104 protein-coding genes and 1 tRNA gene (2 of these 105 cut by a window edge) are annotated in these 115,343 nt (G+C 68.1%); 70 read left to right on the forward strand and 35 right to left on the reverse strand.

The genetic code is table 11. The features are described from left to right. From gcvP to ACQPYH_RS18235, 13 genes are all read left to right on the forward strand, one after another. A protein-coding gene (gene gcvP, locus ACQPYH_RS18175; protein WP_432892751.1) for an aminomethyl-transferring glycine dehydrogenase crosses the window boundary here: on the forward strand, positions 1-2,263 show its 3' portion. 569 nt of this gene lie to the left of the window's left edge; the window shows 2,263 of its 2,832 coding nt (coding positions 570-2,832); the start codon falls outside the window, past its left edge; its stop codon occupies positions 2,261-2,263. A 1,079-nt stretch (positions 2,264-3,342) separates the two neighbouring features. Further along, the gene (locus ACQPYH_RS18180; protein WP_432892753.1) at positions 3,343-4,572 is read left to right on the forward strand and encodes a serine hydrolase domain-containing protein; all 1,230 of its coding nucleotides are present in this window, start codon (positions 3,343-3,345) and stop codon (positions 4,570-4,572) included. A 33-nt stretch (positions 4,573-4,605) separates the two neighbouring features. Continuing rightward, positions 4,606-4,971 (forward strand): type II toxin-antitoxin system RelE/ParE family toxin, encoded by a 366-nt coding sequence (locus ACQPYH_RS18185; RefSeq protein ID WP_432892755.1) that lies wholly within the window; start codon positions 4,606-4,608, stop codon positions 4,969-4,971. Then, complete coding sequence (locus ACQPYH_RS18190) at positions 4,968-5,285, forward strand: helix-turn-helix domain-containing protein (RefSeq protein WP_432892757.1); 318 nt, start codon at positions 4,968-4,970, stop codon at positions 5,283-5,285. The genes ACQPYH_RS18185 and ACQPYH_RS18190 overlap by 4 nt, the downstream gene beginning before the upstream one ends. A 36-nt stretch (positions 5,286-5,321) precedes the next feature. Then, positions 5,322-5,393 (forward strand) — tRNA-Ser (locus ACQPYH_RS18195). Between the two features lie 28 nt (positions 5,394-5,421). Then, positions 5,422-7,689: a hypothetical protein gene (locus ACQPYH_RS18200; RefSeq protein WP_432892759.1), complete on the forward strand. Its 2,268-nt coding sequence runs from the start codon at positions 5,422-5,424 to the stop codon at positions 7,687-7,689. An 83-nt stretch (positions 7,690-7,772) separates the two neighbouring features. Beyond that, complete coding sequence (locus ACQPYH_RS18205) at positions 7,773-9,260, forward strand: pyridoxal phosphate-dependent decarboxylase family protein (RefSeq protein ID WP_432892761.1); 1,488 nt, start codon at positions 7,773-7,775, stop codon at positions 9,258-9,260. Next, positions 9,257-10,879 carry an IucA/IucC family protein gene (locus ACQPYH_RS18210; RefSeq protein ID WP_432892763.1) on the forward strand — a complete coding sequence of 541 codons (1,623 nt, stop codon included), beginning with the start codon at positions 9,257-9,259 and terminating at the stop codon, positions 10,877-10,879. The genes ACQPYH_RS18205 and ACQPYH_RS18210 overlap by 4 nt, the downstream gene beginning before the upstream one ends. Before the next feature lie 17 nt (positions 10,880-10,896). Continuing rightward, positions 10,897-11,421, forward strand: coding sequence for a GNAT family N-acetyltransferase (locus ACQPYH_RS18215; protein WP_432892764.1), 525 nt, complete (start codon positions 10,897-10,899; stop codon positions 11,419-11,421). A 1-nt stretch (position 11,422) separates the two neighbouring features. Beyond that, positions 11,423-12,682, forward strand: a complete 1,260-nt coding sequence (locus ACQPYH_RS18220) for a lysine N(6)-hydroxylase/L-ornithine N(5)-oxygenase family protein (protein ID WP_432892766.1) — start codon at positions 11,423-11,425, stop codon at positions 12,680-12,682. After that, positions 12,679-14,379: an IucA/IucC family protein gene (locus ACQPYH_RS18225; RefSeq protein ID WP_432892768.1), complete on the forward strand. Its 1,701-nt coding sequence runs from the start codon at positions 12,679-12,681 to the stop codon at positions 14,377-14,379. The genes ACQPYH_RS18220 and ACQPYH_RS18225 overlap by 4 nt, the downstream gene beginning before the upstream one ends. A 105-nt stretch (positions 14,380-14,484) precedes the next feature. Beyond that, complete coding sequence (locus ACQPYH_RS18230) at positions 14,485-15,528, forward strand: hypothetical protein (RefSeq protein ID WP_432892770.1); 1,044 nt, start codon at positions 14,485-14,487, stop codon at positions 15,526-15,528. A 254-nt stretch (positions 15,529-15,782) separates the two neighbouring features. Then, positions 15,783-17,576: a hypothetical protein gene (locus ACQPYH_RS18235; RefSeq protein WP_432892772.1), complete on the forward strand. Its 1,794-nt coding sequence runs from the start codon at positions 15,783-15,785 to the stop codon at positions 17,574-17,576. 75 nt (positions 17,577-17,651) lie between these two features. Here the strand turns inward: ACQPYH_RS18235 and ACQPYH_RS18240 are convergent, their stop codons facing one another. Next, entirely contained in the window at positions 17,652-17,807 is a 156-nt protein-coding gene (locus tag ACQPYH_RS18240; RefSeq protein ID WP_432892774.1) for a hypothetical protein, read from the reverse strand. A 594-nt stretch (positions 17,808-18,401) separates the two neighbouring features. On the opposite strand from ACQPYH_RS18240, the gene ACQPYH_RS18245 reads away from it, so the two are divergent. Further along, complete coding sequence (locus ACQPYH_RS18245; protein WP_432892776.1) at positions 18,402-19,277, forward strand: hypothetical protein; 876 nt, start codon at positions 18,402-18,404, stop codon at positions 19,275-19,277. A gap of 4 nt (positions 19,278-19,281) precedes the next feature. On the opposite strand, the gene ACQPYH_RS18250 is transcribed toward ACQPYH_RS18245, so the two are convergent. Next, positions 19,282-20,217 carry a PfkB family carbohydrate kinase gene (locus tag ACQPYH_RS18250; protein WP_432892778.1) on the reverse strand — a complete coding sequence of 312 codons (936 nt, stop codon included), beginning with the start codon at positions 20,215-20,217 and terminating at the stop codon, positions 19,282-19,284. A 318-nt stretch (positions 20,218-20,535) separates the two neighbouring features. Here ACQPYH_RS18250 and ACQPYH_RS18255 point away from each other — a divergent pair, with 318 nt between their 5' ends. Next, positions 20,536-20,775 (forward strand): hypothetical protein, encoded by a 240-nt coding sequence (locus ACQPYH_RS18255; RefSeq protein WP_432892780.1) that lies wholly within the window; start codon positions 20,536-20,538, stop codon positions 20,773-20,775. 248 nt (positions 20,776-21,023) lie between these two features. Here the strand turns inward: ACQPYH_RS18255 and ACQPYH_RS18260 are convergent, their stop codons facing one another. Next, on the reverse strand, positions 21,024-22,550 hold the full coding sequence (locus ACQPYH_RS18260; protein ID WP_432892782.1) for a PfkB family carbohydrate kinase: 1,527 nt from the start codon (positions 22,548-22,550) through the stop codon (positions 21,024-21,026). 270 nt (positions 22,551-22,820) lie between these two features. On the opposite strand from ACQPYH_RS18260, the gene ACQPYH_RS18265 reads away from it, so the two are divergent. After that, complete coding sequence (locus tag ACQPYH_RS18265) at positions 22,821-23,489, forward strand: class I SAM-dependent methyltransferase (RefSeq protein WP_432892784.1); 669 nt, start codon at positions 22,821-22,823, stop codon at positions 23,487-23,489. A 161-nt stretch (positions 23,490-23,650) separates the two neighbouring features. Further along, the gene (locus tag ACQPYH_RS18270; protein ID WP_432892786.1) at positions 23,651-24,082 is read left to right on the forward strand and encodes a DUF805 domain-containing protein; all 432 of its coding nucleotides are present in this window, start codon (positions 23,651-23,653) and stop codon (positions 24,080-24,082) included. Between the two features lie 56 nt (positions 24,083-24,138). Here ACQPYH_RS18270 and ACQPYH_RS18275 read toward each other — a convergent pair whose 3' ends face one another. After that, a complete protein-coding gene (locus ACQPYH_RS18275) occupies positions 24,139-25,545 on the reverse strand; it encodes a metallopeptidase TldD-related protein (RefSeq protein ID WP_432892788.1) in 1,407 nt (468 codons plus the stop codon). Continuing rightward, positions 25,542-27,053 (reverse strand): TldD/PmbA family protein, encoded by a 1,512-nt coding sequence (locus ACQPYH_RS18280; RefSeq protein ID WP_432892790.1) that lies wholly within the window; start codon positions 27,051-27,053, stop codon positions 25,542-25,544. The genes ACQPYH_RS18275 and ACQPYH_RS18280 overlap by 4 nt, the downstream gene beginning before the upstream one ends. Positions 27,054-27,319: 266 nt before the next feature. Between ACQPYH_RS18280 and ACQPYH_RS18285 the strand changes: the two genes are divergently transcribed. Genes ACQPYH_RS18285 through ACQPYH_RS18295 form a run of 3 tightly spaced genes read left to right on the forward strand, consistent with a single transcriptional unit; the run spans position 27,320 to position 29,197 of the window. Beyond that, positions 27,320-27,868 carry an RNA polymerase sigma factor gene (locus ACQPYH_RS18285; RefSeq protein WP_432892792.1) on the forward strand — a complete coding sequence of 183 codons (549 nt, stop codon included), beginning with the start codon at positions 27,320-27,322 and terminating at the stop codon, positions 27,866-27,868. Next, positions 27,865-28,521, forward strand: coding sequence for a hypothetical protein (locus ACQPYH_RS18290; protein WP_432892794.1), 657 nt, complete (start codon positions 27,865-27,867; stop codon positions 28,519-28,521). Before ACQPYH_RS18285 ends, ACQPYH_RS18290 begins: the two co-directional genes overlap by 4 nt. A 37-nt stretch (positions 28,522-28,558) precedes the next feature. Further along, positions 28,559-29,197 (forward strand): hypothetical protein, encoded by a 639-nt coding sequence (locus ACQPYH_RS18295; RefSeq protein WP_432892796.1) that lies wholly within the window; start codon positions 28,559-28,561, stop codon positions 29,195-29,197. Here ACQPYH_RS18295 and ACQPYH_RS18300 read toward each other — a convergent pair. Then, the gene (locus ACQPYH_RS18300; protein WP_432892798.1) at positions 29,194-29,874 is read right to left on the reverse strand and encodes a nucleotidyltransferase domain-containing protein; all 681 of its coding nucleotides are present in this window, start codon (positions 29,872-29,874) and stop codon (positions 29,194-29,196) included. The genes ACQPYH_RS18295 and ACQPYH_RS18300 overlap by 4 nt on opposite strands. Further along, positions 29,874-30,716 (reverse strand): alpha/beta hydrolase, encoded by an 843-nt coding sequence (locus ACQPYH_RS18305; protein WP_432894427.1) that lies wholly within the window; start codon positions 30,714-30,716, stop codon positions 29,874-29,876. The genes ACQPYH_RS18300 and ACQPYH_RS18305 overlap by 1 nt, the downstream gene beginning before the upstream one ends. A 154-nt stretch (positions 30,717-30,870) precedes the next feature. Between ACQPYH_RS18305 and ACQPYH_RS18310 the strand changes: the two genes are divergently transcribed. From ACQPYH_RS18310 to ACQPYH_RS18330, 5 genes are read left to right on the forward strand one after another with little or no spacing between them, the layout of a single operon-like run. Then, the gene (locus tag ACQPYH_RS18310) at positions 30,871-31,800 is read left to right on the forward strand and encodes an ABC transporter permease (RefSeq protein ID WP_432892800.1); all 930 of its coding nucleotides are present in this window, start codon (positions 30,871-30,873) and stop codon (positions 31,798-31,800) included. After that, complete coding sequence (locus tag ACQPYH_RS18315; RefSeq protein WP_432892802.1) at positions 31,800-32,798, forward strand: ABC transporter permease; 999 nt, start codon at positions 31,800-31,802, stop codon at positions 32,796-32,798. The genes ACQPYH_RS18310 and ACQPYH_RS18315 overlap by 1 nt, the downstream gene beginning before the upstream one ends. Further along, the gene (locus ACQPYH_RS18320) at positions 32,791-33,789 is read left to right on the forward strand and encodes an ABC transporter ATP-binding protein (RefSeq protein ID WP_432892804.1); all 999 of its coding nucleotides are present in this window, start codon (positions 32,791-32,793) and stop codon (positions 33,787-33,789) included. Before ACQPYH_RS18315 ends, ACQPYH_RS18320 begins: the two co-directional genes overlap by 8 nt. Beyond that, positions 33,786-34,760 carry an ABC transporter ATP-binding protein gene (locus ACQPYH_RS18325; RefSeq protein WP_432892806.1) on the forward strand — a complete coding sequence of 325 codons (975 nt, stop codon included), beginning with the start codon at positions 33,786-33,788 and terminating at the stop codon, positions 34,758-34,760. Before ACQPYH_RS18320 ends, ACQPYH_RS18325 begins: the two co-directional genes overlap by 4 nt. A gap of 9 nt (positions 34,761-34,769) precedes the next feature. Next, the gene (locus tag ACQPYH_RS18330) at positions 34,770-36,440 is read left to right on the forward strand and encodes an ABC transporter substrate-binding protein (protein ID WP_432892808.1); all 1,671 of its coding nucleotides are present in this window, start codon (positions 34,770-34,772) and stop codon (positions 36,438-36,440) included. A 14-nt stretch (positions 36,441-36,454) separates the two neighbouring features. Here the strand turns inward: ACQPYH_RS18330 and ACQPYH_RS18335 are convergent, their stop codons facing one another. Both ACQPYH_RS18335 and ACQPYH_RS18340 read right to left on the reverse strand, forming a co-directional pair. Then, complete coding sequence (locus tag ACQPYH_RS18335; RefSeq protein WP_432892810.1) at positions 36,455-36,946, reverse strand: HAD family acid phosphatase; 492 nt, start codon at positions 36,944-36,946, stop codon at positions 36,455-36,457. Beyond that, positions 36,939-37,487: a GNAT family N-acetyltransferase gene (locus tag ACQPYH_RS18340; protein WP_432892812.1), complete on the reverse strand. Its 549-nt coding sequence runs from the start codon at positions 37,485-37,487 to the stop codon at positions 36,939-36,941. Before ACQPYH_RS18340 ends, ACQPYH_RS18335 begins: the two co-directional genes overlap by 8 nt. 22 nt (positions 37,488-37,509) lie before the next feature. Between ACQPYH_RS18340 and ACQPYH_RS18345 the strand changes: the two genes are divergently transcribed. The 3 genes from ACQPYH_RS18345 (at position 37,510) to ACQPYH_RS18355 (ending at position 42,370) form a co-directional block, all read left to right on the forward strand. Further along, positions 37,510-38,331, forward strand: coding sequence for an oxidoreductase (locus tag ACQPYH_RS18345; RefSeq protein ID WP_432892814.1), 822 nt, complete (start codon positions 37,510-37,512; stop codon positions 38,329-38,331). 161 nt (positions 38,332-38,492) lie between these two features. Beyond that, positions 38,493-39,620, forward strand: a complete 1,128-nt coding sequence (locus tag ACQPYH_RS18350) for a metallophosphoesterase family protein (RefSeq protein ID WP_432892816.1) — start codon at positions 38,493-38,495, stop codon at positions 39,618-39,620. Continuing rightward, complete coding sequence (locus tag ACQPYH_RS18355; RefSeq protein ID WP_432892818.1) at positions 39,617-42,370, forward strand: AAA family ATPase; 2,754 nt, start codon at positions 39,617-39,619, stop codon at positions 42,368-42,370. The genes ACQPYH_RS18350 and ACQPYH_RS18355 overlap by 4 nt, the downstream gene beginning before the upstream one ends. Here ACQPYH_RS18355 and fdhD read toward each other — a convergent pair. Together fdhD and ACQPYH_RS18365 are read right to left on the reverse strand one after the other, a co-directional pair. Next, the gene (fdhD, locus tag ACQPYH_RS18360) at positions 42,354-43,187 is read right to left on the reverse strand and encodes a formate dehydrogenase accessory sulfurtransferase FdhD (RefSeq protein WP_432892819.1); all 834 of its coding nucleotides are present in this window, start codon (positions 43,185-43,187) and stop codon (positions 42,354-42,356) included. The two genes, ACQPYH_RS18355 and fdhD, sit on opposite strands and share 17 nt — an antisense overlap. A 17-nt stretch (positions 43,188-43,204) precedes the next feature. Then, a complete protein-coding gene (locus ACQPYH_RS18365) occupies positions 43,205-44,170 on the reverse strand; it encodes a phosphotransferase family protein (protein ID WP_432892821.1) in 966 nt (321 codons plus the stop codon). 56 nt (positions 44,171-44,226) lie between these two features. On the opposite strand from ACQPYH_RS18365, the gene ACQPYH_RS18370 reads away from it, so the two are divergent. After that, entirely contained in the window at positions 44,227-44,832 is a 606-nt protein-coding gene (locus ACQPYH_RS18370) for a trimeric intracellular cation channel family protein (RefSeq protein WP_432892823.1), read from the forward strand. Here ACQPYH_RS18370 and ACQPYH_RS18375 read toward each other — a convergent pair. Further along, entirely contained in the window at positions 44,815-45,525 is a 711-nt protein-coding gene (locus tag ACQPYH_RS18375; RefSeq protein WP_432892825.1) for a MerR family transcriptional regulator, read from the reverse strand. The genes ACQPYH_RS18370 and ACQPYH_RS18375 overlap by 18 nt on opposite strands. A 40-nt stretch (positions 45,526-45,565) precedes the next feature. Beyond that, entirely contained in the window at positions 45,566-46,741 is a 1,176-nt protein-coding gene (locus tag ACQPYH_RS18380) for an MFS transporter (protein ID WP_432892827.1), read from the reverse strand. Between the two features lie 72 nt (positions 46,742-46,813). On the opposite strand from ACQPYH_RS18380, the gene ACQPYH_RS18385 reads away from it, so the two are divergent. The 3 genes from ACQPYH_RS18385 (at position 46,814) to ACQPYH_RS18395 (ending at position 49,279) form a co-directional block, all read left to right on the forward strand. After that, positions 46,814-47,884: a ferrochelatase gene (locus tag ACQPYH_RS18385; RefSeq protein ID WP_432892829.1), complete on the forward strand. Its 1,071-nt coding sequence runs from the start codon at positions 46,814-46,816 to the stop codon at positions 47,882-47,884. Next, entirely contained in the window at positions 47,881-48,684 is an 804-nt protein-coding gene (locus tag ACQPYH_RS18390; protein ID WP_432892831.1) for an inositol monophosphatase family protein, read from the forward strand. The genes ACQPYH_RS18385 and ACQPYH_RS18390 overlap by 4 nt, the downstream gene beginning before the upstream one ends. A gap of 295 nt (positions 48,685-48,979) precedes the next feature. Further along, the gene (locus tag ACQPYH_RS18395) at positions 48,980-49,279 is read left to right on the forward strand and encodes a DUF4193 domain-containing protein (RefSeq protein ID WP_130379292.1); all 300 of its coding nucleotides are present in this window, start codon (positions 48,980-48,982) and stop codon (positions 49,277-49,279) included. Between the two features lie 76 nt (positions 49,280-49,355). Here ACQPYH_RS18395 and ACQPYH_RS18400 read toward each other — a convergent pair whose 3' ends face one another. Both ACQPYH_RS18400 and ACQPYH_RS18405 read right to left on the reverse strand, forming a co-directional pair. Next, on the reverse strand, positions 49,356-49,682 hold the full coding sequence (locus ACQPYH_RS18400) for a DUF4235 domain-containing protein (protein ID WP_432892833.1): 327 nt from the start codon (positions 49,680-49,682) through the stop codon (positions 49,356-49,358). A gap of 28 nt (positions 49,683-49,710) precedes the next feature. Beyond that, positions 49,711-50,166, reverse strand: coding sequence for a DUF3093 domain-containing protein (locus ACQPYH_RS18405; protein WP_432892834.1), 456 nt, complete (start codon positions 50,164-50,166; stop codon positions 49,711-49,713). A 52-nt stretch (positions 50,167-50,218) separates the two neighbouring features. On the opposite strand from ACQPYH_RS18405, the gene dut reads away from it, so the two are divergent. The 4 genes from dut to ACQPYH_RS18425 all read left to right on the forward strand — a co-directional run bounded on the left by dut (position 50,219) and on the right by ACQPYH_RS18425 (position 52,598). Beyond that, the gene (gene dut, locus ACQPYH_RS18410; RefSeq protein WP_130450488.1) at positions 50,219-50,671 is read left to right on the forward strand and encodes a dUTP diphosphatase; all 453 of its coding nucleotides are present in this window, start codon (positions 50,219-50,221) and stop codon (positions 50,669-50,671) included. An 86-nt stretch (positions 50,672-50,757) separates the two neighbouring features. Continuing rightward, complete coding sequence (locus ACQPYH_RS18415; protein ID WP_432892835.1) at positions 50,758-51,411, forward strand: DUF3710 domain-containing protein; 654 nt, start codon at positions 50,758-50,760, stop codon at positions 51,409-51,411. A gap of 19 nt (positions 51,412-51,430) precedes the next feature. Further along, on the forward strand, positions 51,431-51,820 hold the full coding sequence (locus ACQPYH_RS18420) for an OB-fold nucleic acid binding domain-containing protein (protein WP_134098895.1): 390 nt from the start codon (positions 51,431-51,433) through the stop codon (positions 51,818-51,820). Next, positions 51,813-52,598 carry a DUF3159 domain-containing protein gene (locus ACQPYH_RS18425; protein ID WP_432892837.1) on the forward strand — a complete coding sequence of 262 codons (786 nt, stop codon included), beginning with the start codon at positions 51,813-51,815 and terminating at the stop codon, positions 52,596-52,598. The genes ACQPYH_RS18420 and ACQPYH_RS18425 overlap by 8 nt, the downstream gene beginning before the upstream one ends. 230 nt (positions 52,599-52,828) lie before the next feature. Here ACQPYH_RS18425 and ACQPYH_RS18430 read toward each other — a convergent pair whose 3' ends face one another. Then, positions 52,829-53,503, reverse strand: a complete 675-nt coding sequence (locus ACQPYH_RS18430; protein WP_130450480.1) for a potassium channel family protein — start codon at positions 53,501-53,503, stop codon at positions 52,829-52,831. Beyond that, positions 53,503-54,165 (reverse strand): potassium channel family protein, encoded by a 663-nt coding sequence (locus ACQPYH_RS18435; RefSeq protein ID WP_130450478.1) that lies wholly within the window; start codon positions 54,163-54,165, stop codon positions 53,503-53,505. The genes ACQPYH_RS18430 and ACQPYH_RS18435 overlap by 1 nt, the downstream gene beginning before the upstream one ends. A 94-nt stretch (positions 54,166-54,259) precedes the next feature. On the opposite strand from ACQPYH_RS18435, the gene ACQPYH_RS18440 reads away from it, so the two are divergent. The 8 genes from ACQPYH_RS18440 (at position 54,260) to ACQPYH_RS18475 (ending at position 67,877) form a co-directional block, all read left to right on the forward strand. Beyond that, positions 54,260-56,287: an APC family permease gene (locus ACQPYH_RS18440; protein ID WP_432892840.1), complete on the forward strand. Its 2,028-nt coding sequence runs from the start codon at positions 54,260-54,262 to the stop codon at positions 56,285-56,287. Then, complete coding sequence (locus ACQPYH_RS18445) at positions 56,284-57,483, forward strand: class I SAM-dependent RNA methyltransferase (RefSeq protein WP_432892842.1); 1,200 nt, start codon at positions 56,284-56,286, stop codon at positions 57,481-57,483. Before ACQPYH_RS18440 ends, ACQPYH_RS18445 begins: the two co-directional genes overlap by 4 nt. A gap of 35 nt (positions 57,484-57,518) precedes the next feature. Then, complete coding sequence (locus ACQPYH_RS18450; RefSeq protein WP_432892844.1) at positions 57,519-62,660, forward strand: hypothetical protein; 5,142 nt, start codon at positions 57,519-57,521, stop codon at positions 62,658-62,660. Between the two features lie 10 nt (positions 62,661-62,670). Further along, on the forward strand, positions 62,671-63,600 hold the full coding sequence (locus ACQPYH_RS18455) for an LLM class F420-dependent oxidoreductase (RefSeq protein ID WP_432892846.1): 930 nt from the start codon (positions 62,671-62,673) through the stop codon (positions 63,598-63,600). Between the two features lie 147 nt (positions 63,601-63,747). After that, positions 63,748-66,522, forward strand: a complete 2,775-nt coding sequence (gene acnA, locus ACQPYH_RS18460) for an aconitate hydratase AcnA (RefSeq protein WP_432892848.1) — start codon at positions 63,748-63,750, stop codon at positions 66,520-66,522. A gap of 3 nt (positions 66,523-66,525) precedes the next feature. Then, entirely contained in the window at positions 66,526-66,756 is a 231-nt protein-coding gene (locus ACQPYH_RS18465; protein ID WP_432892850.1) for a cold shock domain-containing protein, read from the forward strand. 31 nt (positions 66,757-66,787) lie between these two features. Continuing rightward, positions 66,788-67,345 carry a HEAT repeat domain-containing protein gene (locus ACQPYH_RS18470; protein ID WP_432892852.1) on the forward strand — a complete coding sequence of 186 codons (558 nt, stop codon included), beginning with the start codon at positions 66,788-66,790 and terminating at the stop codon, positions 67,343-67,345. After that, positions 67,326-67,877 (forward strand): N-acetyltransferase family protein, encoded by a 552-nt coding sequence (locus tag ACQPYH_RS18475; RefSeq protein WP_432892854.1) that lies wholly within the window; start codon positions 67,326-67,328, stop codon positions 67,875-67,877. The genes ACQPYH_RS18470 and ACQPYH_RS18475 overlap by 20 nt, the downstream gene beginning before the upstream one ends. On the opposite strand, the gene ACQPYH_RS18480 is transcribed toward ACQPYH_RS18475, so the two are convergent. Together ACQPYH_RS18480 and ACQPYH_RS18485 are read right to left on the reverse strand one after the other, a co-directional pair. Next, positions 67,854-68,270, reverse strand: coding sequence for an HIT family protein (locus ACQPYH_RS18480; protein WP_432892856.1), 417 nt, complete (start codon positions 68,268-68,270; stop codon positions 67,854-67,856). The two genes, ACQPYH_RS18475 and ACQPYH_RS18480, sit on opposite strands and share 24 nt — an antisense overlap. Before the next feature lie 4 nt (positions 68,271-68,274). After that, positions 68,275-70,182: a Na+/H+ antiporter gene (locus ACQPYH_RS18485; RefSeq protein ID WP_432892858.1), complete on the reverse strand. Its 1,908-nt coding sequence runs from the start codon at positions 70,180-70,182 to the stop codon at positions 68,275-68,277. Positions 70,183-70,249: 67 nt separating this feature from the next. On the opposite strand from ACQPYH_RS18485, the gene ACQPYH_RS18490 reads away from it, so the two are divergent. Both ACQPYH_RS18490 and ACQPYH_RS18495 read left to right on the forward strand, forming a co-directional pair. Continuing rightward, positions 70,250-71,758: a CocE/NonD family hydrolase gene (locus ACQPYH_RS18490; protein ID WP_432892860.1), complete on the forward strand. Its 1,509-nt coding sequence runs from the start codon at positions 70,250-70,252 to the stop codon at positions 71,756-71,758. Positions 71,759-71,762: 4 nt separating this feature from the next. Beyond that, positions 71,763-72,401: an alpha/beta hydrolase gene (locus tag ACQPYH_RS18495; RefSeq protein WP_432892862.1), complete on the forward strand. Its 639-nt coding sequence runs from the start codon at positions 71,763-71,765 to the stop codon at positions 72,399-72,401. Here ACQPYH_RS18495 and ACQPYH_RS18500 read toward each other — a convergent pair. Then, positions 72,398-72,751 (reverse strand): DUF402 domain-containing protein, encoded by a 354-nt coding sequence (locus tag ACQPYH_RS18500; protein WP_432892864.1) that lies wholly within the window; start codon positions 72,749-72,751, stop codon positions 72,398-72,400. The two genes, ACQPYH_RS18495 and ACQPYH_RS18500, sit on opposite strands and share 4 nt — an antisense overlap. Positions 72,752-73,079: 328 nt before the next feature. Here ACQPYH_RS18500 and ACQPYH_RS18505 point away from each other — a divergent pair, with 328 nt between their 5' ends. The 5 genes from ACQPYH_RS18505 to ACQPYH_RS18525 all read left to right on the forward strand — a co-directional run bounded on the left by ACQPYH_RS18505 (position 73,080) and on the right by ACQPYH_RS18525 (position 75,132). Beyond that, complete coding sequence (locus ACQPYH_RS18505) at positions 73,080-73,484, forward strand: hypothetical protein (protein WP_432892866.1); 405 nt, start codon at positions 73,080-73,082, stop codon at positions 73,482-73,484. A gap of 65 nt (positions 73,485-73,549) precedes the next feature. Next, positions 73,550-73,777, forward strand: a complete 228-nt coding sequence (locus tag ACQPYH_RS18510) for a hypothetical protein (RefSeq protein WP_432892868.1) — start codon at positions 73,550-73,552, stop codon at positions 73,775-73,777. 232 nt (positions 73,778-74,009) lie between these two features. Next, a complete protein-coding gene (locus ACQPYH_RS18515; RefSeq protein ID WP_432892870.1) occupies positions 74,010-74,315 on the forward strand; it encodes a hypothetical protein in 306 nt (101 codons plus the stop codon). Positions 74,316-74,442: 127 nt separating this feature from the next. Beyond that, positions 74,443-74,895: a hypothetical protein gene (locus tag ACQPYH_RS18520; protein WP_432892872.1), complete on the forward strand. Its 453-nt coding sequence runs from the start codon at positions 74,443-74,445 to the stop codon at positions 74,893-74,895. 99 nt (positions 74,896-74,994) lie between these two features. Continuing rightward, a complete protein-coding gene (locus tag ACQPYH_RS18525; protein ID WP_432892874.1) occupies positions 74,995-75,132 on the forward strand; it encodes a hypothetical protein in 138 nt (45 codons plus the stop codon). Positions 75,133-75,838: 706 nt separating this feature from the next. Here ACQPYH_RS18525 and ACQPYH_RS18530 read toward each other — a convergent pair. Then, the gene (locus tag ACQPYH_RS18530; RefSeq protein ID WP_432892876.1) at positions 75,839-76,339 is read right to left on the reverse strand and encodes a DUF402 domain-containing protein; all 501 of its coding nucleotides are present in this window, start codon (positions 76,337-76,339) and stop codon (positions 75,839-75,841) included. A 180-nt stretch (positions 76,340-76,519) separates the two neighbouring features. Between ACQPYH_RS18530 and dxs the strand changes: the two genes are divergently transcribed. From dxs to ACQPYH_RS18555, 5 genes are all read left to right on the forward strand, one after another. Further along, a complete protein-coding gene (gene dxs / locus ACQPYH_RS18535) occupies positions 76,520-78,412 on the forward strand; it encodes a 1-deoxy-D-xylulose-5-phosphate synthase (RefSeq protein ID WP_432892878.1) in 1,893 nt (630 codons plus the stop codon). Positions 78,413-78,446: 34 nt separating this feature from the next. Then, positions 78,447-79,784, forward strand: coding sequence for a hypothetical protein (locus tag ACQPYH_RS18540; protein ID WP_432892880.1), 1,338 nt, complete (start codon positions 78,447-78,449; stop codon positions 79,782-79,784). A gap of 67 nt (positions 79,785-79,851) precedes the next feature. Next, positions 79,852-81,210 carry a hypothetical protein gene (locus ACQPYH_RS18545; RefSeq protein ID WP_432892882.1) on the forward strand — a complete coding sequence of 453 codons (1,359 nt, stop codon included), beginning with the start codon at positions 79,852-79,854 and terminating at the stop codon, positions 81,208-81,210. Between the two features lie 86 nt (positions 81,211-81,296). Then, complete coding sequence (locus ACQPYH_RS18550; RefSeq protein WP_432892884.1) at positions 81,297-82,775, forward strand: amino acid permease; 1,479 nt, start codon at positions 81,297-81,299, stop codon at positions 82,773-82,775. Positions 82,776-82,829: 54 nt separating this feature from the next. Further along, positions 82,830-84,134: a hypothetical protein gene (locus ACQPYH_RS18555; RefSeq protein ID WP_432892886.1), complete on the forward strand. Its 1,305-nt coding sequence runs from the start codon at positions 82,830-82,832 to the stop codon at positions 84,132-84,134. Here the strand turns inward: ACQPYH_RS18555 and ACQPYH_RS18560 are convergent. Next, the gene (locus ACQPYH_RS18560; protein ID WP_432892887.1) at positions 84,124-85,077 is read right to left on the reverse strand and encodes an FAD-dependent oxidoreductase; all 954 of its coding nucleotides are present in this window, start codon (positions 85,075-85,077) and stop codon (positions 84,124-84,126) included. The two genes, ACQPYH_RS18555 and ACQPYH_RS18560, sit on opposite strands and share 11 nt — an antisense overlap. Beyond that, entirely contained in the window at positions 85,074-86,231 is a 1,158-nt protein-coding gene (locus tag ACQPYH_RS18565) for a transcriptional regulator (protein ID WP_432892889.1), read from the reverse strand. Before ACQPYH_RS18565 ends, ACQPYH_RS18560 begins: the two co-directional genes overlap by 4 nt. 466 nt (positions 86,232-86,697) lie before the next feature. On the opposite strand from ACQPYH_RS18565, the gene ACQPYH_RS18570 reads away from it, so the two are divergent. Then, a complete protein-coding gene (locus tag ACQPYH_RS18570; RefSeq protein ID WP_432892891.1) occupies positions 86,698-87,186 on the forward strand; it encodes a hypothetical protein in 489 nt (162 codons plus the stop codon). Positions 87,187-87,207: 21 nt separating this feature from the next. After that, positions 87,208-87,630, forward strand: a complete 423-nt coding sequence (locus ACQPYH_RS18575) for a hypothetical protein (protein ID WP_432892893.1) — start codon at positions 87,208-87,210, stop codon at positions 87,628-87,630. 166 nt (positions 87,631-87,796) lie between these two features. On the opposite strand, the gene ACQPYH_RS18580 is transcribed toward ACQPYH_RS18575, so the two are convergent. After that, positions 87,797-89,911, reverse strand: coding sequence for a 3-hydroxyacyl-CoA dehydrogenase NAD-binding domain-containing protein (locus tag ACQPYH_RS18580; protein WP_432892894.1), 2,115 nt, complete (start codon positions 89,909-89,911; stop codon positions 87,797-87,799). After that, complete coding sequence (locus ACQPYH_RS18585) at positions 89,908-91,110, reverse strand: thiolase family protein (RefSeq protein ID WP_432892895.1); 1,203 nt, start codon at positions 91,108-91,110, stop codon at positions 89,908-89,910. The genes ACQPYH_RS18580 and ACQPYH_RS18585 overlap by 4 nt, the downstream gene beginning before the upstream one ends. Positions 91,111-91,271: 161 nt before the next feature. Here ACQPYH_RS18585 and ACQPYH_RS18590 point away from each other — a divergent pair, with 161 nt between their 5' ends. The 5 genes from ACQPYH_RS18590 (at position 91,272) to ACQPYH_RS18610 (ending at position 95,110) form a co-directional block, all read left to right on the forward strand. Further along, a complete protein-coding gene (locus ACQPYH_RS18590) occupies positions 91,272-91,940 on the forward strand; it encodes a hypothetical protein (RefSeq protein ID WP_432892897.1) in 669 nt (222 codons plus the stop codon). After that, on the forward strand, positions 91,937-92,599 hold the full coding sequence (locus ACQPYH_RS18595) for a dienelactone hydrolase family protein (protein ID WP_432892898.1): 663 nt from the start codon (positions 91,937-91,939) through the stop codon (positions 92,597-92,599). Before ACQPYH_RS18590 ends, ACQPYH_RS18595 begins: the two co-directional genes overlap by 4 nt. Before the next feature lie 2 nt (positions 92,600-92,601). Then, positions 92,602-93,093, forward strand: a complete 492-nt coding sequence (locus tag ACQPYH_RS18600) for a glutathione peroxidase (RefSeq protein WP_432892900.1) — start codon at positions 92,602-92,604, stop codon at positions 93,091-93,093. 212 nt (positions 93,094-93,305) lie between these two features. Next, entirely contained in the window at positions 93,306-93,896 is a 591-nt protein-coding gene (locus ACQPYH_RS18605) for a winged helix-turn-helix domain-containing protein (protein WP_432892902.1), read from the forward strand. Then, positions 93,893-95,110, forward strand: coding sequence for an MFS transporter (locus tag ACQPYH_RS18610; protein WP_432892903.1), 1,218 nt, complete (start codon positions 93,893-93,895; stop codon positions 95,108-95,110). Before ACQPYH_RS18605 ends, ACQPYH_RS18610 begins: the two co-directional genes overlap by 4 nt. Before the next feature lie 66 nt (positions 95,111-95,176). On the opposite strand, the gene ACQPYH_RS18615 is transcribed toward ACQPYH_RS18610, so the two are convergent. Further along, positions 95,177-96,439: a ribonuclease D gene (locus ACQPYH_RS18615; RefSeq protein ID WP_432892904.1), complete on the reverse strand. Its 1,263-nt coding sequence runs from the start codon at positions 96,437-96,439 to the stop codon at positions 95,177-95,179. Next, positions 96,436-97,038 (reverse strand): DUF3000 domain-containing protein, encoded by a 603-nt coding sequence (locus ACQPYH_RS18620; RefSeq protein WP_432892906.1) that lies wholly within the window; start codon positions 97,036-97,038, stop codon positions 96,436-96,438. The genes ACQPYH_RS18615 and ACQPYH_RS18620 overlap by 4 nt, the downstream gene beginning before the upstream one ends. A gap of 107 nt (positions 97,039-97,145) precedes the next feature. On the opposite strand from ACQPYH_RS18620, the gene hemE reads away from it, so the two are divergent. Genes hemE through ACQPYH_RS18645 form a run of 5 tightly spaced genes read left to right on the forward strand, consistent with a single transcriptional unit; the run spans position 97,146 to position 101,172 of the window. Continuing rightward, a complete protein-coding gene (hemE, locus tag ACQPYH_RS18625) occupies positions 97,146-98,186 on the forward strand; it encodes a uroporphyrinogen decarboxylase (RefSeq protein ID WP_432892907.1) in 1,041 nt (346 codons plus the stop codon). Next, entirely contained in the window at positions 98,183-98,692 is a 510-nt protein-coding gene (locus ACQPYH_RS18630; protein ID WP_432892909.1) for a GNAT family N-acetyltransferase, read from the forward strand. The genes hemE and ACQPYH_RS18630 overlap by 4 nt, the downstream gene beginning before the upstream one ends. After that, positions 98,689-100,098: a protoporphyrinogen oxidase gene (gene hemG, locus ACQPYH_RS18635; protein WP_432892910.1), complete on the forward strand. Its 1,410-nt coding sequence runs from the start codon at positions 98,689-98,691 to the stop codon at positions 100,096-100,098. The genes ACQPYH_RS18630 and hemG overlap by 4 nt, the downstream gene beginning before the upstream one ends. Further along, positions 100,095-100,790, forward strand: coding sequence for a hydrogen peroxide-dependent heme synthase (hemQ, locus tag ACQPYH_RS18640; RefSeq protein WP_432892912.1), 696 nt, complete (start codon positions 100,095-100,097; stop codon positions 100,788-100,790). Before hemG ends, hemQ begins: the two co-directional genes overlap by 4 nt. 4 nt (positions 100,791-100,794) lie before the next feature. Further along, a complete protein-coding gene (locus tag ACQPYH_RS18645; RefSeq protein ID WP_432892913.1) occupies positions 100,795-101,172 on the forward strand; it encodes a VOC family protein in 378 nt (125 codons plus the stop codon). On the opposite strand, the gene ACQPYH_RS18650 is transcribed toward ACQPYH_RS18645, so the two are convergent. The 6 genes from ACQPYH_RS18650 to ACQPYH_RS18675 form a co-directional block, all read right to left on the reverse strand. After that, entirely contained in the window at positions 101,169-103,199 is a 2,031-nt protein-coding gene (locus tag ACQPYH_RS18650; protein ID WP_432892914.1) for an AAA family ATPase, read from the reverse strand. The genes ACQPYH_RS18645 and ACQPYH_RS18650 overlap by 4 nt on opposite strands. 68 nt (positions 103,200-103,267) lie before the next feature. After that, entirely contained in the window at positions 103,268-103,684 is a 417-nt protein-coding gene (gene msrB, locus ACQPYH_RS18655; RefSeq protein WP_432892916.1) for a peptide-methionine (R)-S-oxide reductase MsrB, read from the reverse strand. 62 nt (positions 103,685-103,746) lie between these two features. Then, the gene (locus ACQPYH_RS18660) at positions 103,747-106,134 is read right to left on the reverse strand and encodes a lamin tail domain-containing protein (RefSeq protein WP_432892917.1); all 2,388 of its coding nucleotides are present in this window, start codon (positions 106,132-106,134) and stop codon (positions 103,747-103,749) included. 82 nt (positions 106,135-106,216) lie between these two features. Continuing rightward, complete coding sequence (locus tag ACQPYH_RS18665) at positions 106,217-107,575, reverse strand: adenylate/guanylate cyclase domain-containing protein (RefSeq protein WP_432892919.1); 1,359 nt, start codon at positions 107,573-107,575, stop codon at positions 106,217-106,219. Next, complete coding sequence (locus tag ACQPYH_RS18670; protein WP_432892921.1) at positions 107,568-109,307, reverse strand: FAD-dependent oxidoreductase; 1,740 nt, start codon at positions 109,305-109,307, stop codon at positions 107,568-107,570. The genes ACQPYH_RS18665 and ACQPYH_RS18670 overlap by 8 nt, the downstream gene beginning before the upstream one ends. Before the next feature lie 151 nt (positions 109,308-109,458). Then, positions 109,459-111,054: a M4 family metallopeptidase gene (locus tag ACQPYH_RS18675; protein ID WP_432892923.1), complete on the reverse strand. Its 1,596-nt coding sequence runs from the start codon at positions 111,052-111,054 to the stop codon at positions 109,459-109,461. 168 nt (positions 111,055-111,222) lie between these two features. On the opposite strand from ACQPYH_RS18675, the gene ACQPYH_RS18680 reads away from it, so the two are divergent. Together ACQPYH_RS18680 and ACQPYH_RS18685 are read left to right on the forward strand one after the other, a co-directional pair. Further along, positions 111,223-112,314, forward strand: a complete 1,092-nt coding sequence (locus ACQPYH_RS18680) for a DNA polymerase domain-containing protein (protein WP_432892925.1) — start codon at positions 111,223-111,225, stop codon at positions 112,312-112,314. 65 nt (positions 112,315-112,379) lie between these two features. After that, on the forward strand, positions 112,380-112,853 hold the full coding sequence (locus ACQPYH_RS18685; protein ID WP_130450403.1) for a carboxymuconolactone decarboxylase family protein: 474 nt from the start codon (positions 112,380-112,382) through the stop codon (positions 112,851-112,853). Between the two features lie 100 nt (positions 112,854-112,953). Here ACQPYH_RS18685 and ACQPYH_RS18690 read toward each other — a convergent pair whose 3' ends face one another. Both ACQPYH_RS18690 and ACQPYH_RS18695 read right to left on the reverse strand, forming a co-directional pair. Next, complete coding sequence (locus ACQPYH_RS18690) at positions 112,954-113,709, reverse strand: SDR family oxidoreductase (protein WP_432892928.1); 756 nt, start codon at positions 113,707-113,709, stop codon at positions 112,954-112,956. Positions 113,710-113,772: 63 nt separating this feature from the next. Further along, positions 113,773-115,343 carry the 3' portion of a glycoside hydrolase family 15 protein gene (locus tag ACQPYH_RS18695; protein ID WP_432892930.1) on the reverse strand. 277 nt of this gene lie beyond the right edge of the window, so the window shows 1,571 of its 1,848 coding nt (coding positions 278-1,848); its start codon lies off the right edge, out of view; it ends in the stop codon at positions 113,773-113,775.

Below are 115,343 nucleotides of genomic sequence, written 5' to 3' on the forward strand. Positions count from 1 at the left end.
CGAGGTCGTCGTCGCCGACACCACCGACGGCCTGCCGGAGGGCGACTTCTTCGGTCTCCTCGTGCAGTACCCGGGCTCCAACGGCGCTGTCCGCGACCTCAAGCCGCTGATCGAGGCGGCCCACGAGCGCGACACGTTGGTTGCCGTCGCTTCCGATCTGCTCGCGCTGACGGTGCTCGAGGCACCGGGTGAGGCCGGCGCGGACATCGTGATCGGCTCCTCGCAGCGCTTCGGCGTACCGCTGTTCTACGGCGGTCCGCACGCCGGCTTCATGTCCGTGCGGTCCGGCCTCGAGCGGTCGTTGCCCGGTCGTCTCGTCGGCGTATCGGTCGACGCCGACGGCGCCCCGGCGTACCGGCTGGCGCTGCAGACCCGCGAGCAGCACATCCGCCGCGAGAAGGCCACCTCGAACATCTGTACGGCGCAGGTCCTGCTGGCCGTCGTCGCCTCGATGTACGCCGTGTACCACGGACCAGATGGTCTTCGCGCGATCGCCGACCGGGTGCACAACTACGCCGGCAAGCTGGCCGCGTCGCTGCGTTCGGGCGGGGTCGAGGTCGTGCACGACGACTTCTTCGACACCGTGCTCGCCCGCGTGCCGGGTCAGGCCGCCGACGTGGTCGACGCCGCCCGGCAGAACGGGATCTGGCTGCGGCTGGTGGACGCGGACCACGTCGGCATCTCCTGCGACGAGAAGACCGATGTCGCCACGCTCACCCGCGTCTGCCAGTCCTTCGGCGTGCAGTACGACGACACGCTCGGGGGCGCTGCGATCGCCGTACCGCGGACGACGGAGTACATGACGCACCCGGTGTTCAACACGCACCGGTCCGAGACGGCGATGCTGCGGTACCTGCGCAAGCTGTCCGACAAGGACTACGCGCTCGACCGCGGGATGATCCCGCTCGGGTCGTGCACGATGAAGCTCAACGCGACCACCGAGATGGAGCCGGTCACGTGGCCGGAGTTCGCGGACGTGCACCCGTTCGCGCCGATCGAGGACGCCGCCGGGTATGTGAAGCTGATCGGCCAGCTCGAGCGCTGGCTGGCCGAGGTCACCGGCTACGCGAAGGTCTCGATCCAGCCGAACGCGGGTTCGCAGGGGGAGCTCGCCGGTCTGCTGGCGATCCGTGGTTATCACCGTGCGCAGGGGAATCTCGATCGGAACGTCTGCCTGATCCCGGCGTCGGCGCACGGCACCAACGCTGCGTCCGCGGTGATGGCCGGCATGAAGGTGGTCGTTGTCAAGGGCAACGATGACGGCACGATCGACCTGGACGACCTGCGGGCCAAGGCTTCCGAGCACGCCTCGAAGCTCGCGGCGATCATGATCACGTACCCGTCGACGCACGGTGTCTACGAAGAGAGCGTCCGCGAGGTCTGCTCGATCGTCCACGAGCACGGCGGCCAGGTGTACGTCGACGGCGCGAACCTGAACGCACTGCTGGGGCTGGCGAAGCCCGGTGAGTTCGGCGGCGACGTCAGCCACCTGAACCTGCACAAGACGTTCTGCATCCCGCACGGCGGTGGCGGTCCGGGTGTCGGGCCGGTCGGAGTCGCCGCGCACCTGGCGCCGTACCTGCCGAACCACCCGCTGCTCGACCAGGCCGGTCCCAAGTCCGGCGTCGGCCCGATCAGTGCGGCGCCGTTCGGATCCGCGGGCGTGCTGGCGATCTCGTGGGCCTACATCCGGATGATGGGCGCGGCCGGTCTGACCGACGCGACCAAGACCGCCGTACTGAGCGCGAACTATGTCGCGAAGCGGCTCGAGGGCGCGTTCCCGGTGCTGTACACGGGCGAGAGCGGCCTGGTCGCGCACGAGTGCATCCTGGATCTGCGGCCGATGACCAAGGAGACCGGGATCAGCGTCGACGACGTCGCGAAGCGGCTGATCGACTACGGTTTCCACGCGCCGACGATGTCGTTCCCGGTCGCGGGCACCCTGATGGTCGAGCCGACCGAGTCCGAGGACCTGGACGAACTCGACCGCTTCTGCGACGCGATGATCGCCATCCGCCACGAGATCGACCGCGTCGCGGCCGGCGAGTGGCCGGCCGCCGACAACCCGCTGGTCAACGCCCCCCACACCGCCGAATCCGTCATCAACGACAAGTGGGAACACGCCTACACCCGCGAAGAAGCCGCCTTCCCCCGCTCAGTAGACCGAGCCTCCAAGTACTGGCCCCCCGTCCGCCGCATAGACGGCGCCTACGGCGACCGAAACCTAATCTGCTCCTGCCCCGCCCCGGAGGCTTTCGAGTAGAAGGTAAGGCAAGAAAGCCAAAGAGCAAAGAGAAAAGGAGAGATACTGAGGGGCGGCCGACCTCGGTGATCGACCGCGAGTTTGACAGCGCCCGCTTGGCGTGTCGAAGCGGACATCGACCCATCGCGATCGAGGACCAAGGGAGAGCCTTTGGTCGTCCGTCGGCGCTCGGCTTGTATCGGCAGGTGGTGTCGGTGCTGATGTATCTGCGGCAGAACGTGGCTCAGACCCGACGCCGGCGGCCACCCGGTCGGCTGGTTCGCCGAGTCGTGGAGAAAGGTCCCGGGTCGGTATGCCGAGTCGTGGACAGCGGCTGCAAAGTATCGCCAGCACCCACGACTCGACGAACCCGACACCGGATCCGGGTTGGCGTCTGGGCAGGCTCGGCGCCGGCGTAGGCCGGCGCTTTGTGGAAAGAAGTTTGCTCACAGCGGCAACTATGTTCCGGTGAGCGGGGCCTGCTCCAAGCACGAGCACGACTTGGCGGTGCAAGCAACCCCGGACCGGACATCGAAGCATCTCGTGTTCTCTGGTCTTCAAGCTCTTCCCACGGTCCCACCACGCTCCCACGGCGCGGACTGACCCAGGACTTCTGAGTAGTCCTCAGAGATATTTGAGTCGGGTCGGGTTCTGTACGTCGCCGTCGGCTGGGCATGTCAGTTCTCTTGTTGTACGTCGAGGATCGCGACGACGACCGCGGTGAGCACGGAGAGGTTGACGCTGCGGAGACCGGTTGTGGTGCGTTCGTCCATGGCCCCCTCCGCGGATGGGCGGGGACGGCGCTTTCCCGTACCTAGTGCTCTGAGGCCGTTCGGGGCCTGTGAACGGACGAGACGCCCGAGGGAGCATCGGGGCGACTCTTCGGGTACTGCAGAGACCCGATCCGTGCATGCCGCGGACGGCCCCCACTCCGCGTCGAGGCGGGCTGTGGGCTGTGGGCGTCCCCGTGGTTACGTGGACATTAGTATGTCTGGACGTTGTGGACCTGTTTGCTGTGGAGGCGTTGAGTGATTTCTGTGCGTCCTGATACTGCTGCTGCGTTGTTGGCTGAGGTTGCGTCGGCTCAGGGGGAGTCGCGGGTGCCTTCGGTTGCTGCGGGGGTGGTTCGGGGCGGGGAGTTGGTGTGGACGGGGACCCGCGGGCGGTTTGCCACGGCTGGTGGCGGGTTGCCGGGTGTGGATGTGCAGTACCGCGTCGGCTCGATCACCAAGACGTTGACGGCAATCCTGGTGATGCAGTGTCGGGATGATGGGTTGTTGTCGTTGAACGATGCTGTGGGCAAGCATTTGCCCGGGGTTGCGTTCGGGGATCGGACGGTTCGGCAGTTGCTGGCGCATAGCGGTGGCATGAACGCGGAGCCTGAAGGGCCTTGGTGGGAACGGAATCCGGGGGTTTCGTTCGACGAGCTGACGGCGGCGATGGACGAGGCGCAGGCGGCTGGGCCGGCGGACCGGCGGCATCACTACTCGAACCTCGGGTACGGCCTGCTCGGTGAGATTGTCGCGCGGTTGCGCGGGTCGTCGTGGTGGGAGTTGGCGCAGGAGCGCATTCTCGATCCGCTGGAGATGCGGCGGACGACGTACTTCCCGTCGACGCCGGCGGCCGATGGTTTCTCGGTGCATCCGTTTAGCGGGCAGCTCGTGCCGGAGCCGGCGTACGACTCGGGTGCGATGGCTCCGGCCGGGCAGTTGTGGAGCACGATCGAGGATCTGGCCCGATATGCGTCGTTCTGGATCGATCCCGTGCATGAGGTGCTGAGCCGGGAGACGGTCGAAGAGATGGCCGCCCCGGTCGCGTCGGATCCGCGGGAAGGGCTGACGGCGTCGTACGGCCTTGGTCTGCGGCTCATCGCCGACGACCCGCATCTGCTGATCGGTCATACCGGCTCGATGCCCGGGTTCCTCGCGGGCCTGTTCGTCGATCGCGTACGCCGGATCGGAGCCGTCACGCTCGGCAATGCGACGTACGGGCGGGTCGCCTCGCTGGCGCCTGACCTGGTCCGCATGCTGGCGGCGTACGAGCCGCCGCTCGCGCAGGAGTGGGTCCCCGAGCCGACGCTTGCCCAAGGCACCGACCTGCTCGGCCACTGGTACTGGGGCAACACCCCGCTCACGATCTCCGTCTCCGCCGGAATCCTCCAGCTCAGCGGCGGCCTCACCACCCGCCTCTCCCCGCTGGGACCCGACCTCTACCAGGGCCGCGACGGCTACCTGGCCGGCGAAAAACTGCACGTCATCCGCGACGGCGACACCATCTCCCACCTCAACATCGCCACATTTGTCCTGACGAGAACGCCGTACGATCGCTGACACCGATGGTTTACCATTTGCTATACTTCTGGCATGGCGATGCAGGAGTGGGAGGTCTACATCGTCGATGAGGTGCGTGAGTGGATCGACGGCTTGGACGACGGGGCGCATCGGCGGGTTGTGCAAGCGATCGATGCGCTGGCTGAGGTAGGTCCGGGGCTCGGGCGACCGTTGGTCGACACGATTACCGGGTCTCGGTTGCCCAACCTCAAGGAGTTGAGGCCGGGAACCGTGCGGATCTTGTTCGCGTTCGATCCGTGGCGATCGAGCATCCTGCTGGTCGCCGGGGATAAGGCCGGTCGGTGGAAGGCTTGGTACGACGAGGCGATCCCGCTCGCGGAGCACCGTTACGAGATCTACGTGAAGGAACGACAGGCTGACGAGGAGGGCGATCGATGAGCGGCTACGTGAGTTGGCGAGACATCCGCGATCGGGAGGTCGCGCGTGCCGGCGGCGAGGAGGCTGTCGCGGCCGGCAAGCAGGAGCTCCTGGCGGAGGTGCAAGGACACCGCTTGGCGGAGATCCGGCGCGCTCGTGGTCTGACTCAAGCTCAGGTCGCGGAGCGGATGGGCGTCACCAAGGGCCGCGTCTCGCAGATCGAGCAAGGCAAGATCTCAGGGCAGGAGGTCCTCCTCCGCTACGTATCGGCCCTCGGCGGTCGGTTGCATCAGGCAATCTATTTCGACGATGGCGACATCGCTGCGATCGCCTGACGAGAACGCCGTACGGCGGTTAGGCTGGGCGCATTGCATGGAGTAGATCAGGGGTAGATCGCCCGGCTTGAGACCGGGAGGGCGCAGGTTCGAGTCCTGCCTCCATGTCTCTGGATGACTAGGGAAACGGGGTCCTATGTCAGAGGAAGCGCGCGCCACAGCCTCGCCCGGGTACGCGATGGGCAGGCTCGAACAGGCTCTCGAGTGGGCGTTGACCTCCGACGATCTCGCCGTACGCCGACGTGCTGCCGTCCGGGTCGATGCCTGGCGCAACGTTCTCGACGGGATGGCCTCCGGGCGACTCACGGTCGGATCGCGGACCCCGGTGGCGGACACGCCGGCCTGGGTGACGCTCGAGGTGGCGCACGGCGGGTTTGCGACCGGGCGGTACGTCGCAGAGGCGCCGCTGCGCGAGGACGAGCTTGTACGACTGCCCGAGGACGCGCCGGGGGAGACCGACCGGGAGCGGCTCAACCTGTGGTTCCTCGGCGACGAAGGACTCGCGGAGCTCAGCCAGGCCCTGCACACCAACAACTACCGGATCGACGTCCCGGAAGAGTCGGCACTGCTGATCGTCGCCTGGCTGCTCGAGCGAGAGCAGTACGCCGCAGCGCTCGACCTCACCTCGGAGCTGCGTCCGCTGATGCACCGGCTCCGGTTCACGCCGACGTTCAGCCCGTCGTCGACGCCGTCCGGCGCGGTCGTCCGACTGCAGCCGGTGGCCGAGGTTCGCAGTACGTTGCGGCAGGCAACGGTACGGCCGCGGATCGCCGCCATGCTGGAGACTCTGCGGATCTGGAACCCGCTGTACGACCGCTTGGTGGCGCTGTGGTGCGACACGGTCGACGACGAACTACCGGAGCTGACCGCCGACGGTGCGGTCGTCGGTGGCTGGCCGTGCCGGGTCTGGCCCGATGACTGGATGGAACGGCGTTCTCAATGGCTGGACGAGTTCCGAGCTGCTGTCGAGGTCCATCAGCAGCGACATCCGAAGAGCAACTTCGCCCGGTTGCAGGCGGCGCTCGAGCGTTGCCCGTCCGACAGTTCGGCGCTGACCGGTCGGGAGGTCGGTTGGATCCGCCGCGCGCTGGCCAACACGATCCAGGCCCACGGCGCGCCCGGATCGGAGACGCGTGCCGCTTTGCGTACGACGCAGCACGCCGTCGCCGCGCGGCCGACGTACGCGACGTTGGCGCATGTGCTGAGCTGCCGGCTGGATCGGTTCCCGGATGACGGTGGGCTGCCCACACTCGATGCGATCGATGGCGAGGTGACCGCTGACGAGGTTCCCGCGGCGGCCGGTTCAGCCATTCCGGCGCACCTGCTTGCGAAGGCAGCTCGGGCGTTGGAGGCCCCGATCGGTGAGTTGGTGGATCGCGGCGTCATCAGCTCGGGGGAGGTGCTCGCGCAGGTGCTGCCGCAGATCACGTCGCAGTTGCTCGCCGCCAACATCGAGGACCCGTCGCTGGCCGCCGCCTATGCCCAGAGCTACGCGGCCTTCCGTCGTCGGCGGAGCCTGCTGCTGCTCAACCTTGAACACCAGGTGCGCTTCGACGAGTTGCCGTGGATCGCCGCGGTGGCGCCGTACCGCGATCAGCGTGTTCAAGCTACCCGGGCCGCGGCGCAGTCGCTGCGCGAGACGACGGTTCTGGCTCTCACCGCCTTCCCGCAGAGGATCCTGCCTAATCCGCTCGTCCGCGAGTTCGGCGCGCTGGCCACGCAGGCCGACCTCAAGCTGCCGCTCGTCGAGGAGGTCGCGGCCGACATCTTCATGGGGACGTTCACCGAGAAGTGGCGGCATGCGACGTCGGTGGCGAGCCGGGTGATGTTCGGGACGCTCTACGCGCGGTACTACGACCTGCCGGCGTCCTGGCCGGCCGTGGAGCAGCGTAGGTACATGCGCTGGGGCAAGGCGACCGCGGACGACTTCGCAGACGTATGCCGTCAGCGTGCGCACGAGGCCGGGAAGGGTGGCGGCCACGTCGCTCAGAACGGGACCGTGCTGGAGCAGAGTCAGATCCTGACCACCCACAACCTGGCGGTGCTGGTCGACGGGCTGGAGCTGACCGACTGGCTACGGGAGGTCGCGCCTGAGCTGGCGGACCGCGCGTTCGCCTGGGCGGTTCAGCGGCAGCTGGACATCAGGAACGTGGCGTACGCGTGGCGGCAGGCGATCTTCTACCTGAGCTTCTGTTCGCAGGCGTCCCAGGTCGAGGTGCTGGCGCGGCTGGCTGATCCTCGACTGGCGCCGGCCATCGCAGGCCTCCAGCACGTGGTGGCGGGCGAGCGTTTCGACGCGGAAGGCCGGACAGTTGGCGGCGGGCGTCGGCTGCTCGGGTGGAGTGCCGGGCCGCATTGGCTGATGCCAACGGTTCGTGAGGATGTTCACGTCTCGGGTGGTTGAGTTGACACGGTCGGTGAGGCGGGCAAAAGTTAGGCCTGCCTTAGTAAGGGTTGCCTTACTCGACAACTTCCCGGGAGATCTGGATGTCGCAGCCCGCGCGTCTGACCGCGCTGCCAACACCCGTCCGCGATCCGTTCACCGACCGTTGGCCGCTGGCCTCGACGGTAGCGGATCGGGAGCGTGGACCGTTGCCGCACGGTTCTCCGGGAGCGGTACTGCGCCGGGCCGCCGAGGTGCTGGGTGAGCCGCGGATCCCGTCGACCGGCGTGGGGGGGTCGGCCGCGCTCGACCTGATCGCGGGCCTGCTGGACCAGAACGGCATCGACCTGAGCCACCCGCACGCGGCGGCGCACCTGCAGCCGCCGGTGCTCCAGGTCGCGGTGGACGCGGACGCACTGGCCTCGGCCTCGAACGCGTCGATGGACACGTACGACTCCGGTCCGGCGACGCTCGCGATCGAGCAGTGGGTCGTGAAGTCGCTGGCCGACCTCGCCGGCTTCGGCCCGGAGGCGGACGGCGTACTGACGCCCGGCGGCTCGATCTCGAACCTGCTCGCCGTCCTGATCGCCCGCGACAGCGCGGCCACCGCCGCGGGAGTCGACGTACGGCGGAACGGCATGCAGGGGCTGGAGCGACCGGTCGTGTTCTGTTCCGAGCTGGCGCATTTCTCTGTCCAGCGAGCCTGTGCCGCCCTCGGGCTCGGTGAGTCGGCCGCGATCACGATCCCGTCCGACGAGAACTTCCGCCTGCGCACCGACGTACTCGCCGACGAGCTCGCGAAGCCTGGCCGTACGCCGGTCGCCGTGGTCGCGACGGCCGGTACGACGGACTTCGGCTCGATCGACCCGATCGCCGATATCGCCACGTTGGCCCGCGCGCACGGGGTCTGGATGCACGTGGATGCGGCGTACGGGTTCGGGGCACTGTTCTCCGAGCGACTGGCTCCGCTGCTCGCCGACCTGCCGCTGGCGGACTCGGTCACGCTGGACCTGCACAAGATCGGCTGGCAGCCGGCCGCGACCAGCGTGCTGCTGGTGGCCGACCGGACCCGGTTCTCCGCGTTCGACCGGTCGGTGGACTACCTGAACCCGGCCGATGACATCGACTCCGGGCTGGACGGCCTGCTCGGGCGCAGCCTGCAGACCACCCGCCGTCCGGATGCGGTCAAGGTTGCCACCACGCTGACGGCATACGGGCGGTCCGGACTGGGCACAATGCTCGACACCTGTCACGAGCTCGCGCATGCCGCCGCGGCCCGGGTCGTTGCCGACAGCAACCTCGAGTTGCTGGCGCCGGTGACCCTCACCACGGTGTTGTTCCGGGTCGCCGGACAGGGGCTGGAGGCATCCGCTGCGGACGCCCTCCAGGGCGAGGTCCGGCGCCGGTTGCTGACGTCCGGACGGGTGCTGATCGGCCGGACCAAACTGCCGGCCCGCGGCGGCCGCCCGGCAGCGGTCGCGTTGAAGTTGACGCTGCTGAACCCGAACGCCACCGCGACGGATATCGAGGACCTGCTCGACCAGGTCGTGGCCACCGGCCTCGACGTCCTGACCGGTGAAGGAGCGGCGTGAGTATTGCGGTTGCTGCGCATCTGAACGCGATCCTGCGGTGCTACACCCGGGAGTCGTCCGTGCCGGTCGCTGTCGGACCGTTGTCGTTCTCCGCCGGTTCGTCGACAGTCACGGCTCGGGTTTCGCATGCGTCGCGGACGGGGCTGCACCAGTTCGACGACGTGCTGGTGGACGGCGTACCGGCTGTTCCCTCGGATCTGGTGCGGTTGCTGTCGGCTGACGCCGATCCGGCGGAGATCGACGACTTGGCGGCGCGTACGGCGGAGTCGGTGCGCAACGTCGCGCTGTTTGTTTCCGAGGCCGACGGGGAGCGCGGACCGGGGCGCTTCCTCGAGTTCGAGCAGGCGTTGCTGTTCGGGCATCTGAACCACCCCGCGCCGAAGAGCCGGGACGGGCTGAGCGGTGCAGAGCTGGCGGCGTACTCGCCGGAGCTCGGCGGCCGTTTCGCAGTGCACTGGTTCGAAGCCGACGCCGAGCTGGTGTCGTCGGACCAGGTGGCCGGCGCGCCCTCGCTGCAGGGACTGGACGCTGTGCAGCTGATGGGCGCGCTGGCCGGTATCACTCCGTCGTCGGGCCGGGTGCTGATCCCGGCGCATCCGTGGCAGGCGGCGTCGGTGCTCTCGCGACCACGAGTGGCCTCGCTCGTTGCTTCGGGCCGTTTGAAGGCTTTGGGTCCGCAGGGGGCGCAGTGGTACCCGACGTCGTCGCTGCGAACGGTCTTTCACCCCGATCTGCCGGTGATGCTCAAGCTGTCGCTCGGTCTGCGCATCACCAACTCGCGGCGTGAGTCCACACCGACCGAGCTGCGGCGTGGGCTGGAGATCAACCGCTTGCTGGACGCGGCTTACAACGCGGGTACGGCGACCGCGCACCCGCGCTTCAGCATCGTGCGGGATCCGGCCTGGGTTGCCCTTGACGAGGGTGGACCGACGTTGACCGGTCTTGACGTTGCTGTACGAGAGGTGCCTGGTGACGTCAACAGTTATGCCTGTTTGGCGGGGTTGGTCGCGCCACGGCCCGGCGGAGTCTCGCGCTTGAGCGAGTTCGCTGCGGGCGACCCGGCCGGCTGGGTGGCGGAGTACATCGACAACGTGCTGGTCCCGATGCTGCACCTGTACGCCGAGACGGGCATCGGGCTCGAGGCGCATCAGCAGAACACGTTGGTGCGGCTGGACGGAGCCGGGCGTCTTCGGGGTGGCGCTTATCGCGACAACCAGGGGTACTACCTCGCGTCGTCGTACCTGCGTGGTCTGCTGGCGGTGACGGGACTGCGTGACTCGACGCTGGCGGTGGTGGATGACCCGATTGTCGACGACCGGCTGACCTACTACCTGCTGCACAACCAGGCGCTGGCCGTTGTGGGCTGTCTGGCGGCGGATGGGATCGCTGACGAGGCTTCGCTGCTCTCGGTGGTGCGGGAGCGGCTGACGCTCGCACTCCCGTTGCTGAAGGCTGCTGGGCCGTCTGGAGACCGGCTGGCGCGGCGATGGCTCGAGGCGGACACACTGCCCTGCAAGGCGAACATGCTGACCCGGCTGCGCGGTATCGACGAGGTGGTAGCTCCGCTGGACGCGCAGTCGGTCTACCTCGACATACCGAACCCGCTGCGGCTCCGGTGAGGTGCGACATCCGACCTATGCTCCACCTGGACAACGGCTTCGACCTGCGACCGGCCGGCCCTTCCGACGCGGCCCGGATCGCGCTGTGGATGGCGCAGCCGCACATCCAGCAGTGGTGGCACCAGGACTGGTCGGTCGAGCGCTGGGCCCAGGAGATCACTCGGCAGACCTCGGGTGAGCACTCGATTCCCTGCGTCGCGGCCGTCGACGCGGAGGACTTCGGGTACGTCGAGCTGTACCGCGTGCGGCACGACCACCTGGCGGAGTACTACGCGAGCGACGAGCACGACTGGGGCCTCCACCTCGCCATCGGCGACATCACCCGTGTCGGGCGCGGACTCGGCCGGGGACTGATCCGGGCGGTTGCCGACGCGTTACTGCGGGCCGATCCGGCGTGCTCGCGGGTCGTGGCCGAGCCCGACGTACGGAACACCCCGTCCGTACGCGCGTTCGCCGCCGCCGGCTTCGTCCAGCAGGGCGAGCTACAGCTGCCCGACAAGACCGCACAACTGATGGTCCGCCCGCGGACCCTGGAGGCATGACATGTACGACGTGATCGCGATCGGCTGTGGGCCGTTCAACCTGGGACTCGCCGCACTGGCCTCGGAGGTGGACGACCTCGACGTTGCGGTGCTCGACAGCAGGCCGGAGTTCACCTGGCACCGGGGGCTGATGTTCGAGGACGCGATGCTGCAGGTGTCGTTCCTGGCTGACCTGGTCTCGTTGGTCGAGCCGGCGCACCACCTGTCGTTCCTGTCGTTCCTGCGTGCGACCGACCGGCTCTATCAGTTCTACGTGCGGGAGAAGTTCCATCCGACGCGGCGCGAGTACGAGACGTACCTGCGCTGGTGTGCTGCGCAGCTGGACTCACTGCACTTCGGCCACCACGTGCGTGACGTGGTCTGGGACGGCTCGTCGTTCTCGTTGACGGTCGAGCGTGGCGAGGCCGTTGAGCACTTCGAGGCTCGGCATCTGGTGGTCGGCGTCGGCACTGAGCCGTCTGTACCCGCTGCGCTGGCTGGGCTGCCTCCGGAGCGTTTCCTGCACTCGGCGGACTACCTCTTCCGCCGTCCGGATCTCCTCGCCGCCGGTCACGTCACCGTCGTGGGTTCCGGTCAGTCCGGCGCCGAGTGCACACTCGACCTGCTGCGAGCCTCCGGCCCCGCCGTCTCCTGGCTGACCCGCACCGCCGCCTTCACCCCGCTGGACTACTCCAAACTCGTCCTGGAGATGACCACCCCGTCGTACGTCGACTACTTCCACGCCCTGGACGAACCCGTCCGCGACAAGCTGGTCAAAGACCAGTGGCGCCACTACAAGGGCATCTCCTCGGAGACCCTCGAAGCCATCCACGACGAGCTCTACGCCCGCGACCTGATCGCTGCGCCGGTTGAGCTCCAGGTAGGTGTAGGCGTGCAGTCCGCGGTTGTTGGCCCCGACGGCGTAGAACTGACCATGGTGCACGCCGACACCGGCCGCACCTTCCAACACACAACAGACGTGGTCGTAGCCGCCACGGGCTACCGCAACCGGCCCCTTCCCTTCATGGACTCCCTGCAGCCCCTCCTCGACCACGACGCCTCCGGCCGCTGGATCCTCAACCGCAACCACAGCGCCTCCTCAACCACCCTCCCCGACCGAATCTTCGTAGCCAACGCCGACCTCCACTCCCACGGCGTAGCCGCCCCCGACCTAGGCCTAGGCGCCATCCGCAACGCCACCATCCTCAACACCATCACCGCCCGCGAAGTCTTCCCCCTACCAAAGACCACCGCCTTCACCACGTTCGCGATCCCCGGATGACAGACCTCTGGACGGCCTGCTCCAGGGCTCTGCTGGCCAAGCTGATCTCGCAGTTCTGCACCGAGGGATTGCTGGAGCCTGTGGACAACCGGCTGGACCTGGGGGCGGCGTCGTACACCTTTGAGGCCACACGCGGCGGCTTCGGCAGCTGGCGGGTCGATCCGACCTCGATCCGCCGTACCACGGCCGGCATCCTCGGCAACGACGAGAGTGAACCCGCGACCGACCCGATCCACTTCTTCGTCGAGGCTGCCGACGTACTGCGCCTGGACGGGTCGACAATGGCCGGGTACGTCGCCGAGCTGACGAGCACGCTGGCCGCCGACGTACGCATGGCCGCGTCCGCCGTACCTGCGGCCGACCTGCTTGACCTCCACCACAGCCGCCTCGAAGGGCACTTGACCGGGCATCCGCTTCTCGTCGCCAACAAGGGCCGGCTGGGCTTCTCCGCCGCCGACAGCCAGCGCTACGCACCCGAGGCCCGTACGCCGCTACGCCTGACCTGGCTCGCCGTACGCCGAGGCCTGGCCGAGTTCCGCGGTACGCCGGACCTCTCCGAACACGCAGTCATCGCCCGCGAACTCGACGCCTCCGTAGTACAGACCTTCCGCGCCAAGCTCGACGACCCGGACGCCTACGTCTGGCTCCCATGCCACCCCTGGCAACTCGACCACGTCATCCGCACCCAATGGGCCCGCGAACTGGCGACCGGCGAGATCGTCGTGTTGGGGGAGAGCCCCGACGAGTACCTCCCCACCCAGTCCATCCGCACGATGGTCAACATCACCAACCTGACCCGCTACCAGGTCAAGCTCCCCCTGAAAATCCTCAACACCTCCGTCTACCGAGGCATCCCCACCCACTGCACCCTCGCCGCCCCCATGCTCACCCAATGGCTCCGCGGCCTCTGGTCCCGAGACGACCTCTTCCAACAACTAGGCACCGAACTCCTAGGCGAAGTCGCCTCCGTAACCGTCCCCCACCCCCAACTCTCAACCCACCCCACCACCCCCTACCAATGGACCGAAACCCTCGGCGTCATCTACCGAGACCCCATCGACCCCCGCCTCCACGAAGGCGAATCCGTCTGGCCCCTAGCCGCAGTCCTCCACACTGGTTTCACCTCTGCCGCCATAACCCGCTCGGGTGCCGAACCACAGGCCTGGCTCAGCGCACTCCTCGGCACCCTGCTCCGACCGCTCCTCCATCTCCTCCACGAATATGGGATCACGGTCAACCCCCACGGCGAGAACCTCGCCATAATCTGCGACCCGAACGGCGTCCCTGCCCGCCTGGTCATCAAAGACCTCGTCGACGACATCAACATCTCCACCGACCCCATCGTTGCCCGCGGCCCCGAACCCGACTCCCACGCCCGAGTCCTTCCCCGCAAGCCCTGGCACATCCTCCGCCAGTACGTCGTAGACGCCCTCCTCCTCGGCGTCCTGAACCCGCTAGCCGCCCAGAACCACATCCCCGAACACCTGTTCTGGTCCCTCGCCCGCGCCGAAATAGACCTCTACACCACAACCCACCCAGAACACACCACCCGCCTGGCAGCCACCGCCCTAACCGGCGAAGCCTTCGCCCGCTACCCCCTCAACGGCTACCGCCTAACCCTCGGCTACACAGACCTCGACACCCGCCCGCCCATCCCCACGACCGGTACCATCACCAATCCCCTCCACTCAGCCTGACGCCGACCCTGCTTCGATCCGACGGGAGCGGATCGGTGAGGAGTCGCCCTGCCGATTGATGGGTAAGAGGCATCACGGGCAAGGGTGCAACGGGGGAGGCAAGCGATGAAGGCCTTGTTACTGCTGGCGTCGGACGCCCGCCGCCTGTACGCCGAGGATGTTCAAACAGTCCTGGCAGCGCCTCAAGGTTCAACCGTGATGTTCCGCTACAGCGAACGCTGGATTGCCCCGGAAGTCCTGGGCCTGGTGCAGACCGACCAGTTTCGGGAGTTGCCCGTCATCCTCGCCTTCTATCACAAGGAGACCGACGGAGGGGCGTTTGTCCTTCCGATCCGCCACGCGACAGTGGTTCGGACGACGGAGATCGCGGCGAGCTACGGTTTCGAGCTCCGCGTCGGCAGCTACGTCGATCTGAGCGAGTACGACGAGACGATGGACTCTGTTATGGCCAAGGGCAGTGACATAGTCAGTGGTCTGCCACTAAACAGCGATGGTGACACCTATCCAGCCACCGCGCTCGGAGACCAGCTTCCTGCTGTTGGACGCCCTAGCGACATCGCGAAACATTGGGGGCGTGCAGCGCGCTTGCTGGCTCTCCATCCGAGCTTCGAGAATTCATACTTCCTTCGCATCTCCCGCGTCGAGAACTCCAAAGGAAGAGAGCTACAGTTCGACGCTCGAGGGCGTCTCGCGGCGACCGGAGGAGTCTCTGTCCGGATCATCACGAGCGTCTACGGCAAGCGATATGCACCGGACGACCGGTTCCGGCTCTCGTGTAAGCCTGACGGGCCAGTCCTTCAGTCCGCATCTGCGGCGGCGTACGAGATCCGCGCAAAGCACGACTCGGTCGAGTTCTGGTTACATCCGACGGCGGAGAGCTTCGATATGTTGTCGCAAGTGACGGTCAGGTTGGCCGACGAGCAAGATCGCGCTGGACAGGTAGCCGCTGAAGTCAGACTGCTCCTTGTCGTGCGCCGTTCGCGATCCCGCGTCTTCCGCCGGTGGGTGACCGCGAGCTCTGGGGCCGTTCTCGTTGCGATGCCTGCCATCCTCGGGCCGGATTCCTCGGTTGCATTCCGGATCGGCTCCGCGTTGATCGGCGCAGGGCTCCTCGCTTTCAGTGGTGCTGTTCTCGAGACGCCGCGCTGAGAATCGCCCGCGACGCGCGAGCAACTTGCTGTCGGATGGGAGACTGGTGGGCACCGAGACAGTCCCGAGGAATGCTCACCGGATCGCCGGAGGATTCTGAAGCCATAGCTTCAAAGGTCTCGTCGACGAGAAGATCGGGTTCGCGTTCAGGAAGGCCGGCCCGGCCAACCTGCAAGGCCGCCACCAGCGCAATTCTCGAATCCATGTTGTGAGCTGACGGCGCGGTTCCGCCGCCGACACCGGAGAGGGGAACGATGAACGGTCTGCTGCTGCTCTCGTCAGATGAGCGCACCCGGTACGCCGAGGATATTCAGACCGCGATCGCACTGCCGGAAGGCGGGATCATTCAGTTCCGTTATCGGATGCGGTGGATCTCGCCGGAACTGCAGGACGAGGTGCGGGCCAACCGGGTCAACGGGCTGTCCGCGGTTCTCGGATTCGTCGGCGCGGAGCGGCAGACCTTTCCGTTCGTCCTGCCGGTTCGTTATGCGACGGTCGCCAAAACAGAGGTCGTCGCGGACATGGTCCTCTTCCAGTTGCGGGCGCGTGGCTACCCGAATCTTGACCTGTACCCCTCGTCGTTCGCCGAGATTGTCGCAATGAGCCGCGGTGTGATCGGCCAACTGAAGCGAAACTCGAAAGGAAGGTTCTATCCGGCGACATCGAACTTTCCGGCGATGCCACACGAGATCCTGGACGATGCTCCGAAGCGTTGGCTGACCACTGCGCGACTCCTTGCGCTTCATCCCACGTTCAAGGAGTCCTACTTCCTCCGGGTAGCGCCAGTAGAGAGCACCCGGCGCAAGCTGACGTTCGACGCCGAGGGCAATCTCGCGAGCGTGGACGGCGAGTCATTGCGGATCGCTACGCAGATCTTTGCCACGCACTACTCGCGTGACGGCGACTTCAGGCTGACCTGTTTGACGGACGAGACGAACCTGCGGGTTGCATCCGACAACGTTTACCACGTGGCGCTGAGGTATGACTCGATCAAGTTCTGGCTCCACCCCGCCGGCCAGAACTACGACACGTCGTCCCTTGTCAGGATCAGTGTGGCGAGCGAGAAGGCCGGCGGTCGGACGATTGCTGCGCATGTCCGCTTGCCAGTGATAGTTCGGCGATCGAGATCACGGATCATGCGGCGGTGGTCTGCGCCCGCGTTGGGGCCGTTCTGGTTGCGATGCCGACCATCCTCGGCTCAGGGGTTGAGGTGCCGATCGCAGTGCGGCTCGTGGCGGCACTGGCTGGCGCGGGACTACTCGCTGGTGGTGCGGTCTCGAGCTCGTCGAAGTAGACGGCGACGGAATGTCGCGCTTTCCAAGTCGCTCTCATTCAGATACACCGCTACACCCAGAATCACCCGGACTACACCCGGCCTCGTAGTGCGGAACGACCCCGATCCCCTTATAAAATTGACCTTGCGAATCGCTCCCGGCTGCGCCCATCATGACCGAAGATGCTCGTGCCCGACGGGTGCGAGGTCCGAGGCGAGGATGGGGGGAATCGTGACAAACTTCGCGTTGTCTATTTCTGGCGCAGAGACCGACTCTTGGCTCTCCGCGCACCTTCGCCGTCGGTTGTACGCCTACCGAGTCGCGCTGTCCGAGGAATGGTCGGAGTCCACAGTGCATCCAGCCTTTACGGATCGCGCGGACGGCCCTGCATCGGCGGGTCAATGCGGCGTCAGTTCGGCCTGGCTTCTGCATGAATTGCCTTTGCTGTTGCGGGCGCGGTCCCGGTACTGCGTGGGCGACATCCTGGTCGGCAATGAAACGCTGCAGTTCCACTGCTGGATCGAGATCGGGAACCCGGCGTCTCCCGATCGCTGGGTTATCGACCTGACCTGCGACCAGTACGAGCTGCTCTCCGACCGAGCCTTCGTCTGCGACCGACATAGCACCCTGACCGCCTTGGCCATCGAGTACAAGGCGGTGTTGCGACTCTCCGCCCGGGAACTGAAAGAGGATCCGGTCTGGCACCGCACACAACTGCTGACCAAAGGCATGAGGAGCTGGCTTGCCCGGCGCGGCGGGCCTGCCGAGATGTGATCACCAGCCGCGGCCCGCAGCCCGACGCCCGCCCGGGGTGTTCCCGGGCGGGCGTCGGACGTGCTCTGTGATCGGTCAGCCGGCCATCACAACCGCCACGTTGTAGAGCCCGTAGCAGAAGATCAGGACAACTCCCACGAGAACAAGAATCAGGAGCTGCTTCCACAGCGTCACCATGAGCACCGTGCAAGCGAGCGCGACGAGGATCGGGAGCATTTCGTGCTGATTCATGGTGGTCCTCTTTTCCTGATTCACTTCCCTTGGCTCTTGTCATTTGCCGCGCACTGACTAAGGTGGGTCGCGGCGTCCTGCGTCTGGTTACTCTTCTATAAGACCTCGCGACAATCGGTTGTCAATCCACAGGATTTGGTACTCGTCAATCCTCCTGGATTGTCTTTTCGGCAGGACAAGGTGCGTATTTGGCGACCTGCCGGCGAGCAATCGGTGATACCTGACGCATCGCATCCGTACTGCGGTCTGCCAGTTGGCAGGGGAGGATCGCCAACTGGCAGACCGCCTCGCGCGACACGAGCCAATACGTGTCGGGTTGGGAGTTGCGATGAGCAGGCAACTATCCGCTAGCATCCGAATGTGGTGAGCATCACCACCGCACGGTGACGTTGCACGCGCCGACCGATGCGTGTCACGGCACGTGCGGACCCAGGGGCGATGACAACTTCAGTGCACAGTGGCCGAACGTCTCTACCGACCTCGGCCGCGCGGGGGGCCGCGGAACTAGTCTCAGCCGACTCGATGAAGGTGCTCACGGCTGCATTGCCGTACGCCGTCCCACGCTCGCGAACCCCACGCCGTCGCCCTCGGGCGTTGACGCTTGACGATTGCAGGTCGGGCGAGCCGGCCTTCGCAGAACTGGTCGAACGTGTGGCGACCGTGTACGAGGTCCCGGTACGGGCGCTGACCGTCCGGACGCTCCTGCATCTGCCTCTGCTGGCGAGTTCGGGCGGGCGAATCCTGCAGAGCGACGTGACCGCAGAGCTGGAGCGCAATGCGGACAGGCTCGGGTCGGATTATGAGGCCATCGAACACCTTGTTCCAACGCGCGAGCACCCGCTTACGGACCTGCGATTCGAGGTTCTTCCCGATCGCGTCGCGAACCAGATCTTCAGTCGACTGCACTATCTGCGCAGCAGTCGCGACGGTTCCAGGAATTTTGCGCTCGTGGACCCGGTGCATCGACTGCCTGTAACGGTGTGCAGCGTGTCCCCGCTGGAATGGGCGCTCGTCGGCCGGCAGTTACGTGCGTCCTTCGGGATCGCGCCAGGCACGGCCTGGGACGTGTCGCGTGTGTACTCCTTCGAAGTCGCTCCCAAGAACGCCATATCCTTCCTGCTTGCGAAGGTCCGGCAGGTCATGCGAGGCGTCGAGAACGCACGAGTGCTGACCACAGCCGTTGACCCGAACCTGGCGTTCGTCGGCGCCAGTTACCGGGCGGCCAACTGGCAGCGGTGGATGTCCGTCCAGGCCAGGCCGTACTTGTACGTCGATGGCACGTATGCAAGTCCACGTCAGCTCCGACTTCGCTACGGCGGTGCGAACCTTCCACACTTGCGTGCAGCGAATCCCGGCACGCGCTTCGAGCAGAGTCGCGTGCCGCTGCTGGACTCGTGGATCTACTGCTGCCGCCTGGACGGCATCACGGAGAACATTCCCGCCGAGGTCCAGCGCCGTCTCCGTCGGTGACGGATCAGACCGTCGCCGGCCGCTGCGGTCGCAATCCCGAACGGTCCAAGAACGTGTCGATCTGTTTGCGGTCGGGCATCGACTCCGAGCGGAAGCCCGAAGCAGCGCAGGACATTGCGGCTGATGCCCAGATCGCCACCTCCGGCGAGAACTTGCGGTTGTCGTCGATCAGTTTGGCCGCCAGCCCTGCGCAGAAGGCGTCACGCGCGACTGACGTCTCCTTGTAGATCGTCGGAAAGAGGGGCACCGGAGTGGCCTCTTCAACCGGATGCGAGTAGATCGTGCAGCCGCCGTTCACCAGCAGGCAAAGAGTCTGCACGCCGAAGGTGACAAGCTTCTCGGCGACCGGCCCGGGCGTGAACGGGACCTGTGCCGGTGCGAAAGGCCCCAGTTCCCAAGGGTGGGCGACCAAGTAGTCGATCCGGCCGAACGTTTGAGGGCTGATGCGCTCGTCCGTGTAGGGCTGGCCGGGGGTGACGATCACCAGCGGGCGATTGTCAGGCTCCCGATGAGCGAGGGCAAGTGTTCGCTCCATTGTCACCCGGGGCATTTCGAAGGTCGTCATGAGAACGTCGCACCCGACCAAATCGCCGGCTCGATCTTCCATGTCCCGCTGGGACAGGAAGACCTCGCCCTGATTGCGCCAGTTGACCGCGATGCTGTCACCCATCTCCCTTTCGAACACCCCTGTGAACGGCGTGTTGGCGCCGTGGACGCGTTTGACCAGGGAGGTGTCGACGCCTTCCGACTCGAGGTGCTCGAGGATGTCGTCGCCGAAACGGTCGTCGGCCACCGCCGCGACAAGCGAGGACTTCAGACCCAGCCGCGCGCACGCTATCGCTTGCGTTAGCGCCTTACCACCTGGTGAGAGACTGAAGTCGTAGGCCTCGCTCGAAGTCTCGGGCGCAGGCAAAGACTTGATGCGGAACGTCGCGTCCATCACTGCGCCACCTACCACCACGACCTGCCGGACTGGAGGCGTCGCATCGGTCGGCGTGGTCGGCCGCGTGGTGACTGTTCTGGCTCCACTCGAGTGACCGTCCGGCCGGACGAGCTGCTTGGCTAGTTCGCGCAGTACCTCGGGCTCCGTCGTACCGCGGAGGGCTCGGTCGCCGGGTGCCTCCGGGGCCGTGAGATCGAGCGCATCGTGCAGCCTGGTCCAACTGTTCAGGAGGACCAGGCGCCGCCGACCGAGCGCGGCGTGATACAGCGAGCGAGTGGTTCGAGGATCGATGCCGGCGCTCGTGTAGGTGTGTTCGTGCAGGCCGAGTGCGAGGATCGCGTCTGCGACGATCTGCTGGGTCCCATGCAGCTGGTCGCGAACGGTTGTGACGACGAGGCTGAACGCAGCCGCCGCCAGTTCGAGATCGCGGACATTGCCGAAGCGGGTGCTCGCGAGGTCGAGCAACGGGGTGGTTGTGTTGACCCGGCCGGCATGGACGCGAGCGGGCGTAAGGCCATCGTGCGTGCGGAGCTTTTCGAGCACGCCCACGAGTAACAAGGCATTCGTCGGTAAGCCGTCGCTTCTGACTGTCATCAACCCCCACCTGCCTTGATCAACCGGTCGTCAGACTGCCTATGCGGTGAGCAGAGTGTGCCAGCAGCTCTCGGACGAGGCGAGGGCAGGCTGGCAAATCACCAGTTGGCTATACCCGTGCAACCGGTCGGCCTCCGCAATAGTTATCCATCTGGCTGATGGCGACTGTCGCGGAGCCCCGATGCCGGAAGTATTCCCAGCGATGGTTGTCATGAGTCCTCCTGCGTACTGATTTGGCGATATTTCTCGTCGACGGTGGCGCGGCGGGGATGGGACTGGGCTTGGTGGTAGTTCTCGGCGAAGCTGGCCATGGCGGCGGCCGCCCAGCGAATGGTGCGTTCGGTGAGCGAGATGTCTTCTATCAACCGGGCTGCGAGGGCCGCGCAGAAGGAGTCTCGGGTGATCGAGGACTCCCTCAGGACCGAAGGAGGGGCGGGAATCTGCTCCTGGCGCTTGCCTCGTTCGTAGATGGTGCCGCCGCGGTCGACCAAGAGGCAGAGTGAGCGGAGGCCGAGGCTCAGGAGATCGTCGCTGAGGAGTTGAGGGTCGTACCTCGACTCTTCGGCGAAACCGAAGCCTTCGAGTTCCCAGAGGTGGGCGACCAGGTAGTCGATCTGCTTCAGCACCGGGCTGAGGAGGTGGCCGTCCGCATAAGGCTGACCTGGCGTGACGATGACAACTGGCTTGTTCGGCGCTGAGCTGACCAGACTGAGGGTGTGCCGCAGGACGTACTGCGGCACTTCGAAGGTCAGCAGCAGGACGTCGCATGAAGTGATCGTGTCAGCGTGCTGGTCGATGGCGGAGATGTCGAGCTCCACACCGTCACGCCAGACCGCGGCCGAGCTATTGCCCGCAGGGAGCTCGAAGATTCCGGTGGCCGGAGTCCGGATGGTGTCGTTGCGAGAATTATGCTCGATTCGCCTCAGCAGCGATGTGTCGACGCCTTCGCGCTGGAGGTAGGACTCGATGTCCTTCCCGTCGTCGTCAGGCGCGATCGCCGCAATCAGTGAGACATCGAGATTCAGGCGTGCGGCAGCGACTGCCTGGCTGAGGCCCCTACCGCCAGGCGACCGGCTGTAGCTCATGGCCATCGTGGACGTAGCCATTTCGGGTACTGACCTGATCCGCCAGATGTGGTCGATGGCGGCGCCGCCGACGACGACGACCTTCCCGGTCGCCGAAGAATCGACAGGCGCCGCGATCGGGTCGACCAGCGGCTCGGTCAGCTGAATCGTCGGAGTCGGATTCAGCAGCAGCGCAGCGAGGCGCGCGAAGACTTCACTTTCCGTGCGACCGCGGAGCGTGTGTTCATCCGGTGGGTTCGAAGCAGGCGGTACGCCGTGGGCATGGTGGAGCGCATCCCAGTGCTGGACAAGAGCACTTCGGCGTTCCTGCAGGCCGCCGAGGTGGAACGCGTGAATTGCTCGTTTCGATATGTGGTGGGACTTGTACCTGTCGAGGTAGATGCCGAGTTTGAGAATGGCGTCGGCGATGATGCGATCGGTGACGGCCTCCAGCTCCTGGATCTGTTCGACGATGACTTCGATCGCGGCCTCGGCAGGCTTGTTTCCACTGCGAACTGCCTGATTCTGCACTACGGGCAGGCGCAGGAGCTGCTGAGCCACGCGTGAGGTCTGCAGGTGCTGGGCCGTCAGTCCGTCGAACCGTCTCGAAGACTCGAAGACAGGGACCAGGTAGGTGGCCTCGGTCGGTCCTTGGAGCAAGTGGTCGGACATGCGTCCCCCAACGCAGTTGGTCAGCAATTTCAGTATGCGGGTGGGGGTCGAGTGACGCTGGGTTGTCAGCGCGTCGTTGCAAGCACTTGATTCAGGCGGGGGAGCTGCGGGCCCTGGCTCGGATGGTTGCAGTAGGCAAGCGGAAGGTTGTGGGTAAGGCTGTGGATAAGGGGAACGGATTCTCGGGCGGGTGCGTCTACTCGTAGTTCTGACGTAGGCTGCTGCGGTCTGTCGATCGGCCAGGTCGGTGGGGCGAACACGGGGAGCAAGATGAACACTGGGCATGTGGAGCTTGCGAGGGCTCAGCAGGAGCGTTGGGAGTCGGCGTACGTGCGGCGTCCGCAGTTGCATGGGGTGGAGCCCTCGGCGGCGGCGGAGCGGGCGGCTGAGGTGTTTGGTGCCGCGGGCATCGATGATGTGCTGGAGCTGGGGGCGGGGCACGGGAGAGATGCGCTTTTCCTGGCCAGGCAGGGATTCAGCGTGCACGCCACCGATTTCAGCGAGGCGGCGCTCGATCAGTTGCGGCACGAGGCGCAGCGGGAAGGGCTCGACGATCGGGTGACGGCGGCGTTGCACGACGTACGGGATCCGTTGCCGCCGGCCGATGCGACGGTCAACGCGGTGTTCGCGAATCTCCTGCTGAACATGGCGTTCTCGCCGTCCGAGCTGCGGTCGCTGGTCGCGGAGATCCACCGGGTTCTCTGCCCTGGCGGGCTTTTCGTGTACGCCGTGTGGTCGACAGCCGACTCCTGCTCGCAGTACTGGCGTCAGTTGGAGGACGGACTGGCGATGCACGACGGCTTCGTCGGGCGGTTCTTCGACGAGTCACTGGTGACCGAGCTGGCCGAGGAATGGCGGCTCGACGAGACGACGCCGTACGACGAAGGACAGCGGCGGATGTGGCGGGTCACCATGACCAAACCCGTGCAGGAAAGCTGAAGCCGGCTCTAGGTGTTCCGGTTCCGAACAGGTGAAGTTGCCTGCCGCACCGGCGTGCCAGATTGCGGTGTGGTCACCAAAGCGAAAAGTTGCATTGACGAACCCGACCGGTTCCGACAGGCTCGGTCCGCGTCTCACCTTCGACCATCGGAGATACAGCAATGCAGTGGTACATCGACGTTCTGAAGAAGTACGCCGTGTTCGACGGCCGGGCCCGCCGCAAAGAGTACTGGATGTTCGTGCTCTTCAACGTGATCGCTTCGATCATCCTCTCCATCCTGGACAGGATCCTCGGGCTCGACTTCGGCGGCTCGAGCAGCTCGTCCGGCTGGCTGTCGACGATCTACAGCCTGGCGGTGCTGCTGCCCACGATCGGTGTGGCGATCCGGCGCATGCACGACACCGGGCGTTCCGGCTGGTGGATCCTGATCAACCTGATCCCGTGTGTCGGGTGGATCTGGTTCATCGTCCTGGCTGCCCAGGAGGGCAACGCCGGTGACAACGCGTACGGTCCGGACCCGAAGGCGGCCGAGCGCGGCATGGGCTTCGGTGGGCCGAGTGGTCCGGCGGAGCCGGGTTACCCGACCGTCTGATCCAGACACAGCAGAAGGCCCCCGCGACGACAGGTCGCGGGGGCCTTCTGCGTCTATCAGTTGGCCTGGCTGACGCTCGACATGTTGAAGTCGGGCACGAGCAGCGGCGGCGTCGCCGTCCGCGAGAAGTAGTCGCCCCATTCCCTCGAGTACGACGGAACCGTGGCGCCCGCACTGGTGAACCGGGCGAGCAGATCGACCGGGCTCTCGTTGAACCGGAAGTTGTTGACCGCGCCCGTCACCTCGCCGCCCTCGACCAGGTAGACGCCGTCGCGGGTCAGGCCGGTCAGCAGCAGCGTCTGCGGGTCGACCATCCGGATGTACCAGAGGCAAGTCACCAGCAGACCGTTGTCGAGCCCGGCGACCAGATCGTCGGTCGAGCCGGCGCCGCCGTCGACGGACACGACGTAGTTCGCGATGTCGGGCGTCGCCTCCGGTACGCCGATCAGCTCCGCCGTATGGCGGCTCGTCATCAGGTGTTCGAGCTTGCCGCCCCGGATCCAGTCCGTCGCCTGCAAGGTCAGCCCGTTGTCGAACACGCTCGACGAGCCGCCCGACGACCGGGCCACCGCGAACGCGAACGCCTCGAGCCCGGCCAGCGCCGGGTCGGAGTGCATGCTGACCGGCTGCTGCGACAGGGTGTCGCCGATCCGCGTGCCGCCGCCGGACTTCGAGAACACGGTCTGACCGTCGAAGGCGTCGCGGCCGTCGAGCTGCCAGTACAGGTACGTCATCAGGTCGGCGACTGCAGCCGGCGGCAGGACCGTCGGGTGCCGGCCGGCGTCGACCGAGACCGTCCGGCTCGCCCAGCCCAGCCGTCGGGTGAGCTCGGCGTCGAGCGCGAGCGCGTCGACGTCGGTGAAGTCGCGGGTGGCCGTGCCGACCCAGGCCGAGTGGCTGAGGTCGGCGTTCTTGCCGGTCGAGGAGACGTACCCGCGGGGGAGCGCCTGGCGCAGCCTCAGTCCGGTCGACGAACCGACGTACAGCGTGACGACCTCGTGGTTGGCGAACCCGTACAGCCGGCGCCGCTCGAGGTCGGCCTGTTTGAGCGACTCGCCGAGCGACGGCGCGAACTTCTCGTACACGCCGACCGTGGTCTCCTCGGGCTCGAGGTCCCAGTCCGCGCCGACGGTGCCGTCCACGAGCGGGCGGGCGTCCTCGGCCGGTCCCGCCGAACGGGCGGTCGCGATGGCGGCGGAGACGATCTCGCGTAACGAGTCCTCGGTGACGGACGAGCGGCCGATGACGCCGGCTGCCGTACCCTCGCCGGAGCCGACAGTGGCGATCACGGTCACGCTCGATCCGCGCATCGCGCCGTTCGTGGTCAGGGTGTTGTTGGCCCAGCGCAGGTTCGTGCTGGAGGTCTCGGAGACGAGTACGACGCACCCGTCGGCGCCCTCGGCCGCGGCCAGGGCCAGGCCCTGCTCGACGGTGTCCTGCGGAGTGAGCTGTACGGCGGTCACCGGCCGGCCTCCTGCGTGGTGTTGAGAATGCGGACGCTGCGGAACAGCGCGGACGGGCAGCCGTGGGTGACCGCGCCGGACTGCGGCGGCTCGGCCTTGCCGCAGTTCAGCGCGCCGCCGAGGAGGTAGGTCTGCGGGCCGCCGACGGCCTCCATCGAGCCCCAGAAGTCGGTGGTGGTCGCCTGGTAGGCCACGTCGCGGAGCTGGCCGACGATCTTGCCGTCGACGATCTTGTAGAACCGCTGCCCGGTGAACTGGAAGTTGTACCGCTGCATGTCGATCGACCAGGACTTGTCGCCGACGATGTAGATCCCGTTCTTGACCCGGCTGATCAGCTCGTCGGTGGAGGGGCCGTTCGCGGCCGGCTGGAGCGAGACGTTGGCCATCCGCTGGATCGGGATGTGGCCGGACGAGTCGGCGTACGCGCACCCGTTGGAGCGCGGCGTGCCGAGCAGGTCCGCGTTCTTCTTCGCCATCCGGCGGTCGACCTGGTACCCGACGAGGATGCCGTCCTTGACCAGGTCCCACTGCTGGCCGGCGACACCCTCGTCGTCGTACCCGACGGTGGACAGGCCGTGCTCGACGGTGCGGTCGCCGGTGACGTGCATGACCGGCGAGCCGTACTTCAGCGTGCCGAGCTTGTCGGTGGTGGCGAAGCTGGTGCCGGCGTAGTTCGCCTCGTAGCCGAGAGCGCGGTCCAGCTCGGTGGCGTGGCCGATCGACTCGTGGATGGTCAGCCAGAGGTTCGTCGGGTCGATGACGACGTCGTAGTCGCCGGCTTCGACCGTCGGTGCGGCGAGCTTCTCCGCGAGCCAGCCGGGGATCTGGGCGAGCTCTTCGTCCCAGTTCCACCCGGTGCCGGTCATGTACTCCCAGCCGCGGCCGGCCGGCGGGGCGCAGGTCGACATCGAGTCGAACCGGTCCTCGGCGACGGCGTGGGCGGTGATGTTCGGGCCGATGCGGACGCGCTGCTGGGTGTACGACGTGCCGGCGGTGTTCGCGTAGTACTTGCACTCGTGGATGGTCGCGACGTGGACGCTCACGTGGGCGACGCCGTCGGCCTTGAGGAGGCGGTCGCTGTAGTCGGTGAGCAGCGCGACCTTGTCGGCGCGCGGGACGGTGAACGGGTCGATCTCGTACGACGAGAGCCAGGTGACGTCGTCGTACACGGGCTCGTCGGCGAGCTCGATCGTCTCGGCGTTGATCGGGCGGGAGACCTGCGCCATGTTCACGGCCTGCTCGGCGACGCGGACCGCTTCGTCCTCGGTCAGCGCGACGCCGGCGGCGAATCCCCACGTGCCGTCGTGGATCACGCGGACGGCGAGGCCGAGGTCCTCGTCGTCGTTCGCGCTCTCCAGGACGCTGTCGCGCAAGGCGATGGACTCGGACCGGATCCGCTCCAGCCGGAACTCGGCGTACGTCGCGCCGAGGTCGCGGGCACGCTGGAGCGCCGCTTGGGCGAGTTCATGACGGGGGAGGGCGAGGAAGCTCGCGTCGACTTCAGGCACGGTGTCGACCTTATACACGGAACCGGACAAAGCCCGGCGGTGTAGCAACAATGACAAGAAACCGCCTCGCTCCGCTCGGCGGGCTGGGTGAGGGGCCCGGCTCCCGAGCGGGGTGTGGGGCCTCGCTCCGCTCGGCAGGTGGGGTGAGGGCCTCGCTCGGCGGGTGGATGGAGGTGCTCCGGTGGGCGAGGTGTGGGTGACCCGGTTGCTGGGTTGGGTTGGATGTCTCGCTTCGCGGGGTGGGCGGGGCTTGGTGGACAGGAGGCGTGATCGAGGTCGGTGGCGAGGCTGAGGTTCTGGCTCGGGTGCGGGGTGGGGAATCTGCTGCGTACGGCGAGTTGGTGGATCGGCATGCCCGGATTGCGAAGCGGACGGCGGTGTTTCTGGGGGCCGGGGCTGATGCGGATGATGTGGTGCAGGAGGCGTTTGTTAAGGCTTACAAAGGGTTGGGCGGGTTCCGGGAGGGGGCTGCGTTCAGGCCCTGGTTGTTGCGGATTGTTGCTAACGAGACCCGGAACGCGGTTCGGGCGCGGGGGCGGCGAGCGCGGCGAGAGGAGTTGGCGGCACCGCTGGATGTGGTGCTGGACCCGGCTGACGCAGCAGTGTCGCTGGAGCGGCGGACTGAGCTGCTGGACGCCGTAAGGAAGCTCCCGGAGCCGATGCGGCTAGTGGTGACGTGCAGGTACCTGCTGGATCTGGACGAGCAGGAGACCTCCGTAGTACTCGGCTGGCCCCGCGGCACGGTCAAATCACGCCTGCATCGCGCGCTGGGAAGACTCCGCAACGCCCTACCGGACAAGGAGGTGCAGCGATGAGCCTCGAAGACGAACTGCGGGCCGTCGGACGCTCTGCGGTCGTACCTCCGGTTGACGACACCCTGACAGCCACAGTGCTCACACGCGTAGCAGACATCCCAGTGCGGAAGCGCCTGCGCGACAGATGGCGTACGTTCCTCGCCGGCTTCCTCGTACTGCTGGCCGGCCTCGCGCTGACCCCACCAGTACGGGCGACCGTCGCAGAGTGGTTGCGCATCGGCGGAGTCCAGGCGCAGCCCGTGGGCAGCGGTCCGAGTACTGCGCCTCCAGTGCCCACTGTCGCGGGACACCTGTCGTTGGAGCAGGCCGCACAGGTCGCCGGCTTCACTCCAGCTCTTCCGAAGGAGCTGGGTCCGCCGACCGGTGTCGAGGCGTCGAAGGGGTTCATAGCAACCAGCTGGACCGGTGTGCGGTTGGAGCAGTTCCAGTCAGGCATCGAGCCCCTCTACCTCAAGCGGTACTACGGCAGCCTCGAATACGTGGACCAGATCGACGCCTTCTGGTTCAAGACCCCACACGACCTCGTGCTGGTTGACAATCGCGTCGTACGCATCGCCGGACCCACTCTGGTCTGGGAGCGCAACGGCGTGACGTTCCGCCTCGAGGGCGCGGACAAGACACGGGCAATAACCCTGGCGAGCGGAACCTCCTGACAACCGGCGGTGTATCCACCGTGAAAGGAGACCCGCCATGATCCGTCGTACGCTCGCACTGGCCGCAGCACTGCTCGGACTAACAGCCTTCACCGCACTTCCGGCTCACGCAGGAGGTCCCACCAGCGTCCTGCTCAGCGCACCGCCGCACGTGGCCGCCGTCGGCTACGACGACGAGCGGTACTACGACCTGCAGAACCTGATCCAGGGCCAGCCGAAGGCCGACCCCGGGAGCGACGTCCACAGCGTCGGCAAGTTCGTGCGTGCGACCTGGCTGATCCACGACATGACCGTATGGCGGGTCGACATCATCTACCCGGACGCACCCGGCGGCCCGTGGATCTCCACGGAGGAGTTCACCACCGACACCATGCCGGCCAAGCCGACCAAGCCGACCTGGCACCGAGCCGCAGATCCGTCCCGCCTGCTCGAGGTGCTCAGAACCTTCAAGCTCCTCGACGGCAAGTTCGACGGCGGCCCCACCCTGGACGACGGCTACTCAGTAGCTGACGCGCCCGTCACCACGCCGGCACCCGCACCCGCTCAGGCCCAAACGCAGACGACCAACGTCTTCACCGGCTGGCGCTGGATCATCCCCGGCGTCCTCATCGGCGCAGCCGTCGCAGTCGTTGCCGTCCGCCTCTTCCCCAAGCGCCGCTGGGAGCTGATCGACTAGAGCTTCGCCGCTAGCTCGAAGCCCGCGAACAGCCTCCCGCCATACAAGGCAAGGATGTGGTCCACGGCAACGACCAGCCGGTCGTCCTCTGCCCGTACGCCGTCCATCAACGCCGCAGCCTGTGCATCGTCGTACGCCGCAACCTCCCGCAGCAGACCCTTGCCGGTGCCGGACCAGCGCCCAGCACCGGTCAGCAACAGCCGCGCCGCGTCCTGCCACAGCACCGAAGCGATCGCCAGCCGCACGTCACCGGACGCATCCGACAGGTCGTCGATCAGATTGGTGATCGTGTAGCGCAGCAGGTCCAGCTCGCCCGCGGACAACGGCTTAGGCCCAGCAGCCACCTCAGCCAGGTACTCCTGCTGCAACCGCGCCCCACACCCATCGGTGTCCAGCAGTACGACGGACTCGCCGACGAGCCGCATCATGGTCGGCTGGCGTCGCTCCTGGTCCTTGTCGGCGAAATAGCGCAGCGACTTCTCGGTGTGCACAAACAGCTCGACCGGCCACCCGGCGTACTCCAGCGACTTCCGCATCGGCGCCGGGGGACCGTCCAGCAGCACAGTGATGTCCAGGTCGGACGTACTACTCGCGTCACCGCGCGCCACACTGCCGCCGAGCCAGGCGGCTCGAGCATCCGGATACAGCTCCTGTACAAGTTGGCGTGCGGCGTCCATCAGGACAGTGTCAGCCAACGCAGCAGTTCGCGGTACGCATTTGTCGGCGGGATGTGACCGCCCACGTAGTACTTGCGTTCCGCGTGCGGCATCGCGGCGGCCAGGATGTCGACGGACTTGCCGGCGCGTTCGTCGTCCGAGCCGTGCCACAGGCTGACGGGGACGCGGATGTCGCCCAGCGAGAAGCCCCAAGGCGTAGCGAAGGCCACATGGTCGTCCAGCCAGCCGTCGTGGCTGGTGACGAAGGTCGCAGTCAGCCGCGCCATCGCCTCCGAACTCTCCCGAGCCGGCGGACCGGGGACCTCTCCTGGTTGAGGTGGAATCTCCGGACCGCCCGCCTCGACCGCGGCCATGATCGTCCGGGCTGTCTCCTCGAAACCCGGCCGGAGGTCGCCGTGCACGGCGAGCCACGAGGTGCGATTGCGGCGTGGGTCGGCGAGTTCCTCCTCCTCGGTCGGCTCCGGACCGTCCACGATCGGCGGCGCGTTGCTGCCGATCACCGCGCATCGCGTCACCCGGTCGGGCAACAGCGCGGCACACGCCAACGCATGCGGTCCGCCACCGGAGCCACCCGTGATTGCGAAGCGATCCCAGCCCAGCGCATCGGCCACCGCAACCGCGTCCTCGACCGCAGACGCCACAGTGCGCCCAGCCCATCGCGTCGACCCGCCGTAGCCGGGACGGTCAGGGCTGGCCACCCGCAGACCGGATGACTCGATCGCCGCCAACGCGTCCGGCCGCTTCCAGCGTGTTGACGGCGTACCCCCGAAGGACACTGCCGGCAGCCCGTCCTCGGCGCCGTGAATGCTGTAGAGAATCATCCGGTTGCCGACCCGCACCATGTCGTCCACCAGCGGAGCGTAACCACCCGACAGCAGCTATCCGAATCCACAGTTACCAACACGAGATTCTCGGAGTTCGAGATGCAACGCCGGTGGTGGAAGGATGCGGCCTAGGTTTTGTCGGCTGTAACTTTCAAACCAGTCGGGAGTGCTTGTGAGTTCCTCGGTCGCCGGGACCGTTTCGCCCACCCGGCAGGCGTTGCGCCGGTTACGGCGTGACCGCAGCGCGCGGGTCGGCGTCGTACTGGTCGTTCTGCTGATCGTGATCGCGGCGGCCGCGCCGCTGCTGGTGCGGCTGGCCGGCCAGGACGCGACGACGTACCACATCGATCTGCTCGATCCGAACCGCGGGAACGCCCCGGCGGGCGCGCTCGGCGGGGTCAGCGGCACGCACTGGTTCGGCGTCGAGCCGTTGACCGGCCGGGACCTGTTCTCGATCGTCGTCCTCGGCCTCCGGACGTCGCTGACCATCGCGATCGTCGTCACCGCGATCACGACCGTCGTCGGCACGCTCGCCGGTATCAGCGCGGCGTACTTCGGCGGCTGGTACGACGCGATCATGTCGCGGCTGCTCGACTTCCTGTTCGGGTTCCCGCAGCTCGTCTTCATGATTGCCCTCGGCATCATCATCCCGGCCAGGTTCCCGCGCTGGCTGCTGCTGATCCTGGTGCTGAGCTTCTTCGGCTGGGCCGGCCTGGCGCGGCTGATCCGCAACCAGGCCCGCTCGCTGGTCGCTCGTGAGTTCGTCGAGGCCGCCCGCAGCGTCGGCTCGACCGGCTGGATGGTCATCACCCGCGAGCTCCTGCCGAACCTGCTCGGCCCGGTCCTGGTGATCGCGACGCTGGCCATCCCGGGCTACATCGGCGCAGAGGCGGCGCTGAGCTTCCTCGGCGTCGGCGTACCACCACCGACACCCAGCCTCGGGCGGTCGATCTCGGACTCGATCGCCTGGGTGTACACCGGCGCGGACCCGTGGTTCCTGCTGTTCCCGGGCACGGTGCTGTTCCTCGCCGTCCTCGGCTTCACGCTCCTCGGTGACGGCGTGCGGGACGCGTTCGACGTCCGGCTGCGGAGGACGAGCTGATGCCCGACCTCGTCTGGTTCGTGATCCGGCGGCTGTTCGCGGCGCTGCTCGTGATGCTCGCGCTGAGCCTTGCCGTCTACCTGGTCTTCTACGCGATCCCCGCCGACCCGGCCCACCTGGCCTGCGGCAAGCCCTGTACGCCGGACCGCCTGGAGCAGGCGCGGCACTTCATGCAGCTCGACCAGAGCACCCTCCAGCAGTACCTGAGCTTCCTGAAGGGCGTCTTCGCCGGCCGCACCTTCGGCGAGGGTACGGCGGCCGTGCACTGCAACGCGCCGTGCTTCGGGTACTCGTTCCCGCTGGCCCGCCCGGTGACCACGCTGATCCTGGACCGGCTGCCGGTCACCGCGTCGATCGCGCTCGGCGCCGCCGTACTGTGGCTGCTCCTCGGTGTCTCGCTCGGCGTGATCGCCGCCCTGAACCGCGGCCGCATCCTCGACCGGCTCGCGATCGGGGTCGCGCTGGTCGGAGTCTCGACGCCGGCGTTCCTGCTCGGTCTGCTGGCGATCCTGGTGTTCGGGTTCTGGCTCAACATGGTCCCGGTCAACGGCTACGTCCCGCTCACCGAGAGTCCGGTCGACTGGGCCTGGCACCTGATCACGCCATGGCTCGTGCTCGCGATCCTGCAGGCGGCGTCGTACATCCGGCTGACCCGTTCGCAGATGCTCGAGGAGCTGAACCTCGACTACATCACCACGGCCCGGGCCAAGGGCGCCGGCGAACTGCGTGTGGTCCTGACGCACGGCCTCCGCGGCGTACTCGTGCCGGTCGTGACGCTGTTCGGCCTCGATCTCGGCGGTCTGCTCGGTGGTGCGATCCTGACCGAGAAGGTCTTCAGCATGCAGGGCCTCGGTGACCTGCTGATCAGCGCGGTCGGCTCGCTCGACGTCGCCGTGGTCGTCGGCGTGACGCTGTTCTCGGCGTTCCTGATCATCCTCGCGAACCTGGTGGTGGACATAGTGCACGGTTTGCTCGACCCGAGGGTGAGTCATGGCTGAGCCGGTGCTGGAAGTGCACGACCTGCACGTCACGTTCTCGACCGAGGGCGGGCTGGTGCCGGCGGTCGACGGCATCGATTTCGCCGTCGCGCCGGGGGAGACGCTCGCGATCGTCGGCGAGTCGGGCTCGGGCAAGAGTGTCAGCTCGGCCGCCGTGATGGGCCTGCTGCCGTCGAACGCCGAGGTCACCGGCGAGGTGCTGCTGGACGGCCGCGAGCTGATCGGCCTGCCGGGCGACGACCTCCGCAAGATCCGCGGCAACGACATCGCGATGGTCTTCCAGGACGCCCTGTCCGCCCTGAATCCGTATTACAGCGTCGGCTGGCAGGTCGCCGAGGCGTACCGGCTGCACCACGACGTCTCGAAGAAGAAGGCCCACCAGCGGGCGATCGAGATGCTCGACAAGGTCGGCATCCCGGACGCGTCCCGCCGGGCCGACAGCTACCCGCACGAGTTCTCCGGGGGAATGCGGCAGCGGGTCGTGATTGCTATGGCTCTGGTGAACGATCCGAGGGTGCTGATCGCGGACGAGCCGACGACCGCACTCGATGTGACCGTGCAGGCACAGATCATGCGCCTGCTCGACGACGTGCAGGCGGAGTTCGGTACGGCGCTGGTCCTGATCTCGCACGATCTCGGCGTGGTCGCCGAGGTCGCGGACGACGTCCTCGTGATGTACGCCGGTCGCGCGGCCGAGCGCGGTACGGTCCGGGACATCTTCTTCCGGGCCGCGCACCCGTACGCGCTCGGGCTGCTCGGGGCGATGCCGCGGGTCGACGTACCGCCGAAGCCGCGGCTGACCACGATCCCCGGCACTCCACCCACGCCGGGATCGATCACGACCGGTTGCCCGTTCCAGCCGCGGTGTGCGTACACGCATCTGGTCGGCGAACGCTGCATCACCGAGCGTCCCGAGCTGACGCCGCGTCCCGGTGAGGGCGATCACGAGGCTGCCTGCCACCTCGGTCGACGGCCGGAGGTGCTCTTGTGAGCGAAGAGCTGCTGAACCTCAAGGACGTCAAGAAGTACTTCGGTCTGCGCGGCGCCCCGTGGCGCAAGGCGCAGGCCGTCCGCGCGGTCGACGGCGTGAACCTCGTTGTCCGCAAGGGCGAAACGGTCGGGCTGGTCGGCGAGTCCGGATCGGGTAAGTCGACGTTGGCCCGCGTGGCGACCCGCCTGCTCGACCCGACCCACGGCCGGGTCGAGATCGGCGGCACCGACGTCACCAAGGTCCGCGGTCGTCGGCTCCGGCCGATCCGCCGGCGGATCCAGATGGTCTTCCAGGACCCGCAGGCGTCGCTGAACCCGCGGCAGTCGGTCGGCACGATCCTGAGTACGCCGTACCGCGCGCAGGGGATCCGTCCGACCCGGGCCCAACTGGTCGAGCTGCTGGAGCAGGTCGGCCTCGCCGAGCAGTACCTGGAGCGGTACCCGCACGAGTTCTCCGGCGGTCAGCGCCAGCGGATCGGGATCGCCCGCGCGTTGTCGGTGAAGCCGGACCTCCTGGTCTGCGACGAGCCCGTGTCGGCGCTCGACGTGTCCGTCCAGGCGCAGGTGCTGAACCTGCTCGCCGACCTGCGCGACGAGCTCGGCCTGTCGTACGTGCTGGTCGCCCATGACCTGGCCGTCGTCCGTCAGGTCGCCGACCGGATCGCTGTCATGTACCTCGGCACGATCGTCGAGGAAGGCCCCGCCGCGCAGGTCTACGAGGCGCCGGCGCATCCCTATACGAAGGCACTGCTGTCCGCCGTACCGGTGCCCGAGCCGGGCGTGGTCCGCGATCGGATCGTGCTGACCGGCGACGTGCCCACGCCCATCGACCCGCCGTCCGGATGCCCGTTCCGGACCCGCTGTTACAAGGCACAGGACGTGTGCGCGACGCAACGACCAGTGCTCGAACCCGTGGCAGGGAATACAGAGCACCGGGCCGCCTGCTACTTCCCTGAGCCCCCACCCTCCTGAGAGGACATGATGAAACACCTAACCCGAGCGGTCGCGGTAGCGGCCGCACTGGTGTTGGCGGCGGCCGCCTGCAACGCCAATGACAAGACCGCCACCGGCGGCAGCACCGCGGCCGCCGAGCAGGGTGGCACCTGGCACGTGCTCACCACGAGCAAGGAGATCAGCCTCGACCCGGCCAAGAGCCAGAACCTGGGGATCAGCACGATCCACCTCGTACTGCGCGGCCTGACGTCCTGGAAGACCACGGAGGGCAAGGCGGCCGAGCTGGTCCCGGACCTGGCCACCGACACCGGCCAGGCCAGCGACGGCGGCAAGACCTGGACCTACAAGCTGAAGTCCGGCCTGAAGTACGCCGACGGTTCGCCGATCGTTGCCGCTGACATCAAGTACGGCGTGGAGCGGTCGTTCGCGCCGGAGCTGTCCGGCGGACTCGGGTACCACAAGTCGCTGCTCGTCGGCGGCGACAAGTACCAGGGCCCGTACAAGGGCGGCGAGCTGGCCTCGATCGAGACGCCGGACGACACCACGATCGTGTTCAAGCTGAACAAGCCGTACGGCGACTGGCCGTGGATCGTCAGCATGCCGGCGTTCTCGCCGGTGCCGAAGAAGGCCGACACCGACCCGGCGCACTACGGTGAGAAGCCGGTCGCCAGCGGCCCGTACCAGGTGAAGTCGTACGCACCGGGCTCGAAGCTCGAGCTGGAGCGCAACCCGAACTGGGACAAGTCGACCGACCAGGCCCGGACCGGCCTGCCGGACGCGATCGTGCTGGAGATGGGGCTGCAGCCCGACGTGGTGAACCAGCGACTGATCGCCGACGCCGGCGATGACAAGTTCGCCGCGACCACGGGCGTCTCGGTCCCGGCCGCGCTGATCCCGACCGTGAGCGGCAACCCCGCGGTCAAGGCCCGGGTGGCCACGTCGCCGTCGGGTGCGCTGCAGTACCTGGCGATCAACACCCAGCGCCCCGCGCTCAAGAACCTGCAGGTCCGGAAGGCGATCGAGTACGCCGTCGACAAGCAGGCCGTCCAGGTCGCCGAGGGCGGTCCGGAGTACGGCGGTGACATCGCGTCGACGCTGATCACGCCGGGTATCGACGGCTACAACAAGTTCGACTCGTACGAGGCGCCGCCGGCCGGCGACCCGGACAAGGCCAAGCAGATGCTGGCCGCGGCGGGCGTCAGCAACCTGAAGCTGGTGCTGGCCGCTGACCAGACCAACGGTCTGGGCGTGGCGCAGGCGATCCAGCAGGGCCTGAAGCGGGCCGGTATCACGGCGACCATCAAGCCGCTCGACTACGAGCCGTGGAGCGACCTGGTGACCGGCAACAAGCCGGACTTCGACCTGACCGTGTCGAGCTGGCTGCCGGACTTCCCGTCCGCGATCGGCAACATCCAGCCGCTGTTCGCGAGCTCGGAGATCGGCAACGGCGGTTACAACATGTCGCGGTACTCCAACCCCGCGGTGGATGCGGCGATCGCTGCGGCGACGGCCGAGACCGACCGGGCCAAGGCGGCGAGCATGTGGGGCGCGCTGGACAAGCAGATCATGGCCGACGCACCTGTCGTCCCGCTGATCTACGCCCGGAACGCGTTCCTGCACGGGTCGAAGGTGCAGAACTTCTACCTGTCCGCCTACCCGCCGTACCCGAACCAGTTGATCGTCGGGCTCAGCAAGTAGTCCTGGGCAAGTAGTTACGTCCGGCCCTCGTGTTCCTGGGCCTCGAAGAGGGTCGGCTGGGTCTCGGCATCGAGTCCCCAGTCGGCCCTCATCACCGTGTAGCCGGCCTTCTCGGCGGCGGCGATCACCTTGACGTCGTCATCGACCAGTACGGCGACCGGGCGCTGCTCGGCGAGGCGTTGCAGCCGGCCGAGCTTCATCAGCGTCGACGGGCGCCGGTCGGTGTTGCCGCGCATGTACAGCTTGCCGTCCGGGAAGCCGTTGTCCTTCAGCCACTTCACCGTGTCCCGTCGCAGCCGCTCAGGCCGCCCGGTCAGGTAGACGATCTCGTGCTCGGTCGCCAGCGTCGTCGCGACCGCGAGCCCCTCGTCGAGTACGGCGTCCTCCTTGGCATGCGCGAAGAACGAGTCCCAGTCCTTCGGCTTCCGCTCGATGAAGTGGATCCGCTGGCTCGTGTCGGACAGCGTCGCATCGATATCGAGTACGGCGTACGGCCTCTCATCCATGCCGACCAGCTTCCCAGGTCGCGCGGTCTACCCCGTAAAGGACCTCGCCGAACTCGGTCCCGGGCAGCGGATCGTCGAAGTGTTCGTGGTAGATCCTCAGGAATCGCAGGCCGGATCGTCGCATCACTGCCCGCGAGCGATGGTTGACCGCCATCGTGTCCGCCACCACCTGCTCCATGCCGAGGCCGAAGGCGTGTGCGATCAGCGCCTGGGTCCCTTCGGTCGCGTAGCCCTTGCCCCACGCGGCCCGGTTCAGGCGGTAGCCGACGCCGGCCGTCTTCGCGTCGGCGGTCGGTTGCAGCCCGAACCAGCCGATGAAGCCTTCCGCCGCCTCGGCTTTGAACGTCCCGAGCTGCGGATGCTCGGCGTACACCTTGAGGATCTCTGGCAGTACGACGTTCTCGATCTCATCCCGTGGGGTCGGCTGACCGGTCAGGAACCGCATCACCTCAGGGTCGGAGTCCAGCGCCACCAGCAGCTCGACGTCGGCCGGGGTGAACCGGCTCAGTGTCAGCCGATCGGTCTCCAGGTAGGTCGCCACCTTCGGATCGTAGGCTGTTCGCATGTCTGAGGTCTGGTTGATTACGGGTGCTGGCGCGGGATTCGGACGGGCGTTGACGGAGGAGGCGCTGGCGGCCGGTCACACCGTGGTCGCGGCGGTACGACGGCCCGAAGCGATGGGGCTGGAGCACGAGCGGTTGTCGGTGGTGAAGCTCGACGTGACGGACACCGCGGCGATTCCGGCGGTGGTCGCGGACGTGGTCGCGAAGCACGGGCGGATCGACGTACTCGTGAACAACGCCGGGCGCGGGATGGTCGGCGCGGCCGAAGAGACGACCGACGAGGAACTGCGCGGGTTGATGGAGCTGCACTTCTTCGGCCCGGTCGCGTTGACGAAGGCCGTGCTGCCGGGGATGCGGGAGCGCAAGAGCGGCACGATCGTGCAGTTGAGCAGTCAGGGTGGCCGGTTCGCGTTCGCCGGGATCAGCGCGTACAGCGGGTCGAAGTTCGCGATCGAGGGCTGGTCGGAGGCGCTCGCGGCCGAGACGAAGCAGTTCGGCATCCGCGTGGTGATCGTCGAGCCGGGCGCGTTCCGTACGTCGTTCAACGAGCCGAGCGCGCTGTACGTGACCGAGATCAGCGACACCTACGAGGGCCCCGTCGGCGCCGTCCGCGACGCGCTCTCGAACGGGAACGGCACCCAGCCCGGCGATCCCGTCCGCGCCGCACAGGCCATCCTCACGGCCGTCGCCAGCCCCGAACCGCCGCTGCGCCTACCGCTCGGCTCGGACGCGGTCGAGGCGCTCGCCGGCGTCTACGCCGCCGCCCAGACCGAGCTAGCCACCTGGTCAAACCTCTCCCGCTCCGCCGACTTCCCCGCCTGATTGCGCCACCTCCCCCTCTTTGAGCATCGATCAACCGTTTTGCTGACGTGAAAACGGTTGGTCCGTGCTCAAAGAGGGGTGTCCGGAGTGTGGGCGGGTGAGGGTTGCGGGTGTGTTGGGTTGGGCGGTTGTCGGTGGGGCGGGTTAGCGTTCTCAACGCAATGGACGAGTCGATCACGTTTCTGCACAGCTCGGACTGGCAGCTGGGAATGATGCGCCGGTTCCTGGGGCCGGACGGTCAGGCCCGGTGGGGCCAGGCGCGGCTGGATGCTGTCGCACGGATCGGCGAGGTCGCGGAGCGGACCGGGGCGGCGTTCGTCGTCGTCACCGGTGACGTGTTCGAGCACAACCAGGTCGAGCGGCAGACGATCCTGCGCGCTTGTGAAGCCCTCAAGCGGATCCCGGTGCCCGTCGTACTGCTGCCCGGCAACCACGACGCTCTCGAGCCCGGCTCGCTGTGGACGTCGAGCCAGTGGCAGGCGCACGCCCCGGAGCACGTGACGGTCCTGACCGAAACGACGCCTTTCCAGATCCTGCCGGGGGTCGAGATCGTCGGCGCGCCGTGGCGTTCACGCCGTCCGCTGTCGGATCCGGCCGCGCCTGGGTACGCCGACCTCGCGCCTGAGCCCGGGATCGTCAGGATCCTGCTCGCCCACGGTCAGCTGACGAGCCTGTCCGGCGGCATGTCCGACGTACCGACGATCGACCAGACAGCGCTGGAGGCCGCGGTCGCGGACGGCCGGCTGCAGTACGTCGGACTCGGCGACCGCCACTCGACGACTCGGGTGACCGATCGGATCTGGTTCTCCGGGACGCAGGAGGTCACGTCGCCCGAGGAGGACGCACCGGGCAATGTGCTGAAGGTGACGATCGCCGCCGAGACCATCGAGGTCGAACCGGTGCGCGTCGGCGCGTGGCACATGGTCGACCACCGAGTCGAGTTGTTCGACGAGGAGTCGATCCAGGCGCTCGAGGACTGGTTCGCCGAGCTGCCGGACAAGGAGCGGACGTACGTGCGACTGGCCGGCGACGGCTCGTTGCCGCTGCCGTTGCTGAGTCGGCTGGACGCGATGATCGACGCGCAAGGCGAGGTGTTCGCCAGCGTGGAGCGGTGGGCCAAGTTCTGGACAGTGCGACCCGCTCCGGACGCGGCCGACCTCGAGTCGTTGCAGCTGAGCGGTCCCGCTCGCGCCGCGATGGAGGAGCTACGCCAGGCATTGGCCGGCGGGGACGAGGGCGCAGGTGCGGCGTTGTCCTTGATGCACCGATTGGCGCGGGACGCGGGATGAGATTGCACAGCTTGGCGCTACGGGACTTCCGTGGCGTCACAGACCGCATTGTCCGGTTCCGCGCGCTCGGCACCACCGTCGTGGTCGGCGACAACGAGGTCGGGAAGTCCAGCCTGGTCGAGGCGTTCGGGCTGATCTTCGAGCTGCCCGACGACTCGAAGTCGACCCGGATCCGCGACATCCAGCCGGTCGGGCAGGACGTCGGCCCGGAGGTCACCGCCGAGCTGAGCCTCGGCGGCCGCGAGTTGACGTACTCCAAGCGCTGGCTGAAGAACCGTTCCACCGAGCTGACGATCGTCGAGCCGGACGGCCGGCGGCAGTCCTGGACCGGTCGCGAGGCGCACAACGAGGCCGAGCGGCTCTTCCACGAGAACGTCGACCCGGTGCTGTGGCAGACGTTGATGGTCAGCCAGGGCCAGTCGTTGGTGCTGCCAACGCCGGCTGATGCGGAGCCGTTGATCACCGCGGTGACCGCCGAGTCGGGGACGCCGGTCGACGGTGCGTCGATGCCGTTGGTGACTGCGGTCGAGCACGAGTACCTGCGGTACTGGACGCCGCGCGGGAAGCCGACCGGCGACTACGCGAGGTCCGCGAAGACGGTGTCCGCCGCCGAGCTGGGCGCTGCGCAGGCGTTGCAGGCGATGGAGGAAGTCCAGTCCGACATCCGGCGGGCCGAGCGGCTCAACCTCGACCTGTCCGATGTCGACACCCGGCTGTCCGATCACCTGAAGTCGGTCGAGGAGCTGCGCGAACGCAAGAAGGCGACCGACGAGATCCTGCTCCGCCGCGACTCTGTTCGCTCCCGTGCGGAGACGGCTCGGGCCCGGCTGGAGAACCACACCCGGACGCGGCTCGACCGCGAGCGGCTGCTGGACGAGGTCGAGCGGTTCACGAAGTTCGAGGCCGACCTGGCTGTTAAACGCGCGGACGCCGACCTGGTCGCCAAGACCGCGGCCGAGATGGTGCAGGCGGCCGAGGCGGCGCTGGCCGAGGTCGTGGAGCTCAAGGACCTCCGGCGTACGGACGTGCAGGCGGCCGAGCGGCGGGTCTCGGACCTGATGGATCGCGCCGAGCTCGATCGCTTGCTGGGGCAGCAGACCGAGCTGGTCGACGTACGCGCACGGATCGCGGCGGCCGGGACGATCCTCGATCGGATCAAGGTCGACGATGCGATCGTCGCGGCGCTGGAGGACGCTCGGGCGGCAGTGGTCGAGGCCCGCGCGGCGCTCGCGGCCGGCGTACCCGCGGTGTCTGTACGGCGACTTGGCGCCGAGCCCGTGGAGTTGTCGGGGACCGGTCTGGACGGGGCCGTGCCTTCGGAGCTCGGCTTCGACGAGGCGACCGAGGTGCTTGTCTCGGGCGAGCTGGTGATCGGCGTACCGGGCCAGCTCGAGGTGACTGTGCGGGCCGGTGGCGAGGCGGCGACGCTGCGGTCGCGGGTCGACGACGCCGTACGGCGGGAGAAGGACCTGCTGAAGAAGGCCGGCGTGAAGGACGTCGCTGCCGCGCGGGAGCTGCTGCGGAAGGCCGACACCGCGACCGCCGAGCTGAACGAAGCCCGCCGGACGGAGAAGTCGCTGACTGCCGGGGGAGATCCGGGGGAGCGGATCGCCGTCCTGACGGCGCGGCTGGGTCCTGAGGATGACGCCGAGGATGCGGGGAAGCCTGCGGTCGAAGGCGTTCCCGGGCAGATGTCGTTGTTCGCCGAGTTCACGGAGTTCGCGTCGGCGCACGACACGTTGTTCGACGACGTCGCCGAGCACGCCCCGGCCCCGGACGATCTCCCCGGGGCGCAACGCGTGCTCGAAGAGGCGCGGGACTGGCTCGGCGAGGTGGAGCGGTTGCTGGCGGACGCGGAGTTCGCGGCGGCGCAGGCGCGGAAGGCGGCCGACGAGGATCGGTCCGAGGCGCAGAACGCGCGGGCTCGCTCGGAGCTGGCGGGCGAGCGGTTGGCGTCCGCGCTCGAGGCGCTGGAGGCTGCGCGGGCCGTGCTCGACGACGACGGCGTGTCCGCGGCTGAGATGGAGGCGACGGCTGAGGTCGAGGCGGTGCTCGAGGAGCTGACCGTCGTACAGGAGCAGGCGGATGCGGCCGGGGCGGATCAGGTCGCGGGCGAGCTGACGCACGCGTTGGCAGTGGCGAAGCGGCTGCAAGGCGAGCGGGACACGTTGCGCGATGCATTGCGTACGACGGAAGGCCGGCTCGAGCAGTCCGGACGGGATGGGCTCGCGACTCGGCGGGACATGGCCGACCTGGAGCTGGCCGCCATACGCGCGGAGCACGACAGCCTGGAGCGCCGAGCAGAGGCGGCGCGGCGCGTGTACGAGACGCTGAGCCGGCATCGCGCCGAGGCACAGACGAAGTACTCCGAACCGCTGCAGACCCGCATCGAGTCGCTGGGACGCAGCGTCTACGGGCCGTCATTCAAGGTCTGGCTGGACGACGATCTCGCGGTCGCGGAGCGGGAGCTCGACGGCGTACGGCTGCGGGTCGACGCGCTGTCGACGGGCGCTCAGGAGCAGCTCGCGATCATCACCCGCCTGGCCATCAGCCACCTGGTCAGCACCGGCGAGGGCAGCGTCCCCGTTATCTTCGACGACGCCCTCGGCTGGTCCGACAAGGCCCGCCTCCGCGACATGGGCGCCCTGCTGGGCCGCGCCGGCGACCACGGCCAGGTCATCATCCTCACCTGCATGCCCGACCGCTACGAATACGTCCCCAAGGCGACGTTCATCAAGCTGGACGCGTGATCCGCTCCGGGGCTGAGTAGACGACGCAGCGTTCGCCTCGGGTGAAGCCGGCGAGGGTGATGTTGGACTGGCGGGCCAGGTCGACGGCGAGGCTGGACGGGGCGCTGACGGCGACGATCATGCCGATGCCGGCGGCGACGGCCTTCTGGACGATCTCGTAGCCGGCGCGGCCGCTGACGGCGAGGACCAGGCCCTTGCGGCTGTGGTGGTTGAGGACGGTCCAGCCGACGACCTTGTCGACCGCGTTGTGGCGGCCGACGTCCTCCTTCACCACGATCTTGCGGCCGTCGGCGGTGAACAGGCCGGCCGCGTGCAGTCCGCCGGTGCGGTTGAACGTCGTCTGCCCCTCGCGGAGAAGATCGGGCAACCGCCGTACGACGTCGACCGGGACCTCGACCGGGTCCACCGGGTCGTACTCACGATCCGCGAGCTCGTCGAGGCTCTGCTGGCCGCAGACGCCGCAGGCGGCCGACGTGACGCCGTACCGCTGGGGTGGCTCGCGGTCCGGGGGACCGTCGAAGGTGATCGTGACGGTGTTGAACTGCTGCTCGCGGGTCAGCGCCACATCGGTGCAGTAGGCAACCGTCCGGATCGCGTCCGGCCGGACCGCGAACCCTTCACCGAGGCAGAAGCCGGCCGCCAACTCGAAGTCGGAGCCGGGCGTGCGCATGGTGACGACCAATGGTTCGGGCGGTCGTCCCGGCCACTCCAGCCGCAACTCCAGCGGCTCCTCGGTGGTGACGACATCCTCACGCCGCGACGTCCGCTCACCATCGAGCACCTCGACTTTGAACCTCGTGGCCGGCCCTTTGGTCATAGAACAACAGTAGGCGCTCACCAGCCCCGGCGTACGGCGAGCCAGTCGAGGTACGTCCATGCGTGCAGCCGCTGGTGCTCCCGCAGGGCGGGCGTACATCCGGGCGGCGGCGGGGCATCGGTGTTCTTGAACATGTAGGCGGCGATCACCGCGGCGAAGACATCCAGGTGCTCGTCGGGTACGTCGGCCGTCAGCGGACTGCGCTTGATCGCCGCGAACGTGTCGATGCCTTGGTATTGCGCGATCGGCAACAGACCAGCCCAGTCCACCCAGCGCGGCCCGAGCGTCAGCCAGTTCCAGTCGACGATCCAGCAAGTGCCGGTCTCGTCGATCACCATGTTGTCGGGCCGCAGGTCGGAGTGCATCGCCGTGTCGCCGACGAGGATCTCCGGCCCCGACGCCGCCAACTCGGCCAACTCCGGCAGCACCCGCGGCAACCACGGCTGCAAACCCCTCGGCAGCGCGCGCTCACCCGCGAGAATCTGCGCGGGCACGGCAACGTCGTCCTCGACCAGATACCCGAACGGCTTCAAGCCGGCCAACGGACTGGGCCGCAACGCGAGAGCCATCTCCTCACAAGCAGCGGTCACTCGATCGAAGTCGTCTATCGTCCAGGGAGTTCCGGGCATCCGCCCGGCCACCCACTCGGACGCCACCGCGAACCAGCCCTCGACCTCCGCAGTGGCAACGATCGCCGGCGCTCGCACGACGGTCGGAAGTTGTGGCACGACCTCGGCCTCACGCTGGTAGGCACCATAGGCGTGCATCCCGGACGGCGCGGCCTTGATGAACACCTGCCGACCGTCGCCCAGCTGCGCGCGGGCCGCGAACCCACCGGTGAAGCCGGACCCGACCGGATCGGCCACCGAGACGATCTCGGTGCCCAGGGCAACAGCCAGCGCCTCCTGCAACTGCGGAGGCAACGAGTCCCAGGCAGGGCGCTGCGAGGTGGCGGAGTAGTCGACGTCCGGGGCGCGGCTCATGCCCACCAACGATAGAAGTGTCGGAAGCGCAGCGCTTGTGGTTTAGCGTCTGGCGCATGGTGCTGCAAGTTCTCGATCTGGTGGGGATCTTCGTCTTCGGGATCACCGGAGCGCTGGTCGGCGTACGGAAGAAGCTGGACGTGTTCGGGATCCAGGTGCTCGCGCTGGTCACCGGGCTCGGCGGTGGATTCATCCGGGACGTGCTGATCGGCCAGACTCCGCCGGCCGCGCTCCGGGACTGGCGTTATCTGGTCGTCCCGATCGCGGCCGGGCTCCTGACGTTCTTCCTGCATCCGGGGATCGGGCGGCTCGAGCGGCTGGTGAACATCTTCGACGCGGCCGGCCTCGCGCTGTTCTGCGTGACCGGCGCGCTGAAGGCCATCCAGTTCGGCCTGTCGCCGTTCTCGGCCGCGCTGCTCGGCGCGCTCTCCGGCATCGGCGGCGGCGTGATCCGCGACGTCCTCAGCGGCCGCGTCCCGGTCGTACTCCGCTCCGAGATCTACGCCACCCCGGCGCTGCTCGGCGCGGGCATCGTGGTGGTCGCGGCGGCGCTCGAGTACCACGCCCTCTGGGTCCCGATCGCCGCCGCGCTGACCTGCTTCACGATCCGGCTCGTCGCGATCCGCCGCGGCTGGAACGCGCCGCTACCCCGCAACCAGTGACGGCGGCGCCCATCCGTTGACCACGGCAACCAGTTCGACGTACCGATGCCAGCGCGGATCCGCAGTACGCCGCAGCTCGATCATCTGCGCGCGCAGTTCCGGATCCGCCCGCAGCGGGTCGTCCCCGGCGAGGACCAGCCAGCCGGCTGCGAGTCGTCGTACCGAGGCACGGAAGTCTTCTGCCGAGACCAGCTCGGCCAGCTCCAGCCAGGCCTCGACCTGCTGGGGTTCCGCGTCTGGAGCGAGTACGGGTGTGAGGTTCTGGCGAGCTGCGGTGAGTACGGGGTCGTCGCCGAGCGTGTCGGTGAGGAAGTCGGCGATCAGCGTCCGGCGGGCTTCCTCGAAATGTGCAGTCATGTGGATGAGCTCCTCGGGAGTCGAATGAGTGGCCACTGACACGACCGCGTGCTGCGCCTGCAGCGTCCGGATCTGTACGGCGAGTGCGTCGGCATGCGCCGCGAGTACGTCGGCCAGCGTCCGCTCCCGCTCCAGCACCGCCCGCACCGTCTCCAGATCGAGGCCCAAAGCACGCAGTGTGCGGATGAGCTCCAGCCGCGCGACCGCGCTCGCGTCGTACCGTCGATGGCCGGCCGTCGTCCGACGTGAGGCCAGCAGCCCGAGGTCGGAGTAGTACCGCACGGTCTTCACCGATACACCGGCAAGCCGCGCCACCGCACCGATCGAGTGGTCCATGCCCAACACCCTCACATCTCCCGTTACCGGAGATACAAGTCTAGTTGTGGGCGAACCGTTCCTTAGGCCGAGCAAAGGTGATTGAGACGGCGGCAACGATCGCGCACGCGATGCCGACGCCGAACGGGACCCAGTAGGCGTCGGACGGACCCAACACGTCGACAGCGTGCCCAGCGGCAGCGTTGCCAGGTGCAACGCCGAGCAGGATGCCGGTGACGGTCCACGTGATCGCCTCGGTCAACCGCTCCGGCGGCACCCACTCCTCGACGCAGGCGGTAACCGCCACCATCGTCGGGGCGATCGTCATGCCGCAGCAGAAGAGCACCACGCCGAGCATCAGCACGCCGTTGACCCAGGGGAGCGGTGCAAGCGTGACAGCGAGTGCGATCGTGCCGATGAGCAGCCGACGCTCCACGGGAGCACGCCAGTGCACAGAGCCGTACCAGAGCCCGGCCAGCAGGCTCCCGAACGCCCAGATCGCCAGTACGACGCCGGCCAGCCCCGCCTGGCCCTTCTCGGTGGTGAACGCGACCGTGATCACCTCTGCGCCGCCGAGAGTCGCACCGAGGCCGAGACCGATCAGGCTGAGCAGTGTGATCGACAGCCAGGGCATCCGTGCCTGCTCGGTGCCGTCCGACTTGCCACGCCCCGGCGGGTCGGACGCACGCAGTGTGGCCAGCCAGATGCCGCCGGCCAGCCCCAGTACGCCGGCGGCCGTCAGAGCGGCGTACGGGCTCCACTGCGTCGCCAGCGTGGTGACCAGCACCGGACCGACGATGAAGACGACCTCGTCGCCGACCGCCTCCAACGCGAACGCAGTCTGCAGCGCACGGCCACGCCCGAGCAGATGCGTCCAGCGGGCACGGACGAACGAGCCGACCTGCGGACGGGTGCCACCGGCAACGAACGACAGCGCGTAGAGAATCCAGGTGGCGGCGGTCGCACGTACTGCGACGAGCAGACCGCCCAGCGCGATCGTGCAGACCACCGAACCGATCAGCAACAGCATCCGCTGGCCGAACCGGTCGACCAGCCGGCCTTGCACCGGTCCGGTCAACGCACCGGCGATGACCGCGACGCCCGACACCGCGCCGGCCAGGCCGTACGAGCCGCTCTCGCGGGCGATCAGGATCACGATGCCGAGGCCGATCATCGAGATCGGCATACGCCCGAGGATCCCGGCGGCGAAGAAAGCGCCGGCACCGGGACGGCGCATGAGGTGAGAGTAAGGCTTGAGCATGAGAGACCGGGAACACCCTATCCTCCGGCCGTCTGAGAAGCTTGGAATATGTCGCCTGCTGCACCCCCGTACGACGCGGTCCTGCTGCTCTCCTTCGGAGGCCCCGAGAAGCCTGAAGATGTCCTGCCGTTCCTCCAGAACGTGACCCGCGGCCGCGGGATCCCGGACGAGCGGCTGAAGGAGGTCGGGGAGCATTACTACGCCTTCGGCGGCAAGAGCCCGATCAACGGCCAGAACCGCGAGCTGCTGACGGCGCTGCGCGATTCGTTCGACGAGATCGGGCTCGACCTTCCGATCTACTGGGGCAACCGCAACTGGGCGCCGTACCTGACCGACACGATGCGCGAGATGGCGGCCGACGGCGTACGACGTGCAGTGGTGATCGTCACGTCCGCCTACCCGTCGTACTCCGGCTGCCGTCAGTATCGGGAGAACCTTGAGGACGCTGCCCGGGAGGTCCCGGACGCGCCGCAGATCGACAAGCTCCGGCACTACGCGAACCACCCCGGCTTCGTCGGGTCGTTCGTCGAGTCGACGGCCGACGCGCTGAGCCGGCTGCCCGAGGGCAGCGCGATCGCGTACGTGACGCACTCGATCCCGACCGCGATGAACGCGACCAGCGGGCCCGACGGCAACGGGTACGTCGACTGGCACCTGGACGTCGCTGCGGAGATCACGGCTGAGCTGGAGCGCCGGACCGGCCAGGTGCGCCGTACCGACCTCGTCTACTGCTCGCGGTCCGGCCCGCCGCAGGTGCCGTGGCTCGAGCCGGACGTCAACGACCACCTGGAGGTCCTGGCCGCCGAAGGCGTGCCGGGGGTGGCCGTGGTGCCGATCGGGTTCGTGAGCGACCACATGGAGGTCATCTACGACCTCGACACCGAGGCCGCGAAGACGGCCCAGAAGCTCGGCCTGCCGATGGCGCGGGCCGCGACCCCGGGGACGGACCCGAAGTTCGTCACGATGCTCCGCGACCTGGTCGTCGAGCGGGCAGCGGCCGAGCGCGGCGAGCAGCCGGACCGGCCCTGCGTCGGCAAGCTCGGCCCGGCCTGGGACGACTGCCGCCACGACTGTTGCCCACCCCTGCGTCGCCCTACTCCTCAGAAGGAAGCCGTATGACCTCCCCGGAAAGCTCGCAAGACCTTCTCAAGCTCGCCGTGGAGGTGGCGGAGGAGGCGGCCGGGCTGATCGTCGAACGCCGCCGTGGCACGATCACGGTCGCCGACACCAAGAGCACCCTCACCGACGTGGTTACCGCGGTCGACCGCGAGTCCGAGGAGCTGATCCGGGCCCGGGTCCTCCAAGCCCGCCCGGACGACTCGTTCCTCGGCGAGGAGGGTGACGACGTGGTCGGCACCAGCGGCGTCCGCTGGGTGGTCGACCCGATCGACGGCACGGTCAACTACCTCTACGACATCCCGACGTACGCCGTCTCGATCGCCGTCGAGTACGACGGGGAGACCGTCGCCGGCGTGGTGGTGGACGCGCCGAAGGGCGAGGTGTTCACCGCGACCAAGGGCGGTGGCGCGTTCGCGGACGGCAAGGCGATCCAGGTGTCGGGCGCGACCGAGCTGAGCCAGGCCCTGGTCGGGACCGGCTTCGGGTACGACCCGGCGCGCCGGCAGGTGCAGGCGGAGGTGATCCAGCAGCTGATCACCAAGGTCCGCGACATCCGCCGGATCGGGGTCGGCGCGATCGACCTCTGCTACGTCGCCTGCGGCCGGCTGGATGTGGTGTTCGAACGCGGACTGAACCCGTGGGACTACGGAGCGGGTGCGCTGATCGCGGCCGAGGCCGGGGCGACGGTCGGCGGGCTGAACGGTGCTCCGGTGTCGCCGGAGATGTCGATCGCGGCGAGTCCGGCGCTCTTCGCGCCGTTCCACGACCTGCTGGCCGCTGCGAACCCGTTGCGCGTCTGAGTGTCGTTGAGTGCTCGTTGCTGCGCAGTATCGCGCACTAATGAGCATTTTGGTGTTCGGTCCTGACATTTGTGGCGACACGCGGGCCACAGCATGGACCCAGTCGTGCATTACGGCGCTTTATAGGGCACAATCCCGTCCTCGGGAGAGGTGATTGCCGATCCCGGCCTGGCTGTCAAGGGTTTCGGGGGACGAAGATTCAGCGCGGTGCGCCGACGCGGAATTTCTCGGCCGCTCTACCCGTTCAAGGGCTCAGCAGGCAACACCACGGGTACGAAGAGGGCAGGGAAACACCATGGCGACTGATTACGACGCCCCGCGCAAGACGGACGAGGACGCTTCCGAAGAGTCGATCGAGGAGCTCAAGACTCGCCGTCACGACAAGAACTCCGGCAAGGTCGACGAGGACGAGGCCGAGGCCGCGGAGAGCTTCGAGCTGCCCGGCGCGGACCTGAGTCACGAGGAGCTGGCGGTCCGGGTCCTCCCGCGTCAGGCCGACGAGTTCACCTGTTCGAGCTGCTTCCTGGTTCACCACCGCAGCCAGCTCGCCGAGACGAAGAACGGGCAGCTGATCTGCCGCGACTGCGCAGCCTGACACCAGCGCCCTTCTTCGTAGCAACGCCAGCGGGACCGCTCCCTTCCGGGGACGGTCCCGCTGGTCATGCCTGTTGCTAGTCCTTCTTGGCCAGCCCGGTGTCGGTGCCCTTCACGAGCCGCCGGGTCGCGTCCTGTTCGTAGCCGGGCGGGGCGTACCCGGTGGACTTGAGCCAGTAGGCGGCCGCGCGGCGCTCGGCGAACAGCTTCGCGGCGGCTGCGGCGGCGGCACTCGCGGCGGCCCAGGTGACGACCTCCGCGTACCCGCCGGCGCCGTCCTTCGTCGGCGGCTTCCCGCCCGACCCGAGTTTCCAGGCCGCACTGACCGCCTTGCTCGCGGCCAGGCCGACCACGATCGTGAAGGCGGCCTGCACCAGCTTCCAGCCGATCTTCGCTCCGACCACTGCACTCTCCTTACGCGACTGCTGACAGTCAGGATCTTCCCACGCTGTGCCCCCTCAGCGCGGCAGCCAACCGGTCCGGGTGCCGCGTGGCGATCAGCCAGTACGGCGCAGGGTCGCCCGGGTCGGTGATCTGCACCCGTACGGCGCCCGGCAGGTAGCTGCGCAGTACCAGATAGGCCTTCGGGTCGCAGTCGCGCCCGAACGCCAGCCGCGCGTCCTCACCGGTCAGCGCCTCGACCGTGCCGAGGTACGACCGGTCGATCTCGGCCCGCCCGGCCCGCAGCCGTACGTCGTCGACCTCGACCCGCGCACCGCCGTACCGGACGAACAGCGTCACCAGCAGCACCGCCGCGAGCCCGCCGACGATGATCCCGGCGATCAGTCCGGCCGGCACCGCGGTGATGACGAACAGCGTGATCACAGCGGCGGCGGCGATGATCCACCACGACACCGGCACGCGCAGACTCTCGCGATAGCTACCCACGGACCCAGCCTGGCACGAACCCGTCGCGGCGCGCTCGATAGGGTCGCCTCTCGTGACCGAGGTACTCATCCAGCGCATCGACCCCGAACTCCCGCTTCCGTCGTACGCGCATCCCGGCGACGCCGGCGCGGACCTGGTGGCAGCGGCCGACCTGACCCTCAAGCCGGGGGAGCGCGGCCTGGTCGGCACCGGCATCGCCATCGCCCTGCAGGACGGGTACGCCGCCTTCGTGCATCCGCGATCCGGCCTCGCCGCCAAGCACGGCGTCTCGATCGTCAACGCGCCCGGCACCGTCGACGCCGGCTACCGCGGCGAGATCAAGGTCTGCCTGATCAACCTCGACCCGCACACCGAGGTGACTGTGCGACGGGGCGACCGGATCGCCCAGCTCGTCATCCAGCAGGTGGAGAAGGCACGGTTCGTCGAGGTGACCTCGCTGCCCGGTTCCGCACGCGGTGACCAGGGGCACGGGTCGACCGGCGGCTTCGGCGATGTGACACGCTGAGCACGTGCATCCGTTGACCTGACGGATGCGCGAGACTACGGCGCGGTGCTGAAGTTGTACTAATACCAAGGAAGTAGGCAAGAGCTGTGATCTTCCGCCGCAAGGGCAAGAACGATCCTGAGACGAACGACACCGACGCGTTGGCCGAGGACGGTCCGCTGGATGTGCGCTCCGAGGGTCCGTTCGACTCGACCGAGGTCGACGCCGACGTCCTGCTGGAAGCGGAGAACCGGATCGACCTGGGCGCGCTGGTGGTCACCATCGTGCCCGGGATGGAGCTGGGCCTTCAGGTCGACGAGCAGAGCGGCGTCGTCCAGGCGGTGCTGCTGATGCTCGAGGACTCCGCGCTCGAGCTGCGTGCCTTCGCGGCGCCGCGTTCGAGCGGCATCTGGGACGAGGTCCGGCAGGAGATCGCCGCCGAGGCCAGCCGGATGGGCGGTACGGCGACCGAGAACGACGGCCAGTTCGGCACCGAGCTGGTGCTCGTCGTACCGGTCGAGGACCCCGAGGGACAGATCTTCAGCCAGACCTCCCGCGTCATCGGTGTGGACGGCCCGCGCTGGCTGCTCCGCGCCACTGTGCTGGGCCGCGCGGCGGTCGAGCCGGACGCCGCGCTGCCGATGGAGGAGACGCTGCGCAACGCGGTCGTGGTCCGCGGCGACGAGCCGATGGCCGTGCGTGAGTCGCTGCCGTTGCGGCTGCCGCCGGGTGCCCAGCCGACTCCGACCGAGGAAGCCTGAGCGGACTACACTCGACGTCATGGGTAGCAGCAAACCCGCGGGGTTGTGGAAGCGTGCCTTCCGCGGCCTGGCCGGAGACCGCGATCAGCAGGACGCGGAGGTCCTTCAGGACTTCGCGCAGGACTGCGGCGCGCGTTCCATCACCGGCTGTCACGACCGGGAACTCGTCACGCTGTACGGCACGTTGCGCACGATCACGTTCAGCCCGCGCGGCGGCGTACCAGCACTGGAGGGTGAGTTGTACGACGGCACCGGCACGGTCAAGCTGATCTGGCTCGGCCGACGCAAGATCGGCGGCATCCACGCCGGATCGGAGCTGATCGCGTCCGGCCGGATCGGCGTCGTCGACGGCGACCGGGTGATGTTCAACCCCCGCTACGAGCTGCGACCGACGGCCGCGCATGGCTGAGCCGACGTCACGCCGCGACCAGGTCGAGGACAACCTCGAGGAGAAGCTGGTCGAGATCCTCAAGCCCGAGGTCGAAGCGGCGGCGACCATGCCGCCCGCCGACGAGGAGCCCGGCAAGCCCGCGAAGTCGACCGACAAGGACTTCTTCCACGCGCTGGGCGGCTGGGGCGCACTGCTCGACATCGGCCTGCCGTGGATCGCGTTCCTGGTCGCGTACGCCGTCACCGACCACAAGCTGCAGCTGTCGCTGATGATCGCGGTCGGTATCGCCGCAGTGATCGCGGTCGTGCGTCTGGTCCGCCGGCAGCAGCTGCGCAACATCATCGGCGGCTTCATCGGCGTACTGATCTCGGCCTGGGTCGCGAACCGCACCGGGAACGCGAAGGACTTCTACGTCCCGGGTCTGCTGACCAACCTCGGGTACGGCGCTCTGTACCTGATCACCGTGCTGATCCGCTGGCCGCTGTTCGGCGTCCTGTACGGCGTCATCACGCAGACCGGCACCGCCTGGCGCCGCGACCCCGCGATGCTCAAGGGCTTCTCCCGGGCCACGCTGGTCTTCGTCGGCCTGTTCGCGATCCGCCTGATCGTCCAGGTCCCGTTGTACTTCACCGGCAGCCTCAACGCCCTCGGCATCGCCAAGATCGGCCTCGGCCTCCCGTTCTACGCGCTAGCCATCTGGCTCGCCTACGCCGTACTCCGCGGCTCCCTCCCTGCAGAAAAATGGGACGAAGCCCGCGACCACATAACCCACCTGCTCCGAGGCAACAAGAAGTAAATCGGACACCGCTCCGCGGCGACTGCCTCTTGCCGCCTTCGGCGGGTTGCTCGTCTCGCGTCGATGCCGATCGGCGCCGTGCGGGCCGTATGCAGCTGGTCCTACGCGCCCAGCTCGCCCGCCAGGCGACGGCCGGAGCCCCACCGCCGTCCACCTGGAAGTAGTACGTGCCGCGCACACCGCCGAAGGCGGCAAAGGGCAGCCGCCGCGAAGCGGTGTCCTTTCCTTTGCTACTCCGACTTGCGGTGGTGGGGGGAGAGCATGTCTTCTAGCTGCTCTTCTGTCTCGTCGGCTGCTACGAACAACAGTTCGTCGTTGAGCTCTAGCGTGCCCTCCGGGTCCGGCCGTAGTACACGACCCTCGCGGAGGATGACGACCAGGGCGGTGTCGAGGGGCCAGTCGATGTCGCCGACGCGTTGGCCGATCATCGGGGAGTCTTCGGGCAGGGTGAGCTCGACCAGGTTTGCGTCGCCCTGGCGGAAGGTGAACAGGCGGACGAGGTCGCCGACCGACACCGCCTCCTCGACCAGTGCGGACATGATCCGCGGCGTCGACACCGAGACGTCCACACCCCAGGCCTCGTTGAACATCCACTCGTTGCGCGGATGGTTGACCCGGGCAACGGTTCGCGGTACGCCGAACTCCGTCTTCGCGAGCAGTGAGACGACCAGGTTGACCTTGTCGTCACCGGTGCTGGCGATCGCCACCTGGCAGCGCTGCAACGCCGCTTCCTCCAGTGAGGACAGCTCACACGCGTCCGCCAGCAGCCACTCGGCGCGCGGCACCGACTCGGCCTTGATCGCCCGCGGGTCCTTGTCGATCAGCAGCACCTCGTGGCCGTTCTCCAGCAGCTCGGCGGCGATCGAACGTCCGACGTTCCCGGCACCGGCGATGGCTACGCGCATCACAGCTCCTCAGGCTTCGTGCCGAGCTGGGACTCGATCGCTGCGGCATCCCGCTCCGGCATCACGACGTGGACCAGGTCACCCTCCTGGATGACCGTGTCGGGCCGGGGCAGCATCCCCTCGCCGAGCCGGGTCAGGAACGCGACCCGGGCGCCGGTGGCCTTCTCGATGTCGAACGCGAGCCGCCCGACCCACTCCGCGTGTACATGTACTTCGGCAAGCCGGATCGTGCCGGACGGGTCCCGCCACTCCGGCTCGGAACCCTCGGGCAGCAGCCGGCGCATCATCTGGTCGACCGTCCAGCGGACCGTGCCGACCGTGGGGATACCGAGCCGCTGGTACACCTCGGCGCGTCCGGGGTCGTAGATCCGGGCCACCACGTTGGAGATGCCGAAGTTCTCGCGGGCGACCCGCGCGGCCAGGATGTTCGAGTTGTCACCGTTGGAGACGGCCGCGAACGCCTCGGCGTCCTCGATCCCGGCCTCGATCAGCACCTCGCGGTCGAAGCCCATGCCGACGATGGTCCGGCCGGTGAAGTTCGGGCTGAGCCGCCGGAACGCGTCGGCCGTCTGGTCGATGATCGCGACCGTATGGCCGCGTCTCTCCAGGCCACGCGCGAGCATGGACCCGACGCGGCCGCAGCCCATGATGACGACGTGCACTGAGTGATCACTCCTTGCCCCACCTGGGGCCGCTGGCTCGGTTCGGCAGGGATAGACGCTACACCGGACCGGGGAGCCCTCTAACATCACCGGTGTGACTCCCGCTCTAGGTGACCTCGGCAAACGGCTGCTGCTCGGTCGCAAACTGCGCAGCACGCAGCTGGGTGAGACCCTGCTGCCGAAGCGCATCGCCCTCCCGGTGTTTGCGAGCGACGCGCTGTCGTCGGTCGCGTACGCCCCCGACGAGGTCTTCCTGACGCTGTCGATCGCCGGTCTGGCGGCGTACAGCTATTCCTGGAAGATCGGTCTGCTCGTCGCGTTCGTGATGCTCGTGGTGGTCGCGTCGTACCGGCAGAACGTGCACGCGTACCCGTCGGGCGGCGGTGACTACGAGGTCGCGACGGTGAACATCGGCCCGACGGCGGGGCTGACCGTGGCGAGTGCGCTGATGGTCGACTACGTGCTGACGGTGGCGGTGTCGATCTCGTCCGGCGTACAGAACGCGAAGTCGGCGCTGCCGTTCCTGGAGGGGCACGAGGTGCCGCTGGCGGTCGGCCTCGTGGTGCTGCTGACCGCGATGAACCTGCGCGGAGTCCGTGAGTCGGGTGGAGTGTTCGCGGTCCCGACGTACATCTTCATGTTCTCGATCATCGGGATGGCGATCTGGGGCCTGATCCGGCTTGCCTCCGGCAACCTGCCGATGGCGGAGAGCGCGAACTTCGAGGTTCGCGCCGAGTCCGGTCACGAGGTGTTCACCGGGCTGGCCGCGGTCTTCCTGCTGGCGCGGGCGTTCTCGTCCGGGTGTGCGGCGCTGACCGGTGTCGAGGCGATCAGCAACGGCGTACCGGCGTTCCGCAAGCCGAAGAGCAAGAACGCGGCGACCACGCTGCTGCTGCTCGGCACGATCGCGGTGACGATGCTGATGAGCATCCTGTTCCTGGCCAGCAAGATCCAGCTCCGGTACGCCGAGGATCCCGCGACGCAGCTGTACGAGAACGGGCAGCCGGTCGGCGACAGCTACACCCAGAAGACTGTGATCGGCCAGATCGGCGACTCGGTGTTCTCGAACTTCCAGCCGGCCTTCTACGTGGTGATCGGCGCGACCATGCTGATCCTCGTGCTGGCCGCGAACACCGCGTTCAACGGCTTCCCGGTACTCGCCTCGATCCTGGCCCGCGACGGCTACCTGCCGCGTCAGCTGCACACCCGCGGCGACCGGCTCGCCTACAGCAACGGGATCATCCTGCTGGCCCTGTGCGCGGCCGGGCTGATCATCGCGTTCGATGCCCAGGTGACCAAGCTGATCCAGCTGTACATCGTCGGGGTGTTCGTCAGCTTCACGCTCAGCCAGTTCGGCATGATCCGGCACTGGACCAGGCATCTGAAGTCCGAGACCGACGCGGTCAAACGGCGACAGATGATGCGGTCCCGGGTGATCAACGCGATCGGTCTGACGATGACCGGCGTCGTACTGATCATCGTCCTGCTGACCAAGTTCACGCACGGCGCCTACATCGCGATCATCGCGATGGCCGTCCTGTTCCTGCTGATGAAGGGCATCCGCCGCCACTACGAGACGGTGCGTCGGCAGATGTCTGCCGAAGGTGACGAGCCGCTGATGCTGCCGTCCCGGGTGCACTCGATCGTGCTGATCTCCAAGCTGCACAAGCCGACCCTGCGAGCGCTGGCGTTCGCCAAGGCGGCTCGCCCGTCCACGCTCGAGGCGGTCACCGTCGACGTCGACCGGGACGAGGCGGATGCGTTGCAGGCCGAATGGGAGGCGCGCGGCATCCCGATCCCGCTGAAGCGGCTGGCCTCGCCGTACCGCGAGATCACCCGCCCGATCCTGCAGTATGTGCAGGACATCCGGCGGCAGTCGCCGCGGGACGTGGTGATGGTCTACATCCCGGAGTACGTCGTCGGGCACTGGTGGGAACACATCCTGCACAACCAGAGCGCACTCCGGCTCAAGGGGCGGCTCTTGTTCACACCTGGTGTGATGGTTACGTCGGTTCCTTATCAGTTGCTCTCCTCGCAGGGGGCCGAGGAGCGGCAGGATCGGGTAGAACGGGTCGCCGGCCAGGTACGGCGCGGGGCCCGCAAGGCGTCAGGAGATCGGTGACAGACGAGAACAGTCTGGTTGGGGCGGTAGTCGAGCTGGAGGTAGGGCCAGTCGCGCACGGGGGACACTGCGTCGCCCGGCACGAGGGACAGGTTGTGTTCGTCCGGCACGCGCTGCCGGGAGAGCTGGTGCACGCCCGGATCACCGAGCAGACCGCGAAGTACTTGCGCGCGGATGCGGTGTCTGTACTGACGCCGTCCCCGCAGCGGATCGAGCCGCCGTGCCCGTACGCCGGTCCGGGGCTCTGCGGCGGGTGTGACTTCCAGCACGCGAACATCGTCGAGCAGCGCCGGCTGAAGGCGACCGTGGTGTCGGACACGCTCCGGCGGATCGGCGGGATCGAGCGGACCATCGTGATGGAGTCGCCCGGCGACGACGGTCTGGGCTGGCGGACGCGGATGCGGTACGCCGTCGTGGACGAGCGGCCCGGGATGTACGCGCACCGCTCGCACGACCTGGTGCCGATCGACCGCTGCCTGATCGCCCATCCGGGGACTCCGGACGTGCTGTCGTCGCGGTGGCCCGGCGTGTCGTCCGTACAGGCATTGGTGTCGTCGGAGGGCAAGACCGCCGTACAGACCGACCGGGATCCTGGTGAGCGGCTGGTCGAGGTCGTGCGGGAGCGGCGCTTCCTGGTGGAGGCCGGCGGGTTCTGGCAGGTCCACCCCGCGGCGCCGGAGACGCTGCTGGACGCCGTACTCAGCGGACTGGAGCCAGCTGCGGGGGAGACCGCGCTGGACTTGTACTCCGGTGTGGGGCTATTCGCAGCGTTCCTGGCCGAGGCTGGCTGTGCGGTGCTGGCGATCGAGGGTGACAAGGACGCAGTCCGGAACGCCCGACGGAACCTGCACGACCTGAAGGACGTGACGCTGGAGAACGGCGACGTCGACCGAGTGCTGAACGCGGCGGCCGGGCAGGGGCTGGAGCACGTGGACCTCGTCGTACTCGATCCACCGCGGACAGGCGCCGGCAAGGACGTCGTACGGCGGGTTGCGGCGCTCGGGCCGCGGCGTGTCGCGTATGTGGCGTGCGATCCGGCGGCGCTGGCGCGGGACCTGAAGACGTTCGGACGGCTCGGCTACGGGATCGCGTCGCTGCGGGCCTTCGATCTGTTCGGGATGACCCACCACATCGAGTGCGTGGCCATCCTCGAGCCTGTGGATAGTGAACTGGTGAGTGGGGGAACCCTCGGGTAGCGTCTGGGGCTGGATTCCAATGCGCTGGAGACCTGATGCCGCTCGTTGACCTGGACGACCCTGAGGAGTTGCGGTCCCGCTGGACCGCTCTCGCAGCGGTCGCCCATGCCACGGGCTTCGACCGCCGGTGGTATGCCGACGCCGACGGATACCACCACCAGGACGAGACCGCCTCCGTGCTGCGGCTGACCCGGCTGGGCGACGGTCGGGTCGTGCTGTGGGGCTTCCACACGCAGCACAGCGCGACCGCCGGCGCCGATCTGCTGGCCGGGTCCCCGGACTGGATCGGTCAGCCCGAGGTGCGGAAGCGGCAGACGGCAGGCGAGCTCGGGTTCGTGTACGGCGCGTTCAACGGGACGTGGGCGCGCGCGTCGTACCCGGGCGATCCGTGGCAGCCGGTCGACGACGGGTTCCAGCCGATCGGTGGCTGGATCACCTCGGACGAGGCCGCCGCCGACGAGATGATCGAGTGGGTCGCGGAGTGGGCCGACTACCTCGACGGGCTCGACGAACTGCGTCCGTATGGCGTCGAGCTGATCCGCACGGCGCTGAGCTCGAGGATCACCGAGGAGGCGCTGGGGAGGTTCTTCTCGCACTTCCGGATCGACCCGCGCTCCCCGGTGCAGCCGGAGATCGCGGCGGGGGTCGCAGCGGCAGAGGACTTCACCCGAAACTTTGCAGTACCGGCAAGTTTCGCCGACGACCCTGACACAGCCGAGGTGTCGGTCGTTGAAGATCTCGTGATTGGAAGTCCCGACAGCCGGCCACCGTCCTCGCAGCCCGAGGACGAAGAGTCGTACGTCGTCCCACCCGGCATCAGCCCCTTCACCGGCCAACCCATCGACGCCCCACCTGCCGCCCATCCGCCGGCCGTCCACCCGCCGGCCGCCTACGAGGCGGGCTGGCCAGAGCCGGCGGTGCCTGGAGCCACCGGCCACGAGGCCGGCGCACGTGATGCCAGCGGACGTGATGCGAGCGGACGCGGGACTGGCGGGTATGGGGCCGCGGCAGGCGGACCTGACGGCCAGGAGACCGATGGGCGCGGGATCTCGGCGTACGGAGGCCCCGCCTACGATGCTGCCAGCCACGAGGCCGCGGCGTACGGACAGGCCGTCCACGATGCCGACGGGCGTGGGACTGGCGGGCACGATGACTACGGGGTCACCGGGAAGAAGCAGGGCTGGCTCCGCCGCCGCAAACACGACACCGGCTCCACCCCCGCCGTACAACCCGAGCCGCACCAGCCCTCCGCCGGCCCAGGCCCAGGCACGTACCTGCCCCACGACGTCCAGACCCCCGGCCTCCCCACCCCGACGTACAACCCGACCCTCCCGTCGGCCGAGCCCCCACGCGTAGGCGGCGGCCAGTACGAAGGCGACGACTTCTACAACAGCCTCTTCGCCGACGCCCCCGCCGCCGCGGCTCCGTCACCCGACGAGCAGGACTGGGAAACCGCCGAACAACCCGACTGGTCCAACCAAGAAGCCACCAGCGAATACAACCCCTTCGCCGACGACACCGCCGAAAACAACCCCGCCTGGACCGGCCCCGCCTGGATCAACGGCAAATGGGTAGAAAACCCACCCCCCCACCGCACCCCCCACCCCGCCCACCCCGGCGCCCACCCGGGCTCGACCCACCCCGGCGTACCAGCCCACCTCGGCACACCCGCCGAGCCAGGCCAACCCGGCGCCCAGCCCGGCAGACCCGGCGAGCCAGGCCAACTCGGCGCCCAGCCCGGCCCGACCCACCCCGGCGCACCAGCCCACCCCGCCACACCCGCCGAGCCAGGCCAACCCGGCGAGCTCGGCCTGACTGCCCACAGCGGCCCGCAGGCCGGTGGAATCGCAGGCCGCGGCGATAACGCCTACCCCGAGCATCCTGGTCACCCCAGCGCACCCGCCCAGCCCGATCAGACCGCCCACTCCGGCGCGACCGCCCACTTCGGAGCGCCTGGACAGCCTCTTCAGCTGTCCCAGCCCGGTGCTGCGGACCAGCCCCAGGCCCAACAGCCAACCGCGCCACCAGCGGCCGCCTCGCCAGCGAACTCCCCGGTCGCCCCAGCCTCACACCCAGACGCCGTACCAGCCGACTCGCCTTTCGCTCGGAACGCCCCCGATGCAGCCCCATCCGATTCACCGTTCGCCCCCAACGCCTCGGCAGAGTCAGCCGCGCCCGACTCGCCCTTCGCGCAGTCGCAGGCCGCAGGCAGTCCCTCATCCGCTGACCTGCAAGACGACGACGCCCCCACCGCCGAGATCGCCGCAGTCCTCGACCCACCCCCCGCAGCCGAGCAAGACCTCGCCTCCTTCACCGGCCCCTCGCCATTCGCCCCACTCACCCCCACCGAGCCCCAGCAGCCGGCCGCGGAGTACCCATCAGTCGAGCCCTCACCCGACAACCGTTCGACCACCCAGCAAGCCGCCCACCCCACGCCGTACTACGAAACCCCCACCCCGCCCCCGCCGTACGACGCAACCCCCGGTGACCCGCTCAACACCACCGCCCACCAGCGAAACCAGCCCCACCCGACCGATCACCGCGCGGCCGATCCCGCTGCGCCCGATCGTGCCACCGCCGACCGCGCCCCGAACGCGCCGTCCGCCGACCTCGCCCCGCACGAGCTGTCCGCCGACCTCGCCCCGCACGAGCTGTCCGCCGACCTCGACGCGGACGACCAGACCGCCGAGATCCCAGCGGTAGTCGAGGAGCCCTCAGCCGCACAAGCATCCGACGTACTCCCACCATCCGCAGACGCGCGCGCGCCCAGCTCGCCCGAAGCCCTCGACCATCACTCGGCTGATGCACGCGAGCACGGCTCGGCGGACTCCCGCGTACACGGCTCGGCACAAGCACTGGACCACAGCGCGGCCGAGCTCCGCGAGCACGACCTGGCTGATGGACGTGGACACGGCTCGGCAGATGGACGCGTGGAGGACTCGGCGGACCCGCGCGCACACGGCTCGGCACAAGCACTGGACCACGGCTCGGCACAAGCAGGCGAGTACGACGCGGCTGACGCACGTGGACACAGCTCGTCAGATGCACGCGCGCAGGACTCGGCGCGGACCGAGGGCGAGTCGATGCGAGCGCAGGACGACCGAGCACGAGCTGGATCAGCGCTCGATCGGCCGGGTGGGCGGTACGACGCGTTCGAGGTGGACGACGACGAGGACGAGATCTACGGCCGGTCCGCGGCGACTCGCGACGTCCGGAGCCGTGCAGTTGAGGCGGACGGCGAGTCGCGGGCGGCTGAGGCAGATGTGCAGTCTCGGGCGGCTGAGGGTGGTGCTGAGGCTGGGTGGGGCGAGGCTAAGGCTCAAGTAGATCCTCAGCCCTGGCCTCAACCGCAGCCGCGCCCAGAGCCCTGGCCCCAGCCAGAGCCGCACCCCGCTCCATGGCCTGAGCCGAACCCGCCCCACCCCGAGCCGGCACCGCGCCCGGGCCCCGGTCCGTACCCGGGTCCGAGCCCCGAGCCGACGCCAGGTCCCACGCCGCATCCCGAGCCGTTCCCAGGCCCGGGACCGCGCCCTGAGCCGTTCCCTGGGCCGGAGCCGACGCCTAATCCGGATCCGTTCCCGGGGCCGGAGCCTTTGCCGGAGCCGTTCCCTGATCCGGAGCCGCAGCCGGATCCTGAACCGCAGCCTGAGCCGTTCCCCGAGCCTGAGCCCGAACCTGCGCCCGAGCCGCTCCCGGAACCAGAACCTCAGCCGCAACCAGACCCAGAACCCGAGCCACTCCCGAACCCGGAGCAGGCTCCTCGGCCGGCCTCGCGGCCGGGAGCCGAGCCCCATCCGCTGGAGCGGCAGCCTGCCGCGAGCGCGAACGGGCTGTCCGATCCTGAGTCGGGGACCTGGCCTGGTTCCGATTCCGATTCCGAGCAATCGCAGGTGGCTCGGCTCGACGGCGGATGGGATATGTACGCCGACAGTTCGGCGCGCACCCCGCAGGCCACCGAACCTGCGCCGCGCGACCGTGCCGCGCCGTCGTCCGAGAGTGCTGGGCCGAGGGATGCCTCGACCGCGGGTGCTTCAGCTGGATCCGCATCGGCGGAGTGGGCTGGTGGCGCGGGCGATGGACGAGCTGACTTTGTTGGGGATCCTGAGGATGACTGGCCGACCGGGGTTATGCCGGTTGTTGATGACGATGCGCCTACGGGGGAGATGCAGGCGGTTGGGTTCGACGAGCTGCCTGCTTCGGCGGAGGACGAAGCGGCCGCGTGGTCGGGTGAGCGTGACGAGTGGGGTCGAGAACCCGACACCACGAACGGCGCGGATCGGGCGTACGACGCGAATGGCGCGGATCGGGCGTACGACGCGAACGGGGCGGAGCGGACGAACGGTGCGGCTCGGTCGGGTGCGGATCAGGTAAGCGATCCCGCTTGGGCGGATGCGGCTGACTGGGAGACGCACAGCGAGGAGCAGGGCGAGGGGACGGCTGCCGCCGCGTGGTCGGGCGGAGCGGACGGCGCGAATGGTGCGGGCGGGCTGAACGGCGTCGGCCGCGCGAATGGCGCGGGGCGGGCGCACGACGGGGACCAACGGGCTCGCGGGGACTACGGCGACCGCGGGGATCAGCCGGGCCACGGCGAGCACCAGGGCCACGGGGATCGCGGCGAGGTGGATGCGGCTGCGGTTGTGGCTCGGATGTCTATTCCTGGGTTGGGGTTGGTTGGTGGGGATGGGCCTCGGATTGCGGTGGTGCCGGGGTCTATTGAGGAGGCTATGCGGGCGGAGGCGGAGCGGCCTCGGCCTCGGCCCGACGAGTCGGATGCGGTGTTGGCGTTGCGGGCCTGGTGTCGGGCTCGGACGGCGATTGTGCCGTCGGGGTTCACGATTCAGGTGCAGGTGCTCGACCCGGCGGCCCCGTCGTACCGGTTCGATCTCGAGCCGCCCGACGTGGACGACGCGGAGTACGCCGCGGACAAGCTCAGCGGACTGCTCGGCGACCTGTGGCTGACCGAGCAGCGCAGTGCGCAGGGTGGTTGGCTGTTCGCGCGGATCGATGCCGCCGGCCGCACGCTTCGGATCGACCGGTGGTACGACCAAGTGCCCGACTGGTGGGACAACCCGATCGAGCCGCGTCTCGACGTGAACGGGCTCGTACGCCGCCTGTACAGCCGCGGCCCGGAGTGGCAGCCGTCGTACCTGGAGAAGCTGTACACCAGCGCAAGATAGCGTTGGCGCCATGCTTCTCAGGATCTTCACCGAACCGCAGCAAGGCGCCTCGTACGACGACCTCCTGGCGGTCGCCCGCAAGACCGAGGAGAACGGGTTCGACGCGTTCTTCCGCTCGGACCACTACCTCGCCATGGGCGATCGCGACGGCCTTCCGGGGCCGACCGACTCCTGGATCACGCTCGCCGGCCTGGCCCGTGAGACCAGCACGATCAAGCTCGGCACGCTCGTCAGCTCCGCGACGTTCCGCAACCCCGGCGTACTCGCGATCTCGGTCGCGCAGGTCGACCAGATGAGCGGCGGCCGGGCCGAGCTCGGCCTCGGCGCCGGCTGGTTCGAGGGCGAGCACAAGGCGTACGGCCTGACGTTCCCCGACACCCGCACGCGCTTCGAACTCCTCGCCGAGCAGCTCGAGCTGATCACCGGCCTCTGGGACACGCCCGTCGGCGAGAAGTACGCGTTCCAAGGCAACCACTACCAGCTCGAGGACTCCCCGGCGCTGCCGAAGCCGGTCCAGCAGCCGCACCCGCCGATCATCATCGGCGGCAGCGGCAAGAAGAAGACGCCGGCCCTGGCCGCGAAGTACGCCGCTGAGTTCAACGCGAACTTCTGCTCGGTCGAAGCCGCCGGCGAGCTGTACAAGCGCGTCCAGGCTGCCTGCGAGGAGATCGGCCGCGACCCGAAGACGCTCATCCTGTCGACCGCGCACACCGTCGTGGTCGGCAAGGACGACGCCGAGGTGAAGCAGCGCGCCGACACGATCGGCCGCGATGTCGACGACTTGAAGGCGAACAGCATCGCCGGTACGCCGGCCGAGGTCGTCGATCGGCTGGGTCAGTTCGCCGCGGCCGGCTCGCAGCGCCAGTACGTCCAGATCATGGACCTCAAGGACCTCGACCACCTCGACCTGATCGCGGCCGAAGTTCTTCCACAGGTCTGAGAAGGCCTCACGAAGTTGGCTCGATGTCGTGTATCTTGATGTCGAGAGAGTTTGCGGCGCGAGGTTAGGGCAACCTGACCTCGCGGCCGCGAATCGTGCTCGGCAGGATGAGTACAGCGGACACGGACTGGACAGAGGAGCGGGTTGATGGCGAGCGTCGACAGCTTCGGTGCCAAGGGGGCACTCGAGGTCAACGGGCAGTCGTACGAGATCTTCAGGTTGGCGGGTATCGAGGGTGCGGACACGCTGCCGTACTCCTTGAAGGTCCTGCTGGAGAACCTGCTGCGCACCGAGGACGGCGCGAACATCACCGCCGGGCACATCAGCAAGCTCGGCAACTGGGACCAGAACGCGGCCCCGGACACCGAGATCCAGTTCACGCCGGCCCGCGTGATCATGCAGGACTTCACCGGCGTCCCGTGCATCGTCGACCTGGCCACCATGCGCGAGGCGGTCGAGGAACTAGGCGGTGATCCTGCCAAGATCAACCCGCTCGCCCCGGCCGAGCTGGTCATCGACCACTCGGTCATCACCGACGTCTTCGGTCGGCCGGACGCGTTCGAGCGCAACGTCGAGTTCGAGTACCAGCGCAACGGCGAGCGCTACCAGTTCCTCCGCTGGGGCCAGACCGCGTTCGACGACTTCAAGGTCGTCCCGCCGGGCACCGGCATCGTGCACCAGGTGAACATCGAGCACCTCGCGCGGACCGTGATGGTCCGCGACGGTGTCGCGTACCCGGACACCTGCGTCGGCACCGACAGCCACACCACGATGGTCAACGGTCTAGGCGTGCTCGGCTGGGGCGTCGGCGGGATCGAGGCCGAGGCGGCCATGCTCGGCCAGCCCGTGTCGATGCTGATCCCCAAGGTCGTCGGCTTCAAGCTGACCGGCTCCGTGCCGGCCGGCGCGACCGCGACCGACGTGGTGCTCACGATCACCCAGCAGCTGCGCAAGCACGGCGTGGTCGGCAAGTTCGTCGAGTTCTACGGCGAGGGTGTCGCGGCCGTGCCGCTGGCGAACCGGGCCACGATCGGCAACATGAGCCCGGAGTTCGGCTCGACCTGCGCGATCTTCCCGATCGACGACGTGACGCTGGACTACTTGCGGCTGACCGGCCGCAGCGACCAGGACGTCGCGCTGGTCGAGGCGTATGCCAAGGAGCAGGGCCTGTGGCACGACCTGTCCGTCGAGCCGCGCTTCTCCGAGTACCTCGAGCTCGACCTGTCGACCGTCGTACCGTCGATCGCCGGCCCGAAGCGGCCGCAGGACCGGGTCTCGTTGAGCGAGGCGAAGGAGGCCTTCCGCGGGGCGCTGACCGACTACGCCACCGAAGAGGTGGACGTTGACCCGTCGGAGACGGGCAGCTTCCCGGCCAGTGACGCGCCGAACGGCCATGGCAGCGTGAACGACGAACCGCACGTGCCACACGGCGGCCCGGGCCGTCCGTCGAAGAAGACCCTGGTCACGATGGACGGCGCCGAGGTCGAGCTCGACCACGGCCACGTCGTGATCGCGAGCATCACCTCCTGCACCAACACGTCGAACCCGTCGGTCATGCTGGCTGCCGCGCTGCTCGCGAAGAACGCGGTCGACAAGGGCCTGGCGTCGAAGCCCTGGGTCAAGACGTCGCTCGCGCCGGGGTCGAAGGTCGTCACCGACTACTACGAGAAGGCCGGCGTCACGCCGTACCTGGAGAAGCTCGGCTTCCACCTCGTCGGCTACGGCTGTACGACGTGCATCGGCAACTCCGGCCCGCTGCCCGAGCCGATCTCGGCCGGGGTCCAGGAGGCCGACCTCGCCGTCGTGTCGGTGCTGTCCGGCAACCGGAACTTCGAGGGCCGGATCAACCCGGACGTGAAGATGAACTACCTGGCGAGCCCGCCGCTGGTGATCGCGTACGCGCTCGCCGGCACGATGGACTTCGACTTCGAGACCGATGCTCTGGGCAAGGACCAGGACGGGAACGACGTGTTCCTGCGCGACATCTGGCCGGCCGCGGACGAGGTCGAGCGGACGATCGCGAGCTCGATCAACAAGGAGATGTTCGCCAAGGACTACGCCGACGTGTTCGCCGGCGACGAGCGCTGGCAGTCGCTGCCGACGCCCGAGGGCAAGACGTTCGCGTGGGACGGCGAGTCGACGTACGTGCGGAAGCCTCCGTACTTCGACGGTATGGCGAAGGACCCGTCGCCGGTCACCGATATCGCCGGTGCCCGCGTGCTGGCCAAGCTGGGCGACTCGGTCACCACCGACCACATCTCCCCGGCCGGCTCGATCAAGGCCGACAGCCCGGCGGGTAAGTACCTGGCCGAGCACGGGGTCGACCGCAAGGACTTCAACTCGTACGGTTCCCGTCGCGGCAACCACGAGGTGATGATCCGCGGCACGTTCGCGAACATCCGGCTGCGCAACCAGATCGCGCCCGGCACCGAGGGCGGCTTCACCCGCGACTTCACCAAGTCCGACGCGCCCGTGACGAGCATCTACGAGGCGTCCGAGGCGTACGCCGAGTCCGGGACGCCGCTGGTGATCCTGGCCGGCAAGGAGTACGGCTCGGGCTCGTCGCGTGACTGGGCCGCCAAGGGTACGGCGCTGCTCGGCGCGAAGGCCGTCATCACCGAGTCCTTCGAGCGCATCCACCGGTCGAACCTGATCGGTATGGGTGTTCTGCCGCTGCAGTACCCGGAGGGCGAGACCGCGGAGTCACTCGGCCTGACCGGCGAGGAGACCTTCGACATCAGCGGCGTGACCGCGCTGAACGACGGTGACATCCCGCGCACGGTGCACGTGACCGTGACCGGCACGGACGGGTCGAAGAAGGAGTTCGACGCGGTCGTCCGGATCGACACCCCCGGTGAGGCCGACTACTACCGCAACGGCGGCATCCTGCAGTACGTGCTGCGTTCACTGATCGCGAGCTGACGGGTGCAGCGTCGTACCGGAGAGGATGACGGTGTCGTCCGCTTCTGGCACGACGACGAGGGCTGGGGCGTCGTTGACTGCCTCAGCACTCCCGGCGGTTGCTGGACCCACTTCTCGGTGATCGAGGCCGAGGGGTTCCGCTCGCTGCCGCCTGGCGGATCGGTGCGCGTCCGCTGGGAGTCACCCGGCCAAGACGGCTACGACTATCGCGCCGAGTGGGCCAAGCAGCACTAGAACTGTCGGCGGCGCGCGGTTTACTGACTTTATGAGTGAGAGGGAGTCACCGCGTGACGTGGTCCGCGCGGCGTGTGCGGAGTACGGCGAGGACGTGGTGATCGACTGGTGCGTCGCGTTCCTCAGCGGGGAGATCCCGGGCGAGGCGGCGTACGGCGCTGAGTTGCCGAAGCTGGTTGCGATCACCGGGTCGGACAATCCCGGCGGGTGGCAGGCTCCGGTTGATCCGGTCAACTACTACTGGATCCGGGTCTGGGCGGCCCGGGTGTTCCTGTATGTGTGGCGCGAGGACGTGGTTGACACGTTGCTGATCGCGGCGGGCGATTCGGCGTGGCGGGTTCGTGAGCACGTTGCGCGGATCACGGCGCAGCGGGAGCTCGGTCAGCTCGTCGATGCATTGCTGCCGATGCTCGAGCATGAGCTGCCGCGGGTTCGTGCGGCCGCCGTTCGTGCGGTTGGCGCCGCAGGCGAGTACGAGCATGCCGAGGCGATCCGGCCGCTGGCCGACGACCCCGATCAAACAGTTCGCGTCGCCGTCGAGCGCGCACTCGAGAAGCTGGAGTCCCGCCTTGACCGACCCGTCCGCTGACCACACCAACCATTCCGTCGCTCGGATCTCTGCGCGTCGGGCGACACCGGCCGACGGTGCGTCGGTTGGCGAGGTTCACGCTGCCTCGTGGGCGGCGGCGTACGCGCCCCTGTTCCCGGCGGAGGTCGCCCGCGAGGGGATCGAGAGCCGGCTGACCCGCTGGCATGCGCGGATCGCGGAAGGCAACGGGCTGATCATGCTCGCTTTCGTCAATGACCGACCGCTGGCGATCTCCTGGTCAGAGCCGTCCGAGACCCGCGCCGGGTTCGCAGAGATTCACAGCTTCTACACGCACCCCGACGGCTGGGGGAGCGGAGTATCGGCAGCGCTCATGACCAGCACCCTGCAGGAGTTGCGCGCCGACGGCTTCGAACGCGTTCACCTATGGACCTTGCGCGACACCCCACAGTCACGCCGCTTCTACACGAAGGTCGGCTTCACCGAGACCGGCGCCACCCAGAGCCGCGACTTCGGCGACGGCAACCCACTGCCGCAAGTGGAGTACGAGCTAGTCGGCGAGCGCGGCGCGTAGCTTCCCGGCGTACTCCGAAGCCTCGGTCTCGTCGGCGTATTTCGTGCGCGGCCAGAAGAACCCACGGAGCCCGTCGCCCTTGGTTCGCGGTACGACGTGGACGTGCAGGTGCGGCACCGACTGCGACACAACGTTGTTGACGGCAACGAACGAGCCCTGCGCGCCGAACGCCGTACGGACGGCGTCCGCGACCGATCGGGCCGCGCCGAAGAGCGGGACTATCACCTCGTCGGTCATCTCGACCATCGTCGGCACATGCGCGCGCGGCACGATCAGCGTGTGGCCCTTGAACACCGGCCGGATGTCGAGGAACCCGACCACGTCCGGGGTGTCCAGCACGATCTGCGCCGGCGTCGTACCGGCAATGATGGAACAGAAGAGACAGTCCGCCATGCCGTCAACCTAGCTTCTCGTCGGCGAAACACCACCGCCACGTCTCGCCCGGCTCGAAGCTGCGCATCACCGGATGCTTGTCCTCGTCGTAGTGCTTGCTGGCGTGCTTCATCTCCGACGAGTCGCAGCACCCGACGTGGCCGCAGCCCAGGCACAGCCGCAGGTGCACCCAGGACGTGCCGTCGGCCAGGCACTCCTCGCAGCCGTCCGGCGTGTTCGGCGCGACCACGAGCGGCGCCTGCGAGAGGTGCTCGCACTCGCCGCCCGGCAGCATCTTCGGCCGCAGATCCTCCGAGCGCCCGCCGACGTCGTCGTCCTCGTCGCGGTCCAGGATCGATTCCTCGATGTCGAGCGCGTTCTGCGCCCGCTGCAGCACCTCGTCGGCAACCAGGCCGGCGTCGCGGACCTTCAGGATGTGGGTACGTTCCGCCTCGAGCATCGCGATCCGCAACCGTCGGTACGCCTCGCTCGGCGTCTCGTATTCGGTCTCCGGCCGCCCGAGCCGCTCCCAGGCGGCCTGTGCGCGCGCCTCTCCCCGCTGCCGCAGTACGTCGAGCACGGCAGGCGGATCCGTCGGCGACGAGATCTCGTCGAGCTTCTCGATCGCGGCGCGGTGCGCTCCCTGCAGTACGGCGGCCTCCTGCAACGCGTCCTCGGCCGGATCCGGTCCGGGCAGGCGCAACCGCCGTACCAGCCAGGGCAGGGTCGATCCCTGAACGAGCAGCGTGCCGGCGGTCACGGTCAGGGCGATGAACACGAGTACTTCGCGATGCGGCGTGTTCTCGGGCAGCGTGAAGACCGCCGCCAGCGTGACCACGCCCCGCATCCCGGCCCAACACACAACGATCATGGCTCGCCGTGAAACGGGTCCGGGGCGCGACGGACCGAGCACTCGCCGCGAGAACAGCGTGGTCGGAATGATCCAGATCGGCCGCAGCAGGACCACCGCGAGGAAGACCGCGATCGTGGACGTCGCGATCAGCCACGCCGGCAGCGGGCTGTTGCCGAGAGCGTCGAGGATCCACCGGGTCTGCAGGCCGATCAGCAGGAAGACCGTGTTCTCCAGCAGGAACTGGAACGTCCGCCAGTTGGTCCGCTCCGACATCCGCGACTTCGCCGACTGGATGATCGGCGACTTGTGCCCGAGGAGCAGCCCGGTGACGACGACGGCCAGTACGCCGGAGGCGTGCACGTAATGGTTCTCGGCCGCGATGTAGGCGATGAACGGCGCGGTCAGGCTGAGGGTCGTGTCGAGGACCGGATCGGTGAACCGGCGGCGGATCTTCGCGAGCACGAACGCGACCACCAGGCCGATGAGCACACCGCCGCCGGCCGCGCGCAGGAAATCCAGGCTGACGTGCAGGACGGTCGGGGCGACGACGGCGGCCGCGATCGCCGTACGCAGACAGACGAGCGCGGTCGCGTCGTTCATCAGGCTCTCGCCCTCGAGGATCGTCACGATCCGGCGGGGGAGGCCGACGCGTTTGGCGATCGCGGTCGCGGCCACCGCATCGGGCGGCGCGACGACGGCGCCGATCGCGAACGCGGCCCAGAACGGCAGCGGCTGCTGACCGATCGACTCCGCGACCGAGCCGAGCAACCACCAGGCGACCAGACCGACGCCGAGTGCGGTGAAGGCGACGAGGCCGACGGACAGCAGGCCGATCGACCGCCGGTGCTTGGTGAAGTCGACCAGGCTGGTCTTGATCGCGGCCGAGTAGAGCAGCGGCGGCAGGAATCCGACCAGGACGACTTCGGGCGAGAGTTCGATCCGGGGGATGAACGGCAGGTACGACACGGCGATCCCGATGACCACCAGCAGCAGGGGAGCCGAGACCCCGATTCGTCGCGCCAGCGCGGCACCGGCCGCGACGACGGCGACGAGGGCCACGACCTCGATCGCGATATGCACGCGCACAGTGTCGCAGTGCACGCCGGATTCCTCTAACGTGTGAGCAGTCGATCACCGGGAGTCACTGATGCGTCGTCCTGTGCTTGCTCTGGCGGGTGTGATTGTTCTGCTGTTGTCGCCCGTGGTCCCAGCGGCCGCCGACAGCACGGTGGTCAACGGATGTGTGGCATCGGTGCCAGAGCCTGGTACGACGACGCCGGTGCGGATCTGCTACTCGCTCTTCAAACCGGCGACGGCCTCGGCGCAGCACACCGTGCCGTTGATCTTCCACAGTCACGGGTGGGGCGGGAGCCGTACGACAGACCCCGCGGCGTTCAAGGACTGGCTCGACGCGGGCTTCGGCGTACTGAGCTTCGACCAGCGGAGCTTCGGCGAGAGTACGGGCGTCGCGCACGTGATGAACCCGGACTTCGAGGGTCGCGATGTCGTGAAGCTTGTCGATCTGGTTGCCGGCCTCGACTGGGTGACGAAGCAACGGCCCGGCGATCCGTTGATCGGCGCGATCGGCGGGTCGTACGGCGGCGGATACCAGTTCGCCGGTGCGTTCACCGAGCTGCGCGACAGCGGGCGCACCCGGTTCGACGCGCTCGCTCCGGAGGTCACCTGGTGGGATCTCAAGCAGAGCCTCGCGCCGCAGGAAGCCGCTCGGACCATGTGGCTGTCGGTCCTGTTCGCGGGTGGTGGCACGCATCTTCCGCCTGCGGTGTCGGCCGCATTTGTTGCGTTGATTGCGACCGGCGCGTGGCCGGCGGGGAAGGCCGGCCGCGATCTTGATGCGTTCTTCGCGCACAACGGACCGGCTTGGCAGGTGCAGCAGGGGCGCAAGCTCGATATCCCGGTCCTGTTCGGTCAGGGCATCTCCGACAACCTCTTCAATCTCAATCAAGGTCTCGCGAACTTCGACCGCGCGCTCACGGCTCGGGCACGGGCGCGCTCGATCTTCGTCGGGTACAACGGCGGTCACACGCTGCCCAGCGTCGTACCGCCGGGCTTCGCGACCGCCGGCGATCCGTGCTCGATCGCTCTCGGATCGCCGAACTTCGCCGGTCTGTCGATCCGGTTCATGCAACTGCAGTTGCTGCACCAGTCGTCCGGTCTGACCGGGTTCGGTGTTTATCACCTGTCGACCGCGGGCGGTCGTTGCCTCACGCAACAGAACCCGACGCCGAACAAGAGCTATCGCCTCGGCAAGATCGTTGCCCCGACCGGCGTTGGTCTGCCCGTCAATCTGCCGATCGCCCACGGCCCGCTCACGATCGCGGGTACGCCGACGCTGTCCGGTGATGTCTATACGGTGATCCCGCAGTCCGCGGCGTACTTCGCCTTGAGCGTCGGCAAGAGCCCGTTGACCGCGAAAGTCGTGCAGAACAACACGATGCCGCTGCACGAGAAGCACCCGGCCCGCGGCGTACGGCGCACGATCGAGCTGCCGGCGATCGCGGTCGACGTACCAGCGGGTGAGAACTTGTATCTCACCGTCGCGCCGATCGCCGACATGTACGCCGGGCAGCGCGGACCGTTGCCGGGAGTGATGATGCTGAAGAACGGGACGTTGACCCTGCACTCGGTACGGTGAGGGGATGCCAGTAGTCACCGAGACGTTCGAGTACGGCGGCGGTCGGCAAGTCACGGCGTACGTCCCGGCGGCGACACCCGAGGCCGTGGTGTTCGCGGGCGACGGTCAACTGATCTCGCAGTGGGGCGAGTTCCTCAACGCGGCGGACGACGTACCGCCGACGCTGCTCGTCGCGACGCATCGCCTGGACGACGAGATGGAGCGGCTCCACGAGTACTCGCCCGGGTTCGAGCTGGAGCGGTTCGCGGCGCACGAGAAGTTCTTCGTCGAGGATGTCCGCTCGTGGGTGTACTCGCGCTTCGACGTGGCGCTGCCCGTGGCACGTACGGCGGTGTTCGGCGTCTCGGCGAGTGCCGAACTCGCGCTCGCGATCGGGCTTCGCCACCCCGACATCTACGGCGCGATCTTCTGCGCGTCGCCCGGCGGCGGATACCAACCACCCGGCGATATGGGGAGCACGCTGCCACGCGCGTACTTCGTCGGCGGTACGGAGGAGGAATGGTTCCTCGAGAACGCGGCCCGCTGGGCGGACGCGCTCCGCGACGCCAAGGCAGACGTCGTACTGACCGAACGCGCCGGCTCCCACGGCGACGACTTCTGGCGCCGGGAACTCCCGCTGATGGCGGCCTGGGCCTTCGCCTAACGAACCTTGTCGAGGTACGTCTTGTAGACGGTGAGGAACGGCTCGTCGGTCGACACCGCCTGCACCAGCCAGTCGCAGGTCTCCCGCGCGGTCGCGATCACGTTGGCTGGATACCCGTACTGCACCTGATGCTCCGCGAACTCGTCCTCGTCGTCGATGAACACGTTCCCGTCGCGGCGCTTGATGACATCCAGATCGAGATCGATCATCGTCACGACATCATCGGAGAACTCCACCGGCGTGGTGATATCGGCATAAATCTCCGTGTACCGCGGCTCATCGTTGAAGATCGCCGTAAACCACCTGTCCCGCGGAAACAGTTGCACATGAGCCTGCTCCTGCGTAACCACCGGCTCATCCCCCCGCTGCGACACAGACCCAGCCGGAGCCCCCAACCAAACCCCGTACTCATCCTCCCCCAACAACCGCATCCACTGATGCCAATGCAACTTCTCATCAAACTTCCGATACACCACCCTGACATCACGCATACCCGCCAACCTATCGGCCCAAAGGTGCGCCGCCTCCTGATCCTGCCGTACGCTGCGCCGTCGGTCGCCTCGGCCGACCTGACACTCGAATCCGGTGAGTCTGAGTGAGGCGCTTTCAGTGACCAACGTCTTGGAACCAGATCAGTGGTTTCGCGCCGGTGGTGCCCGACGGCGTGAGTTGCCTGGCTTGACTGCCTCAGCGGTCGAGGAGGCGATCGGCGCGTTGCCGTCTGAGTATGGTCCGTATCTTCTCGTCGTACACGAGTTGATCCCGACCGGTCAGCGGTACGAATCGCGGTCGTCGATCGTGAAGGCGGGCGAGTTGTGCGGCTTGGTGGATCGCGGCATCTGGCAGTACTTCATCGTGAGCACGACGCTGTCGGCAGCGCTCCTCGATCGGCTGCCCGACGCGGATCTTGCAACCTTCGCGGTAAACGGCGCCATCAACCTGCAGATTGGCCGCTCTGTCGCGGACGCGCCATCGCTCGGTATGTCGCCAAGGGTGTTGACTCTCCAAGGCGAGGTCAAAGAACACCTGGAGTACGCCACGGTCTTCGATGCAGCCGTACGCCGAATGCGGCGTGGCGTTTGATCCGGCCGACGTTTGCCCTGGATCCTCGACCAGGGCAAGCCAAGGTCTCTGACTGTGGGAGTTCAATGACGACCGTCGACTCGATCGGTGCCGTGATCGCTCTGCTGGTTCTCAAGGGTGCCCAGCAGAGCGACTTCCTCGGGTGCGGCGAGCGCGAGATTGCTCAGATCCGCGTTGCCCAAGCGGTCGCCGTGCTTCCGCCGGTGTATGAGGAGTTCCTGAAGGTGATGGGCCGTGGCGCCGGGAAGTTCCAAGCAGGCACCGACATCTCTATCCGCATCCGGTCGAACTGAAGAACGCTGCGCGTGATCTACTCCACGAGAACAGCGTCGAGGATTTCCTGGATCACGCCGACGTTGTGTTCTCCATGCACCAGGGTTATCAATTCACCTGGCTGTCACGGGACGATCCTCGGGTGCACATGTACTCCGAGGGACACCTCGGCGTGAGGCGTGAGTGGGCCAATCCGCCAGCATTCCTTGCAGCTGCGATCTAGCGCCTGAGACTCGGTAGCGGAGGTGGTTCATGAGGATCGAGGTCCGGAATCGGGTCACGATGTCGCTGGACCTGGTGGTGGCGGAGGTTGCGCCGAGCCGGGGTGGGAGGCGGGCCTGGATGATGATTCGGCCGTCGGAGGACGGGCGGATCATGCTGGTGGAGTTCGAGCATGATGCGGCGCTCGACACGGACTCGTGGCCGGCGCCGGACGACATCGTGGATCGTCGGCGGATGGACTTCGACACGCTTGATGAGGTGATCGAGCATCTGTCAGGCCGGGGTGTCGAGACCGACCGGTTCGATGCGCCGTGGAAGGTGGACTATCCGCTCTGACTGCTCGGGAGGGCGGGGTATGGCTGAGGCTGAATGGTCTGGCGGGATAGTCGGCTTGGCGTCGGGTGCACTTGGTGCACTTGTTGGCCAACGCTTGAGGCGGGTCGGGTACAGGGGGCAGAGCGACATGCCGACGGCGCGGGTCCACAACGTCGATCAGGCCGTGGTTGTGTCGACAGACTCGATGACGCTGGTTCTCGAATGGTGTCTGCGGGGGTACGACGAGATGCTTCGGGTTGTGGCGCCTGAGGATGCTGCGACTGCAGGCATTGATGCCGAGGATGTGTCGGGCTTGGAGCCATGGGCGTCTGTGCTGGGTTCACCGGTGGTGGGATTCGGAGTTGCGACGCAATTGTCTGAGTCGGGGAGGACCGTGCTCTGGTCGCTTCGGATGGACTTCGGCAAAGCCGGCGGTGTCGTCGTGGCGTTAGGAGAACTGCGGGGCGCGGCGCCCGAGTATCAACCCGACAACCTGGTGGTGATCTCCGACCCGGACATCGCGCAGGCCCACCAGGTGCTGGATGCGCCAGAGTCTGCCTGGGGGCGAGCTCTTCATCTTCAGGGTGGGGTTGAGCGGTGATCGGGTTGGTTGAGCATCTTGAGCGGCAACTCGGACCGATACAGGGGTGGCTTACTTCCCGATGAGGTCGCGACGTGCGACAGCCCCGATGGGCCGATCGTGATCGCCTGGCTGGTGCCGATCTTCCGGAGCGAGGCACGGTACGTCGTGTCGCGGGGCTGGGAGGCGTCCGAGGATCGGTTGGTCGAGCAGGACCCGGAGCTGACCGATTTCGCACGTCTGCCTATGGCTTTGTGACTCGCGAGTACTGAGTCGACTGGTTCTGCAGGTTCATGCAACTTTGCTGTGGGGAGTGGACTGGTCGCGTTATGCGACCGAGGATGTTGTGGTGCCGGACTAACCGACACGCGTGATCGGCCCTTGTCGGCTCAGGGGGGCTCCTAGCCGACGGGGGCCGGTTGCTGTGTTCACGGCCGTTCGCGAAGAGTGGGCGCTGAGCGAGCACCTGGTCTAACTGCATCCCGCCGCGTCCTCGCCTCCTGCCACGCGCGTCCTGCCCGTCCCGTCTCCGCCGCGCGCCTCCGGCCGCCTCACGGCGGCTGGCCGGCAGAGCGGTGCAGACGCCTTGGCGGTCAGCGGAGGATGCGGTCCGGCTGACGCGTCCCGAGTGCCCGCCGGGGCGGTCGGTCGCGCGGTAGCGCGCACGGGTCCGGGCGATAGCCCGTGGGTCCGGCGATAGCCGGAAAGGATGCACCGGCGATAGCCGGGGGGTGGGTGGGGCGGCGCGGAGGACGGCGACGGAGGAGTCGCCCGTAGCACCGCGAGGGGCCGTCAGTCGGCGCGGTAGCGCGCACGGGTGCGGGCGGTAGCCCGCGGGTCCGGCGGTAGCCGGAAGGTCCCGGCGATAGGCGGAAGGGATGCTCCGGGCGATGAGCTCGGGGGTGGGTGGGGCGGCGCGGAGGGCGGCGACGAAGGAGTCGCGCGTAGCACCGCGGGGGCTGTCTTACATTCCCCGGATTAGTTCCAGGTAGGGCTTGTACGCCGTGGTGAAGGGTTCTGTGGTGGTGATGGTGGCGGCTAGGTGGTCGCAGGTTGCTTGGGCGGTGGCTACTACCTGGGGTGGGTAGTTGTAGTGGACCTGGTGGGCGTGGAACTCGTCCTCGTCCATCACCTTCACCGTGCCGTCGCGGAGCAGGCGGATGTCGAGGTCCAGGTCGACCAGTGTCACCGAGTCGACGCCGAATTCGGCCGGCATGGTGATGTCGCAGTAGATGGCTGTCTGGTGGGGCTCGTCGTTGAAGAGGGCGCTCCACCATTGGCCGCGGGGGAAGAGCCGGACGCGGTGGTGGTCGATGGTTTTCCAGCTGCCGTCGGCGCGTTGGCCCTGGGTGCCGGGGAGGGAGCCGACCCACAGGCCGTGTTCGTCCTCGCCGAGGCGGATCGCCTCGACCAGCCGATGCGGCTGCCCGTCGTACTTCCGGAACAGGGTCCTCACCAGGTCCATACCGATGACTCTAAGTGAGACGCCCACCACGTCGAACCAGCGACTCCCGGGAAGCGTCTTGGAGTGTGAGATTGCCCAACATCTGCCCGAGCCAGGCTCAGCGGCCCCTTACCGAGTTCGGATTCCGGGCGACGCGAGCATAGACTCAAGCATTCGAGAAAGACCTGCGGGAGGAGCTCGATGCGCGTGCTGGAGACGGTAGGAGGTCCGGCGGACCTCAAGAAGCTGACTGATCAGCAGCTCACCGATCTCGCGGCGGAGATCCGGGACGTGCTGGTTGAGACCGTGTCCCGGACCGGGGGTCACCTCGGCCCGAACCTGGGGATGGTCGAGATCACCCTGGCGATGCACCGCGTCTTCGACTCGCCCCACGACCGCCTGCTCTTCGACGTCGGCCACCAGGCGTATGTGCACAAGCTGGTCACCGGCCGCGCCCCGCGCTTCGACACGCTCCGTCAGCAGGACGGTCTGTCCGGCTACCCCAGCCACGCCGAGTCCGAGCACGACGTCATCGAGAACAGCCACGCCTCCACCGCCCTCTCGTACGCCGACGGCCTGGCCAAGGCGTACCGGCTGACCAAGGAGGACCGCCACGTCGTCGCACTGATCGGCGACGGCGGTCTGACCGGCGGCATGGCCTGGGAGGCGCTGAACAACATCGCCGCCGGCAAGGACCTCAAGCTGGTCATCATCGTCAACGACAACGGCCGCTCGTACAGCGACACCGTCGGCGGCCTCGCGACGCACCTGACCACGCTCCGCACCAACCCGCGGTACGAGAAGGTCCTCGACCTGATCAAGAAGAACCTCGGCCGTACGCCGTACGTCGGCCCGCCGATGTACGAGGTGCTGCACGGGATCAAGAAGGGCCTGAAGGACATGCTGGCCCCGCAGGGCATGTTCGAGGACCTCGGCCTGAAGTACGTCGGACCCGTGGCGGGCCACGATCGTGAGGCGATGGAGGACGCGCTCCGCAGCGCGAAGGCGTTCGGCGGACCGGTGATCGTGCACGCGGTGACCAAGAAGGGCTTCGGCTACGCGGCCGCCGAGCAGGACGAGGAGGACAACTTCCACCAGATCCGCCCGGCCAACAAGCCGCGCGGCTGGACGGACGTGTTCTCCGACGAGCTGATCAAGATCGGCCACCGCCGCCCGGACGTGGTCGCGGTCACGGCGGCGATGCTGCATCCGACCGGTCTGGCCCGGTTCGCCGACGAGTTCCCGGACCGGACGTTCGACGTCGGCATCGCGGAGCAGCATGCGGTCACCAGCGCGGCCGGTCTCGCGATGGGCGGCCTGCACCCGGTCGTCGCGATCTACGCCACGTTCCTCAACCGCGCCTTCGACCAGGTCCTGATGGACGTCGCGCTGCACAAGTGCGGCGTCACGTTCGCGCTCGACCGCGCCGGCGTCACCGGTGACGACGGCCCGAGCCACAACGGCATGTGGGACATGTCGATCCTCCAGGTCGTCCCCGGCCTCCGGCTGGCCGCGCCGCGCGACGGCAAGCGGGTCCAGGAGCTCCTCAACGAGGCAGTCGAGGTGGACGACGCCCCGACCGTACTGCGGTACTCGAAGGGCGAGGTGTGCCCGGACATCGAGGCGATCGACCGCATCGGTCAGCTCGACGTGCTCAAGCGGACCGGTAACGACGTACTGCTCGTCGGCATCGGTGCGATGGCGGCGACCGCGCTGGACGTCGCGGACCGTCTCGAGGCGCACGGCTTCGGTGTCACGGTGGTCGACCCGCGCTGGGTGAAGCCGGTCGCTCCCGAGCTGGTCGAGCTGGCGGAGGACTTCAAGCTGGTCGCCACGATCGAGGACAACGGCCGGGCCGGCGGTTGCGGCTCGATGATCGCGCAGGCGGTCCGTGACGCCGGCATCGGGACCCCGGTCCGCGACTTCGGTATCCCGCAGGAGTTCCTCCGGCACGCCAAGCGTCCCGCCGTACTGCAGGAGATCGGGCTGACCGGGCAGGAGCTGGCCCGCGAGATCACCGAGCTGCTGTCGGAGCACCACGGCGACGCCCTCAATGCGCCCGACCCGGCGGGCGACCGTCCGGGCAACGCCTAGGCACCTCACCGGCCAGGACCCAGGATCCAGGACCATGGCTGAGGGAGGGCGGCACAGCCGCCACGGCGGCGCCCGACGGCGGTCGGCCAGCGTCTGGCCGATCCTGCTGTCGCTGGTCCTGGTCGGCGCCGCAGTCGTGGGCGGTCTGGCGCTGCATCGCTCGAGCCAGCGCGCCGACGGCTCGGTGGACAGCGCCGCCAGTACGGCGAACGTCGACCTCGCTGCTCGCACCGCCGCGGTCAACGTCGTACTGAAGCGGCGCGCGCAGGCCGTGCTGGCCGGCAACGAGACCGCGTTCCTCGCCGACGTCGATCCTGCCAACGAACGTCTTGTTGCGAGCCAGCGGACCCTGTTCACGAACCTTCGCCAGTTCGGTTTCGCCAAGCTGACCTACCAGCAGTTGGCCCAGCAGTACGACGACAGCATCGTGCAGAAGGACGGCCCGACGACGTACCTGGTCGCCGTCGCGATGACCTATCAGATCCGCGGCATCGACCTTGTCCCGGTCCGCGCGATGCTCGGTTACACGTTCACCCAGCGTGCGAACGGGTCCTGGATGCTGGTCTCGGACACCGACATCGACAAGCGCCTTCCGCGTGGCTCGCACCAGGAGGCGTGGGACATGGGCCCGGTCCTGGTCAAGCGGGCCGCGCGCGTGCTGGTCGTCGTCGAGAAGGGCCAGGACGCGCTCGCGAACAAGCTGGTCACGATGTCGACCAGCGCAGTACAAGCCGTCACCAACCGCTGGCCCGGCGGCTGGAAGGGCTCCGGTGTCGTCATCGCGCTCGACGACAAGGTCGTTCGTGGCGCGGACTACACCCAGCCGATGAACGCCGAGGACGCGATCGCGATGGCGACGTTTGTCTACCGCACGCTGCCCGGCGAGGTCACCGGCGCGGGGGAGCGGGCCGACTCGTACGTCGTCATCAACCCGTTCAACCGCAACAAGGTCGATGCGCGCACGCTCGCCCACGAGTTCACCCACGTCGCGACCGCGCCGTACGGTCCGTATGCGCCACGCTGGCTGGTCGAGGGCGCCGCGACGTACGTCGAGTTCCTGCCGATGGCCGGGCAGACCAACCTGGCGATCCCGCAGTACCGGCAGGACGTCCGGACGAAGTACCTCGCGAAGGCGAAGAGTCTGCCCGCGGACGCGACGTTCTTCGACCAGGCCGACAGCTCGTACCCGCTGTCCTGGCTCGCGCTCGACTACCTGTTCACGCGGTTCGGCGGGACCGAGGTCGGCACGCTGTACCGCGAACTCGCCGCGATGGGCTCGACCCAGAAGGAACGCGACCGGATCATGCTCGAGCACATCGGGATGACCGAGACGGGACTTTTCACCGCGCTGAAGGCTGCTGCGGCAGCATAAAGCGTGGAAGGTCGGTTAGGGTAACCCGTCTGCGACCATCGGGTACTCGGAGGGGAACCAACCCGAAGTGAGTGCAACGACGCCTGAATCAGGGCCGCCGCCCACCGGCCCCCGCCGCTGGCTGGGGTTGGTGCTGGCCGTGGTCCTGGTGTCGGGCGGCGTCGTTTACACCGTTGAACAGCGTGAGCAGGACGCCCGTGACCGCCTGACGGCCGTTCGGACCGCCACCCCGACCCCGCCGAAGGCGACCAAGCCGTCGCGGGTCGCCGCCCAGATCGCCGCGCGCCGGCTCGCCGTCGACTCGATCCTGCTCCGCCGCGCGCAGGCCGTGCAGACCGGCAATGAGGCGCAGTTCCTGGCCGATGTCGATCCGGCCAACAAGAAGCTGCGCGCCGAGCAGCGGATCCTGTTCGCGAATCTGGTCGAGATCGGTTTCAGCGAGGTCGGGTACAGCCAAGCCGAGGAGCGTTTCAACCCGGCCGTGGTGCGAGCCCACGGCGGTACGACGTACCTCGTGCGGGTGCTGATGCGGTACCAGATCCCGAAGGTCGACTTCACGCCGGTGACGACCGAACTCGGCTACACGTTCATCTCCCGGGCCGGCCGTTGGCTGCTCACCGACGACAACGACCTGGACGCCGACCTCGGGCCGGGCGCGCATCGCGAGGCGTGGGACTTGGGCCGGATCGAGGTGCAGCGCGGGCCGCGCGTACTCGTGGTGGTCGAGAAGGGCGACACGAGACGCGGGCGGGCGATCGTGGCCGCCGCGGACGAGGGCCTGAACGAGGTGACGGCGTACTGGCCGCGGAAGTGGGACGGCTCGGTGTTCGTGATCGCGCTCGACGAGACCGACGTACGCGATGCACGCTTCGCCGACGAGGACATCGAGTCCGCGGCCAGCACCGGTTCGACCTTCTCGTCACTGCCCGGTCAGGACACCGCGGACGGTACGGTCGCCGGCGGCTACATCGTGATCAACCCGAACGAGCGCGACCGCGTCGACGAGATCCTGCTGTCGCACGAGATCACCCACGTCGCCACCGCGGACCTCGGCGGGTACGAGCCGCTCTGGCTGGCCGAAGGCGCCGCGGAGTACGTGTCCTGGAAGGGCATCGAGGCGATCAGCGGACCCGGCGAGGTCGGCAAGTGGGAGCAGGAGGTCATCGACGAGGCGCTGCCGCAACTGTCCTCGCTGCCGAGCGACGCCGGTTTCTACCAGAACTCCGCCGACGTGTACGGCGTGAGCTGGCTCGCGGTCCGCTACCTCGTCCAGCGGATCGGGCTCGACAAGGTCGAGGACCTGTACGAGGACATGGCGACGAACGGTACCGACCAGGCCGCCCGGGACCGGATCCTGATGGAACGGACCGGCCTCACCGAGGCCACTCTGTGGACGTCGTTGGCAACATACACGCCGCAACGCTGAGTGGCGGTTTGACCTCACGCTGTCAGAGGGGCAACCTCGAAGGGTTCCGTCCCTGTCTTTCAGAAGACGCAGTCGAGGAGGCGCAGATGAGTCTTGTGCGGAAGAAGACGATCGAGCAGTCGATAGCCGACACGGACGAGCCGGAGTACCAGCTCAAGAAACGCCTCACCGCGATAGACCTGACCGTCTTCGGTATCGGTGTCATCATCGGTGCCGGTATCTTCACGCTGACCGGGCGTGCCGCCAAGCTGTACGCCGGTCCGGGCATCGCGCTGTCGTTCGTGCTGGCCGCGTTCTGCTGTGCGCTGGCCGCGTTGTGCTACGCCGAGTTCTCGTCGACCGTGCCGGTGTCGGGTTCGGCGTACACGTTCTCGTACTTCTCGCTCGGTGAGATCTTCGCCTGGATCATCGGCTGGGACCTGCTGCTCGAGCTGATGCTCGGGGCAAGCGTCGTGTCGCAGGGCTGGTCGACGTACGCCGCGCTGTTCCTCGATCAGATAGGACTGGGCTGGCCGTCGTCGATCGGGCCGGACAGTCATGTGAACGTGCTGGCGATGCTGCTCGTGCTGGTGCTGACGACGCTGGCGACGATCGGCATCAAGGAGTCGCTGCGGGTCAACCTGGTGCTGGTCGGCATCAAGCTGTTCGTGGTGCTGTTCGTGATCATCGCCGGCCTGTTCTACGTCAAGGGCTCGAACCTGTCGCCGTTCATCCCGCCGAGCGTCCCATCGCCGAACGCGCATGTCGATCTCACCACCCCGTTGATCCAGGCCGTCTTCGGCGCCCCGTCGGCCTTCGGCGTGATGGGTCTGGTGTCCGGCGCGTCACTGGTGTTCTTCGCGTTCATCGGGTTCGACGTGGTCGCGACCACGGCCGAAGAGGCGAAGAACCCACAACGCGACCTGCCGCGCGGCATCATCGGCTCGCTGGCCATCTGCACGGTTCTCTACGTACTGGTGTGCATCGTCATCACCGGCATGGTGAAGTACACCGACATCAACGGTGAAGCGGCGCTGGCCGAGGCGTTCCGGTCGGTCGGCCGGGGCGGTTTCGCGACGCTGATCTCCGCGGGTGCGGTGGCCGGTCTGACCACCGTCGTACTGACGCTGATGATCGGCGCGGCCCGCGTCGTGTTCGCGATGAGCCGCGACCACCTGATGCCGCGTCAGCTCGGCAAGACGCACCCGAAGTGGGGTACGCCGTACCGCCTGACCATCGGGATCGGCATCGTCGTCGCGATCATCGCCGGGGTCACCCCGATCGGCAAGCTGGAAGAGATGGTGAACATCGGCACGCTGGCTGCGTTCACCCTGGTGTCGATCGCCGTACCGCTGCTGCGGAAGAGCCGGCCGGACATCGAGCGGTCGTTCCGCGTGCCGTGGAACCCGGTGATCCCGATCCTGGCAGCACTCATCTGCATCTACCTGATGCTGAACCTGTCGCTGGAGACCTGGATCCGGTTCCTGATCTGGATGGTGATCGGCTTCGCCATCTACGCCCTGTACGGCTACCGGCGCAGCCGGGTCGGCGTGGAGGAGCGCACCGGCGTGGCGCAGAAGGCGTGATCGTCGCCCTCGGATGGTCGGCTAGGATCAGCCGACCATCCGAGGGGATCACCAATGAAGCACCCGAAACGCCTGCTCGCAGGCGTTGCCGCGCTGGCGCTCGCTGCGTCCGGCGCGGTTGTTGTCGTACGGGCCCGGAACGGCGAGGCACCTGCTGGCAGTGCGGTCGCCGCTGTCGCGACGCGGGCGACTTCGCCGGCGCCGGGGGAGCTCGCTCCCGCTGAGGAACTCGCGCGCAAGCAGGCGATCGATGCGGTCCTGGCCCGGCGGTCGGCCGCCGTACTCAAGGGTGATCTGAAGGGGTTCCTGGCCTCGGTCGACCCGAAGCAGGCCGAGTTGGTCGCGCGTGAGCGGCTGCTGTTCGTGAACCTGCGGAAGTTCGGGTTCAGTTCGCTGAAGTACTTCACTGCCGATGCGTTCCGGCCGGTGCCGGGGCTGGTCGCGAAGTTCGGGCCGACGACGTTCTCGACGCGAGTGATGATGCGGTACCAGTTGGTGGGGCTGGATCCGCGGCCGGTGCAGACCGACCTCGGGTACACGTTCGTCCAGCGGGGTTCGGCGTGGGTGCTCGTCGACGACATCGGGACGGACGAGAACCTCAGCCGCGACGGTCATCGCCAGCCGTGGGACTTCGACGAGGTCCAGGTTGTACGGCGTGGGACGGTCGTCGTTGTCGTGGACAAGCGGGAAGCGAGCCTCGGTACGAAGGTCGCGCAGGTCGCCGAGAAGGCGGTGAAGTCGGTCCGCAAGCACTGGGCCCGACCGTGGAACGGCGCCGTACTGGTGGTCGCGATGCCGCAGGACCGCGTCATGTCGACGATCTGGACCGCGGGGACCGGGGACGGCTGGACGATCGCGGCGAAGGCGGTCACGCTCTTCGAAGGCGAGCAGCTGGGCAAGCCGATCGGCGCGCCCATCGGCAGTCGCATCGTGGTCAACCCTGCACTCCGCAAGCGCCTCGACAAGGATCTGCTCGTGCATGAGATGACGCACGTCGCGACGTCGACGCTGGGTATCTATACGCCGATCTGGATGGTCGAGGGTATGGCGGAGTACGTGCGCTGCCGGTCGATCGAGGACGATCCGCACTGGTCGGTCGACCCGTACCGCAAGCGCGTGAAGTCGGCGTACCTCCCGAAGCTCACCGCACTCCCCGACTCAGCCGTCTTCGACGCCAACGCAGACCGCGCCTACGGCTCCAGCTGGTGGATAGTCGAATACCTAGCCAACAAACTAGGCGAGAAAAAACTAGCCACCCTCTACACCGACATGTCCCAACACGGCGAGGCAGTCCTGAAGAAAGACACCGGCCTAACCCCCGCCCAGGTAGTAGCCGGAGCCAAGAAGTTCAAGGGCTAAGCAGCGATGCGACCTCGCGGGCGCATCCCCAGGCGAGGCTGACACCGGCGCCACCGTGGCCGTAGTTGTGGATGACGAGGTTGCCGGTAGGTGACCGCTCGGCCTCCACACGGACCGTAGGCCTAGTCGGTCGCAAACCGATCCGGTGTTCGATGATCGTGGCGTTGGCGAGCCGGGGTTCGAGCGCCGCACACCGGTCGACGATGGCTGCCGCGATCGCGTGATCGGGTTCGCGGCTCCACACCTCAGGTTCGGCGGTTCCACCGAGAATCACGTGATCACGGTGGGGATAGATGGCGAGCAGGTCCGTGGGGTGTTCGGTGTCTGCTTCGAGGAACTCCGTCAGCCCGGGGTTGCTGGCCAGCACGTGGTATCCGCGGATCGGAAACAGGTCCGCGTCTGGGACGAGTTGCCGCGCGCCGATTCCCGAACAGTTCACGATCACGGTTCGTGGCTCGACGACTGCTTGGCCCAGAGAAGCCAGGCGGCGAATCGTCAGTGTTCCGCCGGCGGCCCGCAGCCGGACCATGAGATAGCTGAGGTGGACTGGCATATCGACAAGTGGCGCGCTGTATCGGCTGCCGTGGCTGTACCCGGTCGGAAGCTCGTGCGGTGTACACGGCCGTCTGTCCGCCAACAGATCGGCCCAGTCCGGTGGACCGTAGCCCCTTCGGGACACCTCGATGCCCGACACCACCCGTACGCCGGAGCTTGGGTCGCCGGCGAGTGCATCCAGCACCTTCAAGCCGTAGGCAGCCCACGCAAGAACCCGCCCGCGCGGTTCGACCAGCCACGGTCCCCACAACGCACCGGCGACCGCCGACGTGGTCGCCTCCGGTGCCTCTGCAGCCACCACATCCACGCGATGCCCTGCTTCAGCAAGCTGAACGGCGGTCGTCAGCCCAATCACTCCGGCGCCGACGACAACAACGCGGTCATTCATCGCTGCGTCCTGGAAAGACATGATTCGAGCACCGGCAGAAAGTCGCTGACGTACTCGTTGCGCTTGGCTCTTCGCAGACGCGCAGCAAGCCTGGCGAGCACCTCGAGACTTCGAGCGGACCGGACTGTCGCGGTCCGAGCTACTGCTGTGCGTCCAAGGACGCACGCTTCCTCCAAGTTTCCCCGGCCTGCAGCCGCAGTCGCCAGCCAGGCACCTTCGAAGAGCGCGCGGCGCTGCGCCTGGTCGGTGAAAGGCCGGTCGTGCGCCCCTTTGCGCAGGAGCGTCTCGCCTTCCCGCAGCATCGTGCGTCCTGCCGCTGGACCGACGGTCTCCGAGGCGAGCATGCCCGCGTGCGTCAGGGCATAGCCTGCCTGGGTATCGAGGTGGCTCGGTGTCAGGTAGTACATCCAGGCCGGATCCTCCGCACGATCGCCGTCGGCGAGTACCTCGAGCCCGGTCTTGTACGCCCGGTCGAACACTGACATGTCACCGGCGACGGCATAACCATAGGCCAGGCGCGTCTGAATCGACGCCCGAACTCCGGCGGGAGCATGCTGCGCGATCATTGCTGCAGATTCGCCGAGAGCCACCGCATCCGCGGACTGCTCCCGGCTCGCCGCCTGGAATGCGAGATCGGCCACGATATGCGCGGCCATAGCTCTGTATCCGCACTCGTTCGCGACCCGGAGAGCGGTGAACAAATACCGCTGCGCCTGTCCGTGCTGGCCCGCATCGAAGGCCATCCAACCTGCCAGCTGACCGATCTCCGCCAGTGCCGAGAGCAGACGAGTCTCGATCGAACGGGGTTGTCCACCTTGCCGGACAAGCAAAGCAACCGAGCGGAACTGGGCGCCGACGTACTCGAGATGACTGCCGCCGCCGCTGGCATCGTCCAGCCGTTGAAGCAAGGGAATTGCCTGCTCGATCTGTTCGATCAGCGGGCTGTCTGCCGCCGCTCCGGCGAATTCGCGAGGTGACTTCGCCACGGCGAGATGGTTGGGGATGGACGTCAGACTGGCTCCGGAGATCGCGAGGAACCGTCGCCTGTCCAACAACCCGTTCACCACCCAGTCGTCGAGAACCCCAAGTGTGCCAGCCCGGGTCCATGACTGCCGCATGCCTGTGTCCGCAGGCATGACGAGAGGCGAGTCCATCGCGCGTCCTTGCCACAGTTCGCCGACCGTCACCAACCGCCCGAGTTGGGACGACAACAGATGAGCGACCAGCGCCGGAAGCGGCGGCCGAGGTACTCGGTCCGCATCTCGCCAGTGGTACGGCGCAGTGTCCGCGACAGTACCCGCGCCGAAGTCGCGGTTGAGGCGGCGCGCCAGCGTACGAGGAGACCAACTCAGCTCTCGCAGTAGGCCGTCCAGGATCTCATTCGCCAATGCGCACCGCTCCTCAGCGTAGTGAACGCCTCACGATTCTCGCAGAAGTTGACGCTCTTGACGCGAGTAGTACCTCCCCGTAACCGGTGTCCCTGACTGAGTCTGGGTGTCGGCGGAGCGGACGTGCTGAGAGAGGACGAACCCCTGTTCTCGTCAAGCCCCTGCACTCCGCGTCCGTTCCGCCCTCCACCAAATGGCGGCAAACGCTCGTACCCGATCGGAGGACACGTCGATGCTCGCCGTACCGCAACTCAAGGAACATCTCGCAACGCGGCTGCCCCTGTCCGGCAGGCCTCCGCACGCCCTGCTGCTCGTGGTGCTGCTCGGACTGACTGCCAAGGCGTGCGCCGCAGACAATCCGTCGGCCGGCTCGGGCTCCCACAGTGTCCACTCTTGCTCGCCGAACTACACCGACCAGAACAAGCTCGGACGGTTGTCGATCCAGCAGAAGGGGCCGGGCACATCGATTCAATGGGGCACGTATCCGAAGCTTGCTGCAGACCGCTACATCGTCAGCGTCTATGTCGGTTCCAAAAAGGTCGACGGCAAGAAGCAGAGCTATCCACCGCACGGGTCGCTGCCGGCGAGGACCTGGAGCAACTCGAAGAATCGATACGTGGCGATGTACAAGACTGGTCAGATCATCAAGATCACGGGCACGTCGTACAACGCCAAGGGGGCGGTCGTGCAGGAGTTCTACATCAAGTGCAGACTAGTCTGATCTACGACCTGGGAGCTTGTGATGGATACGTCGACCGACAGCGGTACGGGAGCGGCGCAGACGTTCGTCGTCGATCGGCTGAACGCCGACTTCGCGGGCAGCGGGCTCTCGAACATCGCGATCCGGGTCGATCCCAGCTGGACCGGGTCGCCCGGCGACGATCTCATTCTGGTCGCTGGTGGACATGAGTTTCCTGTTGAGCTCAACGGGGGCGGGGTCGAGCAGGCATGCGCGTTCGCAGCCTTCCAGCTGCAATCCGACGCGATGGGGGAGCGGAACAGCCCCTGGCCAGAACTCATGACCGCGACAGGTGAGACGATGGGTGTCCTCGTCGCACCGACCGAGGCCTTTGGCGTCGCGATCTGGGAACTGTCGGGCAAACCGTTCTGCGCTGTCGGCCACCTGCACAGGGCAGTCGAGGCGGCTGGGCTGCGGATCAAGTAGATCTTGTCACTCGCGCCTTTCCGCCGAGCCTTCGCCCTCTCTCTATCTTTCTTTTCTTTGTTTTCTTCTCTTCGTTCTTGTTGTTCTTTTGTCCTGTTTCTTTTGTCTTCTTTTGAGGTGCTGGGGGTCGGAGCGGGCTTCCGGGGCTGCACCGACCCCCAGCGGGCTACTGGGTGAGGCTGGCGGTGCCTTGGGGGAGGAAGCGGGTGGTGTTGACCTTTTCGGAGATGCCGGTGCGGTCGAGGTACGGGGTGATGCCGCCCAGGTGGAAGGGCCAGCCGGCGCCTAGGAGGAGGCAGAGGTCGATGTCCTGGGCTTCGGCGACCACGCCCTCGTCGAGCATGATCTTGATTTCTTCGGCCAGGGCGGTCAGTACCCGGTTGCGGAGTTCGTCGGGGGTGGAGGGCTTGTCGCCGACCGTTACCAGCGCCTCGACCTCCGGGTCCACAACAGGCTTGCCCTCCGGCCACAGGTAGAACGAACTCTTGCCTGCGGCAACAACCTTCGCCAGGTTCTCCGATACCGCGAACCGGTCCGGATACGCCCGGTTCATCGTCTCCGCGACGTGCAGCGCGACCGGCAGCCCGACCAGCTGCAGCAGTACGAACGGCGGCATCGGCAGGCCCAGGGCGGAGAGCGCGCGATCGGCCTCGGGGATCGGTGTACCTTCGTCCACCGCCGCGCTCACCTCGCCGAGGAACCGCGTCAGCAGCCGGTTCACCACGAACGCCGGCGCGTCCTTCACCAGCACGCACGACTTCTTCAGCGTCTTGCCAACTGCGAACGCGGTAGCCAGCGAAGCGTCGTCGGTCCGGTCGGCACGGATGATCTCCAGCAGCGGCAGTACCGCGACCGGGTTGAAGAAGTGGAACCCGACGACCCGCTCCGGGTGCTCGAGGTCGGCGGCCATCTCGGTCACCGACAACGACGAGGTGTTCGTCGCGAGGATCGCGTCCGGCCGGATGATCTTCTCCAGGTCGGCGAAGATCGTCTTCTTCAGCTGCAGCTCCTCGAACACGGCCTCGATCACGAAGTCCGCGTCCGCGAATGCGCCCTTGTCGACCGACCCGGTGACGAGCGCCTTCAGCTGGTTCGCCTTGTCGGAGCGCACCCGCCCTTTCGCGAGCAGCTTGTCGATCTCACCGTGCACATAGCCGACGCCGCGATCCACGCGCTCCTGATCGAGATCCGTCAGTACGACGGGAACCTCAAGCCGCCGCGCGAACAGCAGCGCCAGCTGACCCGCCATCAGACCCGCGCCGACGACACCGACCTTCGTCACCGGCCGCGCCAGCGACTTGTCCGGCGCACCAGCAGGCCGCTTGGCCCGCTTGTTCACCAGATCGAACGCGTAGAGCCCGCTCCGCAGCTCCTCGCTCATGATCAGGTCCGCGAGTGCCTCGTCTTCCGCGGCGAACCCACGATCCCGATCGTTGTCACGAGCCGCCGCGATCAGCTCCAGCGCCCGGTACGGCGCGGGCGCCGCGCCGCTGACCTTCAGGTCGGCAAAAGCCTTGCCCCGGGCAACGGCTGCGTCCCACGCCTCGCCCCGGTCGACCGAAGGCCGCTCGACCACGACGGCGCCCGTGAGCACCTTCGAAGCCCACAGCAGGGACTGCTCGAGGAAGTCGGCCGACTCCAGCAGTACGTCGCCGATGCCGAACTTCACCGCCTCCGGCCCGCTGAGCATCTTGTTCTGGTTGAGGGCGTTCTCGACGACGACCTTGACCGCCTTGTCCGCGCCGATCAGGTTCGGCAGCAGGAAGTTGCCGCCCCAGCCCGGGATCAGCCCGAGGAAGACCTCCGGCGTCGCGAGCATTCCGGCTGCCACCGAGACAGTGCGGTACGAAGCGTGCAGCGCAACCTCGAGCCCGCCGCCGAGCGCAACCCCGTTCACGAAGGCGAACGACGGCTTGCCGCCGTCGACCAGCTTCCGCATCACGCCGTGCCCGATCTTGCCGAGCGCCAGCGCCTGCTCCCGATCGGCCAGCTTCGGTACGCCGCTCAGGTCGGCACCCGCGGCCAGGATGAACGGCTTTCCGGTGACACCGATCGCGACGATCTCGTCGCGAGCCAGCGCGGCATCCAGAGCGGCGTTCAGCGACCCCAGGCCCTTCGGACCGAAGGTGTTCGGCTTGGTGTGGTCATGCCCGTTGTCCAGCGTGATGAGCGCCATCGTGCCGGCCTTGCCCGGCAGCACGACATCCCGGGAGTGCGCGAGCGTGACAACTTCGTCGGTGGACAAAGCAGACGCCGAGTCAATCAGTTCCTGCAGGCTCATGCGGCCGCGTTCCCTTCCCAGTTGGGGTTCTCCCAGATGACGGTTCCGCCCATGCCGAGGCCGACGCACATGGTGGTGAGGCCGTAGCGGACCTCGGGGCGCTGCTCGAACTGCGTGGCCAGCTGGTTCATCAGCCGGACCCCGGACGACGCCAGCGGGTGGCCGTAGGCGATCGCACCGCCGTACGGGTTGACCCGCGGATCGTCGTCCGCGATGCCGTAGTGCTCCAGGAACGCGATCACCTGGACGGCGAACGCCTCGTTCACCTCGAAGGCCTCGATGTCGTCGATCGTCAGCCCGGCCAGCCGCAGCGCCTTCTCGGTCGCCGGGATCGGCCCGACACCCATCACCTCGGGCTCGACACCGGCGAAGGCGTACGAAACCAGCTTCATCTTCGGCTTCAGGCCCAGCTCCTCAGCGGCTGAAGCAGACGTCAGCACACAAGCGGTCGCGCCGTCGTTGATACCGGCCGAGTTGCCCGCAGTGACCCGGCCGTGGGGACGGAAGGGCGTCTTCAACGCAGCCAGGTCCTCGACCGTCGTACCCGGACGCATCGGCTCGTCGGTGCTCGCCAGACCCCAACCCTGCTCGGCCGACCGGGTCGCGATCGGCACCAGGTCCGGCTGGATCAGGTCGTTGGCGTAGGCCTTCGCGGCCTTCTCCTGGGACGCCGCGGCGTACGCGTCGGCGCGCTCCTTGGTGATGCCCGGGAACCGGTCGTGCAGGTTCTCCGCGGTCGAACCCATCACCAGGGCAGAGGTGTCGACGAGCTTCTCGGAGATGATCCGCGGGTTCGGGTCGACGCCCTCGCCCATCGGGTGCCGGCCCATGTGCTCGACCCCGCCCGCGATCACCACGTCGTACGCGCCGAATGCGACACCGGCCGCGGTGGTGGTGACGGCGGTCATCGCGCCCGCGCACATCCGGTCGATGGCGTAGCCGGGCGTGGTGTTCGGCAGACCGGCCAGCAGGGCCGCGGTCCGGCCGATGGTCAGGCCCTGGTCGCCGATCTGGGTGGTGGCCGCGATCGCGACCTCGTCCACGCGTTCCGGGGGGAGACCCGGGTTCCGCCGCAGCAGCTCCCGGATGCACTTGATCACCAGGTCGTCGGCGCGGGTTTCGGCGTACTGGCCCTTGGCCTTGCCGAACGGGGTGCGAACGCCGTCGACGAACACGACATCGCGGATCTCACGGGGCACGAGGGCCCTCCTCTGGGGGTCGGGAAAGCTACCCCGATGCTACCCATGAGTAACAGAACTGCCAAACACCCTGTGGCTGTGGAGCTGCTCACAGCAACCCGTGGCGAACCGTGTGGAATCGGCGCATGCTGGGGGAAGTAGCGATGGTGGGGAGCCGTTCAATGAACAACCTTGATCTCGCCGTACCGGTCCTGAGCCGGGGCAAGCACCGCAATCCACGCAAGGGCGCCTGCTTCATGGAGTTCGCCTCCTACTTGGCCGGCGAACCGTGGTCCGACCATCCCGCCTGCACGCACCCGCTGCTGGCCGGGGTCGCGCGGGACGTCAACGACTGTACGACGGACTCCGGGCGGTCCCGCCTGGCGCCGATGATCCCGTCGGTGATCGGGATGACCCCGGACGACCCGCATGTCGTAGCGCGGGTCACGGCGCGCTGCATCCAGCACGCGCTGCCGGTCGTCTCGCAGGAGCGGCAGTACATCCTGGCCGTCGCGTTGCTGGTGGGGGAGAAGCAGCTGGCCGAGCTCGACGGGCGTCCGCTCGACGACCTCGAGCCGGACTCGCTCGCCGTACTGCAGGCGGTCCCGTCGGCGACCAAGTGGGCGCGGGCGTTCACCGCACGCTCCCGCCGCGGTGCGCCGGACTTCGCTCGCCGGACTGCGCCACGCGCGGTGTCCTGTGCGGTCGAGGGCATCTCGCAGGCGTGCGTGACGGACCCGGATGACCGGCTGTACCGGCTGCTCGTCGACGCGATCGCCGAGACGAAGTCGTGGATGCCCGCACCTGCGCCGAAGCCGATACCCACCGAGGTCGTACGCTTCACTGTGTGACCTTGGAGCTCGACGACGGATTACCAGTCCACGAGTGGGGATCGGCCGACGCCGACGCGCCGGGAATCCTGCTCCTGCAGGAGATCTTCGGGGTCTCCGACTACATCAAGCAGCGTGCGGCGGATCTGCACGCCCTGGGGTACTACGTCATCGCGCCGGAGATCTACTGGCGCCTTGACGACACCGAGCTGGACGAGTCGTCGCCCGATCTGCTGCCGCGCGCGATGGGCATCGTCGGGCGCCTCGACTGGGATCTCGCGGTCAACGACGCCCTGGTAGCGCTGAAGTACCTGCAGGCGCGCGGCAAGGACGCCGGCGTGGTCGGGTTCTGCTTCGGCGGCGGACTGGCCTTCAATGTCGCCGCGCGGTCGCGCCCGGATGTGCTCGTGAGCTACTACGGCTCCGCGCTCAAGAACCTTCTGGAGCTGACCCCGCAGGTCACCGCGCCGAGCCTGCACCACTTCGGCAACACCGACGCGTATCTGGACGTCGACACGATCGTCCCGGCGCTCGGTGATGCCGAGGTCCACCGGTACGACGGCGCCGGGCACGCGTTCGACAACCCGCTGCCGATGTTCCACAACGCCGACGCGTCCGCGCTCGCGTGGCGCCGTACCGAAGACTTTCTTGCCCGTCACCTCCCAACCTCCCAAGGATGAGCATGAGCCTGTACGACATTCCGCTGACCACTCTGACCGGCGCCTCGACGTCGCTCGGTGACTACAAGGGCAAGGCCGTCCTGGTCGTCAACGTGGCGTCGAAGTGCGGTCTGACGCCGCAGTACGAAGGCCTGGAGAACCTGCAGAAGAAGTACGAGTCCCGTGGGTTCACGGTGCTCGGCGCTCCCTGCAACCAGTTCGGCGGCCAGGAGCCGGGGTCGGCCGAGGAGATCGACACCTTCTGCTCGACGACGTACGGCGTCACGTTCCCGATGCTCGACAAGCTCGAGGTGAACGGCGACGGCCGGCACCCGCTGTACGCCGAGCTGACCCTGACGCCGGACGCCGAGGGCGAGGCCGGCGACATCCAGTGGAACTTCGAGAAGTTCCTGGTCAGCCCCGAGGGCACCGTCGCGGCCCGCTTCCGCCCCCGCACCGAGCCCGAGTCCGACGAGGTCGTCACCGCAATCGAAACCCAACTCCCGAAGAACTGACGCGACCGGCCCCCACCGCACGAGAACGCGGCGAGGACCCCGCCCCACCCCAAGCGAAGCCGGGGACACCACCCCCACCCTGAGCCAAGCTGGGGACACCACCCCCACCCCGAGCGAAGCCGGGGCATTTCCCCCACCCCGAGCGAAGCGAGGGGTGGGGTTTTTCTTTCCAATGCATTGCAACGACTCTTTCGAAAGGGTACTTTCGATGCATGCCCGACCCGCATCGTCGCCTGAGCGACCCCCGTGAGCTCAACGCGCTCGCCCATCCCGTGCGGATGGCGATCATCGAACTGCTGTCGGTCAGCGGTCCGCTGACTGCGACCGAGCTGGCCGACCGGCTCGACGAGACGCCGGCCAACTGCTCCTGGCATCTGCGCAAGCTGGCCCAGCATGGGTTCGTCGAGGAGGCCGCGGGCGGGAAGGGCCGGCAGCGCCCGTGGCAGGTGCCGGGGCTTGGGTTCCGCTGGGACGACGAGCACGCGTCGGCGTCGGTCGAAGAGCGGCGGGCCGCGCAAGCCTTGTCCGAGGTGACGATGGGCCGGGCGATGGATCGGCTGCGGGAGTCCGAGCAGCGCATGCCCGACGAGCCCGAGGAGTGGCGTACGGCGCAGTCGGGCACCGAGATGGTCGCCTGGCTGACCTCGGACGAGCTCAAGGAGATGAACGACGCGATCAGCGCGGTGCTCGATCGCCACGTCGAGCGGCTGACCGATCCCACCCAGCGGCCGGCGGGCTCGCGACTCTGCGAGTTCGTGGCGTGGGGCGTCCCGACGTACTTCCCGGGAGTTGAGCCGGCATGAGGAAGCTGTTCGCCCAGCCCGGGTTCCCGCGTCTGTTCGGCGGTCTGAGTACGTCGATGCTCGGCGACTCGGTGATGCTGCTGGTGCTGAGCATGTGGGTGAAGACGCTCACCGGCTCCAATGCGATGGCCGGCCTGACGTTCTTCTTCATGGTGTTGCCGGCGCTCGGCGCCCCGCTGCTCGGCGTGTGGGTGGATCGCCTGCCCCGCAAGGCGATCCTCGTCTGGGGCAACTTCGCCAGCGCGGCCGCCGTACTCCCGCTCGTCCTCGTGCGGACCGCCGACGACGTCTGGCTGATCTGGGTCGTCGCCTTCCTGTACGGCGTCTCGTTCGTCGTCCTGCCGGCGGCGCTGAACGGCCTGCTCAAGGAACTGCTTCCGGACGAGCTGCTCGTTGACGCGAACTCCAGCCTGGCCACGATCAAGGAAGGCTTCCGGCTCTTCGGCCCGCTGGTCGGGGCGGCGATCTTCGCGACGGTGGGCGGCTGGCTGGTCGCGGTCGTCGACGCGGCCACCTTCGTGGTCGCCGGCCTCCTGATCGCGACGCTCACAGTCACCGAGACACCTGCCCCGACCCAGCACGCCTTCCGCGAGGAGGTGATGGGCGGGATCCGCTTCCTGATCGGCGACCGCGTACTCCGCCACGTCCTGGCCGGGCTCGGGATCTCGATCCTCGTCATCGGCTTCTTCGAATCGTCGATCTACGCGCTGCTCGATGCCTTCGGCAAGCAGGCGACGTTCGCCGGCGCCTTCGTGACGGCCCAGGGCGTCGGCGCGATCATCGGCGGACTCACGGCGAGCCGCGCCGTCCGCCGCCTCGGCGAGATCTCGACCTGCGTGCTCGGCCTGATCGTGCTGGCGACCGCGACGATCGTCTGCGCCGCGGCCCCGAACATCGTGGTGGTGCTGGTAGGAGCGGCCATCTGTGGGCTCGGGCTGCCGTGGACGTTCGTGGCGTTCACGACGCTGATGCAGCGCCGCTCACCAGGCCATTTGATCGGTCGGGTCTCGACGGCGGTCGAGGTGCTGCTGTCGACGCCGCAAGCGATCTCGCTCGCACTCGGCAGCCTGCTGGTCAGTCTGCTCAGCTACCGCCAGATCTTCGTGATCATCGCGGCCGTGATCCTGCTCGGAGCGCTCCAGGTCGTCCTCACCCTCCGCGCCGAGATCACCGGCCGTGGGCAGGTCGACAGGACGTATACGCCCACTAGCTAGTCACGCAGGCGGGGCCGAGCGCGGGATTGTCGGCAGTGGACGTATACGTCCTGTCGAGCTGCCCCTCTAATCCAGCGGCTTGGCGGGGGCCTCGGAGGTCATGGCGTCGGTCAGGACCTCGGCTGTGAGGCCGATCTGCCACGGGCGGGCGTGGTGGTCGCGGAGGAACGTGGTGACGACGTCGAGGTTGACGTCGTTCGGCGGGGACCAGGCGAGGCGGCGGATCGTGTCCGGGGCCAGCAGGTTCTCCGTCGGCAGGCGGTGGGCCTCGGCGATCTCGGCGACCGCGGTGCGGGCGGCCGAGAGGCGTGCGGCGGCATCCGGGTCGCGGTCGGCCCAGGCGCGGGCCGGCGGCGGCCCGTCGTACCGCGGTCCTTGCTTGGGAAGCTCGGAGTCGGGGAGTTTGCGGGCGTGGTCGACCGCCTCCCACCAGGTCCGCATGTGCCTGTGCGCGCCGCGGCCCTTGAAGGCCGTGAGCTTCTGCAGCGTGTCCCGGTCGGCCGGCATCGCCGACGCGGCCTCGACGATCGCGGCGTCCGGCAGGATCCGGCCGGGGGAGATGTCCGCGGACTCGGCGATCTGGTCCCGCGCCTCCCACAGCGAGCGGACGACCGCCAGGCTGCGACGGTTACGGACCCGGTGCATCCCCGACGTACGTCGCCACGGGTCCGGCTTCGGCTCGCGCGGGGGAGCGTCGAGGATCGCGGCGAACTCCTGCTCGGCCCACTCCCACTTGCCCTCGCTGCGCAGCTCCTGCTCGATCGCGTTCCGCAGCTCGATCAGCATCTCGACGTCGAGAGCGGCGTACACGAGCCAGGGGGACGGGAGCGGCCGGGTGGACCAGTCGGCGGCCGAGTGCTCCTTGCGCATCCGGTAGCCGAGCACTTCGCTGACGAGCGAGGCGAGCCCGACCTTCGGGTAGCCGAGGAGGCGGCCGGCCAGCTCGGTGTCGAACACCTGTCGCGGCACCATCCCGACCTCGGCCAGACAGGCCAGGTCCTGGTTGGCGGCGTGGATGATCCACTCGGTGTCGACGATGGCGTCGCCGAGCGCGGACAGGTCGCCGAACGGGATCGGGTCGACGAGTGCGGAGCCGGAGCCTTCACGACGCAGCTGGACCAGGTACGCGCGGTGGGAGTAGCGGTAGCCGGAGGCGCGCTCGGCGTCGACTGCCACCGGGCCGGTGCCGGCGCGGAACGCCTCGACCGTCTCGGTCAGAGCGGACTCGACGTCGATCACGTCGGACAGCCCGTCCCGCAGCTCCAGCAGGGGCAGGTTGGCGATCGGGTCGTCCGCGGTGGACGGCTGCGGAGTGTTGGCTGAGGTCATCGGCCCCGCTGTCCGCGCCGGGTCGGCATCGCGACCACCCCCGGCGGAACCGGCGGCAGTCCGGCCGCCGTACACAGGACCTCGCCCCACGCCTCGGCGTGCCGGGTCACGTCCACGATTCCACCGGGTCCGGGCACGGGGCTCCAGGACGCACGGATCTCGATCTCCGCCGTCGCGTCGTCGTCGGCCATGCCGCCGAAGCTCTCCGATACCACTCTGGTGACGGTACCGCTCGGGGCCAGGAAGTCCGCGCCGCGGTCGGCCAGCGCCTCCATCAGCCAGGTCCAGCCCACGCCGCCGAGCAGCGCGTCGGTCACCATCTCCGGTTCGACGGCGGCACGCACGTACGCGACACAGCGGAAGGTCGACTGCCAGGCGTCGTTCCCGTCCGGGTCGTAGAGGATGACGAGTCGGCCGGTGGCGACATCGTCGCCGTCAACCGTCACGTCGGCGCTGACCGCGGCCGCATGCGGTGCGATCCGCTGCGGTGCGGGCATCTCCTCGACGAAAACCTCGGGCCGGAACCGGGCACCTCGTAACTGCGAGACTGCCTCGGCGAACTCCGCGGGTGGCGCGTCGACCTGCTTGCGGGCACCCATGCTTCGCAGCCTACGACCGATTACTCACCGACGCTTGTTTAGACGCGCCGGTAACTGGCCGCGACGGTGCTGACAAGTCGCCGCGGACCGCGTGGGATCATCGCTGTGTGTCTTCGACGTCGCTGGATCGTTCCCCGTACTTGCTGGCCGCCCGGGGCGAGCCGGTCCCGCATACTCCGGTGTGGTTCCAGCGCCAGGCCGGACGTGCGCTGCCCGAGTACCGCAAGGTCCGGGAGGGCATCTCGATGCTCGAGGCCCTCAGGCGGCCCGACCTCGTCGTCGAGATAACGCTCCAGCCGGTCCGCCGTTACGGCGTCGACGCTGCGGTCTTCTACTCCGACATCGTGGCTCCGCTGAAGTCGGCAGGTTTCGACATCGACATCAAGCCCGGCGTCGGCCCGGTGGTCGCCGAACCGATCCGCGACGCCACCGGCCTGAAGTCGGTCCGCCCGGTCACCCCGGCCGACGTTCCGTACACCACGGACGCGGTGCAGCAGCTGGTCTCCGAGCTCGGCGGGACCCCGCTCATCGGGTTCGCGGGCGCCCCGTTCACGGTCGCGTCGTACCTGATCGAGGGCGGACCGAGCAAGGACTTCGCCAGGACCAAGGCGATGATGCACGGCAACCCGGACCTCTGGCACGCGCTCGCGGACCGGCTCGCCGACGTCGCGATCGCGTACCTCGCGGTCCAGGTCGAGGCGGGCGCGTCCGCGATCCAGCTCTTCGACTCGTGGGCCGGTGGGCTGTCACCGCGCGACTACGAGCGGTTCGTGATGCCGCACTCGGCCAAGGTCTTCGAGGCGATCAAGTCGTACGACGTACCGCGGGTCCACTTCGGCGTGAACACCGGCGAGCTCCTCGGCCTGATGAGCGCGGCCGGCGCGGACGTGATCGGCGTCGACTGGCGCGTCCCGCTGGACGAGGCCGTACGACGCCTCGACACCCCGAAGCCGGTCCAGGGCAACCTCGACCCGGCGCTGCTGTTCGCCGGCTGGGACGCGATCGAGCCCGAGATCGACCGCATCCTCGACGAGGGCAAGAAGGCTCCGGGCCACATCTTCAACCTCGGCCACGGAGTCCCGCCGAACGCCGATCCCGACGTGCTGGCGCGGATCACGAAGTACGTCCAGACCCGGAGCGCGCGGTGACTCGTCTGCCGGACCACCCGGTGACTCTGGAGCCGCTGACCGCCGACCACGCCGACGCCGTCCTGAGCTTCGAGCGGGAGAACCGCGAGTACTTCGCCCAGTGGATCTGGGACCGCGGCGACGAGTACTTCGCGAACTTCGCCGCCAAGCACGCGGCGTTGCTCGCCGAGCAGACGGCCGGGATCTGCCGCTTCCACGTGCTGGTCGACGAGTCCGGTGCGGTCGCCGGGCGGGTGAACCTGGTCGATCTCGAGAACGGGTCGGCCGAGCTGGGCTACCGGATCGCCGAGAAGTGGGCGGGACAGGGCCTGGCGACGGCGGCGGTACGGGCGATCATCGGCCTCGCGGCGACGGAGTACGCGCTGACGACACTGCGGGCCGGGGCCTCGGACCGGAACCCCGCCTCCCAGACGGTGCTGACTCGGACCGGCTTCCGGCAGATCGGGACCTCGAGCACCGATCTCGGGCCGGGGAAGCGGTACGAACTGATCCTGGAGGGCGTGTGAGCCGGGTCGTTGTCGTCGGCGGCGGGATCAGCGGTCTGGCGGCGGCGTATGCGCTCGCAACCGGGCCGAATCCGCCGCAGATCACCGTGCTCGAAGGGTCGCCGCGGCTCGGAGGGAAGTTGGCGGGCGCTGAGATCGAGGGCGTGCCCGTCGATCTGGGTGCCGAGTCGGTGCTGGCGCGACGGCCCGAGGGTGTCGACCTGATCCGGGCGGTCGGACTCGGTGACGACATCGTCCACCCGGCGACTACCTCTGCCGGGCTGTGGGTAGGGGACCGGATCCGTGCGATCCCGCCGACCGTGATGGGTGTCCCGGTCGACCCGTCCGCGACGGCCGACGTACTCGGACCGGAGGCCGCCGAGCAGGTCGCGCATGAGGCTGACCTCCCCGCGCCGGCGCTGACCGAGGACGTCGCGATCGGCCGGTTCGTCGCCGGGCGCATGGGGTCCGCGGTCACCGACAAGCTGATCGACCCGCTGCTCGGCGGGGTGTACGCCGGAAAGGCCGACGAGATCTCGCTCGCCGCCGCCGTACCCGACCTGTACGCCAAGCTCCGGACCGCGCCGAGCCTCCTCGCCGCGACAGCCGAGCTCCGCGAGCTGGGCCGAAAACGCGCCGGCCAGCCGGTGTTCGCGGGCGTCGTCGGGGGTATCAACCGCATCATCACCGCGCTCGAGCAGGACCTGACTGCTCGTGGCGTGCAGATCCGCCGCAAACTGACCGTACGACGGATCTCGCGGACGCCGGACGGGTTCACCCTCGAGGCTGGACCCGTGCCAGCGCCGACGTACCTGACCGCGGACGCGGTGGTGGTCGCCGTACCCGCAGCCCCGGCCGCGCGGATGCTGACCGACCTGGTCCCGACGGCAGCGACCGAGCTCTCGACGATCGAGTACGCGAGTATGGCGATCGTCACGCTCGCGGTCCGCAAGCGCGACTGGCCGACCGGCGCCACCGGATCCGGGTTCCTCGTGCCGTCCGTCGAGGAGCGCACGATCAAGGCGTCGACGTACTCGCACGCCAAGTGGGCGTGGTCCGCGGAGGCCGGAGGAGACCTGGCCGTACTGCGTGCCTCGGTCGGCCGTCTCGGTGAGGAGTACGTGCTGCAGCGCTCCGACGAGGAGCTCGTGGCGCTCGCGGCCGCCGATCTACGCAAGGCGATCGGCCTGCAGGCGGAGGTCGTCGGGTCGCTCGTGACGCGCTGGGGCGGCGGCCTTCCGCAGTACGCCGTCGGGCACCTGGGTCGGGTCGATCGGGTCGAGGCGGCGGTGGCCGGCGTACCGGGGCTGGCCGTCTGCGGAGCGGCGTACCGGGGCGTCGGGATCCCGGCGTGTATCGCATCCGGCGGCAAGGCGGCCACCCGGGTGCTGGAGCATCTCAATGCATTGGAGACAATGGCGAAGTGACTGGTAAGCCGAAAGCCCGTGAGCTCAACGACGTCATCCGCTACACCTTGTGGTCGGTCTTCAAGGTCGAGACGCCGCTCGGTGATGCCGACCGCGACGAGCTGACCGCCGAGCTCAACGACCTGGTCAGCAAGCTCGCGGCCGACGACGTGGTGATCCGCGGCATCTACGACCTCGAGGGATTCCGGGCCGACGCCGACTTCATGATCTGGTGGCACGCGCCGACCTCGGACGCGCTGCAGCAGGCGTACCACGCGCTGCGCCGGTCGCGGCTCGGCCGGCACCTGGTCCCGGTCTGGTCGCAGTTCGCGCTGCACCGGCCGGCCGAGTTCAACAAGAGCCACATCCCGGCGTTCCTGGCCGACGAGGAGGCACGCCCGTACATCTGCGTGTACCCGTTCGTCCGGTCCTACGAGTGGTACCTGCTGCCGGACGAGGAGCGCCGGTTCATGCTCGCCGAGCACGGCAAGATGGCGCGCACGTACCCCGACGTACGGGCGAACACGGTCGCGTCGTTCGCGCTCGGCGACTACGAGTGGATCCTCGCCTTCGAGGCCGACGAGCTGCACCGGATGGTCGACCTGATGCGCGACCTGCGCGCGTCGACGGCCCGGCGGCATGTCCGCGAAGAGGTCCCGTTCTACACCGGCAAGCGCACCGAGTTCGGTGAGCTGATCGCCAACCTGGTCTGACCTGATGCACCGCAAGGCGTTCCCGGTGCTCTACGTCACCGACGTACGCCGGTCCGTCGAGTTCTACTCGCTCCTCGGCTACGAGTCGACGTACCAGTTCCCGCTGGAAGGCGACCCGCACTACGTCGGCCTCGAGCGGGGCGACTCGTCGCTGGGGATCTCGAACGCCGACTGGCCGGAGGCGCAGCTCGGCATCACCGTCGCCACCGGCCCGCGCTTCGAACTGTTCGTGTACGTCGACGACGTCGAGGCCGAGGTGGAACTGTTCCGGGCCGCGGGCCATCCCGTGCTGCAGGAGCCCGCGACCATGCCCTGGGGCGAACGACTGGCGTACCTCGCCGACCCCGAGGGCAATCCGGTCGCGCTGGCGACCCCGGTCTAAGTGCCTGGCTTCTGTAGCAGGTAGTCCTCGGCACGCATCGACGTCGGCGGCCGGACGTCGGCCGTGATGAGCTCGCGCAGGTCGCGCTCGGTCAGGCTGTCGGCGTCGCGGGCGGACAGCCGGGTGGCCTGGTTGGAGATGGCCTCCTCGAGCACGTTCCGGATGAACCGGCCGTTGCCGAAGCTGTGGCCACGAGGCGCGGGCGGGATGACGGTGCGGACCTTGTCCAGCACGTCCTCGCCGTAGATCATCCCCTTCTGCCGCGCCTGCAGCTCGAAGATCGCGACCAGCTGGTCGGTGTCGTACTCGCTGAACGACAGCAGCTTCGGGAAGCGTGACGCCAGACCGGTGTTCGACTCCATGAACCGCTGCATCTCCCGGTGGTACCCGGCCACGATCACGATGCAGTCGTTACGGTGGTCCTCCATCAGCTTCAGGATGGTGGCGACCGCTTCGAGGCCGTAGTCGCCCGGCGTGTTCTCCGGAGTCAGGCTGTACGCCTCGTCGATGAACAGCACGCCGCCGAGCGCCTCGCGGAACTTGCCCGCGGTCATCGGCGCCGTCGCGCCGACACTGGGGCCGACCAGGTCGGATCGGTCGACCTCGACCACGTGGCCCTTCTCGAGAACGCCGAGCTGGTGGTAGATCCGGCTGAGCAGCCGCGCGATCGTCGTCTTCGCCGTACCGGGCTTGCCGACGAAGACCATGTGGCGGGCCCGCTCGTGGCTCGGCAGGCCCAATTCGGTACGCCGCAGGTTGGTCTTCACCTCGGCGACCATCTTGCGGACCGCGTCCTTGACCGACTCCAGGCCGATCAGCGCATCCAGTTCGGCGAGCGGGTTCTCGCTGAAGTCCAGCGGCTTCGGCAGTGGCTCGTCGAGGTTGCCGTCGTCGGCGGAACGGTCCGCGTCGTCCCGGACCGTGTTCCAGACCGACGAGAGCGAGTTTGCCTCGTTCTCCGCGGCGGCGGTGGTCTCGAGCGCGTTCCAGCGCTCCCGATCGAGGATGCGGAACAGCGAGGTCAGGTCGGGGATCTCGGGCTCCGGCCACGGCGCCTTGGTGAGTACGCCGGACAGGTGAATGGCGGAGCGGGTGGCGGCCGCGGCCCAGGCCCGGGCGACCGGTGCCTGGCCGCTGCGGATCGCGCGGGCGAGCCACTGGTTGACGTGCGCCAGCCAGGTCTGCCGGTTGAACGTCTGGTGGATCTCGACGAGCGCCTTCTCGAGGTCCTGGGCGGTGCTGCCCAGGCTCTGGGCGACGGCCTTCGGGATGCCGCGCAGACCGGTGGCGAGGATCAGCTCGGCCATCAGTTGTGCGTAGTCACCGGCGTACTCGTCCGGGCTCGTCATCAGCAGCCGGGCGTGGGTGTCGCGGATCGAGTTGAGCGAGTAGCGCAGGGCCGCGGACGGGCCGCCGAGCTCGGGGAGTACGGCGCGCTCGCTGTCCTTGAGCGCGTCGTTGCGCCAGTACTGCGCGATGTCGTCGTACTCGCCCGTGACGTGCAGGTGGGTCGCTTCGCGGTCGGCGAGGACCCGGTCGAAGGCGGTCGTCAGCGCCTGGGCGCGGGCCGCCATCGGGGGAGCGTCGAGGAACAGGCTGACGACGTCGCGGGACAGCCGCAGCGCCTGCCGCCGGCCGTGCTCGCGGAAGCCGCGGGCGCCGGCGATCGCCTGCAGGTGCCAGTCGGTCGGCGCGACGTACACGACGTGTCCGGCGCCGCCTAGCCGGGAGGACGGGCGGTAGAAGTCGTGCGTGAGCTCGGTGCCGAGATCGGCGTACTCACCGTGCAGGACCGGGATCCACCCGGTCAGCAGGGGCGCGATCTCGTGGGTGAACCAGACGGACGCCGGGGTGCCCTTGATGAAGCCCGGGAACGCCTCCGCCCGCAACGGTCGCAGTGCCTCCGGGTCGTCGGCCCAGGCGCGCAGCTGTGCGCGAACCCGAGCCGTCCATTCGGCTGGTACCTCCCACGGCTCCGATGCCGCCAGCACATCCAGAACTCGCGGTCTGCGGACGTCGTCTGCCACCAAAATCCTTCCCCAGGAGCCACCAGCCGACCCAGTCTAGAGCTAGACCGGGCGACTGGTTCGCAAGCTCAGGCTGGGGCGAGCGTCAGGCTGACGCTGTTGATGCAGTAGCGCTGGTCGGTCGGGGTGCCGTAGCCCTCGCCCTCGAAGACGTGGCCCAGGTGGGAGCCGCAGTTGGCGCAGCGGACCTCGACGCGCTTCATGCCGAGGGTGCTGTCCTCGATGTACTCGACCCGGTCCTCGGCCAGCGGCGCGTAGAACGACGGCCAGCCGCAGTGCGAGTCGAACTTGGTCTCGCTGCGGAACAGTTCGGCGTCGCAGGCGCGGCACTTGTACACGCCCACGGTCTTGGTGTCGGTGTACTCACCGACGAACGGCCGCTCGGTGCCGGCCTTGCGCAGCACCTGGAACTCGGCGGGGGAGAGCTGCGCCTTCCACTCCGCGTCGGACTTCTGGACGGCGTACTGCTTGGTTGAATCAGTCACACCTTAATCATCGCTGGTCCGGGCAAGGAAATTCCGCCCGGACCAGCGACGTAAGACTCCGGTTATCGCACCCAGGACGGCAACGGAATCAGCTTCACCACCTGCGGGTCGTGGTCGGAGATCTGGTCCGGGAACTCCGCGTTCATGTGCACGACGTCGTACGCCGAGGCCGGGCGCAGGTTCTGCGAGATCAGGATCTGGTCCAGGATCTGGCTGTTGCCCTCGAACACGTAGCTGTACCGCTCCTTCAGCGGCAGTGTCCGGGGCAGGTCGATCAGCGAGGTCTTGCCCGAGCCGACCAGGATGTCCGCGGTCTGCGACCAGTCGAAGTCGTTCAGGTCACCCAGGACGACCACGTTCGCGCCCTTGTCCTTGGCGAAGATCTGGTCCACGAACCCGCGGACCGCCTCGGCCTGCTGGTGACGCTTCGGCGCGCTGGACTGCACCGGCGGCTGGAACCGGCCCCAGAGCGGGTCGTCGCCACCCTTGGAGCTGAAGTGGTTGACCACCACGAACAGCGACTGGCCGTGCCAGGTGAACTCGCCGGCCAGCGGGACCCGGGTGTCGGCCCAGGCCGGGTTGGCCGGGTCGACGCGGCCCGGCGACGAGCTCAGGTGCGGCTTGCCGAACCGGTCGGTGGTGATCGTCGTGGCGACCGTCGAGCCGCCGCCCGCGCGGTCGACGAACTTGACCGGCTTGTCGGTCCGGTACATGAACGCGACCCGGATGTTGCCGCCCGGCTCGCCGCCTTCCTTGCCGTCGATCGGGTCGATCTCACGCCAGGCATACTTCGGTCCGCCCGCCTTCACGATCGCAGCGGCCAGGGTGTTCAGCGTGACGTCGGCAGCGACCGTGCCGGAGTTGACCGCACCGTCGTTGTCCTGAACCTCTTCGAGGCCGAGGATGTCCGGCGAGGCGAGGTTCTTCACGACCGCCTGCGCCAGCCCGTCGAACTTGGCCGGACCGTCGGCCGGGTCGAGGTTCTCGACGTTGAACGTCGCCACCGACACGTGCAGCGGCGAGGACTTCTCGGTGACCTCACGCTTGACGCCACCGTCGATCACGGTCGGCGTGACGGTCGGCAGGAACTTGAAGTTGCCGAACGAGTAGTCCAGAACACCCGTCACGACACCGGCCAGCTTGTCACCGGTCTTCGCGTCCGGGATCGGCACGAGTACGTCGTCCAGCAGCACCCGCTCCGGGTTGCTGTCGGTCTTCTGCAGCAGGATCCCGCCGCGGACCGTCCGCACCCCGGCACCGGCCGGTACGACGGACAGCTCGCGGAACGAGCTCGTCGGGCCGGTGACCTGCGGCTGGTTGATACCCAGCCACATGCCCTCCAGCGACTCCCAGAAGTCCAGCCCGTCGTTGGCCGGGTCGAACGCCGTACTCGTGGTCTCGGCGTCACCGGCCGAGTCGTCGTCGATCACGGTCGACGGCGGAACGCGTCCGCCCGGTCCGACGATCGTCGGTGCCGGTACGGCGGCCGTGCCGGTGACGGTTATCTTCGCGTTGGTCAGCTCGGTCGTGGTCAGGTTCGTCGTACCGCCGGAGCCGCCGGGGCGGAATTCGGCGACCGAGCCCTCGACGTTCAGGGCGTCACCGACGGACACGGTCGGCGCGGAGCTGGTGAAGACGAACACGCCCTCGCTGGTGGCCGGGTTGTCGTCCGGCTGCGAGTCCTGGAACCAGAAACCGTTGCTGCTCACCGCGGTGACGACACCGGTGACGTTGGAGACGCGCTTGCCATCGAGCGGCGAGCGGTGCGCGGCGCCCTGGATGTCGTGGATCTTGGCGTCCACGGGCGGCTCGGCCGGTCCACCGGTCAGCGTGCCCGGCGACGGGTTGCCCGCGGTGAAGTCGGCGCTGTTGTTGTCGGTGTCCTGCTTCGGGTCGTTGCGCGCGGCCGAAGTGGTGTTCGACAGGCCCGGCGCGGGCGCGGTCTCGGAGTCTCCGGCGGTGCCGTAGCCGACGTAGTCCTTCACGCTCGGGTCCGCGTGGCAGGTCGCTCCGCAGGCCAGTGCCGTCTGCGTGGTGACCAGCGCGACCTTGCCGGCCGTCGCGGACATCGCGATGGTGCCGGTGACGTTCGGGGTGGGCATCGGCTGGCCGTTCGCGCCGCCGCCCTCCTGGACCAGGTACGTCGCTCCCGGGTCGATGCTGCCGGTCAGCTTGGTGACCTGCCACGTGCTGCCGGCGGCCGACGCGTACTGGACCGACCAGCCGCTGACATCGATCGCGGCCGAGCCGTTGTTGGTCAGCTCGACGAAGTCGTTCGTGTACGGCGCGCCGCTGTTGCCGCCACCGCCGTACACCTCGGTGACGACCACATCGGTCGAAGCGGCCTGTGCGGGCGTGGCGAGGATGGCCACCGCCAACCCGGACGCGAGAAGACTGGTCGTGACCACGAGGGCGCCCAGGCGGCGCCGTGGTCGGTTCAGGGCAGACATGGCCCGGATTCTCACATCGGCAGATGTGCGTTCCTAGGTCCAACACGTGAACACACGGTGCGCGCCTCGAACGCACGGGTGATCATTCGCCCAGCGCGAGCAACTGGTACACCTCCACCGGCTCCGCCTTGCCCTTCAAACTCAGCAGTCCGAGTGACTCGGTGCGTGCCTGCGGCAGGAGCGCCTTCGTCGCCGGCCCGATCGCGACCGCCCCGCCCGGAGCCTTGCCTTCGATCCGCGACGCGACATTCACCGTGTCCCCGATCACGGTGTGCGTTCGTCCGCCCTCGGTCCCCAGCAGGCTCACCGACGCGATCCCGCTGTTGATGCCGACCCGGAACTTCGGCCAGTTCGGGTGCGAAGCCTGGACGGCGGCCGCGGCTGCCTGCAGGGCGAGTCCCGCGGCGGCCGCCAGGCGTGCGTGGTCCGGCTGGTCACCCCGCTTGTTGAAGGTGACCATCAACGCGTCCCCGATGATCCGGTCGACGTCGCCGCCGTGCCGTCGTACCACCTGCGGTACGACGACCTCGAAGTACGTGTTGAGCATCGCCGTGACCTCGGCCGGCCCGTGCTTCTCGGAGAACGTCGTGAAGCCCTGCAGATCCGCGAACAGGACGCTCAGCTCGCGCTCCCCGGACACGGTGCCGGCCTGGTACAGGTCTGCGAACCGTTCCTCGTACCACTGGATCCGCACCCCGGCCACGACCAGCACGAACGCCGACAGCATCAGCACATGCCATTCCCACCAGGACAGATGCCAGTTCCGCGCGAACACCAGCGCGACCATCGCCTCCGCCAGCAGCACGAACGCGGAGACCATCGACAGGAGCATCAACGACGGCCGGGCCCACCAGGTCTGCAGATACCGCACCGCGGCGACGGCATAGAGGATGATCGCGGGGATGGCGAGGGCGGTCAGGATGCCGTCGGCGGTCTCCGGCACCGCGGTCTGGTGCAGCGGCGGCAATCGCAGTATCGAAGCGACCGCCCATAACACCATCAGGAGCAGCAGAGCGACGCGGAGGCGACGGCCCCAGACGACGCCGGAGATGGTCAGACTCGACAGGAACGCGAACACGGAGCCCAGCGCGACCCCCACCGGCGTTGCGAGCGTGAAGCCGGCGTTCGGCGTGTCCAGCATGACCTTCGGCGTTGCGAGCGCGTGCAGTCCCAGAAACCCAGCCGCCGACAGGAACGCCAGCGACACGAACAGCACCCGCGCGTCACCTCGTCGTAGTGCCGTCGCACCGGTCAGATACGCCAGACCGGCGCTCAGCCCTGCCGTCAGCAACACCAGCCAGAAGTGCGTCGGATGATGCTCCCAGTGCAGATCCAGCTGTGGCTGGCGCAGTAGCAACACCAGCCCCGCGAGCGGTACGAGCAGCACCAGCGCGGTGAGCGCCACCATCGCGGGCGTGTAGACGAACCGCCGTTCAGGCATCCGAGGAGACCCTGAGATGGGTGTGGATCTGCGAGACCACCACGGATCCTTCGCCCACCGCCGAGGCCACCCGCTTCACCGACTCCGACCGCACGTCCCCGACAGCGAAGAGCCCGGGAACCGTCGTCTCGTAAGGCTGCGGCGGCCGGTTCTCGCGCCACAACGGATCCGCGGCCGCGTCGGACCCGGTCAGCACGAACCCGCGCGGATCCCGGGCCACGCCGTCCGGCAGCCATTCGGTCCCCGGCACCGCGCCGATCATCACGAACAATCCGTCGACCGGCAGGGTCTCCTCGGCGCCGGTCTTGCGATCCCGCAGCGTCATCCGCTGCAGCCGCCCGTCGCCGCCGCCGTCGACCACCTCGCTCGACGCCCGCACCGTGATGTTGTCCGCGGCATCGATCGCATCGATCAGGTACTTCGACATACTCGCCGTCAGGTCCTCGCCGCGGATCACCAGCAGCACCTGCCGGCAGTAGCGCGCGAGGTGCAGAACCGCTTGTCCTGCTGAGTTCCCGCCGCCGACCACACAGGCGTCCCGGTTCATCAGCCCGTGCGCCTCTGAGACGCTCGCGCCGTAGTACACGCCGTTCCCCATCAGCTTCTCCAGCGAGGGAACGTTGAGCCGCCGATAGGTGACGCCCGTCGCGAGGACGACTGCTCGCGCCGTCACCTCGCCCACATCACCGATCACCGCGCGGAACTCGCCGTCGCTTTTCTCGAGGTGCTCGACCGTCCGCATCAGCACGAAATGCGCCCCGAACACCCACGCCTGCTGATACCCGCGCTGCGCCAGATCCGACCCGCGAATACCGCGGGAGAAGCCGAGATAGTTCCGGATCAGCGAACTCGTGCCGGCCTGCCCGCCGATCGACTCCCGCTCGACGACGAGCGTCCGCAAACCCTCCGACGACGCGTACACCGCAGTTGCCAATCCACCAGGACCGGCACCGATCACCAGTACGTCGAACGACGTGTCGTCCGACGCCAACGTCGTCGGCACACCCCAGGCCTCGGCGATCTCCACATCGGTCGGATCACGCAGCAGGGTGCCGCCGACCGCCGGCATCCACACCAGCACGCGGTCGCCGGGATCCGGCTCGCCGATGAACTCCAATGCGTCGTTGGCGAGCGGCGTACCGCTGGCTCGGAACGCACTCGGGATGCCGTTGCGGGCAAGCAGGCTGCGGATCTCCTGGCCTCGGACCGATAGCTCGGCCGCGATCACCACGACCTCGCGCAGGTTGGCGACCTCGAACCGCGACCACTCCTGGACGAACTCGGCCACGGTCCGGTGGAACAGCTCGTCGTGCCCGATCCACGGTTTGAGGACGTAGTAGTTGATGTCGCCGACCGACATCGCGGTCAGGATCGCGGAGGCCGTCGTACGGTCGGCCCACGCGCCCCACTCGATCAGCAGCGCCCGGCGCGCGTCCGGATGCAGGGTCCGTGCGGCCGCGAAGAGTTCGGCGCGCTCGTCGTCGGGCAGCGCGTTGTCGACCATGACGACGGCGACCCGTTGTTCCGACTCGTGTGCTCGGCGTAGAACGTCCAACCCAGCCGCCGTCGTCGCCTCGCCGCGCACGCGGAAGTCGGAGCCGAAGCCGCGGTCCAACTCCGTTTCGCAACGCTCCAGACGCTCCGGGTCAGCGTCGACGACGAGCAGTAGCGGTCTGGCCGCCTTCAAGCGCGGCCGTCTCGGTTCACGATGCCCCCGGGGCTCCCCACCCATGGTGTGACGGTAGGTCCGCACAAACCGCGTGGCAATGCGTAAAGCGTTTGTTCGCCGGATCCCTGTCCGCCCCAGTGGGACAGGGATCCGGCAAGACCTCGAGGGCCTGTCTGGCAATCCACCGCCTACTGCGGGGATTGCCAGACAGGCCCTAGTTCACTGCGACTGCGGACCAGGCAGCCGCGACGGCCGCGCGCTCGCCGCTGCTGGCGCCGTACAGGTCGGTGGCCGCGTTCAGCGTCGCGGTCCGGGCCTGGGCGTACGTCGTGCCGCTGGTCATGTACGTCGTCAGCGCGCGGTACCAGATCTTGCCGAGCTTGTCGTGGCCGATGCCGGTGATCGACGAACCGTTGCAGGTCGGCGAGTTGTGCGGCAGGCCGCCGATCGTCTTCGCGCCGGTGCCCTCCGCGAGCAGGTACGCGAAGTGGTTCGCGATCGCCGACGAGTAGTGCACGTCGAGGTTGCCGACGCCGGAGCTGTAGCAGTCGGGGGACTGGCCGTCCTTGCTCGGCTTGTCCATGTAGCGCAGCGCCGGCCGGTCCTTCATGATCTTCTCGCCGATGTAGTAGTCACCCGGGTCGGCGGCGCTGTTGGAGTAGAACTCGACGAGGGTGCCGAAGATGTCGCTGGTCGCCTCGTTCAGGCCGCCGGACTCACCGGAGTACGTGAGGTTGGCGGTGTGCTCGGTGACGCCGTGGGACATCTCGTGGCCGGCCACGTCGATCGAGACCAACGGTCCCGCCGCGACGTTGTCGCCGTCGCCGTACGTCATCTGCTTGCCGTCCCAGAACGCGTTGACATAGTTGGTGCCGTAGTGCACGCGGCTCGGAACACCCTTGCCGTCGCCGAAGATCCCGTTCCGGCCGTGCACGTTCTTGTAGTAATCGAACGTGGTCGCGGCGCCGTAGTGCGCGTCGACGGCCGCCGATGCGCGGTCGGCGGTGGTGCCGGTGCCCCAGTGGTTGTCGGCGTCGACGAACTTCGTCGGCGTCGGGCAACCCAGCTGGAGGATCTGGCACAGGATCGAGTCGGTCTTGTTGTTCGCGTCCGCGGTGAATCCGTTGCCGCGAGTCGCGTCCGTCAGCGTGAAGCCGCCGGTGGCCGTCGACGTCTGCAGCGGCACGGTCCCGGAGTACAGGCTCTTGCCGTCACCGGCCGCGGTCTCGATGTGCTGCTCGCTGACCAGCTTCGCGCCGGTCAGGGCGTCGATCGTCGTGGTGATGCGGCTCGGCGTACCGTCGGCCTGGGTGCCGCCGGTGGTGACGAGGTAGGCCAGCCGCGGCGTGCCCTTGCGTGCCTCGATCACCAGGCTGGGCTTGCCCTCGGCCTTCAGGCCCTTGGCGAGTGCCTTCGCCGTTGCGGTCGCGACGCTGACCTTCGGCGTACGGCCGACGTTCGCGCTCTTGCTCAGCGTCAGACTGGCGCCCTTGAACGCGCCGTCCTTAGCCTGATGTACGACGACATCGCCGCCGAGCACCGGGAGGCCGCCGATTGTGCGGTCCATCCGGACGTGGCTGGAACCGTCGGCGTCGACGATGACGTCCTTGACCACGAACGTGTCGGCCGTCGTGGCCCGCAGCGCGATCAGGTTGCTGGTGATTGCTGACTTGGCCTTGGCGATGGCCGCGGCGGGGGTGGGGACAGGCGAGGCCGTCGGCGCGCCGGTTGATGCAGTGGCGCTGGTCAGTCCGAGGGCGGTCGTGGTCACCACTGCGGTGGCAGCGGCGATCAGGGCGGATCTGTTCATCCTCGCGCTCCTTCTCAGGTGTCCCGGGGGCCTCACGCCCCAGGAACGAGGTGCAGGAACGTTACCGCTCGGTCACCTACCGTGGCCATAGCTCGGGAAAAGTTGCCTTTCCCGCAAGGGGGTGGGGAATTCCGGGTTTTGGTCGGCGCGGGGCGATAGCGTCACGGCATGGCGAAGAGCACACCCGTGATGGTCACTGTCGGGGATCGCGAAGTGCGGGTTTCCAGTCCTGAGCGGGTCGTCTACGAGGCGACCGACTGGGCTCCGGAGGTCACCAAGCTTCAGGTCTGCGAGTACTTCATCGGTGTGGCTCCGGCGTTCATGCGTGCCTCCGGCGACCGTCCGGTCGCGTTGGAGCGCTGGCCGGGCGGCTGGCGCGAAGGTATGACGCTGTCGGTGGACGCGGTCGGTCGGCAGACGGGCGACGGCTTCTACTCCAAGCGCCTCCCGAAGGGCGCTCCCGACTGGCTCGAGACCTGCCGGGTGCTGACGCCGAACGACCGCCCGATCGACGAGCTCTGCCTGACCGAGCCGGCCGCCGCCGTGTGGGCCGCCCAGATGGGCACGCTGGTCTTCCATCCGTGGGCCGTCCGCAAGACCGATCTCGACTGCCCCGACGAGCTGCGCATCGACCTCGATCCCCAGCCGGGCGCGACCTTCGCCGACGCCCGACGAGTAGCGGGCGTCGCCCGGGAACTCCTCGAAGAGCTGGGACTTCGCGGGTATCCGAAGACCAGTGGCAACCGAGGGATCCACATCTACGTGCGGATCCGGCCGGAGTGGTCCTTCGACGAGGTCCGGCACGCCGCGATCGGCCTCGGCCGTGAGCTCGAGCGCCGCGACGACGGTGTCACCACGGCCTGGTGGAAGGAGCAGCGCCGCGAGGATGCGATCTTCCTGGACTTCAACCAGAACCTCCGGGACCGCACAGTCGCGGGTGCCTGGTCGCTGCGGCCTCGGCCTGGTGCACCGGTGAGTACGCCGATGTCCTGGGAGCGGTTGGCCGAGGTCGACGATCCGCGGGCGTTCAACCTGCACACGGTTCCGGAGTACCTCTCGGACGGTGATCCGTGGGCGGACATGGACGAGACGGCGTACGCGCTCGATGCGTTGCTGCGGTTGTGGGAGGAGCTGCCCGGCGGGGAGCTGAACTTCCCGCCCGACTACCCGAAGATGCCGGGTGAGCCGCCGCGCGTCCAGCCGAGCAAGAAGGTTGCCGAGCACTGGGACGAGCAGGGCAACCGGATCGCCCCGGACTGACACTTCGGGAAGCTGCTTCGTCGTAGTGGTGTCAAAGAGTTCATCCGCTAAGGAGAAACACCACTATGGACGCCCGTCTCAACCTGTTCACCAACCCGGTGCTCGGTAAGTTCATCAAGCACCTCAACGCGGCCGCCCGGGTCGCGCTGGACGCCGGCGTACCGCTCACGACCCTCGAGCTGGTCGAGCTGCGGGCCAGCCAGATCAACGGCTGCGCCGTCTGCGTCGACATGCACTCGAAGGACGCCGCACACCACGGCGAGACCGCGGTCCGGATCAACCTGGTGGCGACGTGGCGCGAGGCCACCGTCTACACCGATGCGGAGCGTGCCGCACTGGCGCTGACCGAGGCCGGCACCCGGATCGCCGACGCCGCCGGCGGAGTCCCCGACGACGTCTGGCTGAACGCGACCAAGTACTACGACGAGAACCAGTTGGCGGCGCTGGTCGGCGCTATCGCCGGCATCAACACCTGGAACCGCCTCAACGTCATGACCCAGCAACCCGCCGGCGACTACGTCCCGGGGCAGTGGGGCTGACCTTTCCCACCGCGTTTGGTGGGTACACCCATCAAACGCGGGGTTGGCCAACCGGAATCCGGGGTGTCAACCCTGCTTTTGGTGGGCATACCCACCAAACCTAGATAGTGCGGAGGGCCCCGCCGTCGATCGGGATGATGGTGCCGGTCAGGTAGGAGGCGGCGGGGGAGAGGACGAAGGCGGCGACCCGGCCGAACTCCTCGGGCGTGCCGTAGCGGCGCAGGGGGATGGTCTTCTCCGACGCCCGGCGGGTCGCCTCGGGGTCGCCGCCCTTGCCGTCCAGCTCCTTCAGGCGGTCGGTGGAGATGCGGCCGGGCATCAGGCCGTTGACCCGGATGCCGTTCGGGCCGAGCTCGTCGGCCAGCGTCTTGGCCACCATCGCCAGGCCGGGGCGGAGACCGTTCGAGATCGCCAACCCGTTGATCGGGGACTTCACCGACGACGACAGCACGAAGGCGATCGACGTACCCTCCGACCCGGCCCGGGCGACCGCGCGAGCGATCCGCAGCCCGCCGAGGAAGACGCTCTCGAACGCCGATCGCCAGTCGTCCTCTTCGCTGTCGAGCGCCGTGCCGGGCCGAGGCCCGCCGACGCTGATCAATGCGCCGTGCAGCGCGCCCCACTTCGCGATCGCGGTCGCCGCCAGCCGCTCCGCGCTCTCCGGATCGGCGTTGTCGACCGGGATTCCGACGACATTCTCGCCGAGCTCGGCCGCGGCGCGGGAGATCGACTCCTCGTTGCGGCTGGAGATCACCAGCCGCGCGCCGTCGGCAGCAAGGGCCTTCGCGGTGGCGAAGCCGAGTCCGGCGCTGGCGCCGGTGACGATGTAGGTGCGATCGCGCAGTCCGAGGTCCACATCACCATCCTGCCCCACCACACCGCCTGGCGCACCTCGACAGTTCGTGGCCCCCGGCAAGAACTAGTACGCCGACTTGCGCAGCGGCGACTCAGCTGTGGTCAGATGCCAGGCGGTGTTGACCAGGCCGAGATGGGAGAACGCCTGCGGGAAGTTCCCGAGCATCCGGCCCGACGTGACGTCGTACTCCTCGGCCAGCAACCCGACATCGTTGCGCAGGGCAACGAGTCGTTCGTAGAGATCGCGGGCCTCGCCGACCCGGCCGATCATCGCCAACGCGTCCGCGAGCCAGAACGAGCAGATCAGGAACGTGCCCTCGCTGTCGTTGATTCCGTCGTCGGTGTGCTCGGTCAGATAGCGCCGGACGAACCCGTCCGACGCCAGCTCCCGCTGCACCGCCTCGACAGTCCCGATGACTCGCGGATCGTCCGCCGGCAGGAACCCGACCTGCGGGATCAGCAGTACGGCGGCATCCAGCGCCTTGCTGCCGTACGCCTGCGTGAACGTGTTCCGGTCCACGTCGTACGCCTGCGCACAGACCGCCTTGTGGATCTCGTCGGCCCGCGCCCGCCACTCCTTCGCCGGCCCGTTCAGCCCGAACCGCTGCACCGCCCGCGCGGCCCGGTCGAACGCGACCCACGCCATCACCTTCGAGTACGTGAAGTGCTGCCGCCCGCCGCGGACCTCCCAGATGCCTTCGTCCGGCTGGTCCCACACGTCGTCGAGATGCGCCATCAGGCCGCGCTGCACCTGCCACGCCTCATCGGTCGCGCCGATCTGGTGCTCGCGGGCCAGCGCCAGAACGTCCATCACCTCGCCGAACACGTCGATCTGCAGCTGCTCGGCGGCCGCGTTCCCGATCCGGACCGGCGCCGACTCGGCGTACCCCGGGAGCCAGCCGGCCTCGAACTCGGTCAGCCGGCGTTCACCGGTGACGCCGTACATGATCTGGAGGTCCGCGGGCGAGCCCGCGATCGCGCGGAGCAGCCAGTTTCGCCAGGCCTCGGCCTCGTCGGTGTAGCCGGCGCGCAGCATCGCGGACAGCGTCATCGTTGCATCGCGCAACCAGCAGTACCGGTAGTCCCAGTTCCGTTGGCCCCCGAGCGTCTCGGGCAGCGACGTGGTCGGCGCCGCGACGATCCCGCCGGACGGCGCGTAGGTGAGCGCCTTCAGCGTCAGCACCGACCGCGTGACCTCTTCGCCGAAGTCGGTCGAGCTGTGGCTCCGGCCGATCCACTCCCGCCAGAACGTCTCGGTCGGCTCCAACGACTGCAGCGCATCCGTCGGCTCGGGCAGCGGATGGTGCGACGGATGCCAGGTCAGCACGAACCACGCCCGGTCGTTCTCCGACACGCGGAAATCGGCGTACGTCGCGAGGTCGCGTCCGTACTGATGCACGTCCGACCGCAGCGACACCGCATCCGGTCCCGCGATCGCATCGATCTGCCCGTCGTCGGACCGCCGTACCCACGGAACGACGTGACCGTAGTCGAACCGCAGCTTCAACTCCGACCGCATCTCGACCGACCCGCTGACGCCTTCGACGATGCGTACGACGTCCGGCGCGGCATCGCGTGGTGGCATGAAGTCGATCACGCGCACCGTGCCGGTCGAGGTGGACCACTCGGTCTCCA

The sequence above is a fragment of the Kribbella sp. CA-245084 genome (assembly GCF_050942355.1).
In the GTDB taxonomy this organism is placed as follows: domain Bacteria; phylum Actinomycetota; class Actinomycetes; order Propionibacteriales; family Kribbellaceae; genus Kribbella.

Coding starts and splice junctions, on each gene's coding strand:
- ACQPYH_RS18200 (WP_432892759.1), top strand. CDS start 5,422: ATGTCAGAGGAAGCGCGCGCCACAGCCTCGCCCGGGTACGCGATGGGC.
- ACQPYH_RS18215 (WP_432892764.1), top strand. CDS start 10,897: ATGCTCCACCTGGACAACGGCTTCGACCTGCGACCGGCCGGCCCTTCC.
- ACQPYH_RS18665 (WP_432892919.1), bottom strand. CDS start 107,575: ATGCCTGAACGGCGGTTCGTCTACACGCCCGCGATGGTGGCGCTCACC.
- ACQPYH_RS18570 (WP_432892891.1), top strand. CDS start 86,698: ATGCTCGCCGTACCGCAACTCAAGGAACATCTCGCAACGCGGCTGCCC.
- fdhD (WP_432892819.1), bottom strand. CDS start 43,187: ATGACCAAAGGGCCGGCCACGAGGTTCAAAGTCGAGGTGCTCGATGGT.
- ACQPYH_RS18335 (WP_432892810.1), bottom strand. CDS start 36,946: ATGGATGAGAGGCCGTACGCCGTACTCGATATCGATGCGACGCTGTCC.
- ACQPYH_RS18265 (WP_432892784.1), top strand. CDS start 22,821: ATGAACACTGGGCATGTGGAGCTTGCGAGGGCTCAGCAGGAGCGTTGG.
- ACQPYH_RS18560 (WP_432892887.1), bottom strand. CDS start 85,077: ATGAATGACCGCGTTGTTGTCGTCGGCGCCGGAGTGATTGGGCTGACG.
- ACQPYH_RS18425 (WP_432892837.1), top strand. CDS start 51,813: ATGGCTGAGCCGACGTCACGCCGCGACCAGGTCGAGGACAACCTCGAG.
- ACQPYH_RS18510 (WP_432892868.1), top strand. CDS start 73,550: ATGACGACCGTCGACTCGATCGGTGCCGTGATCGCTCTGCTGGTTCTC.
- ACQPYH_RS18550 (WP_432892884.1), top strand. CDS start 81,297: ATGAGTCTTGTGCGGAAGAAGACGATCGAGCAGTCGATAGCCGACACG.
- ACQPYH_RS18590 (WP_432892897.1), top strand. CDS start 91,272: ATGAACAACCTTGATCTCGCCGTACCGGTCCTGAGCCGGGGCAAGCAC.
- ACQPYH_RS18370 (WP_432892823.1), top strand. CDS start 44,227: ATGGTGCTGCAAGTTCTCGATCTGGTGGGGATCTTCGTCTTCGGGATC.
- ACQPYH_RS18355 (WP_432892818.1), top strand. CDS start 39,617: ATGAGATTGCACAGCTTGGCGCTACGGGACTTCCGTGGCGTCACAGAC.
- ACQPYH_RS18530 (WP_432892876.1), bottom strand. CDS start 76,339: ATGGACCTGGTGAGGACCCTGTTCCGGAAGTACGACGGGCAGCCGCAT.
- ACQPYH_RS18225 (WP_432892768.1), top strand. CDS start 12,679: ATGACAGACCTCTGGACGGCCTGCTCCAGGGCTCTGCTGGCCAAGCTG.
- ACQPYH_RS18290 (WP_432892794.1), top strand. CDS start 27,865: ATGAGCCTCGAAGACGAACTGCGGGCCGTCGGACGCTCTGCGGTCGTA.
- ACQPYH_RS18680 (WP_432892925.1), top strand. CDS start 111,223: ATGGCGAAGAGCACACCCGTGATGGTCACTGTCGGGGATCGCGAAGTG.
- ACQPYH_RS18620 (WP_432892906.1), bottom strand. CDS start 97,038: ATGGGTGCCCGCAAGCAGGTCGACGCGCCACCCGCGGAGTTCGCCGAG.
- ACQPYH_RS18670 (WP_432892921.1), bottom strand. CDS start 109,307: ATGGGTGGGGAGCCCCGGGGGCATCGTGAACCGAGACGGCCGCGCTTG.
- ACQPYH_RS18520 (WP_432892872.1), top strand. CDS start 74,443: ATGCCGACGGCGCGGGTCCACAACGTCGATCAGGCCGTGGTTGTGTCG.
- ACQPYH_RS18220 (WP_432892766.1), top strand. CDS start 11,423: ATGTACGACGTGATCGCGATCGGCTGTGGGCCGTTCAACCTGGGACTC.
- ACQPYH_RS18580 (WP_432892894.1), bottom strand. CDS start 89,911: ATGAGCCTGCAGGAACTGATTGACTCGGCGTCTGCTTTGTCCACCGAC.
- ACQPYH_RS18350 (WP_432892816.1), top strand. CDS start 38,493: ATGGACGAGTCGATCACGTTTCTGCACAGCTCGGACTGGCAGCTGGGA.
- ACQPYH_RS18205 (WP_432892761.1), top strand. CDS start 7,773: ATGTCGCAGCCCGCGCGTCTGACCGCGCTGCCAACACCCGTCCGCGAT.
- ACQPYH_RS18190 (WP_432892757.1), top strand. CDS start 4,968: ATGAGCGGCTACGTGAGTTGGCGAGACATCCGCGATCGGGAGGTCGCG.
- ACQPYH_RS18645 (WP_432892913.1), top strand. CDS start 100,795: ATGCACCGCAAGGCGTTCCCGGTGCTCTACGTCACCGACGTACGCCGG.
- ACQPYH_RS18675 (WP_432892923.1), bottom strand. CDS start 111,054: ATGAACAGATCCGCCCTGATCGCCGCTGCCACCGCAGTGGTGACCACG.
- ACQPYH_RS18480 (WP_432892856.1), bottom strand. CDS start 68,270: ATGGCGGACTGTCTCTTCTGTTCCATCATTGCCGGTACGACGCCGGCG.
- ACQPYH_RS18230 (WP_432892770.1), top strand. CDS start 14,485: ATGAAGGCCTTGTTACTGCTGGCGTCGGACGCCCGCCGCCTGTACGCC.
- ACQPYH_RS18390 (WP_432892831.1), top strand. CDS start 47,881: ATGACCTCCCCGGAAAGCTCGCAAGACCTTCTCAAGCTCGCCGTGGAG.
- ACQPYH_RS18455 (WP_432892846.1), top strand. CDS start 62,671: ATGCTTCTCAGGATCTTCACCGAACCGCAGCAAGGCGCCTCGTACGAC.
- ACQPYH_RS18395 (WP_130379292.1), top strand. CDS start 48,980: ATGGCGACTGATTACGACGCCCCGCGCAAGACGGACGAGGACGCTTCC.
- ACQPYH_RS18575 (WP_432892893.1), top strand. CDS start 87,208: ATGGATACGTCGACCGACAGCGGTACGGGAGCGGCGCAGACGTTCGTC.
- ACQPYH_RS18495 (WP_432892862.1), top strand. CDS start 71,763: ATGCCAGTAGTCACCGAGACGTTCGAGTACGGCGGCGGTCGGCAAGTC.
- ACQPYH_RS18185 (WP_432892755.1), top strand. CDS start 4,606: ATGGCGATGCAGGAGTGGGAGGTCTACATCGTCGATGAGGTGCGTGAG.
- ACQPYH_RS18565 (WP_432892889.1), bottom strand. CDS start 86,231: ATGGACTCGCCTCTCGTCATGCCTGCGGACACAGGCATGCGGCAGTCA.
- ACQPYH_RS18490 (WP_432892860.1), top strand. CDS start 70,250: ATGCGTCGTCCTGTGCTTGCTCTGGCGGGTGTGATTGTTCTGCTGTTG.
- ACQPYH_RS18380 (WP_432892827.1), bottom strand. CDS start 46,741: ATGCGCCGTCCCGGTGCCGGCGCTTTCTTCGCCGCCGGGATCCTCGGG.
- ACQPYH_RS18515 (WP_432892870.1), top strand. CDS start 74,010: ATGAGGATCGAGGTCCGGAATCGGGTCACGATGTCGCTGGACCTGGTG.
- ACQPYH_RS18685 (WP_130450403.1), top strand. CDS start 112,380: ATGGACGCCCGTCTCAACCTGTTCACCAACCCGGTGCTCGGTAAGTTC.
- ACQPYH_RS18235 (WP_432892772.1), top strand. CDS start 15,783: ATGAACGGTCTGCTGCTGCTCTCGTCAGATGAGCGCACCCGGTACGCC.
- ACQPYH_RS18320 (WP_432892804.1), top strand. CDS start 32,791: ATGGCTGAGCCGGTGCTGGAAGTGCACGACCTGCACGTCACGTTCTCG.
- ACQPYH_RS18385 (WP_432892829.1), top strand. CDS start 46,814: ATGTCGCCTGCTGCACCCCCGTACGACGCGGTCCTGCTGCTCTCCTTC.
- ACQPYH_RS18430 (WP_130450480.1), bottom strand. CDS start 53,503: ATGCGCGTAGCCATCGCCGGTGCCGGGAACGTCGGACGTTCGATCGCC.
- ACQPYH_RS18345 (WP_432892814.1), top strand. CDS start 37,510: ATGTCTGAGGTCTGGTTGATTACGGGTGCTGGCGCGGGATTCGGACGG.
- ACQPYH_RS18365 (WP_432892821.1), bottom strand. CDS start 44,170: ATGAGCCGCGCCCCGGACGTCGACTACTCCGCCACCTCGCAGCGCCCT.
- acnA (WP_432892848.1), top strand. CDS start 63,748: ATGGCGAGCGTCGACAGCTTCGGTGCCAAGGGGGCACTCGAGGTCAAC.
- ACQPYH_RS18615 (WP_432892904.1), bottom strand. CDS start 96,439: ATGACCTCAGCCAACACTCCGCAGCCGTCCACCGCGGACGACCCGATC.
- ACQPYH_RS18250 (WP_432892778.1), bottom strand. CDS start 20,217: ATGGACGCGACGTTCCGCATCAAGTCTTTGCCTGCGCCCGAGACTTCG.
- ACQPYH_RS18375 (WP_432892825.1), bottom strand. CDS start 45,525: ATGGACCACTCGATCGGTGCGGTGGCGCGGCTTGCCGGTGTATCGGTG.
- ACQPYH_RS18420 (WP_134098895.1), top strand. CDS start 51,431: ATGGGTAGCAGCAAACCCGCGGGGTTGTGGAAGCGTGCCTTCCGCGGC.
- ACQPYH_RS18330 (WP_432892808.1), top strand. CDS start 34,770: ATGAAACACCTAACCCGAGCGGTCGCGGTAGCGGCCGCACTGGTGTTG.
- ACQPYH_RS18450 (WP_432892844.1), top strand. CDS start 57,519: ATGCCGCTCGTTGACCTGGACGACCCTGAGGAGTTGCGGTCCCGCTGG.
- ACQPYH_RS18295 (WP_432892796.1), top strand. CDS start 28,559: ATGATCCGTCGTACGCTCGCACTGGCCGCAGCACTGCTCGGACTAACA.
- ACQPYH_RS18315 (WP_432892802.1), top strand. CDS start 31,800: ATGCCCGACCTCGTCTGGTTCGTGATCCGGCGGCTGTTCGCGGCGCTG.
- ACQPYH_RS18600 (WP_432892900.1), top strand. CDS start 92,602: ATGAGCCTGTACGACATTCCGCTGACCACTCTGACCGGCGCCTCGACG.
- ACQPYH_RS18540 (WP_432892880.1), top strand. CDS start 78,447: ATGGCTGAGGGAGGGCGGCACAGCCGCCACGGCGGCGCCCGACGGCGG.
- ACQPYH_RS18470 (WP_432892852.1), top strand. CDS start 66,788: ATGAGTGAGAGGGAGTCACCGCGTGACGTGGTCCGCGCGGCGTGTGCG.
- ACQPYH_RS18610 (WP_432892903.1), top strand. CDS start 93,893: ATGAGGAAGCTGTTCGCCCAGCCCGGGTTCCCGCGTCTGTTCGGCGGT.
- ACQPYH_RS18300 (WP_432892798.1), bottom strand. CDS start 29,874: ATGGACGCCGCACGCCAACTTGTACAGGAGCTGTATCCGGATGCTCGA.
- ACQPYH_RS18270 (WP_432892786.1), top strand. CDS start 23,651: ATGCAGTGGTACATCGACGTTCTGAAGAAGTACGCCGTGTTCGACGGC.
- ACQPYH_RS18605 (WP_432892902.1), top strand. CDS start 93,306: ATGCCCGACCCGCATCGTCGCCTGAGCGACCCCCGTGAGCTCAACGCG.
- ACQPYH_RS18260 (WP_432892782.1), bottom strand. CDS start 22,550: ATGTCCGACCACTTGCTCCAAGGACCGACCGAGGCCACCTACCTGGTC.
- ACQPYH_RS18555 (WP_432892886.1), top strand. CDS start 82,830: ATGAAGCACCCGAAACGCCTGCTCGCAGGCGTTGCCGCGCTGGCGCTC.
- ACQPYH_RS18660 (WP_432892917.1), bottom strand. CDS start 106,134: ATGTCTGCCCTGAACCGACCACGGCGCCGCCTGGGCGCCCTCGTGGTC.
- dxs (WP_432892878.1), top strand. CDS start 76,520: ATGCGCGTGCTGGAGACGGTAGGAGGTCCGGCGGACCTCAAGAAGCTG.
- ACQPYH_RS18240 (WP_432892774.1), bottom strand. CDS start 17,807: ATGAATCAGCACGAAATGCTCCCGATCCTCGTCGCGCTCGCTTGCACG.
- ACQPYH_RS18305 (WP_432894427.1), bottom strand. CDS start 30,716: ATGGTGCGGGTCGGCAACCGGATGATTCTCTACAGCATTCACGGCGCC.